This window comes from Aquirufa sp. Wall-65K1 (assembly GCF_054558475.1).
In genome coordinates, this window is sequence record NZ_JBPXKD010000006.1 from 1 (window position 1) to 115343 (window position 115343).

Annotated in this window: 100 protein-coding genes, 3 tRNA genes and 1 pseudogene (1 of these 104 running past the window's edge); 51 read left to right on the forward strand and 53 right to left on the reverse strand. The window is 38.4% G+C overall.

What is annotated here, in order from left to right:
* The coding region (locus ACST15_RS09895; RefSeq protein ID WP_459454500.1) for a hypothetical protein at positions 1-308 on the forward strand (308 nt) is incomplete at its 5' end.
* On the opposite strand, the gene ACST15_RS09900 is transcribed toward ACST15_RS09895, so the two are convergent.
* Together ACST15_RS09900 and ACST15_RS09905 are read right to left on the reverse strand one after the other, a co-directional pair.
* The gene (locus ACST15_RS09900; protein WP_459454501.1) at positions 289-1278 is read right to left on the reverse strand and encodes a BT4734/BF3469 family protein; all 990 of its coding nucleotides are present in this window, start codon (positions 1276-1278) and stop codon (positions 289-291) included. The two genes, ACST15_RS09895 and ACST15_RS09900, sit on opposite strands and share 20 nt — an antisense overlap.
* 389 nt (positions 1279-1667) lie before the next feature.
* The gene (locus ACST15_RS09905; RefSeq protein WP_459454502.1) at positions 1668-2573 is read right to left on the reverse strand and encodes a PIN domain-containing protein; all 906 of its coding nucleotides are present in this window, start codon (positions 2571-2573) and stop codon (positions 1668-1670) included.
* Positions 2574-2706: 133 nt separating this feature from the next.
* On the opposite strand from ACST15_RS09905, the gene ACST15_RS09910 reads away from it, so the two are divergent.
* The 3 genes from ACST15_RS09910 to ACST15_RS09920 all read left to right on the forward strand — a co-directional run bounded on the left by ACST15_RS09910 (position 2707) and on the right by ACST15_RS09920 (position 4834).
* Entirely contained in the window at positions 2707-3387 is a 681-nt protein-coding gene (locus ACST15_RS09910; protein ID WP_252624731.1) for a recombinase family protein, read from the forward strand.
* 437 nt (positions 3388-3824) lie between these two features.
* Positions 3825-4220 carry a hypothetical protein gene (locus ACST15_RS09915; protein WP_459451195.1) on the forward strand — a complete coding sequence of 132 codons (396 nt, stop codon included), beginning with the start codon at positions 3825-3827 and terminating at the stop codon, positions 4218-4220.
* Positions 4221-4393: 173 nt separating this feature from the next.
* Positions 4394-4834 carry a hypothetical protein gene (locus tag ACST15_RS09920; protein ID WP_459451193.1) on the forward strand — a complete coding sequence of 147 codons (441 nt, stop codon included), beginning with the start codon at positions 4394-4396 and terminating at the stop codon, positions 4832-4834.
* Positions 4835-5019: 185 nt separating this feature from the next.
* Here ACST15_RS09920 and ACST15_RS09925 read toward each other — a convergent pair whose 3' ends face one another.
* Positions 5020-5469: a 5-fold beta-flower protein gene (locus ACST15_RS09925; RefSeq protein WP_276343949.1), complete on the reverse strand. Its 450-nt coding sequence runs from the start codon at positions 5467-5469 to the stop codon at positions 5020-5022.
* 714 nt (positions 5470-6183) lie between these two features.
* Between ACST15_RS09925 and ACST15_RS09930 the strand changes: the two genes are divergently transcribed.
* From ACST15_RS09930 to ACST15_RS09945, 4 genes are all read left to right on the forward strand, one after another.
* Positions 6184-7044 carry a DUF3347 domain-containing protein gene (locus tag ACST15_RS09930; RefSeq protein ID WP_406800407.1) on the forward strand — a complete coding sequence of 287 codons (861 nt, stop codon included), beginning with the start codon at positions 6184-6186 and terminating at the stop codon, positions 7042-7044.
* Complete coding sequence (locus ACST15_RS09935; protein WP_459454503.1) at positions 7044-9341, forward strand: multicopper oxidase family protein; 2298 nt, start codon at positions 7044-7046, stop codon at positions 9339-9341. Before ACST15_RS09930 ends, ACST15_RS09935 begins: the two co-directional genes overlap by 1 nt.
* A gap of 52 nt (positions 9342-9393) precedes the next feature.
* Complete coding sequence (locus ACST15_RS09940; RefSeq protein ID WP_459454504.1) at positions 9394-9954, forward strand: DUF2911 domain-containing protein; 561 nt, start codon at positions 9394-9396, stop codon at positions 9952-9954.
* A gap of 501 nt (positions 9955-10455) precedes the next feature.
* The gene (locus ACST15_RS09945; protein WP_406800406.1) at positions 10456-11328 is read left to right on the forward strand and encodes a VanZ family protein; all 873 of its coding nucleotides are present in this window, start codon (positions 10456-10458) and stop codon (positions 11326-11328) included.
* Positions 11329-11559: 231 nt separating this feature from the next.
* On the opposite strand, the gene ACST15_RS09950 is transcribed toward ACST15_RS09945, so the two are convergent.
* The 4 genes from ACST15_RS09950 to ACST15_RS09965 form a co-directional block, all read right to left on the reverse strand.
* Positions 11560-11633, reverse strand: a tRNA-Asn gene (locus ACST15_RS09950).
* Positions 11634-11718: 85 nt separating this feature from the next.
* Positions 11719-13110, reverse strand: coding sequence for an efflux RND transporter periplasmic adaptor subunit (locus tag ACST15_RS09955; protein ID WP_459454505.1), 1392 nt, complete (start codon positions 13108-13110; stop codon positions 11719-11721).
* 20 nt (positions 13111-13130) lie between these two features.
* Complete coding sequence (locus ACST15_RS09960; RefSeq protein WP_459454506.1) at positions 13131-14597, reverse strand: TolC family protein; 1467 nt, start codon at positions 14595-14597, stop codon at positions 13131-13133.
* Between the two features lie 94 nt (positions 14598-14691).
* Complete coding sequence (locus ACST15_RS09965) at positions 14692-15381, reverse strand: M15 family metallopeptidase (RefSeq protein WP_459454507.1); 690 nt, start codon at positions 15379-15381, stop codon at positions 14692-14694.
* A gap of 72 nt (positions 15382-15453) precedes the next feature.
* On the opposite strand from ACST15_RS09965, the gene ACST15_RS09970 reads away from it, so the two are divergent.
* The gene (locus tag ACST15_RS09970) at positions 15454-16689 is read left to right on the forward strand and encodes a nucleoside recognition domain-containing protein (RefSeq protein WP_459454508.1); all 1236 of its coding nucleotides are present in this window, start codon (positions 15454-15456) and stop codon (positions 16687-16689) included.
* A 3-nt stretch (positions 16690-16692) separates the two neighbouring features.
* Here ACST15_RS09970 and ACST15_RS09975 read toward each other — a convergent pair whose 3' ends face one another.
* From ACST15_RS09975 to ACST15_RS10020, 10 genes are all read right to left on the reverse strand, one after another.
* Positions 16693-18159 (reverse strand): capsule assembly Wzi family protein, encoded by a 1467-nt coding sequence (locus ACST15_RS09975; RefSeq protein ID WP_459454509.1) that lies wholly within the window; start codon positions 18157-18159, stop codon positions 16693-16695.
* 42 nt (positions 18160-18201) lie between these two features.
* Positions 18202-18681 carry a UpxY family transcription antiterminator gene (locus ACST15_RS09980; protein WP_459454510.1) on the reverse strand — a complete coding sequence of 160 codons (480 nt, stop codon included), beginning with the start codon at positions 18679-18681 and terminating at the stop codon, positions 18202-18204.
* 63 nt (positions 18682-18744) lie between these two features.
* Positions 18745-19821 (reverse strand): GDP-mannose 4,6-dehydratase, encoded by a 1077-nt coding sequence (gene gmd / locus ACST15_RS09985; RefSeq protein WP_459454511.1) that lies wholly within the window; start codon positions 19819-19821, stop codon positions 18745-18747.
* A 131-nt stretch (positions 19822-19952) separates the two neighbouring features.
* A complete protein-coding gene (locus ACST15_RS09990) occupies positions 19953-21725 on the reverse strand; it encodes an AMP-dependent synthetase/ligase (protein WP_459454512.1) in 1773 nt (590 codons plus the stop codon).
* Positions 21726-21823: 98 nt separating this feature from the next.
* Entirely contained in the window at positions 21824-23338 is a 1515-nt protein-coding gene (locus ACST15_RS09995; protein WP_459454513.1) for a tetratricopeptide repeat protein, read from the reverse strand.
* A 273-nt stretch (positions 23339-23611) separates the two neighbouring features.
* Complete coding sequence (locus ACST15_RS10000; protein WP_459454514.1) at positions 23612-25255, reverse strand: Ig-like domain-containing domain; 1644 nt, start codon at positions 25253-25255, stop codon at positions 23612-23614.
* Positions 25245-26132: a class I SAM-dependent methyltransferase gene (locus ACST15_RS10005; protein ID WP_459454515.1), complete on the reverse strand. Its 888-nt coding sequence runs from the start codon at positions 26130-26132 to the stop codon at positions 25245-25247. Before ACST15_RS10005 ends, ACST15_RS10000 begins: the two co-directional genes overlap by 11 nt.
* Positions 26133-26134: 2 nt before the next feature.
* Positions 26135-27997 carry a tRNA uridine-5-carboxymethylaminomethyl(34) synthesis enzyme MnmG gene (gene mnmG, locus ACST15_RS10010; RefSeq protein WP_459454516.1) on the reverse strand — a complete coding sequence of 621 codons (1863 nt, stop codon included), beginning with the start codon at positions 27995-27997 and terminating at the stop codon, positions 26135-26137.
* 26 nt (positions 27998-28023) lie between these two features.
* Entirely contained in the window at positions 28024-28446 is a 423-nt protein-coding gene (gene ybeY / locus ACST15_RS10015) for an rRNA maturation RNase YbeY (RefSeq protein ID WP_459454517.1), read from the reverse strand.
* Between the two features lie 23 nt (positions 28447-28469).
* A complete protein-coding gene (locus tag ACST15_RS10020; RefSeq protein WP_459454518.1) occupies positions 28470-28823 on the reverse strand; it encodes a YraN family protein in 354 nt (117 codons plus the stop codon).
* A 70-nt stretch (positions 28824-28893) separates the two neighbouring features.
* Here ACST15_RS10020 and lipB point away from each other — a divergent pair, with 70 nt between their 5' ends.
* Together lipB and ACST15_RS10030 are read left to right on the forward strand one after the other, a co-directional pair.
* Positions 28894-29628 carry a lipoyl(octanoyl) transferase LipB gene (lipB, locus tag ACST15_RS10025; RefSeq protein WP_459454519.1) on the forward strand — a complete coding sequence of 245 codons (735 nt, stop codon included), beginning with the start codon at positions 28894-28896 and terminating at the stop codon, positions 29626-29628.
* A gap of 6 nt (positions 29629-29634) precedes the next feature.
* Positions 29635-30369, forward strand: coding sequence for a 3'-5' exonuclease (locus ACST15_RS10030; protein ID WP_459454520.1), 735 nt, complete (start codon positions 29635-29637; stop codon positions 30367-30369).
* Here ACST15_RS10030 and ACST15_RS10035 read toward each other — a convergent pair.
* From ACST15_RS10035 to ACST15_RS10045, 3 genes are read right to left on the reverse strand one after another with little or no spacing between them, the layout of a single operon-like run.
* Positions 30356-30991: a NeuD/PglB/VioB family sugar acetyltransferase gene (locus tag ACST15_RS10035; protein WP_459454521.1), complete on the reverse strand. Its 636-nt coding sequence runs from the start codon at positions 30989-30991 to the stop codon at positions 30356-30358. The two genes, ACST15_RS10030 and ACST15_RS10035, sit on opposite strands and share 14 nt — an antisense overlap.
* Position 30992: 1 nt before the next feature.
* Positions 30993-32192 (reverse strand): M14 family zinc carboxypeptidase, encoded by a 1200-nt coding sequence (locus ACST15_RS10040; RefSeq protein WP_459454522.1) that lies wholly within the window; start codon positions 32190-32192, stop codon positions 30993-30995.
* Positions 32189-33406 (reverse strand): chloride channel protein, encoded by a 1218-nt coding sequence (locus tag ACST15_RS10045; protein ID WP_459454523.1) that lies wholly within the window; start codon positions 33404-33406, stop codon positions 32189-32191. The genes ACST15_RS10040 and ACST15_RS10045 overlap by 4 nt, the downstream gene beginning before the upstream one ends.
* 98 nt (positions 33407-33504) lie before the next feature.
* Here ACST15_RS10045 and ACST15_RS10050 point away from each other — a divergent pair, with 98 nt between their 5' ends.
* From ACST15_RS10050 to ACST15_RS10060, 3 genes are read left to right on the forward strand one after another with little or no spacing between them, the layout of a single operon-like run.
* Entirely contained in the window at positions 33505-34917 is a 1413-nt protein-coding gene (locus ACST15_RS10050; protein WP_459454524.1) for a DEAD/DEAH box helicase, read from the forward strand.
* Between the two features lie 9 nt (positions 34918-34926).
* Complete coding sequence (locus ACST15_RS10055; protein ID WP_459454525.1) at positions 34927-35628, forward strand: tetratricopeptide repeat protein; 702 nt, start codon at positions 34927-34929, stop codon at positions 35626-35628.
* A 16-nt stretch (positions 35629-35644) separates the two neighbouring features.
* On the forward strand, positions 35645-37150 hold the full coding sequence (locus tag ACST15_RS10060) for a GH3 auxin-responsive promoter family protein (protein WP_459454526.1): 1506 nt from the start codon (positions 35645-35647) through the stop codon (positions 37148-37150).
* Between the two features lie 16 nt (positions 37151-37166).
* On the opposite strand, the gene ACST15_RS10065 is transcribed toward ACST15_RS10060, so the two are convergent.
* The gene (locus tag ACST15_RS10065) at positions 37167-37676 is read right to left on the reverse strand and encodes a gamma carbonic anhydrase family protein (RefSeq protein ID WP_459454527.1); all 510 of its coding nucleotides are present in this window, start codon (positions 37674-37676) and stop codon (positions 37167-37169) included.
* Positions 37677-37683: 7 nt separating this feature from the next.
* A complete protein-coding gene (locus ACST15_RS10070; RefSeq protein ID WP_459454528.1) occupies positions 37684-38196 on the reverse strand; it encodes a KdsC family phosphatase in 513 nt (170 codons plus the stop codon).
* A 73-nt stretch (positions 38197-38269) separates the two neighbouring features.
* Between ACST15_RS10070 and ACST15_RS10075 the strand changes: the two genes are divergently transcribed.
* From ACST15_RS10075 to ACST15_RS10120, 10 genes and pseudogenes are all read left to right on the forward strand, one after another.
* The gene (locus ACST15_RS10075; RefSeq protein WP_459454529.1) at positions 38270-42931 is read left to right on the forward strand and encodes a hypothetical protein; all 4662 of its coding nucleotides are present in this window, start codon (positions 38270-38272) and stop codon (positions 42929-42931) included.
* A 1-nt stretch (position 42932) separates the two neighbouring features.
* Positions 42933-43724 (forward strand): lysophospholipid acyltransferase family protein, encoded by a 792-nt coding sequence (locus ACST15_RS10080; protein WP_459454530.1) that lies wholly within the window; start codon positions 42933-42935, stop codon positions 43722-43724.
* 3 nt (positions 43725-43727) lie between these two features.
* The gene (gene recO / locus ACST15_RS10085) at positions 43728-44417 is read left to right on the forward strand and encodes a DNA repair protein RecO (RefSeq protein ID WP_459454531.1); all 690 of its coding nucleotides are present in this window, start codon (positions 43728-43730) and stop codon (positions 44415-44417) included.
* On the forward strand, positions 44414-45865 hold the full coding sequence (locus ACST15_RS10090) for a M61 family metallopeptidase (protein WP_459454532.1): 1452 nt from the start codon (positions 44414-44416) through the stop codon (positions 45863-45865). The genes recO and ACST15_RS10090 overlap by 4 nt, the downstream gene beginning before the upstream one ends.
* A 109-nt stretch (positions 45866-45974) precedes the next feature.
* Positions 45975-46325 carry a helix-turn-helix domain-containing protein gene (locus ACST15_RS10095; protein WP_459454533.1) on the forward strand — a complete coding sequence of 117 codons (351 nt, stop codon included), beginning with the start codon at positions 45975-45977 and terminating at the stop codon, positions 46323-46325.
* Between the two features lie 38 nt (positions 46326-46363).
* The gene (gene hemB / locus ACST15_RS10100; protein ID WP_459454534.1) at positions 46364-47335 is read left to right on the forward strand and encodes a porphobilinogen synthase; all 972 of its coding nucleotides are present in this window, start codon (positions 46364-46366) and stop codon (positions 47333-47335) included.
* A gap of 3 nt (positions 47336-47338) precedes the next feature.
* Complete coding sequence (locus ACST15_RS10105) at positions 47339-48505, forward strand: AIR synthase related protein (protein ID WP_459454535.1); 1167 nt, start codon at positions 47339-47341, stop codon at positions 48503-48505.
* A 126-nt stretch (positions 48506-48631) separates the two neighbouring features.
* Entirely contained in the window at positions 48632-48946 is a 315-nt protein-coding gene (rplU, locus tag ACST15_RS10110) for a 50S ribosomal protein L21 (protein ID WP_129027216.1), read from the forward strand.
* 39 nt (positions 48947-48985) lie between these two features.
* A pseudogene (rpmA, locus tag ACST15_RS10115) lies at positions 48986-49243 on the forward strand (50S ribosomal protein L27); the annotation flags it as partial.
* Positions 49244-49502: 259 nt separating this feature from the next.
* The gene (locus tag ACST15_RS10120; protein WP_459454536.1) at positions 49503-50093 is read left to right on the forward strand and encodes a NifU family protein; all 591 of its coding nucleotides are present in this window, start codon (positions 49503-49505) and stop codon (positions 50091-50093) included.
* A gap of 69 nt (positions 50094-50162) precedes the next feature.
* Here the strand turns inward: ACST15_RS10120 and ACST15_RS10125 are convergent, their stop codons facing one another.
* Positions 50163-50840 (reverse strand): HAD family hydrolase, encoded by a 678-nt coding sequence (locus tag ACST15_RS10125; protein WP_459454537.1) that lies wholly within the window; start codon positions 50838-50840, stop codon positions 50163-50165.
* Between the two features lie 92 nt (positions 50841-50932).
* The gene (gene tpiA / locus ACST15_RS10130; RefSeq protein WP_459454538.1) at positions 50933-51694 is read right to left on the reverse strand and encodes a triose-phosphate isomerase; all 762 of its coding nucleotides are present in this window, start codon (positions 51692-51694) and stop codon (positions 50933-50935) included.
* A 140-nt stretch (positions 51695-51834) separates the two neighbouring features.
* Between tpiA and ACST15_RS10135 the strand changes: the two genes are divergently transcribed.
* Genes ACST15_RS10135 through ACST15_RS10150 form a run of 4 tightly spaced genes read left to right on the forward strand, consistent with a single transcriptional unit; the run spans position 51835 to position 58104 of the window.
* Positions 51835-54975 carry a glycoside hydrolase family 3 N-terminal domain-containing protein gene (locus tag ACST15_RS10135; RefSeq protein ID WP_459454539.1) on the forward strand — a complete coding sequence of 1047 codons (3141 nt, stop codon included), beginning with the start codon at positions 51835-51837 and terminating at the stop codon, positions 54973-54975.
* Between the two features lie 4 nt (positions 54976-54979).
* Positions 54980-55867 (forward strand): TIGR01777 family oxidoreductase, encoded by an 888-nt coding sequence (locus ACST15_RS10140; protein WP_459454540.1) that lies wholly within the window; start codon positions 54980-54982, stop codon positions 55865-55867.
* Position 55868: 1 nt separating this feature from the next.
* Positions 55869-56450, forward strand: a complete 582-nt coding sequence (locus ACST15_RS10145) for an LOG family protein (protein WP_459454541.1) — start codon at positions 55869-55871, stop codon at positions 56448-56450.
* The gene (locus tag ACST15_RS10150) at positions 56407-58104 is read left to right on the forward strand and encodes an OmpA family protein (RefSeq protein ID WP_459454542.1); all 1698 of its coding nucleotides are present in this window, start codon (positions 56407-56409) and stop codon (positions 58102-58104) included. Before ACST15_RS10145 ends, ACST15_RS10150 begins: the two co-directional genes overlap by 44 nt.
* Positions 58105-58229: 125 nt before the next feature.
* Here the strand turns inward: ACST15_RS10150 and ACST15_RS10155 are convergent, their stop codons facing one another.
* The 4 genes from ACST15_RS10155 to ACST15_RS10170 form a co-directional block, all read right to left on the reverse strand.
* Entirely contained in the window at positions 58230-59231 is a 1002-nt protein-coding gene (locus ACST15_RS10155; protein ID WP_459454543.1) for a glycosyl transferase, read from the reverse strand.
* 86 nt (positions 59232-59317) lie between these two features.
* Entirely contained in the window at positions 59318-60583 is a 1266-nt protein-coding gene (locus tag ACST15_RS10160) for a serine hydrolase domain-containing protein (protein ID WP_459454544.1), read from the reverse strand.
* A 143-nt stretch (positions 60584-60726) separates the two neighbouring features.
* Positions 60727-60812 (reverse strand) — tRNA-Leu (locus ACST15_RS10165).
* Between the two features lie 40 nt (positions 60813-60852).
* Positions 60853-60928, reverse strand: a tRNA-Gly gene (locus ACST15_RS10170).
* 98 nt (positions 60929-61026) lie between these two features.
* On the opposite strand from ACST15_RS10170, the gene ACST15_RS10175 reads away from it, so the two are divergent.
* The gene (locus ACST15_RS10175) at positions 61027-61497 is read left to right on the forward strand and encodes an Lrp/AsnC family transcriptional regulator (protein WP_109321773.1); all 471 of its coding nucleotides are present in this window, start codon (positions 61027-61029) and stop codon (positions 61495-61497) included.
* Here the strand turns inward: ACST15_RS10175 and tgt are convergent, their stop codons facing one another.
* From tgt to ACST15_RS10205, 6 genes are all read right to left on the reverse strand, one after another.
* Positions 61498-62631 (reverse strand): tRNA guanosine(34) transglycosylase Tgt, encoded by a 1134-nt coding sequence (tgt, locus tag ACST15_RS10180; protein ID WP_459454545.1) that lies wholly within the window; start codon positions 62629-62631, stop codon positions 61498-61500.
* Between the two features lie 72 nt (positions 62632-62703).
* Positions 62704-66354: a PVC-type heme-binding CxxCH protein gene (locus ACST15_RS10185; RefSeq protein ID WP_459454546.1), complete on the reverse strand. Its 3651-nt coding sequence runs from the start codon at positions 66352-66354 to the stop codon at positions 62704-62706.
* Positions 66355-66381: 27 nt separating this feature from the next.
* Entirely contained in the window at positions 66382-67494 is a 1113-nt protein-coding gene (locus tag ACST15_RS10190; RefSeq protein WP_459454547.1) for a Gfo/Idh/MocA family protein, read from the reverse strand.
* A 77-nt stretch (positions 67495-67571) separates the two neighbouring features.
* Positions 67572-68456: a DMT family transporter gene (locus ACST15_RS10195; protein WP_459454548.1), complete on the reverse strand. Its 885-nt coding sequence runs from the start codon at positions 68454-68456 to the stop codon at positions 67572-67574.
* Complete coding sequence (locus ACST15_RS10200) at positions 68456-69532, reverse strand: LptF/LptG family permease (protein ID WP_459454549.1); 1077 nt, start codon at positions 69530-69532, stop codon at positions 68456-68458. Before ACST15_RS10200 ends, ACST15_RS10195 begins: the two co-directional genes overlap by 1 nt.
* Positions 69532-69930 (reverse strand): DUF983 domain-containing protein, encoded by a 399-nt coding sequence (locus tag ACST15_RS10205; protein ID WP_459454550.1) that lies wholly within the window; start codon positions 69928-69930, stop codon positions 69532-69534. The genes ACST15_RS10200 and ACST15_RS10205 overlap by 1 nt, the downstream gene beginning before the upstream one ends.
* A gap of 111 nt (positions 69931-70041) precedes the next feature.
* Between ACST15_RS10205 and ACST15_RS10210 the strand changes: the two genes are divergently transcribed.
* From ACST15_RS10210 to ACST15_RS10220, 3 genes are read left to right on the forward strand one after another with little or no spacing between them, the layout of a single operon-like run.
* Positions 70042-70479 (forward strand): hypothetical protein, encoded by a 438-nt coding sequence (locus tag ACST15_RS10210; protein WP_459454551.1) that lies wholly within the window; start codon positions 70042-70044, stop codon positions 70477-70479.
* A gap of 1 nt (position 70480) precedes the next feature.
* On the forward strand, positions 70481-70993 hold the full coding sequence (locus ACST15_RS10215; protein WP_459454552.1) for a D-glycero-alpha-D-manno-heptose-1,7-bisphosphate 7-phosphatase: 513 nt from the start codon (positions 70481-70483) through the stop codon (positions 70991-70993).
* Positions 70994-70997: 4 nt separating this feature from the next.
* Positions 70998-71903 (forward strand): aldo/keto reductase, encoded by a 906-nt coding sequence (locus ACST15_RS10220; RefSeq protein WP_459454553.1) that lies wholly within the window; start codon positions 70998-71000, stop codon positions 71901-71903.
* 87 nt (positions 71904-71990) lie between these two features.
* Here the strand turns inward: ACST15_RS10220 and rnr are convergent, their stop codons facing one another.
* Positions 71991-74252, reverse strand: coding sequence for a ribonuclease R (gene rnr, locus ACST15_RS10225; protein WP_459454554.1), 2262 nt, complete (start codon positions 74250-74252; stop codon positions 71991-71993).
* A gap of 225 nt (positions 74253-74477) precedes the next feature.
* Here rnr and ACST15_RS10230 point away from each other — a divergent pair, with 225 nt between their 5' ends.
* The 4 genes from ACST15_RS10230 to thrC are packed head-to-tail and all read left to right on the forward strand — an operon-like array spanning position 74478 to position 78646.
* The gene (locus tag ACST15_RS10230) at positions 74478-75488 is read left to right on the forward strand and encodes a M28 family peptidase (protein ID WP_459454555.1); all 1011 of its coding nucleotides are present in this window, start codon (positions 74478-74480) and stop codon (positions 75486-75488) included.
* 2 nt (positions 75489-75490) lie between these two features.
* A complete protein-coding gene (gcvT, locus tag ACST15_RS10235; RefSeq protein WP_459454556.1) occupies positions 75491-76579 on the forward strand; it encodes a glycine cleavage system aminomethyltransferase GcvT in 1089 nt (362 codons plus the stop codon).
* A 7-nt stretch (positions 76580-76586) separates the two neighbouring features.
* Positions 76587-77294, forward strand: a complete 708-nt coding sequence (locus ACST15_RS10240) for a 2-phosphosulfolactate phosphatase (protein ID WP_459454557.1) — start codon at positions 76587-76589, stop codon at positions 77292-77294.
* 44 nt (positions 77295-77338) lie between these two features.
* The gene (thrC, locus tag ACST15_RS10245; RefSeq protein WP_459454558.1) at positions 77339-78646 is read left to right on the forward strand and encodes a threonine synthase; all 1308 of its coding nucleotides are present in this window, start codon (positions 77339-77341) and stop codon (positions 78644-78646) included.
* 112 nt (positions 78647-78758) lie between these two features.
* Here the strand turns inward: thrC and ACST15_RS10250 are convergent, their stop codons facing one another.
* The 10 genes from ACST15_RS10250 to ACST15_RS10295 form a co-directional block, all read right to left on the reverse strand.
* Entirely contained in the window at positions 78759-79121 is a 363-nt protein-coding gene (locus tag ACST15_RS10250; RefSeq protein ID WP_459454559.1) for a hypothetical protein, read from the reverse strand.
* Between the two features lie 142 nt (positions 79122-79263).
* Positions 79264-80601: a hypothetical protein gene (locus tag ACST15_RS10255; RefSeq protein WP_459454560.1), complete on the reverse strand. Its 1338-nt coding sequence runs from the start codon at positions 80599-80601 to the stop codon at positions 79264-79266.
* A 17-nt stretch (positions 80602-80618) separates the two neighbouring features.
* A complete protein-coding gene (locus ACST15_RS10260) occupies positions 80619-82205 on the reverse strand; it encodes a hypothetical protein (RefSeq protein WP_459454561.1) in 1587 nt (528 codons plus the stop codon).
* A complete protein-coding gene (locus ACST15_RS10265; RefSeq protein WP_459454562.1) occupies positions 82205-82942 on the reverse strand; it encodes a glycosyltransferase family 2 protein in 738 nt (245 codons plus the stop codon). Before ACST15_RS10265 ends, ACST15_RS10260 begins: the two co-directional genes overlap by 1 nt.
* A 5-nt stretch (positions 82943-82947) precedes the next feature.
* Complete coding sequence (locus ACST15_RS10270) at positions 82948-84012, reverse strand: NAD-dependent epimerase/dehydratase family protein (protein ID WP_459454563.1); 1065 nt, start codon at positions 84010-84012, stop codon at positions 82948-82950.
* Complete coding sequence (locus ACST15_RS10275) at positions 84009-85067, reverse strand: NAD-dependent epimerase/dehydratase family protein (RefSeq protein WP_459454564.1); 1059 nt, start codon at positions 85065-85067, stop codon at positions 84009-84011. Before ACST15_RS10275 ends, ACST15_RS10270 begins: the two co-directional genes overlap by 4 nt.
* Before the next feature lie 207 nt (positions 85068-85274).
* A complete protein-coding gene (locus ACST15_RS10280; RefSeq protein ID WP_459454565.1) occupies positions 85275-85985 on the reverse strand; it encodes an SGNH/GDSL hydrolase family protein in 711 nt (236 codons plus the stop codon).
* A 50-nt stretch (positions 85986-86035) separates the two neighbouring features.
* The gene (locus ACST15_RS10285) at positions 86036-86353 is read right to left on the reverse strand and encodes a Dabb family protein (protein ID WP_459454566.1); all 318 of its coding nucleotides are present in this window, start codon (positions 86351-86353) and stop codon (positions 86036-86038) included.
* Positions 86354-86446: 93 nt separating this feature from the next.
* Entirely contained in the window at positions 86447-86704 is a 258-nt protein-coding gene (locus ACST15_RS10290; RefSeq protein ID WP_459454567.1) for a TfoX/Sxy family DNA transformation protein, read from the reverse strand.
* Positions 86694-87065 (reverse strand): DUF4260 family protein, encoded by a 372-nt coding sequence (locus ACST15_RS10295; protein ID WP_459454568.1) that lies wholly within the window; start codon positions 87063-87065, stop codon positions 86694-86696. The genes ACST15_RS10290 and ACST15_RS10295 overlap by 11 nt, the downstream gene beginning before the upstream one ends.
* A gap of 192 nt (positions 87066-87257) precedes the next feature.
* Here ACST15_RS10295 and ACST15_RS10300 point away from each other — a divergent pair, with 192 nt between their 5' ends.
* Both ACST15_RS10300 and ACST15_RS10305 read left to right on the forward strand, forming a co-directional pair.
* Positions 87258-89408, forward strand: coding sequence for a TIM-barrel domain-containing protein (locus ACST15_RS10300; RefSeq protein ID WP_459454569.1), 2151 nt, complete (start codon positions 87258-87260; stop codon positions 89406-89408).
* Positions 89409-89420: 12 nt separating this feature from the next.
* Positions 89421-90299: a PIG-L deacetylase family protein gene (locus ACST15_RS10305; protein WP_459454570.1), complete on the forward strand. Its 879-nt coding sequence runs from the start codon at positions 89421-89423 to the stop codon at positions 90297-90299.
* A gap of 18 nt (positions 90300-90317) precedes the next feature.
* On the opposite strand, the gene ACST15_RS10310 is transcribed toward ACST15_RS10305, so the two are convergent.
* Together ACST15_RS10310 and ACST15_RS10315 are read right to left on the reverse strand one after the other, a co-directional pair.
* Entirely contained in the window at positions 90318-91004 is a 687-nt protein-coding gene (locus ACST15_RS10310) for a carbohydrate-binding family 9-like protein (RefSeq protein ID WP_459454571.1), read from the reverse strand.
* Positions 91001-91351: a DUF2834 domain-containing protein gene (locus ACST15_RS10315; protein WP_459454572.1), complete on the reverse strand. Its 351-nt coding sequence runs from the start codon at positions 91349-91351 to the stop codon at positions 91001-91003. The genes ACST15_RS10310 and ACST15_RS10315 overlap by 4 nt, the downstream gene beginning before the upstream one ends.
* A gap of 111 nt (positions 91352-91462) precedes the next feature.
* On the opposite strand from ACST15_RS10315, the gene ACST15_RS10320 reads away from it, so the two are divergent.
* The 4 genes from ACST15_RS10320 to ACST15_RS10335 all read left to right on the forward strand — a co-directional run bounded on the left by ACST15_RS10320 (position 91463) and on the right by ACST15_RS10335 (position 94897).
* Positions 91463-92104 (forward strand): DsbA family oxidoreductase, encoded by a 642-nt coding sequence (locus tag ACST15_RS10320; protein WP_459454573.1) that lies wholly within the window; start codon positions 91463-91465, stop codon positions 92102-92104.
* A 313-nt stretch (positions 92105-92417) separates the two neighbouring features.
* On the forward strand, positions 92418-93782 hold the full coding sequence (hemN, locus tag ACST15_RS10325) for an oxygen-independent coproporphyrinogen III oxidase (RefSeq protein ID WP_459454574.1): 1365 nt from the start codon (positions 92418-92420) through the stop codon (positions 93780-93782).
* 87 nt (positions 93783-93869) lie between these two features.
* On the forward strand, positions 93870-94373 hold the full coding sequence (locus ACST15_RS10330; protein WP_459454575.1) for a GNAT family N-acetyltransferase: 504 nt from the start codon (positions 93870-93872) through the stop codon (positions 94371-94373).
* Positions 94361-94897 carry a hypothetical protein gene (locus ACST15_RS10335; RefSeq protein WP_459454576.1) on the forward strand — a complete coding sequence of 179 codons (537 nt, stop codon included), beginning with the start codon at positions 94361-94363 and terminating at the stop codon, positions 94895-94897. The genes ACST15_RS10330 and ACST15_RS10335 overlap by 13 nt, the downstream gene beginning before the upstream one ends.
* Here the strand turns inward: ACST15_RS10335 and ACST15_RS10340 are convergent.
* Positions 94865-95431 carry a pentapeptide repeat-containing protein gene (locus tag ACST15_RS10340; protein ID WP_459454577.1) on the reverse strand — a complete coding sequence of 189 codons (567 nt, stop codon included), beginning with the start codon at positions 95429-95431 and terminating at the stop codon, positions 94865-94867. The genes ACST15_RS10335 and ACST15_RS10340 overlap by 33 nt on opposite strands.
* A gap of 130 nt (positions 95432-95561) precedes the next feature.
* On the opposite strand from ACST15_RS10340, the gene ACST15_RS10345 reads away from it, so the two are divergent.
* The 5 genes from ACST15_RS10345 to ACST15_RS10365 are packed head-to-tail and all read left to right on the forward strand — an operon-like array spanning position 95562 to position 104087.
* The gene (locus ACST15_RS10345) at positions 95562-96281 is read left to right on the forward strand and encodes a hypothetical protein (RefSeq protein WP_459454578.1); all 720 of its coding nucleotides are present in this window, start codon (positions 95562-95564) and stop codon (positions 96279-96281) included.
* A 9-nt stretch (positions 96282-96290) separates the two neighbouring features.
* The gene (locus tag ACST15_RS10350) at positions 96291-97709 is read left to right on the forward strand and encodes a c-type cytochrome domain-containing protein (RefSeq protein WP_459454579.1); all 1419 of its coding nucleotides are present in this window, start codon (positions 96291-96293) and stop codon (positions 97707-97709) included.
* 3 nt (positions 97710-97712) lie between these two features.
* The gene (locus ACST15_RS10355; RefSeq protein ID WP_459454580.1) at positions 97713-100925 is read left to right on the forward strand and encodes a DUF1553 domain-containing protein; all 3213 of its coding nucleotides are present in this window, start codon (positions 97713-97715) and stop codon (positions 100923-100925) included.
* 4 nt (positions 100926-100929) lie between these two features.
* Entirely contained in the window at positions 100930-102414 is a 1485-nt protein-coding gene (locus ACST15_RS10360; RefSeq protein ID WP_459454581.1) for a DUF1501 domain-containing protein, read from the forward strand.
* A 56-nt stretch (positions 102415-102470) separates the two neighbouring features.
* Complete coding sequence (locus ACST15_RS10365; RefSeq protein ID WP_459454628.1) at positions 102471-104087, forward strand: FAD-dependent oxidoreductase; 1617 nt, start codon at positions 102471-102473, stop codon at positions 104085-104087.
* 279 nt (positions 104088-104366) lie between these two features.
* On the opposite strand, the gene ACST15_RS10370 is transcribed toward ACST15_RS10365, so the two are convergent.
* Entirely contained in the window at positions 104367-105809 is a 1443-nt protein-coding gene (locus ACST15_RS10370; protein WP_459454582.1) for an AAA family ATPase, read from the reverse strand.
* Between the two features lie 6 nt (positions 105810-105815).
* Positions 105816-106934 (reverse strand): vWA domain-containing protein, encoded by a 1119-nt coding sequence (locus tag ACST15_RS10375; RefSeq protein WP_459454583.1) that lies wholly within the window; start codon positions 106932-106934, stop codon positions 105816-105818.
* 148 nt (positions 106935-107082) lie between these two features.
* On the opposite strand from ACST15_RS10375, the gene ACST15_RS10380 reads away from it, so the two are divergent.
* Both ACST15_RS10380 and ACST15_RS10385 read left to right on the forward strand, forming a co-directional pair.
* Entirely contained in the window at positions 107083-107838 is a 756-nt protein-coding gene (locus ACST15_RS10380) for a sterol desaturase family protein (RefSeq protein ID WP_459454584.1), read from the forward strand.
* A gap of 9 nt (positions 107839-107847) precedes the next feature.
* Entirely contained in the window at positions 107848-108768 is a 921-nt protein-coding gene (locus tag ACST15_RS10385) for a metallophosphoesterase (RefSeq protein ID WP_459454585.1), read from the forward strand.
* On the opposite strand, the gene ACST15_RS10390 is transcribed toward ACST15_RS10385, so the two are convergent.
* The 3 genes from ACST15_RS10390 to ACST15_RS10400 all read right to left on the reverse strand — a co-directional run bounded on the left by ACST15_RS10390 (position 108765) and on the right by ACST15_RS10400 (position 113620).
* A complete protein-coding gene (locus tag ACST15_RS10390; RefSeq protein WP_459454586.1) occupies positions 108765-109694 on the reverse strand; it encodes an SGNH/GDSL hydrolase family protein in 930 nt (309 codons plus the stop codon). The two genes, ACST15_RS10385 and ACST15_RS10390, sit on opposite strands and share 4 nt — an antisense overlap.
* Positions 109691-110491: a 3-keto-disaccharide hydrolase gene (locus tag ACST15_RS10395; RefSeq protein ID WP_459454629.1), complete on the reverse strand. Its 801-nt coding sequence runs from the start codon at positions 110489-110491 to the stop codon at positions 109691-109693. The genes ACST15_RS10390 and ACST15_RS10395 overlap by 4 nt, the downstream gene beginning before the upstream one ends.
* A 132-nt stretch (positions 110492-110623) precedes the next feature.
* Positions 110624-113620 carry a PVC-type heme-binding CxxCH protein gene (locus ACST15_RS10400; protein WP_459454587.1) on the reverse strand — a complete coding sequence of 999 codons (2997 nt, stop codon included), beginning with the start codon at positions 113618-113620 and terminating at the stop codon, positions 110624-110626.
* Positions 113621-113784: 164 nt separating this feature from the next.
* On the opposite strand from ACST15_RS10400, the gene ACST15_RS10405 reads away from it, so the two are divergent.
* Positions 113785-114636, forward strand: coding sequence for a LiaF transmembrane domain-containing protein (locus ACST15_RS10405; protein ID WP_459454588.1), 852 nt, complete (start codon positions 113785-113787; stop codon positions 114634-114636).
* A gap of 141 nt (positions 114637-114777) precedes the next feature.
* Positions 114778-115343: the 5' portion of a sialidase family protein gene (locus ACST15_RS10410; protein ID WP_459454589.1), read on the forward strand. It continues 454 nt past the right edge of the window; 566 of the gene's 1020 nt are visible here — the first part of the coding sequence; its start codon is at positions 114778-114780; the stop codon falls past the right edge of the window.

The window sequence follows — 115343 nt, forward strand, 5'->3', positions numbered from 1 at the left end:
CCATCATTCAACGAGAAGTAATCGACCGTTACGAGTTCACGGGATACTATGATGCCAAACAAACTATATTCGCTCACACGATCTGGTACAACACCCGCAGGTTCCATAAAGCAATCAAAATGACCCCGAGCGAAAAATGGGATCAGCATATCCACATCACAAACCAAAAACGTGTCGAACAAAATTTGTACAAAAACCAACACGAAACTAGTGATGTTTTAAACCAAGATTATCAATACCTTAAACAAAATTTGAACGAAAAAACAAGCAATTATTACACAACTGTTTCTACAAATGTGTCCAAGTAATAAGGGGTTTGTACAATACGGTTTCAAATAATCCCATCAGTTCTCTTAGCTCCATCTTCTTATAACCGGTATATTCCTCATTCACATGATATAGGTATGATAGGAATAAATATTTATCAGCAACAGGATTAAGGAATAGTAGCTTATGAATCATACTGGTAAACGTCTTATGTTTCAAATCATCCTTTATTAGATATTGAAAACGTATCTCAACGTAATTGACTTCATTATAATCTACTACCGGGTTCACTACATTTACTGGAGTTTCCAGTATCAATTGTTCTAAAACCTCTTTGATTGGGATTGGGATAAATGGTTCTTGGGGTGCACAATGGATACGTATCTTCTGTACTTTAGTTTTTTTATCTTCCAACCGGCAGTTATCTACCTTATTCTTTCCCTTTTTAAATAATTCAACTGGTATGTCTAATTCATTCTCATAGTTATTGAATAAATCAGGGTCTGAGGATATAAACATAGCACGTGCAATACCACCAGCATTGGTATCAATCTTTTCATTAACCAATATGTTATCAATTATGTATTTCCGAGCTATAAGGAAGTCATTTTCATTCTTAAGATGATTTGATACCTTAAAGAAGATAGAAATCCCACCTCCACTACATGATATACATATAAGAGAAGCTATGTGACGATATTCTTTAATGAACCGGTCTTTTAGTTTTTGAGAATTGGGATAGTCATCAATATCAAAGTAGATGTACGATGACGGTGCAATCAGATTGTAGTCCGATTCTTTTAGATTCCGAATCCTTACCAAACAATTGGGTGTAATGTAAGGTAAATAACTCTTAGTGCTTGAATAATCCAATCCGGTCCTTCTAAGTTCTCGAACCTTTTCGATTTTAAGTTTCTCAGGATTATTCTTTATCAACCTAACCAGTGTGGGTAAGTCGATGTGTCTTTTTGGGTAAATGTTTCTAATACCACCATTGAAATAAGAAAACATGTAAATAAAAATCCCTCACTATTTCACCGGTAGTGGGCGGTTACTATAATGAGGGGGAGTACTTTAAATCTTTATGGTATCAATCAGCTCCACTACAAACTAATTCTTACCTTTTTAATAAATATATCGAAAATGGATAAAAAAGGGAAGGGCCAATTAAGGTTTCAATGTTAAGAAATTGCTAAGAAATTAGACCTCACTTCCTGTAATTTAAATGAGGTTTTTGTCGTACCGGCCATAGGTGTAACTTCCAACAGGTGAAAAAAATGAAATTTGGGATGTTGGTATCACCAGCCACAATTTAGGGTCTAAAATAGAATAGATTTTGCCGTAAATTGGCCAGGTGGGAATTGACCCATGTTCGAAACTCTATCCAATTTTTAAAATATTTAAATTTTTTTAGACTTATTGGCTCTATCGATATATTCATACAATTTCGTAAAATCATGACTAAATCTAAATAATCCACTTTTATCATTTAATAAATCTATTTGACTAATTGGAGAATCTTCATTCAATAAATTTTCCTCCTCATCTTTCATTTCTTTTGTAACCGGTATTCTTACTAATTCAAAGGCTTTCGCAAGTTTATCTGTAATTATTATTTTTCTTGTTCTCGAAACACGCTCTTTAAATTCTTGACGCAACCAGTCACTTAATAATAGTTCTTTATTCAATCTAAGACCAAAGTCTGTATCTCTTGTAACTATAATTATATGCTTATTTGTCCTAATTGAACAATCTACTATCCATTCCCAGTTGACTGCATCACCAATTGAATTATCCGTAGATTTTCTTGGTGGATAGCCTAAAATGAACCGTTTATACGCTAGTTTTCTAATTCTAAACCTCTGCATATTATCCCTATCAAGGTTTATTATAGATTTAAACTTAAATAACTTGTTTAGAGAAACATAAACTTTGTCTGATTCAGGTCTTTGGATAATTTTCTCTAACCGTTTGGTTATTTGTTCTCTACTTTTGATTATACTTTTGATTTTATCAGGTAAGGCTTTTGTTGATTTGTAGTCTTGAACTATTAATGGTGGCACACCTCCATTATTCGGTATTGACTTATTGTATTCTATTAAAGCGTCATTTATAACTTTTTGACGATTTTTCTTATACTCCATTTCCACTTGACTTGTTACTATAATTTTATCAAGATGGTTAAGAATTTCCTCAATATACTTCAATGAAGTATTTGCGTTTTGAATTCTGTAGAAATCAAGAAAAATATTAGTATCAATGAAAATCAGTGCATCTAAATTTTCTTCAACCTTTTTCTTTGCCATTTGAGGAGTGTTTGAATTCTCAATTTAATTGTTTCGTTCCAATAATATAAGTGTTCCATAAAATTCTTTGAAGATTGCTCCGGCAGGTCAATAATGCGCTGTATTTTAGCCCATATCAATTCAAAGAAATAATATGGAACGCAAACAAGTAAATGTGGTAATCTTTTCACGTGTCTCCTCAACAGGTGACAGGCAGAATACAGACAGACAAACTAATGAACTAAAAGAATACGCTAAAAGGCTCGGCTACAATTTGGTCGGCATCTATGAGGAGAAAATCAGTGGATTCAAGAAGAACGAGGATAGACCGGTGCTGAATCAACTCTTAAATGATATTGATAATGGGATTGATGGTCATATTCAAATTGACAAGGTTCTAACCAGTGAGCTCTCGCGAATTTCGCGTTCAGTATTGCAAGGGTTATCAGTAATACAAACATTCATAGACAGGAAAGTCTCACTTTATATCCAAAACTATAACTTGGAGACACTTAACCCTGACAAAAGTGTCAATCCAATGACAATGTTCATGGTTCAGATTTTAGCCAGTGTAGCGACCATGGAGGCAGAGACAACAAAAGTTAGGTTTCAATCTGGTTACAGAAATTACTTGGCAAATGGAGGAAAGGTAGGACGAAAAAAAGGACAGGTAGTCTCAGACGAAGACTTTTTATCTAATCACAAGGATGTGGTGAAACTTCTGAAACGAAATCTTAGTATTCGCCAAATCTCAGGACTCACGGAAAAGAAATCATTAACTACAATCATGAAGGTTAAAAAGACTGCGTTAAAATTGGGAATTCTTACAACTTAATAACAGATTCTATTTAATCAGGTTACGGGGAACAAGTATAATTAATAAACTCCCGGTAAAATGAACCAGCAATCGGACGTTGTAACTTGGCCCCCTCTTCCCTGCAGGAGGTGGTGCCGGCAGTCCCCGTATCCGAAATTGCTTAAAGGGGTATTTTACCTTTAAAACCCATTTCAATGACTTAATGGAAATAAAAATCTGCCAGAAATTTTAATCCAAAAGGGAACTTAATCCTCTAAAATCCTAAAGAAAACTTTTTAAAGTGAAATCTCATTTCAAAAATTTTGGCATTTTTTCCGGTATTTATAGTAAAGGACATTTATGAAAAATACCATCAAGACTAAGACTATTTCGAAGAAAATCATTCTATCAGAATCCCAATTTGAGCGGTTATCTCAGAACATAATAAACGAATTGAAAGTAAAGAATACACGAAAATGAGATTACAAGGATTAATTCAAATAGACGACAATTTCAACAAGGAAGATTTAACCAAATTGAAGGTGATAAACATAACTTTCACCGATACGAACGCACCATCAGTAATAAGTAACCTTGGACTAATTCCTGAGGTAAAATACTTTGAAACTCTGTTCTTTAAAGTTTTGGAAGAACTAAAACTGGAAGAAAATGACTTGGTAGCAATTACAAGTACCTCGTTGAAAGAACTTATTTTTAATCTATCGATAATTTCAGCAATCCAAAATCAACACATTGAATTTGTTAATGAAAACATGTTCTATACCGGTCCGCTAAGAAGGAATATTCATTTAAGTGATGAAGACTTTGAACTCAATCTCGAGGACTACGATATTGATGATTTAGACGATTAGGCTAACTTACTTAAAATTAAAGGTAGTCAAATCCCCCTTATTCTTCTTCAAATAAAAATTCTTAGACCGTTTCGTATTCTCATTTTTTTTCTTTATTATTTTGAAAAGGAGTTAATAAGAAATTAAAAATTAATAGCTCTTGAATAATAAAGTTTAAAAATATAAAAACAACAATGAGTACAGTTTATTACATTTCAAGTAAAATACCTAAGAGTAAAATTCTTTCTAATACAGATATTAGAATAGTTAAAGATTCAAAAAATAATGAATTTCTTGAAGATAAATATGGTAATGTTCTTAGAATATATCCACAAATGGTCAGCGTTAATGGTGAATCTACCTCTTATGAGGATAACGAAAACGTACGTGAATTAGCCAGATATGGCTACAATAATAATGCTCTTTATATCATAGATACTTTAGTTAGAGAATTTAATATGGCTTATTTTTCCGACGATGGTTTTCAAAATCTCTACAGACCAGCAGAGGAATCTCATGACCCAGACCTTATTAGTAATATTAAGAAAGATATGATGCGTACACACGGATATAAATTCATTAACGAGGATTGTATTATAATTCCCAAAAGAACTGAAAATGATTATAAAAAATAAACGAAATAGATATTTGGCAAGGATATAATTACTTTATTATTCATGCCACATTTGTCAATAAGAGGCGCGAACAGGAAAGTCACCATTTCTGATGACTTTCCTGTTTGCTCCCTTAATAGGTGGAATGTTGCAGCCGAAATTGTCAAAAATACTCCTCAAATAGTCTTTAACTTATTCTATTTTCATTAATGCTTGGAATGTGTTTTCATATCCATTTGGTTTTGGAAACAGTGTAAAGCACAGGCAACTCCTTTTAATGATTTGTGAACATTTCCGATAACCGCCCCTTTGGCATCTTTAATATTACAAGTTTCTTTATCGAAATCCTCAATGGTAAAAATGATATTCCCTTTTTCATCAAAATAGGTTTTCCCGTCTTTCCCCATTTTTCCCATCATTTTCCCATTTTCGTCCTTTAAAATTCCATTAGCTCCAAGAAACCCTAATTTTTTTCCCTTCGAATCACTAATAATTTTATCTTTTGATACGGTACCGGTTTTTACACCGTCAAAATAAATATCTCCCTTGGCATTTAAAATCAAGTGGCCTTTGCTGTCTCTTGGCTGTTGGGCTAAAGCTGAAAACGTGCTTAACAATACGAATGCAATGGAAAAAATAAACGATGACTTTTTCATGATTTGTTTATTTAGATTGTTAAAATCAAATGTAACCATATAAATATAAATATTGTTGAATTAATTTCGATATATGACATTCATCACCTTTTCATTCATTATAAAAGCAGACAATATCGTTAATTATGAAATAAAACAGCACTTTATTTAATTTGAATGAAGTATTATGAAATATTGGATTTTGGAAAAATTAAATATTAGAATTTAAAACAAATTCGTACTTTTAAGCGTTTTAAAATATATGCTGCAAAAATTCCAAATACTGCTCATAATTACAATTCTTGGCTGTCTTACGACACCCGTAAAATCCTATGCATGTGGAACAAAGCACACTAAAGAAGAAAAATCATGTTGTTTGAAAGAAAAACCTGAGAAATCTAATAAAGATAATTGTTGCGGAAAACACAAAATGACCGGACAAAACGAAGGGAACAGTTGTGGAGGGAATTGTGATAATTCTACGTGCAGTTGCCCATCACCTTTCTCCACATTGGTAATACCTGATTTTTTAGTAAAATTCAATATCAATACATTCACAGCTCGCAATTCAGTAAAATCGTTTTATAACCAAACTTACCATTCATCAGGTTTTGGTTACATTTGGACACCCCCCAATATAGGTTAATTTATTACCTTGACAGCCATTGGTCTGTCTTATCGGAAGCAAAGTATTGCTTTAAAAATCAATTGTTTTTTACGTAAAATTATTAAAAAATGAAATCAATAAAATTATTGATGGCAATAACATTATTGCTATCCATCTCGACATGTTTTGCAGAAATTAAAAATGCCAAGGTAGAAACTGTTCACATTTATGGAAATTGTTCTATCTGTAAAAAGACCATCGAATCGGCGGCCAATGTAAAGGATATTGTTCAGGTGGAATGGAATAAGGATACAAAAATGGCCTTCATAACCTATGATGAAAAGAAAACAAATCAGGATGAAATTCTAAAACGAATTGGTTTGGCAGGTTATGATAGCGACAAATTTCTCGCTCCTGACAATGTTTATGCTAAACTTGAAATTTGTTGCCAATATGAACGGACAGGAAAAGTTGTTGCAAAAGTTGAAGAATTAAAAGCTGTAAGTCTTGATGTGGAAGAAAAAGTTGTCATGCCAATTTTAGTAACAAAAACACAAGGAGTGCAACTAAAAGAGGTCTTCGATTCTTATTTTGCAGTGAAAGATGCTTTGGTAAAAACGGATGGTAGCTTGGCAGCCACCAAAGCTGTTTTGCTGTTAAATTCTATAAACGCAGTTAAAATGGAAAATTTAACGAATGAAGAACATGTAGAATGGATGAAAGTGATGAAAGATTTGATTTTTGATGCGGAACATATTTCGGAGACCAAAGATGCCAGCCATCAAAGAGACCACTTTACATCTCTATCTAAAAACATGTATTCGGTGATGAAAGTCTCAAAACAAGAGACACCAACATATTATCAATTTTGTCCAATGGCTAATAAAGGAAAAGGTGCAAATTGGTTGAGTAAGGAGAATATCGTTAAAAACCCCTATTATGGTTCTAAAATGTTGGGATGTGGTAAAACTGTTGAAACAATAAATTAATGAGCCCCTTTATTAAAAATATGGCTCTTAGTCAATGTAACATGAAATTAAACTCTTTAATCGTTTTTTTTAAAACGAATACTTTAATTACAGTTTTTGTGCTTTTTTCAACAACTGTTTTCGCCCAAAAAGTTGTTCGCTATGACCTTTACGTAAAAGACACTTTAGTGCATTTTGCTGGCAAAGAAAAAAGAGCGATTGCAGTTAATGGTCAAATACCAATGCCAACCTTAACATTTACCGAAGGTGATACGGCTGAAATACACGTTCATAACCTACTTAAGGAGGAAACCTCTTTACATTGGCACGGGCTATTTTTACCCAATAAAGAAGATGGGGTTCCCAACCTTACACAAATGCCCATTCGGCCAAATACAACCCATATCTATCGTTTCCCAATCATTCAAAATGGTACCCACTGGTATCACTCACACTCAGGGTTGCAGGAACAAATAGGAATGTATGGGAATTTTGTCATGTTAAAAAGACCGAACGACGACTCTTTTAGGAAAGGAATCGATGACTTACCAACGCTTCCTATTGTACTGAGTGAGTGGACCAATCTCAAACCCGAGAATATTCACAGGATGCTTCATAATGCCAATGATTATCCCGCATTGAGAAAAAACTCTGTTCAAAGTTATGGGGAAGCAATATCAGCAGGTCATTTTAAAACTAAGTTGCTAAGTGAATGGAAGCGGATGTTAGCGATGGATGTTAGCGATGTCTATTATGAAAAAATATTCATGAATGGTAAACCAAGTTCTGAGCTTAAAAGTATCTCAGGAAATGAGTTGAAAGGTGGAGACAAGGTCAGACTAAGAATTTCAAATGGGGGTGCATCATCCTATTTTTGGCTGACTTATGCCGGGGGTAAAATTACAGTAGTAGCAAATGATGGGAACGATGTGGAACCGGTTGAAGTTGATAGATTAATTATTGCGGTTTCAGAAACCTATGATATTATTGTTACTATTCCAGCAGATAAGACTGCCTATGAATTCTTAGCAACGACTGAAGACCGGACTAATTCAGCATCCATTTATATTGGAAATGGAATTAAACAGTTGAAATCACCTTTACCCCGATTAAAGTATTTTGAAGGGATGAAGATGATGAATGACATGATGAAGATGAATGGCGAATTGAATGATATGGGTATGGCCATGAGTTTAAATCAAATGGATATGAATGTGGTGATGTATCCTGAAATAACTGGCGATGCTAAGCCAAAACAAGATGACAATGACCCCAATCGTTATAATGCCAATGCACTGGGAGACATTGTTACCCTGAATTATGCCATGCTGAAGTCCCCTAGCATAACAGCATTGCCCAAGGATGCTCCAGTAAAAGAATTGTACTTTAAACTCTCCGGTAATATGAATCGATATGTTTGGAGTTTAGACAATAGGGTCGTTTCAGAAGCCGATAAAATCCTTATCAAAAAAGGAGAAAATGTTAGAATTATTCTCTACAATGGTTCCATGATGCGCCATCCGATGCACCTACATGGGCATGATTTTAGGTTACTTAACGGTCAAGGACAAAATGCTCCTTTAAAAAACATTGTGGATGTTATGCCGATGGAGACGGATACATTAGAATTTAACGCCAATGTTGAAGGTGATTGGTTTTTCCATTGTCATATTTTGTACCATATGATGAGCGGAATGGGTAGGGTATTAAGTTATGAAAATCAGATGCCCAATCCATTGATTCCTAATCCAAAACTAGCGCAACGGAAACTGTTTGCAGACGACCGCAAGTTTCATTTTATGGCTGAGAATGATTTTGCAACCAACGGTAATGATGGAATGGCCATGTTACAAAATACGAGGTGGAGCATTGGTTCAGAATGGCGATTGGGCCATCATGATTTTCACGGATATGAGGTAGAAACACATATTGGTAGATATGTTGGGAAAATGCAGTGGTTAATGCCATTTATTGGCTTTGATTGGCGTTATAGAAAGTTTGGAATAGATGAACAGGAAACAAATCTATTTGGGCAATCAAATAGTAAGGACCTAAGAAGTCTTGTTACAGTCGGCGTAAATTACACGTTGCCATTACTCATTGTTGGACAAGCTGAAATCTATCAGGATGGAAATATTCGTTTTCAACTTATGAGAGAAGATATGCCTATTACCAAACGACTTAGAGTGAGTTTTATGCTTAACACCGATAAGGAATACATGGCAGGTTTTCGTTACATCGTAAACAAAAACATGGGCATTACATCACATTATGATAGTGATATGGGATTGGGTGCTGGAATAACTTTTTCTTACTAAAAACTTTTTAATTGTCTATTGAGATAATTTAACTTCAATAAAAAACAAAATCATGAAAAAAAACATTGTTTTAAACCTCTTGTTGACATTACCTATTGGCGTTTTTGCCCAACTCCAAAACCATCAACCCAAAGTCGATACCAGTCAAACAGCAGTCAAGCCCAAAAGTCCAAAAATGACGGCAATGGCAATGGTAGGCACAAATCATGTACATATAGAATACGGTTCACCGAGTGTGAGAGGGCGGAATATTTGGAATGGTTTAGTTGCCTTCAATCAAGTATGGTCATCGGGAGCTCACAAAGCTACTTGGATAGATTTTGGTCATGATATAATGGTTGAAGGTAAAGTTATTACAAAAGGTAAATATGGATTTTTTACTATTCCTGATAGAGAAACGTGGACTTTGATTTTGAGTAAAACGTGGGATATGCACTTATCGGACGATTATAAAGAAGAAAATGACATCATCCGAATTAAGGTAAAACCCTTCAAAAGCGATAAATTAGTTGAAGCCCTTACGTATGAAGTAATGCCGACCAATGCTAACGAAGGCAAAATAAAATTGAGCTGGGAGTATTTGAGCGTTGAGTTTCCGTTTAAAAATAAGTAAATGATTTTGGGGGAAGAAATGAGCGAAATCAACTAATTTAACCCGTATTGCTATGAATAGTCTTGGTCAGAAAGCACCCAAGGGCTATGGCTGATTAACTAATCCAAAATTCATCTATTAGGAGATTTGCGGGATAAATCATTAATTTTTATCATTGGAAAGCGACATTTACTTCCTCCAATTTACAGGATGATTTCTCTCTTTAAAAAGTTGAAACCGGATTGACTAAAACCAACTCTTGGCACATTCTTGGCACAATTTGAAAACCACAGGTATAACTCTCAACTAAAATAGTCAAAAAACACTAAGCCCTCTACTGGGCTTGAACCAAGAAAATCGATGAATAAAGGAAATAGAGATAGAGTTTAAACGAAAAAAGTCACCATTTCTGATGACTTTCCTGTTTGCTCCCCTTACAGACGAAAGATGCAACTATAATGCGATGATTGAGTATGTGACAATTAGGAAATTGTTTATATTTCACAGAAAATATTAAGTATTATGAAAAAACACTTATTTCCTCTTTTACTTTTAATTGGGTATCTGTTTATTTTAATTAAGGTATTGGTCTTCAAAGATGTAGCACTTATTAGAATTGGTGAATTAAGACTAAATTTTGGTGGAACACAGGAGGGGCCTCCTAACCTTATTCCATTCAAATCTATCCTTCCATATTTGCTTGGAGAAAAAGGGTTTTTAATCGCATTTATAAATTTATTAGGTAATATAGTGGCATTGGTTCCGATGGGATTTTTAGTGCCGAATATTTTTTCAAATTTCAACAGGAAACAAGTAGTTGTATTAGCCGTTGCTTCAGGTTTAGTCGTTGAATCCACCCAATTTTTTTTAGAAATAGGAATTTTTGATATTGATGATGTAATCTTAAACGGATTAGGAGTAATCATCGGGTTTGGGATATTCAATCTTTACACAGGATTTTCAAAGCCTATTAAAAAAGTAGCAACTGGACTTAGTTTTACTATTCTGGTGACCATTTTTTCCCTTTACGTGATTACATCTTATGAATTAATTCATCTGCCTTTTGGATTAGAACCTACTATAAATGAACAAAAACAAATAAATACCCCCATCGGTGCTGTTAATAATAATTGCTGTGATTTATGTAATGGGACAGGAGGAACTGGTGTTATTACAGCTATTGGGAAAAACTATTTTACTTTAGAGCGAAGAGATGGTAAAAGAGAAATAATAAAACTTACTACACAAACTACCATTAAAAATTCGGCCGGCCCAGCAACCAATGCAGATTTAAAAGTTGGAGATAGGGTTACCCTTGTTATAGATGATACTGAAACAGCATCACTTGTATTAGTTTGTGGAATAATAGATAAACCATCAGTGTTATTAAAGTAACATCCCAAAAAAACCTCTACTGACCTCGAACCACAAATTCCAATATTAAAACTTTCTTTTGATTCGATGGACCACATTTTTCCTCAAACCTGTGATTTAAGGTTGCAGCTTATAAGAAAAACAAGGTATTGAAATTGAAAAAGTTGCAACCACAAAAAATATGTCTTTACAGAAAGATATGATGGTTTTTAAACAAAAAAAGAGGTCGAAATGACCTCTTTTTAATTACTGCTCCCTCTCCTGGGCTCGAACCAGGGACCCCATGATTAACAGTCATGTGCTCTAACCGACTGAGCTAAGAAGGAATTTATATCCTTTTGGGACTGCAAAAATAGGTGTCAGTATGCACATATGCAATAAGAACACCTATTTTTTTCTTAAAATCTTACTTTATTTCTTCTCCTCTGCCTTGGCATCCTTCTTTTTCACTAATTCTCCCTCTTTTAAATTCTTTGCCACCGTAGCATATGGCCCTGAAATAATCTCCTGGCCTTCTTTCAATCCTGAGATAATCTCAATGTTATCGAAGTCAGATATCCCCGTTTTCACTTCAACCATCTTCGCTTTACCTTTCTCACTTATAAATACCACTTCTTTTATCTTCTCCTTGCGTTTTTTGCTTTGCTGAGCCGTCTCCTCCTTCGCTGGCTCGGCAGCACCACCTGGCGCATCTTTGCCGTCTTTCTGGGCTACTTCTGCACCAATTTCACGTGTAGTAACTGCTGCCAATGGTACCGTTAAAATATTGTCTTTGCGGTTCGTTAATATCTCCACAGATGCCGTCATACCTGGCTTCAAAGGATACGATAATTTACCCTTGATTAAATCACGGTAAGAATCTCTTAAAACACGAATCTTAACCTCAAACTCCGTCACGGCATCCGTCGTTACCGAAGTTGCTGTACCCGATTGATTTGCTGAACTAGCAATCTCATACACTACCCCTTGAAACTTGCGCTCTGAAGAAGTAAATGCATCTACATCTATGATCACCGTATCTCCCAAACTTACTCGGGTAATATCATTTTCATTGACATTTACTCTCACTTCCATGTTATTCAAATTAGCAATGCGTAACATTTCCGTTCCTGCCATTTGTGAAGTACCAACCACACGCTCTCCTAATTCCACATTTAGTTTTGAAATAATACCACTTTGAGGAGCATAAATCGTGGTCTTTGTTAAGTTAGTTGTGGCTTCTTTTAAGGCCGCCTCAGAGCTCTTCACATTAAAACTAGCCGCTTTTACATTGGCCTTAGCTGACTCCAGATCTTGTTTAGCCACCATGTAGGCCGATTGGAATTGATCAAAATCAGCATCAGAGATTACTTTGTCGTTATGTAATTTTAAATTACGATCATAGTCAATTTTTGCCTTGCTCAATCGTGCTTCACTCTGAGCTAAAACGGCCTTACTTTGTTCCATACTTGCTCTCATGGCGTTCAACTGTGCCTCCGCACGAGCCAATAAGGACACATAATTATCTGGACGAATTTTCAATAAAACTTGACCGGCAACCACAGAATCACCTTCTGCAACATTCAAGGCAACAATCTCTCCAGACACATCAGGAGAAACTTTAACCTCAACTTCTGGTTGAATTTTCCCAGATGCCGATACTTTTTCGACAATGGATTCTCTTTTGGCTTTACCAAATTCCACCACCGTTGGATCTACCTTACCAATCCATCCTTGCTGTTTGGCTAAAAATAAACCTAAGAATATCACAACTACTCCCCCTCCGATAAACAACCACGTCCGCTTGCTATTGTTCTTTGCCATCTTTTTAAAATTATTGAAAATTAAAATGTTAAATTTTTACCTTGATAGTAATCTAAAATCTTTGTTCTAAAAACATAATCGTATTTAGATTGTACCAAAGAAAGTTTCGCCTTGTCAAGGTTTGTCTTTTGTAAATTATAACTAACGAAATCAATAGTACCTGCACTAAATTTACTTTCTGAGGCTCTAAATGATTCTTCTAATGCTGAAACCTGGGTAACTCCAGCCTCATATTTTTTTGCTGCATTGAGCATATTGACATAGGCTTGTTCAATATTTTGACGTAAAGTTAGGCGTGCTTTATTGGCTTCAATCTCAGCATTAACTTTTTGCAAATTAGCTTGAGAAACACGGGTTCTATTTTGATATTTGGTAAAAATAGGAATGCTTAAATTCAGTGAAACAACTTTGTTTTGCGTATTATTCAACTGATCAAAATAGCCTACCGTTGATCCCTCTCCAAATTTAGGTTGTGTTGTTGTCAGTGGATAGTTTACTCCACCTACATTCACATTACCTAAAGTAACCTCCTGAGTTCCCAAAACCTGAACAGATTTCAAGGCGTTGGATTGGTTAGCAGACCAGCTTCCATTTAAGCTTAAGGTCGGTAAACGAAACGCTTTGGCTACATCTACACTTTTTGCAGCTCCCTGCACTCTAAAATCCGCTGCACGAACCAAAGGTTGTGCTTCCACAGCTTTGGCATAAATATCGGCAATACTTAATTCATAGGCTGAAGAATTGGGCACGGGTACTTGAATACGCTCCAATTCAAACTGGCTTATAGCGGAATCATTTAATAATTGTAACAAGGTTAATTTATTAATATCCAAGGCACTTTGAAAACTTACTACATTGGATTCCTCATTGGCTAACTGAGCTTTTAAGTCTAATAAGGTAGAAATGGCAACAGAGCCAGCATTGACCAACTTTTGTGTTCTTTCAATTTGCAATTTGGTAATCTCAGTCTGGGTTTTGGCAATAGCCAATTGGTCTTCCGCATTTAGAATAGACAAATAAGATAAGACAACCTGCAAAGAGATATTTTCCCGAATGGACTGTAAGTCTTCTTGCGTGGCCTTTAAGTTGAATTCTGTTTGTAGAATATTATTTTTCAGTTGACCTCCATTGAATAAAAGCACATTAGCATTGAACCCAAGGTTATTGTAATTAATATTCCTTGAATCATATCCATTGGTATATGGGTTAATACTTCGTCCAAAACTTGCCGCTTGATTGATATTTCCAGTCAAAGATGGCAATTGATTATACTTTGCTTGCTGAAATTGAAGCTCCGCATTTTGCATACTAACTTGATACGATTTAACATTCAAATTATGTTGTAATGCAATCTCTACAGCTTGATTCAACTTAAGCTTTACTAGTGTACCATTTCCTTGAATAGCCGTTTGTGCCTGAGCTGTAAAAGCGAAGGTAAAAAGCAATGCAAAAAGGTAGACAATTGTTGGGAATGATTTCCGATACATAGCTATTGAAAAGAATTTAGCACAATGTTACTATTTTTAGGTGGTGCGTAGGGTACATTTTGGATAAACGGCAAGCCAAAAGGATAAATCCCACTTATTGAACTACTTGAAATTTTTTCTTGGCCTCAGCCCGAGAAAAAGCATTGAAATGCCACCATTCATATTCGATTGGCAAAAAACCAGCCTTTTGCATTACTTTTCTCAATAAAAGTCTGTTTTGAATAACCTCTTTACTAAGAATTCCTTTCTCTGCTAATTCCTTCTCAGCCTTGGGATACGCCTCCTTTCCAAAGTAATCGAAAGGGGTTCCCATATCAAGGGCTTTACCCTGTTCATCTGCGATGGTTAAATCAACTGCACTTCCGTAATTGTGAATGGAATGTTCTTGCGGAGATGCCACATAATTTTTCCGAATATTGGGTGGGTATTGGGGAAGAGCATTCCAAAGGTCCCATTGTTTGGATAATGGTCTTGCAGCATCATATATTAATAGACGGTAACCCGGTTTTTCTTTTTCCAACAAGGATTGTGCAATAGCTAGTTTAGCGACGGTCTCTTTTTGTAAAAATGCTTTGGTTAAACAGCCATAGACATTTTGATGCATAAAATTATCGGTGGTAGCGTATTTCAATTGAACTAAAACCTGTTTAATTTCCGACTGCACTTCTACTAAACCCTGGCTTCTCATTTTTTCTTCATAATAACAGGGTTTTTGCTGAGCATTGAGCGAATGAAGGATCAAGCTAAAGGCAAAGACAAGGGGAGTAGAAAAAGAATAGCTCATAAAAATCAAGAAATTCCCTAAATTTAACCAAATTTTAATTAGGCAGGGCTCGCATTCTGCAAACCTTTCTGTATGGCATTAAATTGGATTTGGTTTCTGTTTTTTGGTGTAGCCTTTGTGGTTGCTATTATTCAGTTCTTGTTTTTTGGAAACACCGATATATTTAAAATTCTAGTAGATGGAATGTTCGATTCCGCTGAAATGGCGGTCATGAAAATTGCCCTTCCCTTAGCGGGAGTTATGACTTTTTTCATGGGAATCTTACAAATTGGAGAAAAGGCAGGCGCCATACAATTTTTAGCAAAACGAATTCGTCCCTTTTTTACTCGACTTTTTCCTGAAATTCCTGCAGATCACCCCGTTCATGGTCAAATGATTATGAATTTTTCCGCCAATCTATTAGGCTTAGACAATGCCGCAACCCCGTTTGGTCTGAAAGCCATGCAAGGCTTACAAGATATTAATCCGAGCAAAGAAACAGCATCTAATGCACAAATCATGTTTCTGACCTTACATAGTGCGGGACCTGTATTAATTCCATTAAGTATCATGGCCCAGAGGGCCATCTATGGGGCTCAAGATGCCTCTGATGTCTTTATTCCTTGTTTAATGGCCACTTATGCCGCCACTCTAGTAGGCTTAATGTTTGTAGCTATCAAGCAAAAAATCAATTTGTTGGAACCGGTATTATTAACTTGGCTCGTGGGTTTAACCCTATTCTTTGGGGGAATATTAGCTTATTTCAGCTCATTAAGTAAAGAACAAATTGAAATACAATCCAAGATATTCAGCAATGGATTATTATTTACTCTCATACTTAGTTTTATCGTGGCAGCCTTTTGGAAGAAAATAGACATCTTTTCCACATTTGTGGAAGGCGCCAAAGGGGGATTTGAAACCTCAGTTAAAATCATTCCTTATTTGGTAGGTATGTTAGTTGCTATCAGTTGTCTACGTAATTCAGGAACATTGGATTTTATTGTTGCAGGAATGAAGTGGCTAGTAAATCAATCCGGTTTGGATACTCGATTTATTGATGCAATGCCTACGGCCTTATTGCATCCGGTAAGTGGAAGTGGTTCTCGGGCCATGATGATTGATACCATGAAAACCTTTGGAGCAGATTCATTTGTTGGTAGACTTGCCTGTGTTTTCCAGGGTTCGGCTGAAACCATTTTGTATGTGATAGCCCTATATTTTGGATCTGTGCAGGTAAAAAATATACGTTACACGCTTTGGGCTGGTTTAACGGCAGATTTGGCGGGAATCATAACTGCCATATTTGTTAGCTACTTATTCTTTGGCTAAAGACTAATTCAAAGGAAAACTGATCGCTAAATTTCCACCAATAGTTGGTGGTGTCAAATTTCCCTTTTCTACACCAAGGTTTGCTTTTAACAGGGCTTCCGGAAAGCCTGAAATATTTATGGATCTGTGCCACAATAAACCGGCAGAATACTGTTTTTTTACCGGAATGTATTCGTACCCAAACCAACCAATAGCATTGGATAAACTAGCTCTTAGTTGAATCTTATTTTCTCCGAAAACAAACTCTCCCGCCGCATAAAAAGCCTCCACTCGGTTATTATCAAAATATATACTATTCGTTGGATTCAAGTCTGATTCAGCATCTAAAGTCAGTAATGGGGCACCTATCCCTTTGCCAAAATATGTCCAACCACTTAGATAAACACTATTATTTAAATAATTATCAAAACCTCTTAAATTACTTGTATCATTAAATACTTTACCTCCTTGAGATGTGGTATTCAAATATTCAAATACCACCTTAATCAATCCCTGATCTGCTTTTCTGGTGATGGCCAATCCATGTAAACCATCGGTGATATTATTGCCATAATACAGAGATCCGTCTTCATAAATACTTTGACGGTAGAAAAAAACTTTAGCTTGATTCAATTCGACTTCCATTCCCACATCAACTGTTCCTAAATGGTTCCCTGATCGATTAAAACCGTCATTATAGCCATAGGTGGCAGTATCTCCTTTAACGGCATTGGATTTACCAGTAACTACTGATACATAGGTGGATAAATCAGATGGAATTATTCCATTTTTTGCAGAGATATTATAAGGGTCCGCATATTTTAATTTCCCTCCCCACTGAACTTGGTGGTTAAAACCAGCATAAAATTTTACCCTCCAAGTAGGCTTTCCAAATCGGCCATAAAAGGATTTTTGATGTAGATAAAAATCTCTAACATCCTCCCGTGAATTTTCAAACCAACCATGGGAGTAGTTTCCTTTAAAAGCCAAAACACCCCTCAAAAACCCTGGAGACCAATATTCTTTAACTTGTAATTCTATTTTGGGTAATGGAAGTGCATTTCCTGACCAAATGTAAGAACCCGAACTTAGCGTTGAATCTACCAAACCAAAAATCTGTTTTTGTCGGCCTGCTACTAGTTCAAAAATTCCGACTTTCCCTTTTACATACATTTCTGGAAAAAAGACATCTGCTTTATTTTCTCCTAAATTAACTTGAGAAGAAAATCCATAAGCCCAATCAACTTGTTTCTTAGGGCGATATTCCATTCGATGGGAAAATGCAGAAAAACCATATGAGCCCGATGCAGGGACAAGTCCATATTGATTAGCTCTTAACCAAAGTGGATTATAGACCCCTCCTAGGGTACCCCCCATTCCAATGGAGAAATCAGATGCTATTTTCCTTTGGGCATAAAGGGAATTTACACACATGAATACACAGATAAATACCGTTAAATTCCTAACAAGCATCTGTTTTAACTGATTCATATGGCTAATTTGATTCATTCAAAGATAGTTGAAAAATTGAAATTACTGACTTTGATTTATATAAGCGACAAGTTCAAAGCCTAGGCTATCTATCCTAAGCCGCACTTCATGCTTATTTTTAAAACCTACAACTTCTGCTTTTTGACCCGCCAAAGCACCTGTATCTAATGTTACAAAATCACCAATATTTACCAGCTTGCCTATTGCCTCTACATCACTATGCTCTGATAAGAAATTTTGTATGGCTTTAATTTCTGAATCTTGAACAACAGCAGGTTTTTGTAACCAATAAACAAAATTAACCACCCCGTTGATTTGTCGAACTACACTACTCTGTAAAGCCAAATCGATATCCACAAAAACGTAAGATTTAAACAATGGCTCTTCAACCCATTTTTTACGATCTGACCACTGCTTTCTCTTTTTGGTTAATGGACAATAGCATGTTATACCTTTTTCTTTAAGTCGCAAGGCAACTTTTTTCTCCACTCTAGATTTTGTATACAAGGCATACCAGGCCATATTATTATTTATATCAGGTTTATTTTATCCTCTGATACGTTACTAGAATTTTTAAATAGTATCCTATTTCGAAAACAATTGAATATCAGAACTCATCATATCCTTAACTAAAGCAGGTAAATCATATTTCAATGTCCAACCCAGTTTGGTTTGAGCTTTAGTAGGATCCCCAATTAATAACTCTACTTCCGTGGGCCTAAAATATCTTGGATCGACAGCTACCACTTCTTTACCAATTTCTACTTGATACAAAGGATTATGACACGCCTTAATCAAGGCCACTTCTTCTATTCCACTTCCTTTAAATTCCAATTCAATTCCTACTTCATTAAAGGACATAATGATAAAATCACGAACCGTAGTCGTTATTCCTGTAGCTATCACAAAATCTTCTGGTTGTTCCTGTTGCAAAATCAACCACATTGCTTCCACATAATCTTTAGCATGGCCCCAATCACGCTTGGCATCTAAATTTCCTAAATAGATTTTATCTTGTTGGCCTAAAGCAATTTGAGAAACTCCACGGGTAATCTTACGCGTTACAAAAGTCTCTCCACGCAAGGGAGATTCGTGATTAAACAAGATTCCGTTTACCGCAAACATTTGATATGCCTCTCGATAATTCACCGTTATCCAATAAGCATACATCTTAGCTACAGCATAAGGCGATCGAGGATAAAAAGGCGTTTTCTCAGATTGTGGAACTTCTTGAACCAAACCATAAAGCTCAGACGTAGAGGCCTGATATATCTTTGTTTTTTGAGTCAATCCCAATAGGCGCACCGCCTCCAAAATTCGTAATGTTCCTATTCCGTCTACTTGGGCCGTATATTCAGGCTCGTCAAATGATACTTTTACATGTGACATAGCACCAAGATTATATATCTCATCTGGCTGAACTTCCTGAATGATTCGAATGATGTTGGTTGAATCACTTAAATCTCCATAATGTAAATGAAAATTTGAGGAATCTACATGAGGATCCTGGTAAAGGTGATCAATGCGTTGCGTGTTGATCAAGGAGCTTCTACGCTTTATTCCGTGAACACGATAACCCTTACCTAATAAAAGTTCAGCTAAATACGCGCCATCCTGTCCTGTGATGCCGGTAATTAAAGCCACTTTTTGTGCTTGAGACATAAAATTTCGATTCAATAATTAAAAAAGAAAGGCAAAAATGCCCTTTCTTTTAACGTTTAACACGTAAAATTACTAAAATTTCCGAGTGCAGCCGATAAATTATTCATTAGGATAGCTTGAAAGCTACCTGCCTAATCATAGAGTCCGAGGATCTGTTTTTCATATCGGGAGACAATCACCTTGCGTTTTAATTTTAAGGTTGGCGTCAATTCCCCGTCTGAAATAGTAAATAATCTAGGTAAAAGAACGAACTTTTTAACTTGCTCATAGCGTGCAACAGATGCCATAGTCATTAAAACCTCCTCGTTTAACTTTTCTATTACCTTAGGATGGGCAATCATCTCTTCAGGGGTACCCACTGCAATATCCTGCTGTTTACACCAAACTTGCAAAGCATTAAATTCAGGAATAATTAGCGCCGAAGGAAACTTTTGGCCTTCCCCAACTACCATACATTGTTCAATAAATGCGGACTCTTTTAGTTTATTTTCTACCAATTGAGGAGCCACGTATTTTCCTCCCGATGTTTTAAATATTTCTTTTTTTCGATCTGTTATCTTTAAATATTTACCATCAACCAACTCTCCAATATCACCCGTATGGAACCATCCATCTGGATCGATTGCCTCGGCCGTTGCAGTTGGGTTGTTATAATACCCAGGCATAACAGAGTCTCCTTTGACACATATTTCTCCATCTTCGGCAATCTTCAATTGAATACAATCCAAAAGTGTTCCTACACAGCCAACCTTAAAATCCGGTGGGCTAATTTTTGAAACAGAAATAACGGGTGACGTTTCTGTCAAACCATAACCCTCCGCAATAGGAATGTTGGCTGCCCAAAAAATTCGAGACAATCTAGGTTGAAGGGCTGCTGAGCCAGAGGTGATGGCTCGTATATTTCCTCCCAATGCCTCTTGCCATTTACTGAATATCAATTTTCTGAAAATAGCTAATTTGATGCTATCCAAAAATCCCAATTTCTCCATGGGATCAAATTTTAAACCAAAATCAATAGCTGCAAAAAATAGGCTTCTTTTAAATCCCGTTAGTTCATTTCCTTTAGCTAAAACCTTATCATATACTTTCTCAAGTAACCGGGGTACAGTAGCAAACATGGCTGGCTTTACCTCTTTTATGTTTTCTGCAACAGTATCTAAGTTTTCCGCGTAATAAATAGAAACCCCATAAAACATGTACAAATAGATGTTCGTCCGCTCATAAATATGACACATCGGTAAAAAACTCAATACTTTATCCAAGGAGTTGATTTGGAAAAACTCCCCACGATCCAATGATTTTACGTTGCTGATAATGTTATGATGGGTTAACATAACACCTTTAGGCCTCCCAGTTGTACCTGAGGTATAAATTAAAGTAAGCAAATCATTCGGCTGAACCGACGCTTTGATGGGTTCTAAAACATTAGCATCTTGCCCTTGACCCAATTCTTTAAGCTCTGTCCACAAACTTGCTCCAGAAATCGGATCAAACGTATAAATGGTTTTAATTTTAGAGTTGTCTTTAGCGGCTTCTTTGGCTTTTAAATATAATTCCTCATTTTCCGCAAAAACAAAGGTGACTCCTGAGTCCTCAAATATATATGCATAATCTTCCACCGTAATGGTAGGATATAATGGGACCGTTACAGCTCCAAGTACTTGCACAGCAAAATCAACGAAATTCCATTCAGGACGATTGGTTGAAATAATAGCTATTTTATCCCCGGGCTTAACACCTAAACTCCACAAACCTAGGGCTAATTGCTCTATCGTTTCTAATGTGTCTGTATTCGAATAATTTTTCCAATATCCATCCTCTTTCTTATTTAATAGATCCGACTTATGGAAAGTCTTGTATACATCTAATAAATCAAATACGCGTGTTAATGAAGCATGTTTCATATGTATGGTAAGGTTCTAGTGTATTCAAATCAAAGTTAGGTAAATCTGTCTGAGAAAATGTGATATTTAGTCTATTTTTTAGGACGGAATTTATACCATTATGGTTTAGTTAAGTTCAATCTTATTTCTTGTAAATAAATACTACTCGGATACTTGTTAACGAATTGAAGGACTAATTCCTTGTCCTTATATCCCGTTAATTTTAAATATTGATATAATGCATCATCCCCATAAATGTCTTGGTCAAAGCGATCATATATATCTTTAAACAGTTTTATAGCTAGACTCATTTCTTTCTTCTCTAAGGCTCTTTGAGCCATTAAATACAGAATATCATCTTCTAAACTTTGGCCTTTTTGACTTTTAAATAACTGTTCCAATGCTAAATCGGCTTCCTTTATCTTCTTTTGTTCGTATAACCACTGAACTGTTGAAAATGATTTTAATGCCGTTTCTAGGGTATCAATCCCTGAATTATCCTCAATAACCCAACTCAAATGCAAAGCGTCATTGGCTATTTCTTTCTGGGTACTTTGCTTTAGTACATCAAAATTGGCTTTCGCTAATTCAAAATCTCCTGTATAATAATAAAGCTTACCTGTTTTTAATTTTGCTTCATATGCAATAGGCGAATCCTTGACCAATTTTTCGACTTGCGCGTATTGAATTAAAGCGTCATACTTCCTTCCAGCATACAAGTAAACATCACCTAACTCCAATTTCATTTGGGCTTGTAAATTGAAATTGGATTCAGCTAATTCAATTCCTTTCTGATATACCTTTTCTGCCGAATCCAATTGATTCAGTTGATACAGAAAAATTCTGGCTTCTGATAAATAAGTATCCGCCGTACCCGCATTATTTCCCCGATCCTTCCTCAATTCTCGATAGGATTGAATCAAATTAGAAAATTCCGTTTTTTCAATCACCATTTTATTTTGAATACTCTGCTCTCTAGAAGCCAATAATAACTGCTTCCAATTTAACAGCTGCGGAGAACGAGGATAAGTTTTAACTAAGTACTCAAATATTTGATTAACCAAAGTCCATTGCTGACGCTGAAAACAAGCAATCCCAAAATCACTCACTTCTTTTCCACCCGACTTAAATCGAATATCCAAAGCTTTTCTTTGTAACCACACCTTTTCCCATTGTTGATTTAATGCATACCAATGTATGATCAATTCAACTGGATTAGCCTGATCAGGATTTGCTTGAATCAAAGCAACCAACATTTGCTCTACTTCACGATTCGCTATTTCTTGGTCTTTCAAATTAGTCAACCAGTCTTTTGTTAGTTCCAAGCCCTGAGAACTTAAAGACTTATCAACAATTTGTCCACAATACTTAATCCAAAGCGGTGCTAAATTTTCTTTAAGTATTTCATTAAATGAATAAAATGTTAAAAAAGAACCATTATTTAGATTTTTTAAGAATAAATCATCCAACTGCTTTATCCGTTTCTTCTCTTTCTTAATTTTAACAATTTGATGTAATCGATCAACAAATAAAGAATCAGGACTTTTAAGCAAAGTTGATGCATTGACAGAATCAACATTCCCCAATATGATTATGAAGAGAATAAAAAAAGATTTAGCAAATGTTTTCCACATGACTTATTTAAAAAAAATAAAAAATTTATAAATCTTCTTTTTGTTTCTTATTGTTATTCGATGTGGATAAGTGGATAAGCTTTAATTTGATATTTAAATACTTGATAATTAGGCAAATATATTTTTTATGTATATGTTATCTATGTAGATAAGTTCAGATTTTTTTGTGGATTACTGGTAAAAATTGTCCACAACTTTTTACTAATATTTTCTTTCCACATTTTCCTCCTTAGATGTTCACTATTTTATCAGCTTATACACATCTTATCCACACTATTTTTGTGTATTTATTAACAAATCAGAAATTTGAAAATTTGCCTTTAGTTTAATTTTGCCATCAATGAAGTAGACTGGTTCTGATTTTTTTCTCAGCTTAAAATTGCCAATATCCCAAACTCCATTCTTATTAAGATCACCAATTACGCGGATTTGGTAGATACCTGGTTCCACGTGAATAAACTCAAATCTCTTTTTAGTGCTTTGTGTCATATACGGCTCAAAAGTATCAGCTTTGAGTAATTCTACAATATAATTAGTATCTGCTTGTGGGTTGGAAATATTGCCGTCAATACTGCCATAATTCTCAATGTCCTGCCATTCCATTTTTTGTGAATATGCTTGACTAGAATCTGCCTCAACTCCAACAAATGCATTCTTTATGATATTTAATTCAAATCTAGTTCTGCTCGGTAAATAGGCATTTTTTATGATTAGATTATTTTGGTATTGATTCCATTGAAATGCTTGGTCCGGTAAAGTATGTATTTCGCCTTCTTCTGTTTTAAATTGCATTGATGTAGAAACCCACTGTTGTATGGGTTTTGGAAATTTTATCTGAATGGAATCTACTGGAGATAGTAATTTGCCTGCTGCAGGTTTTACTTCAAAATTCAAATCCATTTTTTGTACTCGTTCTCTTTTTATTGGTTCTCTGAATTTAATTTTTAAGGGTATTTGGTAGGTTCTATTGAGTGAGTCCGTAATACTTGTTTGAATAAAAATGGTATCAGCATTAGTTTGATTTAAAGCGTAGAAGCGGATATTTTTATTTTCTTCTTGCTGATAATATAGGGTTGCCTTAGGAGGATTTTTTATTTGTATGGTTTTAATACCTCTATTAAATTCGTACAAAACGGTTTTAGCTGATGCAGTAGTTTTGCTAAGTTTTAGTGAATCTTGATTTTGTAAGCTGATTGCGAAATTTTGTTCCACGTTTGATATTAAATCTAGGAACTTTTCAGAGATAAAATCTACAGATTCTTTATTTGAATTATAGAGCAAATTATTATTTACATCATGAAATGCGGCCATGTAGTATTTACCTTTTGCCAGGTTTTCAAGTAAGTAGTTTCCTGATGTATCTGTTTTTACAAAGTAATATGGCTTACTCGTATGAATGGAAAGGGAGTCATTCCATGGATAAAGTGCCACTAATATATTCTCGGGGTGCTTCTGGTTTAGTAGTTGATAGACCTTCCCTTTAATTTGTAATGAATCGATATCTTTCGACGTGCTAAAAACCAATTTTATATTTTTTCCTACATTTCTTTCAGAAGCATCTTCTATCGCATTTCTAAAATTGAAGGTATAGGTTGTATTGTCTTTCAATGTGCTATCTAATAAAATACTTAAGCCTTGGGGCCTAATTTTTGTTTGATAGGTTCCAACCGATGGAGTAATTAGTAATTCTTGACTTAGGTTTCTGATGCTTACATATTCATTGAAAGTCAAGTCTATTCTTTTGCCTTTGAAATTTCTACTTTTATTGAGAGGGATAGATTCACTGATTTTGGGTGCTAATGTATCTTTTTTTCCCCCTGGAGGGTTGGCCATTTGCGCACAACCCTGAAGGATTAGCGTAATGAACAATCCTGAGATTAGCGAGAATAGAACCAAGTTTTTAAGCCTACTTAGCATGTTCAAAAATGTATAAATTGCTTGAATAATTTCCCCCACCTAAACTTGCCTTTAAATTGGAAATTAAACCAATGATAAAGGACATGATGATTTTTTTGGAACCACTTTGGTATTGATGACTCATGAGGGAAATATAAAAACTATCAAAGATTAATCCTCTTTTTTCTTTTAGTGAAAAGCCATACTGGTTTGCAATGGATTGTATGGTTTCTGGAGTAAAATGGTAGATATGCCGGGGCACATCATAAGCTGCCCAGTGCTCTTTAAAGTATTGGGCATCGTAGCTTTGGCAATTAGGTAAAGCCAAAAATAATTTTCCATTTTGTGCCAAATGCTTCTTAAAGAATTTAAAGTAGTCATGTATTTCGTAGACGTGTTCTAGTACATGCCAAAGGCTGATTACTTGGAAACTTTCTGATTCTGGGATGTTGTTCAATTGTGGATAGATCGTTTTTCCTGTCATCTTAGCTGCTTTGCTAGCTGTTGCAGGATCTAGTTCCATGCCGTGAATATTCCAACCTCGCTTCTGGCAAGCTTGTAAAAAATGGCCGGTCCCGCAACCAACATCGAGTAAATTTTTGCCTTCTTTTTTTTCGGGTTCTATCCAATTTGTTTTTAACCGAAGTGTGATATTTCTTACTTTTTGATAAAGTTGATTAATGAATCCTTTTTCCGTATTACTATGAGATATATAGTTTTCAGATTGATAGTAGGGCCCAGCTTCACTTGATTTCGGTCTGGGATTTGTAAACTGTAGGTTACAGCTATTACATGCTACAATTTGAAATGTTTGATTTGAAACGGTATAATCTTTTGCACTCAGAATGAATGTAAATTCTTTATTTAAACAAGCTGGACATTCTTGTAATTCTTCCATAATTAGCGACCCATAAATAAAAGTAGAATAGAAACGTCAGAAGCGGAAACACCAGAAATTCTACTAGCCTGACCAATTGTTTGTGGTTTAATGGATTTTAATTTTATCCTAGATTCAGTGGAAAGGGTTTTAATTCTATCGTAGTCAAATGTTTCGGGTATTTTTAAGTCTTCCATGGTTTTCATTTTATCAACCATGAGCCTTTCTTTTTCAATATAGCTTTCGTATTTAACGATAATTTCTGCCTGTTCGATTACCTCTTGTGAATAATTTTCTTTCACATTTTGTATTAAGGGGTGTTCTAATAAGGTAGAGAAACTTAGGTCAGAACGTTTAAGTAAATTAATAATGGGTGTCCCTTCCCTTAAACTAGAGCTTCCTTGACTTTCTAGCCAGGAATTGATTTCGTCGGGTTTTATTTTATGGGTTTTAATATGTTCTAATAGGCGAGTTACATCGTTTTGTTTTTGTTGGAATTTATCCATTCGTTTTTTGGTGGCAAGCCCCAATTCAAAACCTTTTGTGGTTAATCGTTCATCCGCATTATCTTGGCGTAATAGCGTACGAAACTCTGCCCTTGAGGTGAACATTCGATATGGTTCATCTGTCCCCTTATTTATGAGATCATCGATTAAAACACCGATATAGGCATCTGATCTAGAAAGCGTAAATGGATCCAACGATTGTGCTTTTTGATGGGCATTGATACCTGCCATGAGACCTTGGCAAGCAGCTTCTTCATAACCAGTAGTCCCGTTTATTTGTCCGGCGAAATATAGGCCTTGAATAAGCTTGGTTTCTAGTGTTGCTAGTAATTGGGTTGGAGGGAAATAATCGTATTCTATGGCGTAGCCAGGTCTAAATAATTTTGCTTTTTCAAACCCAGGTATTAGTCGAATGGCTTCGTATTGTATTTCCTCTGGCAGGGAAGTTGAGAAACCGTTAACATATATTTCTACTGTATTCCACCCTTCTGGTTCTACAAATATTTGGTGACTGTCTTTGTCTGCGAATCGGTTAATTTTATCTTCTACAGAAGGACAATACCTCGGTCCTAGGCCCTTTATTCTCCCAGCAAACATGGGTGATTTATCAAATCCTTTTCTTAATACTTCGTGTACTTTTGTATTGGTATGAGTAATCCAGCAGGAGCGTTGTTCTTGTATTGGTGTTTCTGTTAAATAAGAAAAACTGCTTGGATTTTCATCCCCTTTTTGTTCTTCCATGGCAGTATAATCTAGACTTCTTCCATCTACACGAGGTGGCGTCCCCGTTTTCATTCGCCCTGATTCAAAACCTAAATGAACTAACTGTTCGGTTAATCCCTGCGCCATAGGTTCTGCCATTCTTCCTCCACCAAAATGCTTCTCTCCTATGTGTATTAATCCGTTTAAAAATGTACCATTTGTGAGTACTACGGTTTTGGATTTAAACTCTATTCCCATTCGGGTGATTACCCCTGTTACTTTGTTTTCTTTAATGAGGAGTTGTTGAACCGAATCTTGCCAAAAATCTACCAAAGCATTTTGCTCCAGAGCCAGCCTCCATTCCTCTGCGAATCTCATTCTGTCCGACTGACACCTTGGTGACCACATAGCTGGACCTTTGGAACGATTCAGCATTCTAAATTGAATCATGGTTTTGTCTGATATGATTCCAGACATACCACCAAGGGCATCTATTTCTCGCACGATTTGCCCTTTGGCAACACCTCCCATGGCGGGGTTGCAGGACATCTGTGCAATGGTTTGCATATTCATAGTGATTAGCAATACGCTAGATCCCATTTGAGCTGCAGCATGTGCTGCTTCACAACCGGCATGTCCCGCTCCTACTACTATTACATCGTATGCTTGTTGTTGCATGTTCTATTTTGTTTCACGTGAAACATTTATTGTTCTTCAAAATACTGCGCCAAATAGTAATCTTCTTTGGCTGTCATGATGGCTTTGTCTTCCTTTTTTTTGTCTTTGTATCCAGCTAAATGGAGTAAACCATGAACCATCACGCGCTGTAATTCGCTGCTTTCTGTTCCAAGTTTTAGGCCATTTTCTTGAATTCTATCAACCGAAATAAAGATATCTCCCTCTAATTTTTTGGGGTTTTCTGAATTATCAAATGTCACGATATCTGTCAATGTATCATGATTCAAGTATGTTTTATTGATTTCTAAGAGGTAGTCATCAGAACAAAAGATATAACTAATGTCTCCAATAGTCTTTTGTTCTTGCTGTGCTACAGCTTTAAGCCAAGCTTTGTGCCTGTTTTTTTGCGGCAGGTTAAAGTCGATCTCTTCTGAGCAAAATTGTATCATGGTTTCTCTTTCAAAGAGCTAATTTACAAAAAAGCATCCTCGAAATGTTCTAATTTGGTAGCTTGTGGCAAAAAAGTAATGGATATGCTATCGAAGCGGATCTCTTTTTCCCACTTTCGATCGATTTGATATTGGTTGGCGGCTTCTGATAGCATGTTGATTTTATGCTGGTTGATATGTTCTTCAGGATAACCAAAGCGTGTTCTTCGCAGCGATTTCACCTCAATAAATACAAGGGTTTGTTGGAATTGAGCGATGATATCTATTTCAGCTTTTCCTGTTCTGTAATTTTTATCAAGTATTTGGTAGTGATTTCTTCGTAAATAGTCTTCCGCTACCCTTTCAGCCTTTTGGCCGAGCTTTAAATGTTTTGCCATTCTTGTATCTTTGTGAAGCAAGGTATAAAGTGGATAATATCTATTTTCAATAATTACTTGATAATATAAGATGCTGAATAAAGAAATTCAATTTGTTGATATGGGCTTGTCTGAATACCAAGAAACCTGGGATTTGCAGGAAAGGCTTTTGGATCATATTGCTCAAATAAAATTGACTAACCGAAGGGAATCACGGGTGGACAAGACGCCTAATTATTTGCTTTTTTGTGAACATCCACATGTATATACGCTGGGTAAGAGTGGAGATGAGTCTCATTTGTTGATGCAAGAACCTTTTTTGGACAGCATTGGTGCACGATTTTATCGGATTAACCGTGGAGGAGACATAACCTACCATGGGCCAGGTCAAGTGGTAGGTTATCCCATTTTGGACTTAGAGAACTTTTACACAGACATACATTTATACTTGCGTATGCTGGAAGAAGCAATTATCCTTACCTGTCAAGATTATGGATTAGTGGTTGGAAGAATTGATGGATTAACGGGCGTCTGGATTGATCATGAATCTGAAAATGCCCGCAAAATTTGTGCTTTAGGCGTTAAAGCCTCGCGCTGGATTAGCATGCATGGCTTCGCATTTAATGTAAACACAGATTTAAGTTATTTTGGGCATATTGTTCCTTGCGGTATTGCTACCCGTGGTGTGACCTCTTTACAACAAGAACTAGGACGAGAAGTGGCTATTGATGAAGTAAAATCTAAGGTTTTAACGCACTTTAGTCAATTATTTGAATGCAAGCTGATACATGTTTCACGTGAAACATTAAACCTAACCAAATCTTAAAGCAATATGGAGCCTAAAAAGAATTTTAAAAACACGTTATTTATTGATATTGAGACGGTCTCTGGAGAATCTAATTTTTCCCTACTTTCAGACCAAATGAAACACTTTTGGCTAAAAAAAGCGAAGAATATATCAAATCCCCAAAATCTAGCTCTAGAAGAATTGTATGTAGACCGTGCTGCTTTATTTGCTGAATTTGGCAAAATTATAGTGATAGGAATGGGATTTTTGTACCAAAATAAAGAGAAAGAACTTTGCTTGAAGGTGAAAACTATTGCCAATAAAGATGAAAAATCTTTGCTGTTGGAGTTTATACAATTCATTAATGATACGTACAAATCAAGGGAATTAACCTTGGTGGCTCATAATGGAAAGGAGTTTGACTTTCCCTATTTATGCAGGAGGATGCTGGTGAATGGCTTGGAAATTCCTAGGCCCTTACAATTACAAGGGAAAAAGCCTTGGGAAGTTTTACATCAAGATACCATGGAGTTATGGAAATTTGGCGATAGGAAGGTCTATATTTCTCTGGATTTATTGGCAGAATTATTAGGGATTCCTGGCTCAAAAACGAATTTGACAGGAGATAAAGTACATGGCGTTTATTACCTGGAAAAAGATTTAGGTAAAATAGCAGCCTATTGCGTGGAGGATGTAGTAACGCTTGCCCAATTATATCTACGCTACCATTTTTTACAAATGGTAGAAGAAAAAAATATCGATCGAATTACATCAATTTAGCAGGATTTCCGAAGACTCTTTTTGAGGCCGCAACGGGTTCTATTACCACACTTCCCGCTCCTACTGTGGCTCCTTTGCCGATTTTAATACTTCCTACGATGGTACTTTGGATGCCGATAAAGCAATTGGTATCCAATTTGCATTCTTTACCAATGACAGATCCTGCGCCAACTTGCACGTATTCTTCAATAAGTGCTCCGGTTTCCACAATGACACCTGCCCCAATGATACAATGATCAGCCAATTTTGCCTCAGGCTGAATGATCGCTCCAGCACCTACATATACGCCATAAGCTAGGTTTTTAACATCAGCAATAATGGCTGAAGGATGAATGGCATTGACAGGTTTTACTTGACGATCTTCCATAATGGTTTCAATCATCTTTTTTCTTTCGGTTGGGTTTTCTAATGCGACAAATACTCCACAATTTTTACCAATTAAGCCCCAATAGGATTCATCTTCTGTACTTCCTAATACAGGGATTTCTCCAATTTGAGTATCTTTTTTCTTTGGATCATCATCCAAAAAACCATAGATAACGACTTCGTTTTTTTGAAAAATGGAAGCTACTTCTAAAGCAAACGGATTAACGCCAATGATGATAACTGGTAAAGATGTCATATTATGATTGAATTTTTTGAGTATAATTACTGAGATCGAATGCTATTTCATTGTTTTTAGTTAAAACAAGATGGTGGTATACTCCTTCTTTCTTGAGCATTTTTTCTGTTTGCAAATGTAACGCTTCCCCGTCGATTTCCGTTAATCCATACCAAGGACTTAAGTCACCTAAGTCTTCAATAATCCACGCATATTCGATAGAACCATCTTCTTTCGCTGTTTCTTGGATATTTAATCCAATATCTGCCCTGTAAATAGGTTCATGTTGGTTTAAAGGAGCTTTTTTAATGAGTATATCAAAGATCTGTCTTTCATTGGTAGGTAAACCTTGATACAAATGGGTTTCTTCTGTTCTCCAAGATTCAGTAGCAATGGAGTAAAAAGCATCCAATAATAAACAGGCATTGTATTTTCTCAAGGACTGTTTTTCTAAATCCCACCCTGCTCCTCCCGATTCTAACAGGACTAATCCATAGCCTTTTCCCTGAGCAAAATCTCCAAATGCTCTTGCCTCATATTCATCAGACCACTTCGCTATGTTGTTTGGCAAGTAAGCTTGTAAATGTCGAGCCATTCGGTTCGCTATTTTAGCCGCTCGCAAGCGAGAAGCAGTCCAAGTTCCATGTTCATCACCTGCTGTAGCAAGTAACGCGATATGTGTTTGATGGGGAGTTTTACCAGCTGAATACAAACGGTTTTGATCGTGTAGGTTGAATGAAAAAATTGGTTTAATTTCATCTAACCAGCGGGCAAGAATTTTTGCTTCTGGACTGCTTTGGGTTCTCGCATCTCGGTTCATATCGATGCCCAAGGCGGTCTCCCTTGTCCACCTATTTGCTCCATCCGCATTTAGTCTAGGAATAAAGAATATAGATACTTTCTGATGCAATTCTGCCTTGAATTCAAACCATTTATTCAAATTATAGGATAAAAAAAGAAAAATATCAGCTAAAGCCATCGTAGCCGTTGCTTCATCTCCATGCATTTGAGACCAAGCAGCTATGTGGATTGGACCTTGGCCAAAGCGTATTTCTTGAATATCTTTTCCTTCAAAAGTTTCCCCTAATTTTCGGCTGCTAAAAAGTGGAGATTGGGACCATTCTTGGAATAAATCATCCCATATTTTTTCAGGAAATCTACGATTTGAAATGCGCTTTTCTTGAAAGCTTTCGTATTGTTCAAATAGTGAATTAAACATCATTCGTATAATGGTTTAGGGACCCAATCTGCCCAAGCTTGTTTTTTGAAAATACCTTTTTTGCCTGAAATATACATGACGATAAGGGTGCAAAGGAAGAAACAGAACCAGGCATCCGAGCCAAATAATTCTATTCCCATGGCAATGGCAGTAAGTGGTGTTTTGGCTAGGCCGGTATATAAACAAGTAAAACCAAGAGCAGCCAACAATGGAAGAGGTAAAGTTATGATTTCATGTAGTGCACTGCTAGCGTGTGCTCCTATCAAAAATAATGGAGTGGCTTCCCCTCCTTTAAATCCTAAACCTAAACTTAGGCTTGTGGCTAAGGTTTTACTCCAGGCAAAGTTGGCGGTATCACCGGACTCAAAAGGGCGAAGTAAATACGAAGCACCCAAGCCTATGCTTTCATGAAAAATAGGAAATTGGAAAATGAATAGTAAAATCAAGCCCGCGAGAATGCCCTTGAGAATGTTATGCATAGGTAATTGGGCGAACGTTTTTGAAATAATTGATTCTAAACGCGAATACACCCAGCCCAAAACGCCTAAAAATAGGCCTATACTTGCTAATTTGGCCCAAAAAGCCAAAGAAATTTCAGGTAAAAAAACAGTAGGATAAATCGTGTGATTTGTGCCCCACACGTGGAGACTCACCCAATTGGCACCAAAAGCGGAAAAAAGACAAGGCAAAATAGCTCGAAAGGAAATTTGACCGACTTTGGAAATTTCTAATCCAAAAAGGCAACCTGCCCAGGGTGTTCCGAAGACCGAGGCAAATCCTGCCGACATCCCAGCTCGTAACCAATCAACTTTGTCCGACTCTTCCAAACTAAGCCAGTTGGAAATTTGGTAGGAGGCAACACCTCCCATTTGAACAGCTGTTCCTTCACGCCCAACCGAAGCACCCGAAATTTGGCTTAACCAGGTACCTAGTAAAATGAATGGTCCCAATCCCCATGGGATATCACTCCTTTGTTGGTTCACTCGATCAATGAGATCATTTGTCCCCAATTGAAAAGAGGAATTGGGGAGCTTAGCCAAATACTGAAAGCAAGCTCCCAAAATTGGTAAAGTAAATAAAAGGCCTAGATGCTCAGAGCGATAATCGGAAATTTTTTCTAATCCCCATAAAAATAAGGAAGAAGCAGATCCCACGAGAAAGGAAGTGGACAATCCCATGCATATTCTAGAAAGCCAATGTCGGGTCGAAGTAGTCAAGCTATTGGAATAATTCGCCCAAAGTTAGGGAAATAATGGAAGGATTGAACTAGGAAAGTAGCCAATAGACTCCTATTCAGGCATTTCCATTAAATCGAATGAATTTAGCTACCTTTGTAGGCATAATTTTCTACGAAATGGTTGATTTTTTAAGCTTGGGATTGAACCCACAATTACAAAGAGCATGTGATGCCTTGGGTTATCAAGAACCAACACCCATTCAAGAAAAGGCCATTCCTTTACTTTTAGGGGGACATGATGTTTTGGGTATTGCGCAAACGGGTACAGGAAAAACGGCAGCCTATGTTTTGCCTCTTTTGATGCAATGTAAATATGCTCAAGGCCAAAATCCACGGGCCTTGATTTTAGCGCCTACTAGGGAGTTGGTGATGCAGATTTATGAGGTTATGGTGACTTTGGCCCAATTTACGGATTTGCGCTTATTGGCATTATATGGTGGTTTAGGCCCTAAAACCCAGATTCAAGCTATTGAAAATGGTGTTGATATCATTGTTTCTACGCCAGGTCGCTTCTTAGAATTATATCGAAAGGAAGTAATCATCGTCAAGGAATTGAAACATTTGGTTTTGGACGAGGCGGATAAAATGATGGATATGGGTTTTATGCCTCAGATTCGTCAAATTTTGGAAGTGATTCCTTATAAGAAAAGGCAAAATGGTTTGTTTTCTGCCACCTTTCCCGAGCGAGTGGAAAACTTATCACATGAGTTTTTGGAGTTTCCTCATAAAATTGAAATAACCCCACAAGCTACTCCAGCTAGCCAGGTGAAACAGCACGTCTATGAGGCACCCAATTTAAAAACGAAGATTAATGCCTTGGAATATTTTTTACAAAATCCTGATTTCGAGAGGGTTATGATTTTTTGTAGAAGTAAGGAAGTGGCAAACCAGGTGGAAAAGTTTTTAATTAGAAAGGTTTTGTCGGAGGCTCAAGTTCGGGTTATTCACTCAAACAAGGGACAAAATACTCGAATTAATGCCATGCAACAATTTAGGGAAGGCTTGGTTCGTGTTTTGGTAACAACAGATGTGGCTTCTAGAGGAATAGATATACCTAAAGTTTCACATGTCATCAATTTTGATGTGCCTTTAATCTATGAGGATTATGTGCATCGTATAGGTAGGACGGGTAGAGCAGCAGAAATTGGGGAATCAATCACATTTGTGACTTTAGCAGAGCGTTACCATTGGGCTAAAATAGAGACGATCATTCAACAAAAAATTGAGATAGAGCATTTGCCATCAGGGATTTATGAAGAAGATACGCCATTTTTAGAGCAGCAAGATATGTTGCGTGCGGTAGATGATCAGCGGAAAAGAGAAGATCCCGAATTTAAAGGGGCTTTTCATGAAAAGAAACATAAACCCAGGGCTAAATTAGGCGCTAAAAGTTCTTCTAAGGGGACTTCCAAAGGTAATACTTCAAAGAGTAAACCTAAAAATGCATCAAAATTTCGTTCAAATACATCCTCCATTAAAAAGAAAAGGTAGATTTGTGATATGATGCTAAGAAGGAAAGCCTATTTATTAGGAATATTATTATGTTTGTCGGTGCCTGTAATGGCAGCTATGACAGCAGATTCATTGATTCGAATACCTCGATATCAGGCATTATTTGGTAAAAAGCCACTAAATAAGAAAGATCAAGAAGAGGTTACTCAAATTATTAATAGTGTCGATCAAAGTTTTCCGAATCGGGCAGAAGGGGTCAAATTTTTATCTGAAAGAGCCTGGGAATATGTGTCTGAGGGAAAATTAGACACGGCGACCTATCGTTTTAATTTAGTTCATGCCTTAGACTCTACTAGTGTTGAGGCCTATTGGGGTTTAGGTGTCATCGCTTTTCAACGCCTAGATTTTCCTGCTGCCATAGAGCTTTTGGGAAAGGGTTTACAAATCAACCCTAAGTTGAGTATCATGCGGGTGGATTATGCGATTGTAAAGTTGAGTTGCTATTTGAAAAATATGGAATGCGGTAATTTGGAGGAGGTTGATGCGCTGTTAAGCCAATCATTACAAGAAGACCCAACGAATGCCAATGCTTGGATGAAAAAGAGTCAAGTGGCATTTTTACAAGAAAAATATGAGTTAGCATGGAGTTATTTTCATGAATGTCGATCATTGGATTTGACGCAATTGGATTTAAATTTTTCTCAACAACTCGTGGAAAAAATGCCAGATCCCAAGGGTATTTTTAAATGATAATTTGGTCAGAGCTATGGGAATTCGTTCTTTTTTTGCCAAGCCTTTTGCCCATTGGGTAGTTAAGAAGTATCGGATGACTCCATCCGAGGCCATAGATAAGCAGTATTTTTGGTTGAATGCTAATTTGAATAAAGCGAAATCTACGCTTTTTGGTCAGGCCTTTGGCTTTGATAAAATCCAAAATTACCTGGAATATAAGTCGAGAGTTCCCATTTTTGAGTATGAGGATATCAAACCCTACATAGAGGAAGCGGTAGCTGGGAAAAAGGATATTCTTTGGCCAGGAAAACCAGCATATTTTGCCAAAACATCAGGAACGACATCAGGGGCCAAATACATTCCTATCAGCTCCGAGTCTATGCCCTTTCATATTTTAGGCGCAAGAGATGCTTTGCTGCATTATGTGCATCAAAGTGGGAATGCTTCGTTTTTGGATCAAAAATTGATTTTTTTATCGGGGTCTCCAGAACTAGAAACAAAGAATGGAGTTCCAACGGGCCGACTATCGGGTATTGTAAATCATCATGTCCCCTCCTATTTACGGACCAATCAATTGCCTTCCTATGCTACAAATTGTATCGAGGATTGGGAAGAAAAATTAAGTGCTATCGTGGAAGAAACCATCCATCAGCGTATGGGTTTGATATCCGGGATTCCGCCTTGGGTTCAAATGTATTTCGATCGATTGGAGGCCCAATCAGGTAAAAAAATAGGAGATTTATTCTCTGATTTTCAAGTATTTGTTACCGGGGGTGTCAACTTCGAGCCTTATCGAGATAAGTTAATGCAATCCATAGGAAGAAGAGTAGATGTCGTAGAAACCTATCCTGCATCAGAAGGGTTTATTGCCTTTCAAGATTCAAGCGGTGAAGAAGGCTTATTGTTATTGGTAGATGCTGGAATATTTTATGAGTTTGTGCCAACGGATACTTATTTTTCTGAAAGTCCAACTCGTTTGTGTTTATCCGAAGTAGAGTTAGGGGTCAATTATGCTTTGCTGATGACCACCAATGCGGGTTTATGGTCATATTCTATTGGAGATACGGTGAAATTTGTTTCATTGGATCCATATCGGATTATTGTAACGGGAAGAATCAAGCATTTTATTTCAGCATTTGGTGAGCATGTCATTGCCGAGGAGGTAGAATTAGCCATGAAAGAGGCTATGGAGGCTTGCCCAGAAACAAAAATGGTGGAATTTACGGTGGCTCCGCAAGTTAATCCATTAAATGGCCAATTACCTCACCATGAATGGTTGATGGAATTTGATGAAGCACCTAAGGATATGGAATTATTTCAAAAGACCTTAGATACATCCATGCAGCGCCAAAACATATATTATCGCGATCTTATTGAAGGAAATATCCTACAGCCTTTAGTGATTCAATCTTTGGAAAAAGATTCATTTATTCGATATATGAAGTCGAAAGGTAAACTAGGGGGACAGAATAAGGTTCCACGATTATCCAATGATCGAATATTAGCTGAGGGATTACTTGGCCAGAGTAAGGGCTACTAATTTCGGGCTAAATAGTTTATTCAAACCAACTGGCATATTTAACATAATTCATGGCTGTACGCATGAATACTTCAGCGGCCTCTTCGCTGACAGGTTTTAAAAATTTGGCAGGATTACCCGCGTAAATACTTCCAGAAGGAATGCGCATACCTTGTGTGACTACAGCTCCTGCTGCAATGATACATCCTGATTCCACATAGGCTCCATCCATGATGATGGCACCCATTCCTACCAAAACGCGGTCTTCTATGGTGCAGCCATGAACGATGGCATTATGTGCAATGGAGACATAATTTCCGATGATTGTCTCGGTTTTTTGATAGGTACAATGGATCACTGCACCATCTTGGACATTGCTATAATCCCCAATTTGAATTCGATTGACATCCCCACGAATGACTGCATTAAACCAAACGGTTCCATGTTTTCCTATGGAAACATTTCCTACTACCGTAGCATTAGGGGCTAACCACACATGTTCTCCGAATTGAGCTAAATGACCTTCTACTGCTAAGATTGTTGCCATAATGGTATTAATTAGGCCATTTTCCTTGAAGTTTCATCACCTTTTCTATGACGTCCCTTACGGCTCCATGGCCACCTTTAAAAGGAGAAACATATTTAACAACTTGATGAATTTCTGGTATGGCGTCAGATGGACAGGTACTAAGAATATTTGGTCTAGAGAGAATTTCTAAATCTGGGACATCATCTCCCATGTATAAAACTTCATCTTCTTGCAGCCCAACTTCTTGTAACCATTTTTCAAAAGTCGCTGTTTTATTAGAGGCGCCTAAACTGCTATAAATATGCTGAAATTTAAGGTTTTCTAATCTTTTTTGAACTCCGGGGTGACTTCCCCCTGTGATCACGCACATTTGATATTCCGCTTGTCTGGCCTTTTCAATGGCATATCCGTCTCGGATATAAAAACTTCTGAAGTGTTCGCCCGTTTCTAGTACGTGTACTTGGCCATCTGTCATGACTCCATCCACATCAAAAACAAAGGCTTTTATACGATTAAATAGAGAAAGGACGTTTTGCATAATGGGTTTATTTACCGCAAATATCCTAAATTTTTGTTTATTTTTACTTGCTTATCCCTAGGTTTAGTTGAATATGTTTCGAGCCCTAATTTTCTTTCTTTTTGTCAGCTTGGGGATAAGTTTATCCACCCAGGCGCAAAAATTTTCTAATTCGAAAGGAGATTTTTCTACAGAGGTTAAAAACTGGATGCTTCTAAGTAGAAATAAGGAAGCTCCGGCTATTGGGGATTTATGGATGGCCAAATGGCCATTCGCCAATTTGAATGCGGCAGAACAAGACCAGTTTGAAAAATTGGTAAAAAAAATGCCAGCCGTGGGCTTTAAATCCCCTCAATTAGCTTATTTATTTATTCGATGTACGGTACAATTATCTGATGATGCAGATGGCCTAAAAAGTCTTATTCAGGTATGGGAAAAGTTGGTCGAAAAGAAAGACTTTCGGACGGCCATGTCCCTGGTCGAAACTCTTGAAAACTGGCAATTTAATCAACAAATTCCCGGACTAGCAGCTATGTCCATCAAGGTAAAGGGAAGGATATTGGTGACCTGGCCAAGTGATGTTTTGCTGGCAGATTCCTTAGGACAAAAAGTTAAAGAAGATGATGGATGGGATACTCCTGGTACATCAGAACTGGTTGCCCCCAATGCCTCCGATAAAAATTGGTTGATGGAAACGAAGATTGGAGGCCCGGTTTTACTTTGGAGATTTCCAGAACTAAGCTATAAAACGGGCCGAGATAGTATTCAATTTATCCCAAAGACTTTTCAATGGTCGGTTGTAAATAAAATAGGAAAAGGGACCGATGCTGAGATTCCGGGAGGAATACTGGGGTATTTAGATGCTACATGGAAGATTAGGTCTTTTGAGATACTTCCTAAAAAAGGGCAGCTAGTGGGCTTGGAGGGAGATTGGGTTCAACTAGATAAAAACCTTGCAGGAAAAGGCAAACTTAGTCTTAAAAGAAAAGCAAATACAACTATTTTCCCCTTTGAATTTCGATCCCTAGATGTGATGTCATCCCCTATTCAAGAGAAGTCGTGGCGGGCCAATGGCCGACTCTGGATTTTAGGAGATAAACGGGGCTTGATTTCTTCGAGTACTCAATTGGCCTACTTTCAGGTACTGTCAGATAAACAGCTGCTTGCCCAAATAAAAACAAAATTGATGTGGTTAAGCGCCGAAGGAAATGTAAGCATTCCAGAAGGGCAATTTGCGGCCTATATGGGAAGCCGAGACACCTTGCAGCATCCTAGCATTCGGGCTAACTGGTATCCACTTCAAGACCTTTTGCATATTCGAAAAATAGACGGAGGCCCGATGGAGCGCTTACTATTTGAGGATTCTTATCATCAAGTTAGGATATCAGCCGATTTGGCGGTTTTAAATCCCCAAGCGAAGAAAGTAGACTTTTTCAGGTTGTCGGGTAAAAATCAAGTTCCTGCCTGGGTAGAGTCATTTGATTATTTTGAAGAAAGTCGAGTTACAGCCTTACAGGGAATATTGAATTACAATCCTTTGCGGATTTTGTACAATCAAATAATTGAAACAAAAAGCCCTCAAGTGTACCTAAGTGAGATAGCACTGAAATACAAAAAAGAATATGCCTCTTTGAAATCAGGATTCATGATGTATCGAGATGCGGGGTATATTCAATACCGTGCGGATACAGACCAGGTATCTTTTACCAAAATGGGTCGTCATTACGCTTTGGTACAATTTGAAAAAAAGGACTTTGACCGTTTTTATGTGGCCTCTTTTGCCGACATGATTGAAAAGGATTCTGCCAATATTAGTTTAGATTTAGGTCGACAGAGGCTGATTGTTCGGGGTATTGATGAAATTCGAGTATCCGATTCTTTGAAAGCTAATTTTGTGCCTCAGAATAAGCAAATCGTCTTTACTAAAGGTAGAGATTTTGATTTTCATGGAGAAATTAAGGTTGGTAACTATCGTTTTCGAGGGCCCAATTTTCAATTTAATTTTGCCGAGTTTACGGTCAACTTTCCCAAAATTGACTCCATTACTTTTTTACCAAGATTAAAAGATGGTTCCCTGGGCACGAGAGAGCTAGGTGGGCATTTTAAGTATGAATCAGGGATGTTACAATTAAGCCCACCGAATAATAAATCTGGACGATTGGGTGTAGCGGCGTATCCAAAATTAATCATACCCAAAGGGGTTACCACTTATTTTGATGAACCATGGAGGGCACAAGGCTTATACGGCAAAAAATATTATTTCAAAGTTCCAAAGATTGAATTGGATAGTCTATTGTTGAAAGACATCACATTTGATGGAAGTTTCTATTCAGATGGCTTGTTTCCGGTATTAAAAACCAAATTGGAATTAATGCCAGATCAATCTTTCGGATTTAAATATATGGCTAAAAGTCCTATCGATATTTACAAAAACCAAGCAAAATTTAGCTTAAATGAAGTATTATTGATGGATCGAGAGGGTTTACATGCTTCAGGAAATTTGTCGATATGGGGTTTAAGTTCCAATTCCAAGACCTCCACTTTTTATCCAGATTCATTGGTGTCTAAAGGCCTTGATGGAAAATTAGTGACTTCCTATCAAGGGAAAAATACCTTTCCTTCGGCAAGTTTTGGGCTTCACTCCTTACATTGGTATCCTGCGGTGGATAGTTTATGGATTTATCCTCAGAAAAACCGTATCAGTTTATTTAATAATCAAATACAGTTGGCAGGAAATTTAGGTTTTCATCAAAAGAAGGTGTTTGGAAAAGGTCAGGTTTATTATGGCGATGGAGTGTTTAATTCGCAGCATTTTACCTTTGGAGCGAATGCCTGGCAAAGTGATTTAAGCGATGTAAAGATTGGTCGACAGATGAATTTATTTAAGCCATCTGTGTTTGCGCAAGCTATTTCGGTAGAAGCGGTTATGGGTACTCAAAAAGTAAACATGCGGGCAAAAAAATCAAAGGAATTATCAGATGAAAATAGCATATTATTATTTCCTTTTATTGGTTATCAAAGTACCATTTCGGAAGCGACTTGGGATTTGGCAGCTCAGCGGTTTAGGCTTTCTGGCAAGTCTGGATTTGAGTTAAATCAATGGTCAGCGGACTCCACCATGTTTAGCCAAGATTCTACGACTTTACAAAAGAAAATAGCTTTTTCGGATAAAGGGCTTATTCGGGCCAGTACGGCAGATTATGATTTAAAGGCACAGTTGTTACAGTTGGGAGGAGTTAAGCAAGTGGGTATAGGCCCAGCCGTGGTTTACCCAGCAAAGGGAATTTTTGCGATACAAAAAGATGGACAGTTTAAGCCATTTATGGGAGCAAGAGCCATTTTAGATCCTGAAAATTCGCGGCATATCATTAGTGAATTACAAGTTACCGAAGCGAATGCAGATAGCTGGAAAGGGGAAGCCATCTATCTTTTACCTCGTGCTTCAGGGGATAGTACAAAGATCAAAATGCGCAATTTCGCTTTTATGGAGGAGGCCGCTACGGCTAAAAAAGCAGCAGAAAAGTACATTCAAGCGGAGGCAGTATTAAGCGAAAAAGTACCTTTGGCATTATCTGCTCATCAACAATTTAAGGGGGAAATTTTTTTTAAGTCCAATCAAGAGTTTTTAAATTTCAAAGGATTTATTCGTCCAGTCATCGGTTTGTCAAATTTTAAAGCCGCCTGGATTCCATTTGAAAATCAAGGTGGAGAATCGCCTAATTTAAAGTTAAGTCCTAGTCTTCGCGATGAGGCTGGAAGGCCTGTCACAGCGGGTATATTCATCAATGCAGACAATAAATTATATCCAACCTTTTTAGGTCCACAGTCAGATGACCTAGACCCCGTTTTGTATTCTGCAGAGGGGGAAGTTTTTGAGGAGAAAGATTATTATCAAGTGAAGGGTAAACAGAGTGACATGAAGTTATATGTCAAACAAAAGAGGTTAGAAGCAGAAGGGGCTGTTCAGTTGTTTACGGGTAATAAGTTACTGACTTCTTTTGGTAAAATTTCTATGTCGACGGATACCTTGATTCCTAGATTAGAAACTTGGACTAGTCTACAGTTTCCATTTGCTCCTACTATTTTAAAAATTATGGGAGATCGCATTGTGAAATATAATTTGGAGGAAGGCTTAAGTACTGCCTCGGCAGATGAACCAGAAATGCGGGATGATTATTTGAAGCGAGCTGAGCAGGTACTAGGTAAAGCCATACCCGAAGCTATTAAATCTAAGATGGACCAAAACCATTTAGCGCTCGACAAGGTTTCCTTAGAGTTTACCAAATCTATCAATTTCTCTGCGGTGAAATGGGCTTGGTCACCCAATTTAAGTGCCTTTTACTCCATTGGGGGAATTCCTTTGGTGAATGTGGGTCCGGTGGATGTAAATAGTACTTTAAAAGGTTATATGGAAGTAATCAAGAAACCAAGCAAAGAAGAGTTTTATGGATATTGGGAATTATCCGAAGATCTTTGGTATTATTTTGCGTATTTTAACGGAGAGTTAGGGGTTTATTCTTCTGATAATCAATTTTTAGCAGCGGTAAGAGAAGCTGTTAAAAATGAAAAGAAAGATAAAAAAGAAGGAGAAGTTCGTGTGGTAGAAGCGGCAAGCGACGAGAAGGCTGTTTTTGTTAAGAAGTTTTTAACCTTGTATAGGCAAGAACCTCCTGTGAAAAAGCAGGCTCCGAAATCAAAAGCAGCGCCAAAAGCAGCACCTACAACTAAACCGAAAACAAAGTCCGGAGGATTTTAATATGGCATCAAAATTAACGCGCTTATTTCAATTTATGGACACCTTGGGTCTTGGTGAAAGAGATCCATTTGGTAATCCAATTGTATTCAAGCGTATAATTATGGTTGTTTTGGGCTTTTTGACATACAGCCGACTGGTGATGTACAATAAGACTAAGATTAAAGGAACGGAGTATTTGGATGAATTGCCGGAGCGAGGCGTTTTGTTTTTATCCAATCATCAGACCTATTTTATGGATGTGATTTGTTTGTATCATATCTTTTTTTCGGTCAAATGGGGCTTTAGAAATTCGGTAAATTACCCCATTTATTTGTTAGCTCCTCGATCCAATTTATTCTATGTGGCGGCGGCTGAAACGATGAAGGATGATGGTATTTTGCCTAAAGTATTTGCTCAGGCGGGAGCTATTTTAGTGAATAGATCTTGGAGAGCGAAAGGAGAGAATGTCAAAAGAGAGGTGGATTTAGAGGCAGTTGAAAAAATCAAAAAAGGCTTGGGTTTTGGTTGGGTAATAAGTTTCCCGCAGGGAACTACACGGGCATTTGCCCCTTTGCGCAAGGGAACAGCCCATTTAATTAAAAGTACAAACCCGATTGTCGTCCCCGTTAGGATAAATGGATTTAGACGAGCCTTTGATAAAAAAGGATTATTATTAAAAATGCGCAATACCCAATTGGAGGTTGAGTTTCGTCAACCGATTCAATTTAAGGAAGAGGATTCAATCGAGTCTATTTTAAATAAAATTGCCTTGGAAGTAGGCTTAAGCTTAGAGGAAGAAAATAAGATTGATTAGTTCATGCAGCGGAAAACGAGGGGATTGGTGATCAATAATATGCGTTATCGTGAGACGTCCCTCTTGATTACGATTTATACAGCAGAATTTGGTATAGCTTCTTACATCGAAAATGGAGTTAGATCAGCCAAAGCGAAACATAAAATGGCCCTTTTCCAGCCAATGACTTTGCTGGATTTGGAGGTTTATCATAAACCCGGTAAAGGACTTCATCGTATTTCGGAGGCCAAATGTTATTATCCTTATCAGCAAATTCCATTTGATATCATTAAGTCGAGTATTGCGCTATTTTTAAGTGAAGTGCTTGGAAAGGTTTTAAAAGAAGAAGAAGAGAATATTCCATTATTTAATTTTTTAGAAGAGTCCTTCCAATTTTTAGATATAGCAGAAGCGCATGTAGAAAATTTTCATATTCAATTTTTATGGGAATTGACAGCTTATTTAGGCTTTGGATCAAGTAGCTCCACTGAATTTTTTAGTCAAATGAATCCATGGATTGGAGAGGAAAAAATAAGGAGCCTGTCTCCTATTTTGGATGAATTAATTGGCTCTGGTTATGGGAAAGCCGTTTCCATGACTAAATTACAGCGAAAGGAATTGGTCGCAGCCATGTTGCATTATTATCAAATTCACATGGAATCCATTGGTGAGATTCGGTCGTGGCAAGTTTTACAAGAAGTGATGGCATCATGAAGAATATATCATTTTATCGAGTAACACCTTGTGAAAGAGAGGAGTATTTTTTGAACATTGTATTTCGATTTCAAATAACAAGTTCAGGACTTTGCCTGCTTCAATTGCCTATTTGGCGACCCGGAAGATACCAGGCACAGCATTTTTCTAAGAATATTCCTCAAGTTAGAGCTTTTAATCAGGCAGGAGAAGGAATTCCATTACATAAAAAAGGAACTTCTGCTTGGGAATTTCAAGGGAAGCATGATCAGGTTGTGGAGGTCAGATATGCGTATTATGCTAATCAGGCTGATGCCGGAGGAAGTATTTCTACCTCAAAGATGCTATATCTGAATTTCATTAACTGCTTAATGTACGTGCCAGGCGAAGAGGATAATGCTTGCGAGGTTCAGGTAGATATTCCGCAGGATTGGGAGGTGTGCACGTCTTTGATAAGTCGTCAACAAGGAGTTTGGAGCGCATCGAGTTACCGTGAATTAGTGGATTCGCCTTGGATAGGCAGTTTGGAATTAAACAAATACTCTTGGAAACAGGGAGATTGTCAATTTTGGGCTGAAGGGATAGGATCTCCCAATGTTTTTCAAGGGAAATTGTTGGAGGCTTATCGGAAAATTTCTGCTTATCAATTAGCCTGGATGGGACATTTTCCTGTAAAGGAATACCGTTTTTTACATTGGATTAAAGAGGAAGCATTTTACCATGGAGTGGAGCATCGCAACTCCACTATGATGGTTTTAGGTCCTCCGGACCGCGATTTATACGATGATTTAATCGGTTTGGCTTCGCATGAATTATTTCATGTTTGGAACATTGCTACCATTCGTCCTAAGGAGTTATTCCCCTATAATTATGCGGAGGAAGTATATTTCCCGACGGCCTGGTTTGTGGAGGGAGTGACTACTTATCTGGGAGATTGGTTTTTAGTGGCCTCAGGGGTATATCAAACAGAAGAATATTTAGCATCCCTTTTGGGCAATTTGAAATTACATTTTGAACGCGATGGGGCATCTCAACAATCTTTGATTGAGAGTTCCATTGATTTGTGGTTGGATGGATATGGAAAGGCTATTCCTGGAAAAAGGGTTTCCATTTATTATAAGGGAGCTATCGTGGCCCTAGGCTTAGATTTGCTGATTCGTAAGAAATTTGCCCATCGCAAATCGATTCGTGAGGTGATGATTCAAATGAATGAAAACTTTGGAAGAAAGGAATTAGGCTATACCTTATCTGATGTTTATCGAATTGTGGAAGAGGTTTATGAAGGAAGTTTGACTGATTTTTGGAGGATTTGGGTAGAAGGGAATGAACCACTGGAAGAACCTTTGAATGAGTTATTTGAATTTGTGGGATTGAAGATGGAGAAATCGGAAAGGGGTTTATTGTTGAATCAGCTAAATGGAGAATTAAATTTAGACTGTCAGAATTGGCTTCAAGGGATTATCAAGTAATTGATAAATGATAAAATTTGTCGCCATATGATTGTAAATGTCGTATAAGTTTATTTTATGTCATATAGCGCACACAGCAATCCTCTAATTCTTTTGGAATTTTACTGCGATGAAAGACTTCGCAAAAAGCATTCGAAAAATTAGATCAGATAAGGGATATAGCCAAGATTATGTGGCGATGAAATTGAATATATCTACTTCCTCATATTCTAAAATTGAGCGGGGTCAGACAGATCCGAATTTATCAAGGATGAAGCAAATTGCGGAGGTCTTGGAGTTTGATTTAGGAGAAATCTTAATGGAAAAGCCTGCATTGACCATTGGCAATACGAATGATGTAAATCCCGGTGAGGCTTACAGTTTTGTTATGCGGAAGGAATTTGATGAATCATTGCGACTAATTCTGGAATTACAAAAGAAGATTAGCGAGTTGAGTGCAAAATTGGAGCAACGGGGTTAATATTTATTCTGTAACTTTGCAGCTTAATTGGATCAATCATGTTGCAAAGACCTCGTAGAAATCGTCAAAGTGCCGTAATCCGTTCCATGGTAGAGGAAAATCGATTATCTGTTAAAGATATGATGTTTCCGCTATTTGTCATGGAAGGTCAGAAAACTCAAACAGAGATCTCTTCCATGCCGGGAATATACCGGTTTACATTAGACTTGTTGTTAGCGGAAATTGAATCCTGTGTCAAACTAGGTATTCAGTCCTTTGCTTTATTTCCTCAAATCCCGGAATCCAAAAAGGATTCTATGGCAAGTGAGAGTTATAAAAAGGGGAATATTTACACCGAATCCATTTATCAAATCAGTCAACGGTTTCCTGAAATCAGCTTATTGACTGACGTGGCGATGGATCCATATAGTTCAGATGGGCATGATGGAATTGTTCAAGAAGGTCAAATTCTGAATGATGAGACATTGCCCGTTTTAGCTAAGATGGCCATAGCCCAAGCGCAGGCGGGCAGTAAACTAATCGGTCCATCGGATATGATGGATGGAAGAGTTGGGTTTTTGCGTCAGGCTTTGGATGAAGCGGGTTTTTCACAAGTGGGCATTATGGCTTATACGGCAAAATACGCTTCGGCATTTTATGGGCCATTTAGGGATGCTTTGGAGTCTGCGCCAAAATTTGGGGATAAAAAGACGTATCAAATGAACCCTGCGAACCGTAGGGAGGCATTGATTGAAGCGGAATTAGATGAAATGGAAGGGGCGGATTTTTTAATGGTAAAGCCAGCTTTAGCTTATTTAGATATTATTTCCTTATTGAAGGAAAACAGTCATTTACCCATTGCAGCCTACAATGTATCAGGTGAATATGCCATGGTTAAAGCGGCGGCCCAAAATGGTTGGATTGATGGTGAAAAAGCGATGTTGGAGAGTTTGTTGTCCATCAAACGAGCGGGAGCTCAAGTCATATTAACCTATTTTGCCAAAGAGTTTGCACAATTAAAATTAGCGTAACCTATGTCCTCAGAACGTTATTTACAAAGAGGGGTTTCTGCATCAAAGGATGATGTACACAAGGCAATATCTACCTTGGATAAAGGATTGTTTCCTCAAGCATTTTGCAAAATTTCTCCTGATATGTTGGGTGGAGATGAGGCATATTGCAATATCATGCATGCTGATGGAGCGGGTACCAAATCTTCATTAGCCTATTTATATTGGAAAGAAACGGGTGATTTATCGGTTTGGAGAGGGATTGCACAGGACGCCGTGGTGATGAATACAGATGACCTTATTTGTGTGGGTGCAACGGATCATATGTTGTTGTCAAGTACGATTGGTCGAAATAAAAATCTAATTCCGGGAGAGGTTATTTCTGAGATTATTCAAGGAACAGAAGAGGTCCTTCAGATGTTGCGAGAGAATGGAATTGGTATTTATAGTACGGGAGGAGAAACAGCTGATGTCGGTGATTTGGTGAGAACAATCATTGTAGATAGTACCGTAGTGGCCAGATTAAAACGTTCGGATGTGGTTTCAAATGAGCATATTCAAGCGGGAGATGTCATTATTGGTTTGGCATCAGATGGCCAAGCAAGCTATGAAAAAATGTATAATGGAGGGATGGGAAGCAATGGGTTGACTTCTGCCCGCCATGATGTTTTGGGACATTATTTAGCGGGTCAATACCCAGAAAGCTTTGATCCCCAGGTTCCTCGCGATTTAGTTTATTCTGGTTCGAGAAGATTAGAAGAAGCGGTGGAAGGAACGCCACTGAATGTTGGTCAGTTAATCCTGTCTCCAACAAGAACCTATGCGCCCGTGGTAAAGGCAATTTTAGAGGAATTACGTCCGCATTTACATGGTATGGTGCATTGTTCAGGTGGAGCACAAACTAAAGTGATGCATTTTGTGGATAAGGTTCATATCATTAAGGATCAATTGTTTCCTGTGCCGCCTTTGTTTGAGATGATTCAAAAAGAAAGCGGTACTAGTTACCAAGAAATGTACCAAGTGTTCAACATGGGCCATCGTTTAGAAATTTATGTGAATCCGATATATGCTGACCAGATAATACGGATTTCTCAAAGCTTTGGAATTCCGGCTCAAATTATTGGTCGAGTGGAATCCTCAGAAAAAAAGAAACTAAGTATTCGGAGTGAATTCGGTGAGTTTGTGTATTAATCACAATTAAATCAAGGGCTTACTTGCAAGTTTGCCAATAACTTTTTATATTTGCACCCCCATTTAAAAGGCTTTTGAAAGGTATTCCTAGCCTCGTGGGATTGTTTCACTTAAATACATAAAAGAATGTACGCAATCGTAGAAATTGCCGGGCAGCAGTTTAAAGTAGAAAAAGACCGTTCCGTTTATACCCACCGTTTGGCGGGCGAGGAAGGCGCTGCACTGGTTTTCGACAAGGTATTACTTGTTGACAAAGACGGAGATGTGACCGTTGGAGCCCCTACAGTAGAGGGAGCTAAAATCACAGGAAAAATTGTAGCTCACGTTCGTGGCGAGAAAGTCTTGGTTTTCAAGAAGAAGCGTAGAAAGAGTTACCAAAAAATGAATGGTCACCGTCAAGATTTGACGAAGGTTTTGATCGAGTCAATTTCTTTAAAATAATTGTTTAATCAACGTTTTATACGTTTAACATAATACAACATGGCACATAAAAAAGGGGCCGGATCATCCAAAAACGGTCGCGAATCGCATAGTAAACGACTTGGCGTTAAGTTATTTGGTGGCCAAGCAGTTATCGCAGGTAACATTATTGTTCGTCAAAGAGGAACAGCTCACAATGCAGGATTAAATGTAGGTGTAGGAAAGGATCATACTTTATTTGCTTTGTCTGATGGTGTTGTAACCTTCAAAAAAGGATTTAAAGGTCGTTCTTTTGTTCACGTTTTGCCAATAGCTGCTAGCGCAGTGGCGGCAGATAAGCCAGCGGTTGCGAAAGCTCCAGCCAAGAAAGCGGCTCCAGCTCCTAAAGCTGAAGTTGCTGCGGAAGCCCTAGTAGAAGCTGCTCCAAAAGCAAAGAAAGCACCAGCAAAGAAAGCAGCTCCAGCAGCTGAGTAATTTGTCTGATTGATAAAAAAAGAACCTGGTGTTTTCACATCAGGTTTTTTTATGCGTTTGAAACCAAAAAGGACCTACCTTTGTTGAGTTAAATAAAAATTCTATGCTGAATTCACATATACATATATACACGGAGTCAACACCCAATCCACAATCCATGAAATTTGTTTTCAATGTGGAATTATTGCCTGATGGGATGTCTTTTGATTATACTCAACCAGCCGATGGCTTAACAAAGGAGAAAAATTCGCCTTTAGCAGTTGCCCTATTTGGTTTTGATTTTGTAAAGCGTGTATTTATCACCAGTAATTTCGTGACCTTAACAAAGGCGGAGCATGTATTGTGGGAAGATGAGCTTTTCGGCATCAAGCAATTTTTGAAAAAGTATTTTGAAGAGAAAAGACCCGTATTCAGTTTGCCTGAAAGTGCCATTTCAGAATCTGATGCCGATGAATCAGAGGTCATTGCCAAAATTAAGGAAGTCCTAGAGCAATATGTAAAGCCAGCTGTAGAGTCCGACGGAGGAGCTATTTCATTCTATTCCTTTAATGAGGAGTCGGGTCAAGTGAAGGTATTATTGCAAGGGTCTTGCTCGGGTTGTCCCTCTTCTACCATGACCTTAAAGGCTGGAATTGAGGCGTTGATGACACGAATGGTGCCTCAAGTGAAGGAAGTAGTTGCTGAAGGAGTTTAATCAGTTTCTTGGACAAGAAAATAAGAGGATATTCGTTAACCTTGACAGCGTTTAAAACGCTGGCAAGGTTTAGAAAAAATCTAAAATTTGAAGCATTTCATTCACTTCTCGGAAATTTTCATGAACGATTTGATGTGAAACTTGCTCGTGTGCCCAAGTAGTATGAAAAGGAACATGAATACCGTGCCCACCAATTTCAAGAACAGGCAAAATATCGGATTTTAATGAATTGCCTATCATTAAGAATTCATGTGTTTGAATATCTAAATGATTAATAAGTTTTAAATAATCATGCTCTCTTTTGTTGGACATGATTTCAATGTGATGGAAGTATTTCTCTAATCCAGATTTGGCCAATTTTCTTTCTTGATCTAGCAAATCCCCTTTTGTTGCAACCACCAACCGGTATTTATGTGATAATTGCGCTAAAACTTCTTCTACTCCAGGTAAAATTTCAATAGGCTTATGAATTAGTTCCTTTCCAATGGATAGTATACGTTCTATTCCATCCAATCCTATTGTTCCTTTAGAAATTCGAGTGGCTGTTTCAATCATTGACAACATAAACCCCTTGACGCCATAGCCATAGGTATCCAAATTGTCCATTTCCGTTTTAAAAAGCTCTTGAGAAGTGCTATGAATTGGCAGAAAATTTTCCATCATTTCACAGAAGCGTTGTTCAGCCTCACTGAAATAGGGTTCATTAACCCATAATGTATCATCCGCATCAAAAGCGATAACTTTCATAAATCAGTTTCTTGGACAAGAAAATCGAGAGATAATCGTTAACCTTGACAGCGTTTAAAACGCTGGCAAGGTTTAGAAAAAAAAACAAATTTTTAGAATGATTTCGCAATGGTGATAAAATCGCCTGCTTTTAACGAAGCACCACCGATCAATCCACCATCCACATCTGCACATGCGAATAATTCAGCCGCGTTTTGTGCGTTGCAACTTCCGCCGTAAAGAATAGAACAAGCATCCGCTACAGCTTTGCCGTATTTTCCAGCAATATGCTGACGTAAATAAGCATGCATTTCTTGAGCCTGAGCTGAAGATGCCGTCAAACCCGTTCCAATAGCCCAGATTGGCTCATACGCAATAACTACTTGACCAAAGGCCTCTGCATTTAAATGGAACAAGCTTTCCGTTAATTGTTGTGCCACAAAGGCTAAAAAATCACCTCCTTCGCGTAATTCAAGGCTTTCTCCACAACAAAAAATAGGAGTTAATTTATTCTCTAATGCAGCATCTACTTTTGCCGCTAATTGAGCATTACTTTCTTGGAAATATTGTCTACGTTCTGAGTGACCTAAAATAACATAAGGTACACCGGCAGAAGCTAACATAGAAGCAGAAATTTCTCCCGTGTAAGCACCCGATGCTTTTTCATGGCAATTTTGTGCCGATAAAGACAAATTGGCAATGCCTTCTGTCGCTTTATTTACTTCTGATATAAATAATGCCGGAGGCGCCATAATCACCTGTACGCTAGCAGGTACTTCTGATTTTACTAATTCCGCTACTTCTGCAGCTAGTGCAACAGCTTCTGATGCTGTTTTATTCATTTTCCAGTTTCCTGCAACAATCTTTTTTCTCATACGTTCATCTTTTTTGGTGTGCGAAATTACAATTCCTTTCTGGCTTAAGAAAAATTACTACGAAAAATCAATCCCAAAGCCCCAAAGATTCAGGCTTTTGCCGTATTTTCACAAATGGTATTTACAAATTCGACCTTTCCATGAAACTTCAAAACAAAGCGACAAGTACAAGTCTTCTGTTCATATTTTTCCTTTTCATTGTTTCCTCTACTTGGGCACAGTCCAGTTTATTTCCTCATTCCAAACAGAAATGGGTAGACTCCGTCTTTGCCTCCTTAAGTTTAGATCAAAAAATAGGCCAAGTATTAATGCCTCGGGGAAATGCTGGACCCATCTATGATACAGCCCGATTAAATTCCATCGTTAGAGATTATCACGTGGGCGGCTTTGTGTTTTTTGCTGGTTACCCTACCCATCAAGCTAGATTGGTTAATAAGCTACAAGCCATGTCCAAAGTGCCGCTTTTCATCGGTATGGATTTAGAATGGGGTTTAAATATGCGCTTGGACTCAACTGTCCGCTATCCTTACCAAATGACGCTTGGAGCCATGCAAGGAAATGACGCATTGATTGAAAAAATGGGATTCCAAATAGCGCAGCAATGTAAAAGAATGGGAGTTCACATTAATTATGCTCCCGTGGTGGATGTGAATAATAACCCCAATAATCCGGTCATCAATTTCCGTTCTTTTGGGGAAGATAGAGACCTGGTCACGCAAAAGGCCTTAGCTTATATGCGAGGTCTTCAAAAAGGGGGAATTATAACCTCGGCCAAACATTTCCCAGGACATGGTGATACCGGGACAGATTCTCATTACGATTTGCCTTTATTGGGTCATAGCCGTAGTCGATTGGATAGTTTGGAACTATTTCCTTACCGTGAATTGATCCAAAAAGGCTTACAGGGGGTCATGGTCGGACATTTGAGCATTCCTTCCTTAGACACTACCGCTAGCTTGGCTTCTACGCTTTCAAAACCCATCGTGAAAGGTTTGTTACGAGATGAATTGAAATTTGAAGGATTAGTATTTACCGATGCCATGGATATGAAAGGAGCTACCAAAATGTTTCCTGAAGGAACGGCCAACGTAAAAGCTATTTTAGCAGGGAATGATATTTTAGAAACTTTTGTGGATGTTCCTTCAGCATTTAATGCCATCAAAAAAGCTATTAGCACAGGAGAATTAACCGAAGAAGATTTGAATTTCCGCGTCAAGAAAATTTTGAATGCCAAAGCTTGGGCGGGTTTAGATCAATATCAACCCATTACTATTGAGAATTTAGTGGAAGATTTGAATCCCATTCATTCGGAAGTATTGAATAAACAGTTGGCTGAAAAGACAGCTACGGTATTGAAAAATACTGACAACCTCATTCCTCTGCGAAATTTACATCAATTAAAGGTGGCAACCCTAGCCATTGGCAAGGCAAATTATGGAAGTACATTCCCTACGGAGTTCCAAAAAATGGCACAAAACTACATGGAAATGGATCATTTTTATTTGGATGAAACCAGTGCCGATACTACGATAAGCAATACGCAAGGGAAATTGAATGCTTATGACCTAGTACTTTTAGGTATTCATGGTACATCCATTCGTCCTGCCAATAACTATAGCCTTAAAGCTCCCATAAAAAGCCTAGTTGATCGTTTTATTACCAATAAAACAGTTGTAGTTCATTTAGGAAATGCTTTTACTTTGAATAAGTTTGATTCTTTGCAGAAAGCTGCGGCTTTGATTACCATGTACCAAGATGGCATTGCTCAACAAGAAGTAGCGGCTGAAATCATATTTGGTGGTTTGCCAGCCTCTGGGAAGTTTCCGGTGACACTCAATGCCAAATATGTTCGTGGTATGGGTATTTCTACTCCTACCTTAGCTCGTTTGCAATATAATGTATTACCTGAGGCAGTAGGCTTGTCAGGAAAATACCTACAAAAGAATGTGGATTCATTGGCCAAATTGGCTATTCAAGTTAAAGGGGCCCCTGGGGTTGTTGTTTTAATTGCCAAAGAGGGAAAAGTGATTTACCACAAAGCCTTTGGAAATCAAACCTATGAATCTTCCACCCCATTACGTAAATCGGATATTTTTGATTTAGCATCCATAACTAAAATATCTACATCTATTCCCGCCTTAATGAAATGGGAAGATGAAGGCAAGTTTTCGCTTCAAGAAGGTATGGCTGCTTTGATTCCCGATTTAAAAGCATCGAATAAATCAAATTTGAAATACATCGATGTCTTAACTCATCAAGCTAGATTAAGAGCATGGATTCCTTTTTGGCAGGAATATGTAGACAGTACTGACATGATTTTTCATAGCAAAAAGTTTAATGAGCGGTTTGCCAAAAAAGAGATGAAAACGACCGTGGTGGAGAAGTTTATAACTAAGACTCAAGGGGAAGATCGGGTGAAGGCCTTGATTAAATCGCAGCTTAAAATGCTATGGGATAGTTGTGTTGATATTAAATCTGAGGCAACACGCTGGAAACCTAAAACGATTTCCTATCAATATTCGGAAGAATATCCTGTAAAGATTACAGATAATTTATGGGCACATGCCAGTTTATCTACTCAGCTATTTAATGCCATTAAAAATTCCCCTTTGAGAGACAAGAAAGAATATGTGTATTCAGATCTTTCTTATTACTATTTACCAAAGGTTTCTCCGCGTATGTCGGGCAAAGAATGGACTGAATTTTTATCCGATACATTTTATAAACCACTGGGCGCTAGCACCTTGGTTTACCAAGCCGATAAACATTTCCCTTTGGACAGAATAGTACCTACCGAATATGACTCCTTGTTTAGAAAAACCCTCATTCATGGAAAGGTGCACGACGAAGGTGCGGCTCTTTTAGATGGAATTAGTGGGCATGCAGGCTTATTTGGTAATGCAAATGACCTAGCGAAATTGATGCAAATGTATTTGCAAAAGGGATATTATGGTGGCCAACAGTTCATCAAGGATGAAACCATGAGAACCTGGACATCATATCCTTTTTCTATAGATGAAAATTCGAGAAGAGGAATAGGTTTTGATAAACCAGATCGCAGAAAACCGGGTATTTCAGCCGCTGCATCAGCTAGTGCGGAAAGCTTCGGCCATTCCGGATTTACCGGAACCTATACCTGGATAGATCCGGCCCATGATTTAGTTTATGTCTTTTTATCGAATCGTGTTTATCCAACCCGAAATAATAGTAAGATTAGCGACTTGAATATTCGTACGGGCATCAATGAGGTAATTTATCAAGCTATTAAGAAAGGAAATTAATTCGATGAAAATACTGATCACAGGAGGTACCGGTTTTATTGGGCAAGCATTGCAAAAGCAGTTGCGGGAAAGTGGTCATCAGGTAGTCATTTTATCTCGCCGAGGCGGAGATTTTCATTGGAATCCTGCCAAGGGAGAAATGGAGAGTAGCGCTTTGGTCGGAGTGGACGCTATTATTCATTTGGCTGGAGCCGGAATTGCGGAAAAGCGCTGGACAGATGCAAGAAAAGAAGAGTTAATTCAATCTCGGGTACAGAGCTCTCGATTATTATATCAAATGCTTAAAAAGCATCCAAATCAAGTTCAAACGCTTATTTCTGCCTCTGGTATAGGCTATTATGGAGCGGATACAGGTGAGAAATTATGTGAGGAAAATACCGAACCAGGCCATGATTTTATTTCACAATGCACGCAAGCATGGGAAGGAAGTTTGGACGGAATAGAGGCCATAGGTATTCGAGTGGTTAAATTCCGAATAGGCCTAGTGATGGGTAATGGTGGAGGAATTTTGCCAGTTTTGCAAAAACCAATTCGTTGGTTTGTTGGAGCTGATATTGGAACAGGAAAGCAGTGGCAATCTTGGATTCACTTACAAGATTTGATAGGCATGTTTATGTGGGCCTTACAAAAAAAATCGATGCAAGGAGTGTATAATGCCGTAGCCCCTGAACCTCTTCGTCAGTCTGAATTGAATAAATTATTGGCTCATGCCATGCATAGGCCCTTATTTTTACCGGCTGTTCCTGCTTTTGCTTTACGATTGCTTTTAGGGGAAATGGCCGTTTTAGTTACAGGAGGAAATTTAGTTTCTTCGAATCGGATACAGAAAGAAGCGGGTTTTTCGTTTAGATTTGTACGATTTTCAGAAGCCCTAAAGGATTTAATCCCTTAATATGTCAAAAAAAATATTGATTTACTGTGGTTCTTCGAAGGGTAATAATCCCGTGTATGAAGAAGAAGTTAAACGTTTAGCCCAAGAACTTAAAAAGCACGATTGCACCATTATTTTTGGTGCAGGTAGCGTAGGTTTAATGGGGGTGATGGCGGATGAATACCTTCGATTAGGTGGTGAGGTAATAGGAGTTATTCCTTCTTTTATGGAACCTTGGGAAGTCAAGCATTTAGGCATTCAGACCTGCCATGTGACGGAATCCATGCATGAAAGAAAGCAATTGATGGCTGAATTGGCCGATGGGGTTATCGCCATGCCAGGCGGATTTGGTACTTTTGATGAATTATTTGAAATGTTAACTTGGAAGCAGTTGGACTTACACCAAATGCCCATTGCTATCTTCAATACCGCAGGATATTATGACTTATTGTTGCAACAATTGCAGCATATGATTCACGAAGGCTTTTTAAAGGAGCGAAATTTGACTGCTTTGCATGTGGAATCGGATGCGACAAAACTGGCCGATTGGATGATGGAATATGTGCCAGAGAAGATGGAAAAGAAATGGATATATCGCGCATAATGCCGCATTGAGGATGATGAAATATGTGATTTTTTTCTTTTTGTTCCTTGGGTTTTTGGACAGCCAAGCCCAAAAATTGCCGGAAAACTTAGGTTCTGCCATTAATTCGGATTACTCGGAATTGAATCCGGTCATGGCTCCCGATGGAAAGACCTTGTTTTTTGGAAGAAAAAATCATCCATCCAATAAATATGGTACAGCAGGTTCAGAAACGGTAGCGGGCTCGCAGGATATTTGGTATAGTGAACGAATCGGGGATGTTTGGAGTACCGCCAAAAGAATGCCCGATGTACTTAATCGCGACCAATACAATACGATTTTGTCGATTTCTCCTGACGGGCAAACCATTTTATTGAAAGGGGCTTATGTACAGGGGAATTATGAAACACGAGGCTTTTCTATTTCCAAAAAGACATTGAATTCTTGGTCCATACCGGAAAAATTAGATATTCCTAATTATGAAAAACTGAGTCGGGGGAAAAATGAATATGCTTATTTGACCATGGATGGCAAGGCGCTTTTGTTAGCTTTTTCTGAAAAAAAGAATTCCGACCGGGATGATTTATATGTGAGTTTTTTGAATGATGGCAAATGGACTGAACCGAAAAATTTGGGTAAATCCATCAATACCGATTTTTCGGAAACAACGCCCTTTTTAGCGGCAGATGGGAAAACCTTATATTTCTCTTCGGATAGGCCAGGTGGACAGGGAAGTCAAGATATTTATATGTCCAAACGGTTGGATAATAGTTGGACGAATTGGCGTACGCCTATCAACTTGGGAGGACCCATCAATACAGAAGAATACGACGCCTATTATAGCTTGTCAGCTAAAGGGGATTATGCCTATTTTTTATCCTCCAAAGCCTCATTGGGTAAAAAAGACATCTTTCGGATTGCGATAGAAGCAGAACCTGAGGTTCCAGCTCCAGTTAAGCCAGTTGATTCAAAAGTGGAGGATAAACCTATACTGGCTCAACAAGATGTTAAAGGTAGTCCGCGATCGGTATCTAGCGAGCAATCAGAGGCCGTTGTTTTAGTCTCTGGTCGAGTTTTGGACCCTCAGACAGGTAAGGTGCCAGATGAGACAAATATCAGCTATGAGGATTTAAAAACGGGCAAAACCATTGGTATTGCTAAACCCGATCCTAAGACGGGTTTGTATAAATTAGTATTACCTTATGGAGTTAATTATGGTATTACTGCCAAAGCCAAAGGATTTTTACCTAGTTCTATCAACATCGATTTAAGCAAATTACGTGGACGTTATCTGGAATTGGATGAGCGTGACTTAGTAATGGCTCCAATAGCCAAAGGTTCCAGCATGACGATTAATAACTTGTTCTTTGAAACGGGTAAAGCGACTTTGACACCTGAATCTGATCCGGAATTGAAGCGCATTGTTCAGGTAATGCAAGAAAATGCCTCTTTACAAATTGAAATATCAGGACATACGGATAATACGGGTTCTGACGAGTTAAATAATAAATTATCACAAGATCGCGCTGACGCGGTTAAAAACTACTTGTTGAACGCAGGGGTTAAGTCGGACCGAATAAGAACCAAGGGCTATGGTAAAACGAAACCTAAGGCAGACAATACTACAGACGAAGGCCGACAAATGAACCGTCGTGTGGAATTTGCTATTTTGTAATGATCAATAGGATTTGCTCAATTCCTATTCCATGCTTGAACATGCCTTATGGGCTCTGGGAAAGGTGAAATCAATAAACTATTTAAGTCTAGATTTTGCTTTAAACAATAGGTAAGTTCGGTCGATTAAATTTGAACTTTATCAATGAAGTTGATCACCTTTTGGAAGGGTAAATTTAGGTATTTTCTAACCCGTAAAAAACGTTTTCTTGGTTTTGCCACGGGTGTTTTGATGTAAAAACAAGGAAATTTCTTGTATATTTCGTGCCCATTTTTTATCAAAATTTGTGCGTATTGGTCAAAAATGGTCGCTACATCCGGTTTTTCTTGGAAGGTATAGCGGTTTTGGTACTTGGAAATTTCGGTTGGATTTTCAGGATGATAACCTGAAAAGTGGAAAAAGATGAGTGGAACGGCATCATTCACAGAATAGGGAATATTTTCACCTGTTAAAGTTCTTTCATGCAGGTTCCAGTAAGCCATATTGAGGCCTAAATGCCTACTAATAAATACATCTTCAAAATAAACCGGGGCAAAATTCACCCATAACTGATCGACAAACATACCATTGGCCAAATCAATGTAGCATTGATCGCGGAGGCGTTCTTTCCACCAATGTAAAAAAGCTAGGGTATTGGGGCTACGTTTGGTACCAATGAATCCTAAATTAAATATCCCTGTATTCAATAGATCCGTTTCTTGCGGACGAGAGGTGTCTGGGTAAGGGCTTAGGATGTGAGGAGTTAAAACTAAACTATGGTTTTTTAAAGGAGTTTCGATTTCGCTCAAGGCTTGAAAAACCAAAATATCGGGATCAAAATAATGTAGTATTTCGGCTTCTGGATAGGTATTGTACACATATTCCATGAAAAATGGCTTCACGGCAGTGTTTAATTCGGTGATATTATATTTCTCACACATTTCATCCAAATCCTCTATTCCGATGCTGTGGAGTTCAATCAAAGGATAGGTTGGCAATTGGGATTTATCAATGCTGGATTGATCCAAACGATCAACCAATCCTATTAAAAAGGAGTAATCTGGATTGTGTTGTAGAAGAGAATCGCCCAATGATTTAGCTTGTGCTAAATAATTAATGGAGCAAATGGTAAGGACAATTTTTTGCATGATATGAAACCAAGATTTGTCAATTTTTCAAAAATTGACAAATCTAAGTCAACAAATCTACGGCGACAATTCGAGCTTGACAAATCCTAGCGTATCAAACTGCTATAAATGACATTTTCTACCTTTCTGCTGTAATCAAAATGTGAGTTGGGAGTATGCTGCGTCATGATGAGACAAATCATATTTTCTTTAGGGTCTGCCCAATAGGTCGTACCATAATATCCTCCCCAGTTGAATGAACCTTTGTTTCTCCCATGTAATTGGCTGGATTTTTCTGAGGTTATAGAAAAGCCTAGTCCAAAATTATCGGCTCCACCTTGGATGAAATCTAGCTGTGGACTTACCATAAGTTCAACGGTTCTTCTTCCTAAAATCTGTTTTCCATTGTATTTGCCTCCATTGAGAAGCATTTGAAGGAAAATGGCATAGTCAAAAGCGGTAGAAGAAAGCCCTGCGCCACCCGAGAAATAGGATTTTTTATCTAGGGGATAATTGGGGTTAATATTTCTGAAATTAGGGGCCCAAGCGATAATCTTTTTTTGTGCATCTTCGGTATAAACACCCGGAAGTCTGCTCGCTTTCTCCGCTGGAACATTGAAATAGGTATCTTTCATTCCGAGCGGTTCAAAGATGTTTTTTTGTAGGTATTCTTCCAATGTTTGGCCACTTATGACTTCGATGAGGCAGCCCAATAAGTCCGTATTGAGGCCATAGGTAAACTTTTCACCGGGTTGATGTTCCAAAGGTAATTTGCCAAGAATTTTCATTTTTTCCAGAAGATTGGCAGGAAAAGTCCCTAGGCCTGAAGGAACACCCGCTTTAGCATAAATAGCTTTCATGCGCTCAGAACCGATATCAGCATATCCTATTCCAGAGCTATGTGTTAACAAATCGCGAAAGGTGATTTCTCTCTTAGCGTTGATGTAGGTGAAAGTGGTATCAGCAGGATTATAATCTTGAATGACTTTGGGCTTTTTAAATTCAGGGATGAAATCACCTATGGACTGATCAAGGCTAAATTTTCCTTTTTCGTACAATTGCATGATGCCTACGCTGGTAATGCCTTTGGTTTGGCTCATAATTCGGAAAATGGCATCTGCTGGCATGGGCTTTTTAGAAGCTAAATCTTGGTATCCATGACCTTTATAATGAACTACTTGATTATCTTTTATCACGATGGTTACGGCGCCGGTCAACCAATTTTTGTCTACATATTGTTTCAAAACTGTATCTACATAGGCCAATCGCTGGTTGTCGATACTAGGATGCGGTTTAATGACAGGAGAAAGAACTTGCCCGTAATGGGTTAAGCTGATGGTAATTAAGAGGAGGGATAATAAACTTTTTTTCATGGGTCAAAAGGTTCTTTGGATTTTATACCAAGTTAAAAGGAATTCAGGAAGAATAATAATGGCAAAAATTTTTAGGCAAGTATTTGGTTTTTTAGCAACAAAAAACCCCTCCAATTGCTTGGAAGGGTTTTTGTCGATTATCGTACCTGGGATGGGAATCGAACCCATACGAGCGTTTCGGCTCACAGGATTTTAAGTCCTGCGTGTCTACCAGTTCCACCACCCAGGCGGCCCTGTAAAACTCAAAAGCACCGTGGGGTGCTTCCAAGTGGAGCGAAAGACGGGGTTCGAACCCGCGACCTCGACCTTGGCAAGGTCGCGCTCTACCAGCTGAGCTACTTTCGCATTTTCGTGGGGCAAAATTAAGAACCTTTGCTTATTTATGCAAGGGGAAACGTAAATTTCCCTTAAATATTCTATAATTTTGTTTTTTCTAACATTCCATGAACATCACAAAGCTAGATCAAACCGATCACAAATTGCTGGAAATTTTGCAACAAAATGCCAAAATTACCAACGCCCAATTGTCGAAGGAAATTGGACTTTCTCCCGCTCCTACCTTGGAACGTGTCAAGAAATTAGAAAGTCTTGGAATCATTCAAAGCTACCACGCACAAGTAGATCGTGATAAAGTAGGTTTAGGTGTAACTACTTTTGTTACAGTGACTTTAACAGGTCATAAGAAGCAAGTGACCGAGTCTTTTGTTCGACAAATCAATCAAATACCAGAGGTAATTGAATGCCATCACGTGACGGGAGCAGGCGATTTTATGTTGAAGATTATTTCTAAAGATATCTCCACCTATCAGAAACTCATGTTGGAAAAAATCAATGAAATAGAAGAGGTATCTGCTACCTCTACCATGGTGATTTTATCGACCTTCAAAGAATCAAAAGTTTTACCAATTCCTTGATTATAGTCGCTGCATTAGTTGTGGAATCATGCGATTTTTCCAAGAAGTGAAATTTCCTTGAAGGATTTCTTTGCGCGCTTCTCCTACTAACCAGAGGTAAAAACGTAAGTTACAAACACTGGCGATCATTGCTCCGAGCATCTCTTCGCAGCGAATCAAATGCCTAACATAGGCCTTGCTGTATTGGCCATGAAGGGTATCGGCAAAGGCTGGATCTATGACAGAAAAGTCAGATTTCCACTTTTCATTTTTAATATTGATGATTCCTTGGGTAGTAAAAATCATGCCATTTCGGGCGTTCCTAGTGGGCATCACGCAGTCGAACATATCTATTCCCAAGGCAATACCTTCCAAAATATTGGCGGGTGTTCCTACCCCCATCAAGTAACGGGGTTTGTCTTTAGGTAAAATATCAGTTACCTCATCCGCCATTTCATACATGTCTTCAACAGGTTCTCCAACGGATAATCCTCCGATGGCATTTCCAAATGCGCCCTTCTCTGCAATGTATTCAGCCGATATTTTACGGAGATCTTTGTAAACACTTCCCTGAACGATCGGGAATAGGGCTTGATTGTGGCCATATTTGGGTTCTGTGGCCTCGAATCTAGCAATGCAACGATCTAGCCAGCGGTGGGTCATTTCCATGGATTTGCGGGCGTATTCATAGGTACATGGATACGGCGTGCATTCGTCAAAGGCCATCATGATATCGGCGCCAATGGTTCTTTGAATGTCCATGACAGATTCTGGACTAAAAAAATGAGTACTTCCGTCGATGTGGGATTTAAATTTGACTCCCTCTTCCACAATTTTTCTACCTGTTCCAGCCAAGGAGTAAACCTGATAACCACCCGAATCCGTTAAGATAGGCCCGCTCCAAGAATTGAATTTGTGTAATCCTCCAGCAGCTTCTATAACCTCCAAGCCTGGTCTAAGGTATAAGTGGTAGGTATTTCCAAGTATGATTTGGGCCTTAATAGGGTCTGTCAATTCAGAAATATGGACCCCTTTTACGGTACCCGCTGTGCCAACAGGCATAAAAATGGGGGTTTGAATAGTACCGTGGTCGGTGGTTAAGCTACCTGCTCTTGCCTTAGAATGGGCATCTGTGGATTGAATCTCAAATTTCATAGCACAAAGGTAGGGAAAAAATAAAGCGGTACATGAGTTCACATGCACCGCTCCTTTTTATTTGCTATTGGATTATTCTACTTTCATCACCCCATTCATAATTCTCCAGTGACCTGGGAATGTGCATAAATACGGGTAATTACCTTTGGTGCTAGGGGCTTTAAATACCAATTTAGCTCTTCCATCGGGATCTACTAAAGCAGTGTAAGCAAGCACTTCAGGGATATTCGGGATATAATTCTTCTGTGCTCCATCGGCTGCCGTAATCATCTTGTCGGCTGCTAAACCAATTTTCTCTTGACTTCCCATTTGGCCAATCACCAAATTGTGTTGCATGGCATCGATATTCTCAAAAATGATTTCCACATTAGCTCCTGCAGGAACACTGAATTCACGAATGTCAAATTGCATAGCTTCTTTGACCGTTTTGATGACCTTTCTTACTACATTGGCAGAGCCCGTGTTAGTGGCAACTTCTATTTTCCAAGTGGCCGCTAAACGCTCGTAATAATCGAAGTCGCTAGGACGAATGGATGCGCCAATTTTTTTGAAATAGGCCAAATTATCGGCTGACAATTTGGGATCTTTTTTGGCATTCCATGTAGCAGATGCTCCTTTTAATGCCGCGCCAAAGGCAGGCGATTCGATGATCTCAATGCTCTTCAAGGCATTTACTACTTCATCTCCTGACCAAGTTGATGCTCCACCACGGAAGACCTTTTCCATCATGTAGACATTCAATGAGCTAGGTCCACTTACTTCCAGCGCTTTGCGGTAAGTATTATTGTTACGAACACTTTCTGGCAATGCCCCTGTTTTGTCAATCTGAATCTCCATATTGTATGAACCTGCTACATCAGCCGTCCAACCAAAATTACCTGTCCATGGGCCATTGGTATTTTTAGTAACAGAAACCGTTTCTCCTGGAGCCACACCATCCGTAAAGGTGAAGGATTCCATATCAATTCGACGGCCCATACCTTCAATCTTTAAGAATACAGGTAAAACCGTTCCCTTGGCCAAGGCCTGATCTCCTTTATTTTTGATGCGAATGACAAAAGAGCTGTTTTCTCTTAGTTTGAATTGTCCTCCTCTTATTTGAACCTCAGCTACCACTAAATCTAGTCCTGTGCTTTGGCCATCTATACTTGGATTAGATAACTCTTTGCCTACTTTTTCAGCTGTAGCTACGGGTTTTCTTTTTCCTTCGCTAAGGATGAAATCCTTCATTCTTTGGCCACCCTTAGCCATTGTCCAAGCAGAAAATGCTTCTGGTAACCAACGATCACGGTTATTTTGTTCCTTGGCAATTTTTGCGTCCATGGCTTTATTCAATGCTGGACTTTCAGGCATTTCTATGCTAGCTAATACGGCATGTAAAGCCACCAAGGTATCGGCATCATTCAATACATTTTTTTGTACCAAGACTTTGGCCCAAGCGTCAGTTCTAGGCAACACTTGTACTGCGTTTTTACGAACAGCAGCACTTGGGTGAGATAAAGCTTTAATGAGACCCGTTTTAACGGTAGGAAGTTCCAAAGCTTGTAAGCCTTCTAAAGTTCTAAGGGCATGAATAGCTCCCACATTTAAGCCTAACTCATCCACTTTTTTGTTCGCAATAAGTGCCAATAAAGCAGGAACGATATCTTTTTTACCTCGCTCTACTAATAACCTTTGTGCATGTAAACGCCAGAATAAATTGTTGTTTGATAAGGCTTTGATACAAGCTGCCGGATCATTTCTAGATAATTGGATAGGCTGGTAGGCAGGAGCTTGATTCCAACCTACTCGGTAGATACGTCCATGGGTATAATCACGTAAATCCGTTTCATAGGCATTACCCGTTCCGTTGGAGAATCCTTTAGGAACAGGATTGTGTTGAATGATGAAACTATACCAGTCTGCAATCCAAACGGCACCGTCCGGACCTACTTGAGCAAATACTGGAGAAACCCATTCATCGGCACCAGCTAATAGGTTAAATGCTTCTTCATCGTTATAGTCGCTTCCCGTTTTCACCATCTTATTTTGGTGGACAACGTGTCCGGTCGGTTCTGATACGAAAGCGATTTTATTCCAATATTTTTTAGGGAAAGAGCGAGCAGAATAGAAATTATGACCTGCTGCTGCCGTAAAACCGCCAAAAACGTCTACCTGACGCACTTTCTTCGTGATCGGTTTCATGTCTTTGTGGGTATCGGTACTTTTACTTCCATTGAATGAAAATGGAGCTTGCCAGATATTTTTGTGAGGAATCGGAATATACCAGCCGTGCGAGTTATTGGCAGTAGATCCGAAGGCATCACCTGCTTCATTGAAATCAAAGCCCCAGGTATTGTTAGAGGTGTTAGTCACATGTTCCATTTTGGACCCATCAGGTTTGAAACGGAAAAAGGCATTGCCGAAATTGAGAGAATCGCTACCCACTTTTCCTTTGAAACCCGAGTAACCCACTGAGCCCCAAATCCAGTTGTCGAAACCATAATGTAAGTTCGAAGGTCCCGCATGGGTATCACCTGTTCCAAAACCTGTAATAATCACTTGCTTAACATCAGCCTTGTCATCACCATCAGTATCTTTTAAAAATAAGATATGAGGTGCTTGAGAAACAATTAAGCCGCCATTGGCGAAGACCATACCCGTTGGAATACTTAAACCTTCCGCAAAACGGGTAAATTTGTCGGCTTTGCCATCTTTATTGGTGTCTTCACACATTAAAATGTAGTCACTACCTCTTGAATTTTTTCGTTCATTGGGATAATCCTTGGTGATTAAAACAAATAAGCGACCTTTTTCATCCCAAGCCATGGCAATAGGGTGCATAACATCAGGCTCAGCGGCAAAAACGGTTAGGTTAAAATCAACAGGAATTTGGATGTATTTGACCGACTCTTCTGGGCTCAAAGGTAACTGCTGTAATTGCGGTCCTTGACGCTTTTCATAGTTTGGCAAATTAGCTTCACGATAAGCCAAAGGGGCTAATTTCAAATTTTCTAAAAGCGTAACTTTGTCCTTACCCACAGCATATAAAATACCTTGTTCCACTAAAGTTTGAAAGCCTACAGTTTCCCAGGTTCTTTCATCATGACCATAAGCCGTATAGAAGACATTTCCTTTACCATAAGAGCGTACCCAAGTGTAGGGTTCAGTCGCTTGGCCGGGTTTATCTTTGGCTTGTTCTGGACCGATGATACGGGATTGAATCACGTTATTATCGGCTTGTAATTGGCTATGCAAATAGGTTTCATCCACAGTTTTAATTCCAGGGAAACCTTTTAAAACAGGGTGTTGCGCTTGAACATTTTGGATGCGAATGGAATCCATTTTATGGCGCCAAAATTGTCCACCAACCATTTTTACATATTCCGGAGAATTTCTAAAACAGAAAGAGGCACAGTGTAAGGCGACCAATCCATGACCAGAACTGATGTAATCCAACAAAGCCTTTTCTTGGGGTTTTGGAATAGAATCATGATTTGCAAAAATGATCAAACCATCAAACTTATTTAAATAGCTTGGATTTAGGTCTTTCAGAGACTCCGTATAGGTTAAGTTGATGCCTTTGACACCTAAAGCCGACTGCAAAGAAGGAAAGCGGTCAAGGGGTTTATGATGACCACGATCACCTAAAAATAGCATTTCTAGCCTTCTAGGCTTTTGGTTTTGTGCCAAAAGCTGAAAGGATGCAGCCAATAATAAGAGGAAACAAGTAAATTTTTTCATGTGACGTTTTGCCTAAGGGAATAATGATTAAAATTCAGGGATTTCGATGATCTTACCCCCTTGAAGAGCGGATTCGTGGGCTAAAATACCCACTGAGGTCCAGTTGGCCGACTGAGGAGCATTAGGGAATGGATCGCGATCCTGTGCTAATGCTTGTAAAAATTCATTGACTAAATGGGGATGTGAACCACCATGGCCTCCGCCTTGGGTAAAGGATAGGTGAGTATTTTCGTTTTCGTCGTATACCCCTTTGGTGGTAAAACGTTGAATTTCCTCAGGTAAATAATGCGCGAAATCTGGAGTTACCACTTTTTCAGGAATTTCAGGCTCAGGTTTTTTGGCCGTATGTACTACAAGTTCTTCACCTTCTATCAAAGGCCATTCCACACTTTTCTTAGAACCATATACTTCAAAACTTTCACGGTATTGACGGGCCACGTCAAATAAGGAGCGATATACAACAGCACTAAGGTCTGAGTTACGGAATTTGATATGAGCTGATTCTACTGCAAAAGGAGAATTATAATGCTGAATCAATTCTTCGCGAATGGTTCCTGAACCAAAGCAAGAAACATATTCAGCTTCTAAACGAAGTAAACCCGCCACAGGTCCTACGCAGTGAGTTGCATAGTGCATAGGAGGCAAACCTGGCCAATAATCTGGCCATCCATCCATATCTTGTTGGTGTGAACCTTTCAAGAATTGAATCTTCCCTAATTCACCTTTTTCATATAATTCTTTGATGTAAAGAAACTCACGTGAATAAACAACCGTTTCCATCATCATGTATTTTTTCCCCATTTTACGGCTAGCCTCCACAATGGCCTTACATTCTTCTACGGTAGTGGCCATAGGAACCGTACAAGCTACGTGCTTACCAGCTAACAATGCTTGAAGGGTTTGTTGGGCATGTAAATGGATGGGGGAATTGATATGAACGACATCCACGTTAGGGTCTTGGATGAGTTTTTCAAAGTCGGTATACCGAGTTGCAATTCCATAAGCGTCACCAATTGAATTCAATTTTTCCTCGTTTCTTTGGCAAATGGCATACATGTTAGCCAATGGATGCTTTAAATAAATAGGGATGAATTCGGCACCAAAACCTAGGCCGACAATGGCAACGTTGAATTTTTTCATAGTAGATGGTATAATTAATAATTTGAATGAAGTTTAAGGCTTCATGCGTTTGATTAAAAGGCAATATGCGAATTTTTTTACTCTTTTTTACCTGATTTTATCAAGAAAGGATGAATCATCACCGTCATAACCAAAAGCGATGTACCCCAGTAAAAACCTGAATGCATAATTTCTTTACTTCCAAAGATAAAAACGGCTAGTAAAATGCCATACACGGGTTCTAAGGTGATGACAAGATTGATGGAAAATACCGAAAAAACGCGGTATAATCGGATGGTTTCGGTATAGGCATATACGGTGCAAACAATGGCCAAAATACTAATCCAAAGCCAATCCATTCCTAGGGGTATAAATTGTGGCAAATCACTTGAAAAACCATAAATCCATACGATTCCTGTGATGATGCCTGCAGTAATCATTTCATAAACGGTAATTAACCGAGGGTCATATTGGTGGGTATATTTTCCATTTATCACCGAAAAAAGCGCACCAAAGAAACCTGAGGCAATACCCATCAAAAGTCCTAAAGCTTGAGCCTGCTCCACAGAGAAAATAATGATTAAAGCTATGATGACTAAGACACCTAGAAAAACCTCAACTCGTTTGATTTTTTCTTTTTTGGTCCAAGGCTCAAGGAGACTAGTCCAAAAGGTTTGAGTAGACAATCCGGCTAGGCACATGGCCACGGTTGACACCTTAGCCGCACCAAAAAATAAAAGCCAATGTAAAGCGATGAAAAGTCCATTTAAAATCCATTGGTACAGAATTTTCTTGGGGACCTGAAAAGCTACTTGTTGAAAACGTAGGATACCCATTAAAAAGACAGAGCTAATCACGCAACGAAAAAATACGATACTGAGGGCATTGGCTTGAGTAGCATTTCCTAAGATGGCCGTAAATGCATATAGAAGCACAATGAAGTGAATCTTCAAATAGTCAACAAATCGAGGAGCTTGTCTCATTATCTTGGAAGGGTATAATAGAGACCAACACCAATACCGCTAAAAATGATATTAGGTAACCATACGGCTAGTAGCGGAGGCATTCCACCACCTTCGGCGATACCTTTGCTCATCATGAAAAAGAGGATGTAGACAAAGGCCAAGGAGAAACCTAAAGCAATTTGAAAGCCCACTCCTCCACGAGATTTACGTGCAGAAACTAAAAACCCAATGATGGTTAAAATGATTACAGAGAAAGGGTTGGCAAAACGAAGGTATTTTTCAATCAAGAAAATTTCAATTCCATCGGCACCTCTTGAACGAACTAACTGTATATGTTTTTCTAATTCAGGTAGGGTAAAGGTTTCATGTAACAAGTGTTTATTCTGGAAATCTTTTGGAAAAAGATTAAGCGTGGTATCTATTTTTGTGCCAAATACGATACCTGTTTTACCAGCCTCCAAGGTTCTAATTCGGTAGTCATGAATGGTCCATTTTTTGCGAACAGAATCCCAGGAGATTCGGTCAGACATCAGCTTTTGTTTGATTTCATTGTCAGCGATTCTCTCTAAACTGAAGCGATAACCTGTGTTAGTGCTATTGTCGTAACTTTCAATATAGGCATAGATTTCGGGTGCAATTTTGATATGAACATCTCGCTTATCAAAGAAATAGGTATTGTTGATGTATTTATGTTCAAAAGGTACTCTGATTTTATTGGCATTGGGGACAATCCATCCAATCATAATGAAAGTGCCAATGGCAACAATGCCAGATCCAATTAAATAGGGACGCATGAGTCGTGTGAAACTCACTCCAGAGCTTAAAATAGCGATGATTTCTGTTTTAGCCGCCAGGTTAGCGGTAAAGAAAACGGTGGCAATAAAAACCATTAATGGACTGATGTAATTAGCCCAATAGGGTATAAAATTCAGGTAGTAGTCGAAAAGGATTTCATTCAATGGAGCTTGTTTACGGATAAAATCATCGATTTTTTCGGTGTAATCAATCACCATGACAATCAATACAATCAGAAAAACAGCGAAAACATAGGTTTTCAGAAATTTTTTCAGAATGTATAGATCCAGAATTTTCATTAGTTAGCCTTTGAAGAACCTGCTGCCTCAGGTTTGTATTTAACCATGGAAAACAAGTGAATGAAGATCACACGAGCCATTCGGAAATTGAACGGAACCATGAGTAAAGAAACTAATGTAATCGGAATGATATAGCCTTCGGCTGAAGGGTCGCCAAAGAAATTGTAAATAATGACACCCCCAACAATCATAATTCCCACTGTGAAAGCATAAGAAATATACATGGCTCCAAAAAAGAAACCAGGCTCTACTTCATAGCGTAAACCACAAGAAGGACAATGCTCGTGCATTTCACTGAACTTGAAAATATTCCACCATTTATGAGTAAAAATTCGGCCTTCATGACATTGAGGGCAACGCGCCTTGACAGCGGCTCCTAATTTGGATGGATTCGACATATTTTCTAGTTTAAAAAGACAAAGGTAAAGAAAATTCAAGGATTAATTTGAAAGCGGTGGGGCATCTTAGGGGAATTTGTATCTTTGTAAATAACTAAACTCTACCATATTATGTATGCTATTTTATTGAATGTACACTCGTATTTACGTTGGCTAGTTCTCATCTTAGGAATTCTAGCAATTTACCGAGGGTTTAAAGGAGCTCAATCAGGGGCACCATTTTCAGAGTCTGATAGAAAATCAGGTTTATTTTTCTTGATTTCGGTTCATACTCAATTGTTGATTGGCTTGTTATTGTATTTTGTATTTAGTCCAATTACCCAAGCGGCATTTGCTGATTTTGGAGCGGCGATGAAGGATCCTGCTATCCGATTAATTGCGGTTGAACATATCACCGTTAATATTTTGGCAGCTATTTTAGTAACAGTAGCTTATTCAAAAAACAAAAAAGCGATTGCTGATGCTCAAAAACATAAAAATGCTTGGTTGTTATTTGGTATAGCTTTATTGTTGATTTTAAGTCGTATTCCTTGGGCTCGTTTAGCTTAGTATGAGCAATAAATGTGTTTTTTTGGATCGGGATGGTGTGTTGAATGTAGACCGAGTTGATTATGTTTACCATCTTGGTCATTTTATAATTCCTGAGGGGGTTGTGGAGGCATTGAAAGCATTGAAAGCAGCAGGCTATAAATTAATTGTGATTACCAACCAAAGTGGTATTGCCAAGGGGATATACGAACGAAAAGACGTTCAGTTAATTCATGATGCTCTTCAAGAAGCTAGTGGAGGAGCCTTGGATGATTTGTATTATTGCCCTTATCATGAATTACATGATAGTGCTTCATTAACTAGAAAACCGGGTTCTTTGTTGATAGAGAAAGCGGCGGCTAAATATGAAGTTGATATGTCTCAATCATATATGGTGGGAGATCATGAAAGGGATATTTTAGCGGGCATGCGGGCCGGCCTTCAGACCATTCGCATTGCCGAGGAGGGGACCCCTACGCAGGCAACATTTTTGGTGAAAAATTTATTAGCAGCATCTAATATTATATTATCGTAGAATTATGGAAAAGATTTATTTGAGTGACGCCGGTCCGAAAGTTTCTCCAGCTATTTATGGTTTTTGGAGATGGGAAAAGGAAAGTGCCAATAGTTTAAAAGACATGGACCAAATTGTTCATTTGTGTTTGGAATTAGGCATTAACACCTTTGATCATGCTGACCGATATGGAAAGTACAGCTGTGAAAGCCTTTTTGGAAAGGTCCTTGCCAATAAATCTTTTAAACGTAGTGATATTGTTTTATTCTCTAAATGTGGCGTCAATATTCCAGATCCTTCTCGTCCTGAGATTCGTGTGAGCCATGTGGATAGCTCGGCCAAGCACATTACCTCCAGTGTTGAAAATTCTTTGAGAAATCTACAAACAGATTACCTGGACGTATTTTTATTGGATCAATTAGACCCATTGTCTGATTTAGAAAGTACGGTTTTGGCCCTAGAGAAATTAAAAAGTGCGGGTAAAGTAAAAAATATTGGTGTCTCCAATTTTTCTGTTTATCAGCATCAATTATTGGAATCGTTTTTGTCGATACCTGTTGTTTCAAACCACATAGATTTAAACTTACTGAATACTTCTGCCTTAGATAATGGAGCTTTGGATTATGTTAAGCAAAAATACATGCGTCCATTAGCCGTTTCCCCTTTGGCGGGAGGCCGCATCGAGCACGGCACAGATGAGTTGGCTTTAAAAGTCCGCAAGAAATTGGTGGAAATGGCGGAAAAATATGAGAGTAATATTGAATCCATTGCGGTTGCTTGGATTGTGAAATTAGGGGCCTTACCTCTGATTGGAACCTTAGAGGAAAAGCGCATTCGAAATATTGTGAATTCGTTTAAAGTTAAATTGGATCATCAAGATTGGTATGAATTATACCACACAACACGTCCATCTCCGATGGTTCAAGATTAAAGGATACTTTTGCAGAGATTTGTCAACTTTAGAAAGTTGACAAATCTTAAAGTTGACAAATCTCTCCCAGTCCTAAGAAGAAGCAACCTATCTTCTTTTTCGACCAATATTATTTCTACGGTCTTTGCCTCGTGGAATTACATTAGCGGGCCTACCTTCTCTTCTCCTAATTCGGTTATTACCAAATCGATCTCCCCCTGATTTCATTCCGACTAACTCAAGGTCAATGGTTCTTTTGGCCAAATTGGTATCTCGTACTTTTACTTTAACGGCATCTCCAAATGAGAAAACGCGGCCGTTGGATTTACCTACAATTCGGTAGTTTTCCTTGTCTAAATCGTAATAATCATCATTTAGGTCAACCATTCTAACTAAGCCTTCACAGGAGGTTTCCCCTATTTCTACAAAGATTCCAAACTCGGTTACTCCAGTGATGATACCATCAAAAATCTGGGGTTCATGCAAGGACATATACTCAACTTGCTTATACTTTACAGAGGCTCTTTCTGCATCGGCAGCTAGCTTTTCTCTATCTGAACAATGTTTACATTGAATTTCTAGAGGAGCCCTTTCTGGGGAGGCGCCTTTATCCAAATACAATTGAAGTAAACGATGCGTCATGACATCGGGATAGCGGCGTATGGGGCTTGTAAAGTGGGAGTAGAATGGGAATGCTAAGCCAAAGTGACCGATGGCATCGGTACTGTAGCGGGCTTTGGACATGGTTCTCACAGCCAAGCTTTGTAAAACATGTTCTTCTGCTTTCCCTTCCACATTTTCCATCAAGGCATTAAAGGATTGGGAAACTTGTTTGGGTTCCGTAGAAACTTGATAACCAAATTTCTTAGCAAAGGCAGAAAATACCCGTAATTTTTCAGGATCAGGAGCCTCGTGAACTCGGTAAACCATGGTATTTCTGGGTTCCGTTTTTTTCAATTCATGAACATACTCAGCCACTTTTTTATTGGCCATCAACATGAATTCTTCGATTAACTTATGGGCATCTTTTCTTTCTCTTGGGAAAACGGCCAAAGGTGTACCATTTTCATCCAATTCAAATTTCACCTCAACGGTTTCAAAATTGACTGAACCATGCTTAAATCGGTATTCACGTAGCTTTTTAGCAATTCGATTTAAATCCTTAATGACAGGCTCGTAAGCATCGATTTCTTCTCCCTCGTTTTCTATTAAAACTTGCGCTTCCTCATAGGCAAAGCGGCGATCCGAGTGAATGACCGTTCTACCGAACCATTCCTTGACAATGATGCCATTGGGGTCAAACTCTAAAAGCGTGGAGAAGGTTAATTTATCTTCATGAGGTCTTAAAGAACATAATCCATTGGATAGTTTTTCGGGTAACATAGGTACTACCCTGTCAACTAAATAGACGGAAGTGGCTCTTCTGAAAGCTTCTTGATCCAAAACACTTCCCGGTTTTACATAATGAGAAACATCCGCGATATGCACTCCTATTTCCGTATTTCCATTGGCTAATTTTTGGTAACTAATGGCATCATCAAAGTCTTTGGCATCTTTGGGGTCGATGGTAAAACTAAGAATCTTACGTAAATCCTTCCTTTTTTTGATTTCTTCTTTAGAAATTTCGGTGGAAATAGCTTCTGCGGCTAATTCAACCATTTCTGGGAATTCGTAGGGCAGGCCAAACTCGGCTAAAATGGAGTGCATTTCTGTCTCATTTTCCCCTGCTTTTCCTAAAATTTTAATTACTCTCCCTTCCGCTTTTTTACCCGGGGTTCCCCAACGAGTTACCTCCACAATCACTTTATCTAGGTGGTTGGCTTGCAAGGTTTCTGTTTTAGGAATGTAGATATCCTCATAGATTTTTTTAGAATCAGGAATGAGGAAAGAATAGTGAGGAGTTACCTGAATGACACCCACAATTTCAGATGATTTACGCTCTAAAATTTCAACAACCTCACCTTCTGGGCGATCATTTTTCTTTTTTTCAGAAGGTCTTCTAGCTTGCACTCGAACTCGATCACCATCTTTGGCATTCATCAAATCAGCCGTAGCTACCCATACATCTTTGCTTCCATCATCAGGAATAACAAAGGCGAATCGGGCATTGACATGGTCTACTCGGCCTTCAATTTGAAAAGATTCATTATCGAAACGGTAATTACCATCCGATTGACGGATTAACCGGTTTTCAATGACTAGTTTTTGGACCAAATCAGCATAGAGCTCTTTGGTTTTACGGTCTCGAATGGCAAAAGCCTTATGAATTTGGTTAATTGAATACGAACGGTAGTCGTTTAATTCAAAAAACTCTAGGATGTCTTTTTGTAAACTAGCCAAAAAACGTTGTTCCTTTGGGGAAGTTGGCATAAAATTGAAATTTAAAACTTACCCGAAGGTACGGGTTTTTAGTTTTAGAATGATTATCAGCTGTTTATTTCCTTTCCTTCGGAGAAATTCCCTGATTGAACAAAAGGGTGTAAGCATAAAGTGGCTATTTCAAGAAAATGTTTCTTCTGGGGATTAATTCCCTAGGCTTCATTCCTTAATCCTAATTCTATTTAGTACTTTTGGGCTTGTTTTTCCCAATTATTCATGAATCGATCTAGGGTTGCTCTACTTTTGTTGCTTGTATTTATCCTCTCAGGCCTAGTTTATTGGTTTCAGGGTATCAATAAAGCGAGTGAAGAACAAACTGCAGCTGTACAATTAGTTGATACCCCGAATTTTAGTTCGGATTCTGCTTACGCTTATATCCAACAACAAGTCAATTTTGGTCCAAGAGTTCCCGGTACCGATGCGCACCAAAAATGCCAAGAATGGATCATAGCTAAGTTGAAATCATACGGTTTACAAGTGAGTACACAAGCTTTTACAGCTACCAACTACCAAGGAAAAGTGTTAAAAGGAACCAATATTATAGCGCAGTTTCAGCCAGGGATTGGTAAGCGTATTTTATTGGCAGCACATTGGGATTCGAGAGCGGTGGCTGATAAGGATTCTGTTCGAAAGAATGAGCCTATAGATGCAGCAAATGATGGTGGAAGTGGCGTGGGTGTGATGATTGAATTAGCCAGACAACTTAGCTCTGCCTCCAAAAAGCCATCTGTTGGAGTGGATTTTCTGTTTTTTGATTTAGAGGATACGGGTGAACCACATGGTGTTTCGACTAGCGTTCAAAATACTTGGGCTTTAGGTTCTCAATATTGGGCTGCGCATATTTTTCCTAATAATTACCGACCGTTTTATGGAATATTATTGGACATGGTGGGAGCTAAAGGAGCGGTATTTCCTCAGGAATATGGTTCCATGCAATATGCGCCTACCGTTGTTCGCTCCATCTGGTCAGCGGCAGCAGATTTAGGCTTTGGTCATTTATTTATACAAGAGGAGGGACCCGGAATTACGGATGACCATACGGCCGTCAATGAGGTGGCCAAAATTCAGATGATTGATATTATTGATTTGCGTCCCCAAGCTCCCGGAAGTATGGGAGATATTTTTGGACCGTATCATCATACCCATGGAGATAATATGTCCATTATAGACCCTAAAACCTTACAAGCTGTAGGGCAAACCGTATTACAAGTTTTATATCGAGAATAAATATGTCAGAACAACTAAAACGCGTTCATTTGAACGATACCCATGTGGCCTTAGGGGCAAAAATGGTTCCATTTGCAGGATTTAACATGCCTGTATTATACAGCAATTTAATTGAAGAGCATATTTGTGTGCGTCAGCAGGTTGGGGTATTTGATGTGAGTCACATGGGAGAGTTTTATTTGAAGGGAGAAAAGGCCTTGGATTTAATTCAATATATATGTTCCAATGATGCATCTAAACTAGTAGATGGTAAAGTGCAGTATAGTTGTTTACCCAATGACCAAGGGGGGATTGTGGATGATTTGTTGGTTTATCGTATAAAGGAAAATGAATATATGTTGGTGGTCAATGCCTCCAATATTGAAAAGGATTGGAATTGGATTTCTTCTCACAACACTTTTGGAGTGGAAATGACCAACCAGAGTGATGAATATAGTTTATTTGCTGTTCAGGGGCCAAAGGCCATTCTAGCCTTACAAAAATTGACAGATGTAGATTTGTCTTCAATGCCCTATTATTCATTTAAAATAGGTCAAATGGCAGGCATTGATGACGTAATTATTTCCAATACGGGGTATACTGGTGCAGGAGGATTTGAGATTTATGTGAAAAATGAGCAGGCATTAGCAATGTGGAATGCCATATTTGAGGCGGGTGCTGATTTGGGTATAAAGCCGATTGGTTTAGGGGCAAGAGATACCTTACGTACAGAAATGGGTTATTGCTTATATGGCCATGATATCGATGACACTACTTCACCTATTGAGGCAGGATTGGGCTGGATTACTTCATTTAATAAAGAGTTTATCGCTTCGAATATTCATGCTAAAATAAAGGCAGAAGGAGCTAAAAAGAAATTAGTGGGATTTGAGATGATTGATCGGGGAATCCCTCGTCAGCATTATCCTATTGTTAATGAGTCGGGCGATGCTATTGGTGAGGTAACATCTGGCACCCAATCACCTAATTTATCTAAGGGCATAGGTATGGGATATGTGAAAGCGGAATATGCCAAGGTGGGCACAGAAATATTTGTACAGATTCGTGATAAATCATTGAAGGCGGTTATTGTTAAAATGCCATTTATTTAGCGATAATATGAGAAAAATCGACGTTTGTTTGTCGCCAGAACTCATTCATTTGTATGATGTTCCTACTCTTGCGGTGGTGGTGGTGGATATTTTTAGGGCCACATCCTGCATGGTTACGGCCTTTGCCCATGGGGCGAAGGAGATAATTCCAGTGGAAAAAATGGACTTATGTAGCGCCTATGGCTCCAAGGGCTATTTGACTTCGGCTGAAAGAAATGGTATAACTCCAGAGGGATTTGATTTTGACAATTCACCCTTTAGCTATCAAGTAGACAAAGTGAAGGGGTCTAAGATTTGTGTAACCACTACGAATGGTACCGTGGCAATTCGAAAGTCTAGAAAATCGCCATTACTTTTAGTGGGGGCTTTTTTAAATATTTCAAAAGTGGCGGAGGCATTGCAAAGTTGGGAAGGTGATGCATTAATTGTGTGTGCAGGCTGGAAAGGTAAACCTAATCTAGAGGATACTTTATTTGCAGGAGCTTTGATTGATTTATTACAAGGGACCTATCGAGTGGCAGATGATGCCGCCATGATGGCTTTAGGGACCTACCGGGAGGCTTCATCTAACTTATTCCAAGCTGTAAAAGGATCCTCTCATGTGAATCGATTACTAGGTTTGGGTATTGAAAAGGATATTAATTTTTGTTTGGAGCGGGATGTATACCCAGTTTTACCACGATTAAAAGGGAATAAGCTGGTATTGAAGTATTAGCGACAATTTGGTCTAATTTATTTGACCTACATAATAAAAAGGTGATGAAGTTATACAGTACACAACATCAAAGTCCAGATGTATCTTTAGAAGAAGCCATATTTAGGGGTTTGCCGCCTGATAATGGATTATATATGCCATTGACGATTGAGAAAATGGATGCTTCATTTTTTGAAACGATTCAAGAACGAAATTTTCAAGAAATAGCAGAGGCAGTATGCCAACATTTATTGGGAGATGATTTAAGCCAAGAGGAAATACATGGAATTATTCAACAGTCTATGACTTTTGATGCCCCTATATTTGGCCTAGAAAAAGATGTAGAAGTTTTGGAATTATTCCATGGACCATCTATGGCATTCAAGGATTTTGGCGCACGTTTTATGGCGGCCATAATGTCCCATTATTTACTGAAATCTAAAAGAGAGATTCGAATTTTAGTGGCTACTTCAGGGGATACGGGAGGAGCGGTAGCCCAAGGATTTTTTAATACTCCAGGTATATCAGTAACCATTTTATATCCCAAAGGAAAGGTGTCCGATATTCAAGAAAAGCAATTGACGACATTAGGAGGAAACGTGCAAGCATTAGAAGTTGATGGAACTTTTGATGACTGCCAAAGTTTGGTAAAACAAGCTTTTTTAGATGAGGAATTGAGAGAAAAGTTTAATCTAGCATCAGCCAATTCCATTAATATTTCACGATTGATTCCTCAATCCTTTTATTATTTTGCTGCCTACGCCGAAGCAAAACGAAAGGGTTTGAAACTACCGATTGTTTTCAGTGTACCCAGTGGAAATTTTGGAAATTTGAGTGCGGGTTTAATTGCTTACCAACTAGGTTTACCTGTTAAAGCATTTGTGGCAGCTTGCAATGAGAATAAGGTTGTTCCTGAATATTTACAATCAGGAGAATACCATGCCAAACCAAGTGTTGAGACTCTTTCTAATGCGATGGATGTAGGCAATCCCTCAAATTTTATCAGGATGAAATTGTTGGCAGGAGAAAAGTGGGAATCAGTAAGAAAATTGGTGAAAGGGTATTTTACTAACGACCTAGAAACCAAAGCCAGGATGAAAGAGGTGTACGACCGTACGGGATATGTTATGTGTCCACATACGGCGGTGGCTTATGATGGTTTACAACAATTCAAAAAAGAAAATCCAGGCGAGTTCACAGGAATTATATTGTCTACGGCCCATTATGCTAAATTCCTACCAACGGTTGAAACTACTTTAAATCGACAAGTACCTATTCCTGAACGTTTATCTTCGCTGTTAAGTAAAGAAAAAGTGGCTCAATCACTTGGCACAGATTACGCTAGTTTTAAGCAATATTTGTTGGGAAAATAAGAATTTTAAAACAACGTTGTCAAGGTTCAAAACCTTGACAACGTTGTTCGAACGAATTTAAATATTGGCTTATTGTCCAATTTGTTGGACAATAAATCGGATTAAATATAGGCTACAATAAGGCCTTAAACTTATCAAATTCTTGATAAGCAATAACTCCAATAAGGATAATTAACAGGGGACCTGCGCCCAAACCTCCTAGAACTAATAATTCTAATAACAAGATATTGACTGCTATTGGACTCAGAATTAGTAAGGAAAGAGCTCTTTTGGAAGGAATCAGTAATAATACGGCACCAACAATCTCTAAAATTTTTACCACTTTCATGAATCCCGTTGGAACCATCAGGTTAAAAAACACAGCTTGATTTCCTGACATAGTAGGAGTGGGAACAAATTCAAAGAAAAAATTTAAGCCTCCAAATAAAAATAAAAAGGCCAATGCGAATGTTGGAATCAGTTTTACGGATTTCATAATATTTTAGGATTTTGATTAAGTTAAAAGGGTGTGTTCGGCAACGTTGGCAAGGTTTTAAACCTTGACAACGTTAAGGGGAAATTAGGTATTTTTTTATGATTACCCAATCAATTTATTGATAAAACTATCAGAAAATCAACTACTTAATAGAAGGAATAAATTCACCTTTATGTAGCATATCAACCATCATAAGGTGGAGCTCATATTTTTTGACATTCTCCTTACTGAATCCAAGTCCCTGTTTTTGATGAATAAATAATTGATAATCTTGAAGTAGAAATTCTTTCCGATTTTTTATTGCTGGGTAATAGGTAATAATAGAACTAAGCCAAAAAATTACAGCAATAGGAAGTATCCATTTGGTCGTAAATATAGAGGTTACCAGGTGGGTTGAAACTACATAGACCAATAACATGGCCAAGGTGGCAATTATTTTATAATTCCCAATTAAGAAAACAAATGGACCATATTTTGACCTTAATATCGCCAATAATACACCGTTTAATAGACAAAAAGTTAGACATCCGGCAAGAAAAAGTTGACTTGAACTAGCCATTTCATGGGAGGTCCATCGTTTTAATAAGCTAGGAAATGTTTTTTGTTCTTTGACAAAAACCCATTGACGAAAGCCTAAAATGATAAGGATGAATAAGAGTAATCCCATCGTAAAACTAAAGACTAATCTAATTGAAGAATCTTGTTCATTAAAATAATCAGTCGATCCACCTAAAAACACAAAAAAGCCTTGAATACTCTGCCAGGGGTGTTCTAATAAATATAATAAACCATTTTGATTTGCCCCCATACTAGGATAATTCCAGAAAAATAGTGTCAGAAAAATGACAAATACTCCTACCCATATGGCTAATTTTTTTAATTCAAATGCGGTTAACAAAATCATTCCACCGGAGGCGATAAATAATAAACCGTCTGAATTAGACATGCAGGCTAGCATGGTACATATGATGCCCGTTAAAAACAATTTATTACTCCTCTTGCTTAAACAAAACATGGCCAAAAAGCCAAAACCAATAACAAGGTTTCGTTGAATGGAAACGATGAACCAAAACGTATTTAAGTGGTATTGAAAGTTTAAATACAAGAATGGTATGGGTAGAAAATACCACCAGCGATCCTTAGCCGGTAAATTAAACCAAAGCAAAATGAATATGATGATGAGGTATAGGTGGGAGGTTAATAATAAGGCCTTTAGGTCTAGTTGGTTAAATACCAAATAGTGAACCATCACCCATAATCTTAGGGTAACGATTCGGTGCTCATTATTAGGAAACCAAATCATTTTTAAGCGATCATACCAATCGGGATGTGCAAACCAGGCACGAATGGTCATGGGTGCTTCAAAATCATCTAACCAAGGTATATTGATGGAAAAGCTAAATAGGGACCAAGAGAAAAATACAATGGGTATTAATCCAATAAAAAAAGAAATAAGTTTTAAACGCGGTAAGTAAGGCATTTATGGAGGAGTGGTCCTTAATTAGTAATTGTTAGTGGAGTTAAATACTGATATGTTGCTCGTTGATTTTGTGGTAAATTAAGTAAATATACTTGAAAGTGCTTTAATGGCAAAGTATTGTAAATCAATATATTACTGTATTTTGTTCGCTCATTCAGGTCATTGGTTAAAGGGCCAATATAAAAGCTATTTTTTTGCCCTTCTTCTGATTTTAAAACAATGAACCTTTGATCCCAAGGCTTATTTTTTTCTGGTAATTGATTCCATGACAAAGATAATCGGCCTTGTTGAAAACGATAGGTTTTTGGGGTGATTCCTCCCGATTTTTGTGAAACAAATTTTGGGAATGATGGGGGAATTTCCTCTTTATCAAATTCGAAAAAAGATTCGTTTAATAATTGAAGTGTTTGGGGTGGACAAGGGTAAGCTGAAGAGCTTTGAAAAAAATAGGCCCCCATTACATCCGCTTTCCATCTGAGATTCATTTCATGTAAAGGTCTTCTAGCAATAAAATAAGAAGCGACCATCCATGCTCCTGATAATAATAAGGCCCATGGAAGTCGAAGTGCATCCTGTCTCTGAAGTATCAAACTAGCATAAATGGCCATTAACATGATATTCCCATATAATAAGAAGCGGTCAGATAAGGTGATCAGCTCTAAATCACCCATTCCTGCTCGTCCATAGCATATTAGAAATCCGGTGGCCAAAATCTGCAAAAATAGTATGGATGGGAACGATAATTGGATTCGGAATGAACCCAATATTTTCCAAGTAAAAAAGAGCAATACCAAAAGACCAGCCAATATATTGATCCAAATTCGAAATGAATCTGAAACAGGCAATACCCAATTTCCTAAAAAGATAAATAGCCCTTTAAAGAGTATCCATGAAAAGTGAGCAACTGCTGAAGAGTTTCCAACATAATCATGAAAATATAGGAAAATTACCCCAAGGGCTAATAGGCTAAAAGGAAGGCTAAATCGAGATTTTTTTGTCCATAATACAAAGGCAACTATCGGTAAAAAAGCGACGCCTTCTGTGGAAACGAATGGGTAACAAAGCGCTAATACGATTGTCCACCAAGCATTTTCCGCATAAAATAAGCCATAAGCTATCCATACTAAAAACAGAAGAGAAGCGGTATGCTGCAAAACGCCTATTAAATTGAAGTTATCTAAATTGCCAAAAGGGGAAAAAAGTAGGCAGGCAATTCCAAACAAATGCCAGGGAGAGCGTTTGATTTTACGAATAAAAAGGTGAAAAGGAATTAAAATCAAGATCATCTGAACATTGGCTAGCAGAATGCCTGTTTTGAAATTGACTTGTCCCCAAACAGCATATTGCATTAATACCCAAATTCTGGAGTAGGCAATGCGATGTATGTCATTATGAAAGTGAAATATATAGGCGATATTTTCCTGAATACGATGGTTTTTCACGTAGTGAATGAGCTCTAAAAAAGCATAATCATCGCCCCAATTGGGGAAATTCAGGGTATATATTTGAAGTCGATAAAAGTGAAAAAACAAAATCCCGCCTATCGCCACAAACCAGGCCAATTTTTCCGATAATCGCATGGATGTGGGAAGGATAGTCAGCATTATTTTTTCAAATAATCGTTTCTTGAAAGGTATTTTTCAATGAGAATGTACAATAGAATGAACAGGTAACGGCTACCCATTTCTTTAATTTTTAAATTGGATTGACCAGCCTTTCTATTACGCCAAGAATTGGGTAAAACATCGTAAGAATATCCTCGAATAATGGCTTTTAGTGGCAACTCAATAGTAAGATTAAAATGAGCGGATAAAAATGGCTTTAGTCCTTCAATGGTGTTTTTTCGATACATTTTGAAGGCATTGGTTGAATCATTGTAAGGAATGCCTACCAATATTCGAATCAAGGTATTTGCCAGTCGGTTGATGATGTATTTATGCTTGGGGTAATCATATGTTGATCCTCCTTTGATAAATCTGGAACCAAATACACAGTCTAAATTCTTTTCGACCATTAGTCGGTAAAAAGCAATAAGATCTTGGGGGTCATCAGACAAGTCAGCCATCATCACCGCTACAATATCTCCTTTAAAGCGCTCTAAACCATAACGTATGGCATAACCAAATCCATTCGGTCCAGGATTGGTATAAATGGTTAAACTTGGAATACTTTTTTGTAAGTCTTCCAAAATGGACAGGGTTTGATCTTTGGAATTATCATTTACTACCACAATTTCATGATCAATTTCAGCTTGCTGAAGTGCCTGATATAAAGACTCTAATGTTTCAACAATGGAGCCTTCCTCATTATAAGCGGGTATGACAATACTCAGCTGCGACATGCCTCTTAGGATAAAATGGGTTGAAGAAATGCTTGATCTTGATTAAACCAAACTTGTACCTCTTCCAACAATGTAGAGACACTAATTTCAGGTTTCCAGCCGCTGAATGCTGTAATTTGACTATTATCTGTGATGTAAATAGGAAGATCACCGGGGCGATTTTCTTTCGAAGAATTAATGGGAATGGTATTTCCTGTGATCTGAACACATAGGTCCGTTAATTCAGCTAAAGAAACACTATTTTCAAGGCCTCCTCCTACATTGAATATTTGACCGTGATGTAAATTTAGGTGCTGTATTTGCCAAAGTACCAGTCGGAATAAATCTTTAACATGAAGTACATCACGTATTTGTTGACCATTTCCTCCAAAACCAATATAAGAGAGCGATTTATTCCAAAAGTGTTTAGCCATCCAAAGAACAATTACCCCTTGGTCAATTTTACCCATTTGATAGGGACCACTTAATACGCCACATCGATTTATGACCGTAGGTATTCCAAAATTATGGGCGAATTCTTGAATGATATACTCAGAAGAAAGTTTGGTAGCTCCATACAATGAACGTAAGCCTGCCAAAGGGAAATTTTCAGCAATTCCTTTTTCACTTATACCTTCATTGGCCTGTTCCTTGCTTAAAACAAAACGTTTTGCTTCGGTTTGGTAGTGGATGTTGGATAGACTATTGTAAGGATATACCCGACTTGTGGAAAGAAATATGAAGGCTGCTTGATGCTTTTTAGCAAAATATAGGGTATTGATGGTCCCGTTTAAATTGGTATCAATTAAGTATTCTAATTCCCCAGCTTGACTACCTGCTAACACTGAAGGTTCAGCTGCCGCATCTATGACAACATCTACTGCTGGGATTCGATCGAAATCCGTTTTAATTCGGACATCGCCGTGAACGAATTTTACACCCAAAGGGAGGATTTTATTGAGGTTTAATTCTGATCCTCTTCGGGATAAATTATCTAAGCAATATACTTCACAATCAACAAGATGCTGTTTGAAAAGAGCCGCTATATTTGAGCCGACAAAACCACAACCTCCTGTGATGAGTATTTTCATTTTGCCTTGGCTTCCATGTAACGGTTGTAAATATCTTGGAATACATCTTCCAAGGATTTAGTAATATCCCAATTTGGATAGTGAGCCTTCATTTTACGAAGGTCTGAATAATAACAAATATGATCTCCAATTCGATTAGTCTCATCATATTTATACTTCATCGGAATACCACTAATCTTAGAAATGATTTGGAAAGCTTCTAAAATAGAAACTGAATTCGCTTTGCCTCCACCTATATTGTATACTTCTGCTACTCGAGGGGCATTGATGAATTCTTCGATGAAACGAGCTACATCATAGGAGTGAATGTTATCCCTTACTTGCTTGCCCTTATAACCGAATACCGTGTATTCTTTTTGTTCCAAATTACATTTAATCAAGTAACTTAAAAATCCATGTAATTCAACACCAGCGTGGTTGGGTCCAGTTAAACAACCTCCTCTTAAACAAGCGGTTGGCATGTTAAAATAGCGGCCATATTCTTGAACTGAAATGTCTGCAGAAACCTTGGAAGCTCCAAAAAGGGAGTGCTTTGATTGATCGATGCTAAAGCTTTCCGAAATACCATGTTCATAAGCAGCATCATCATAGTCAAAGCGGGTTTCCAATTCTTTCATGGGGATGAAATTAGGAGCATCGCCATACACTTTGTTTGTTGATAAGTGAACAAAGGGAACAGAAGTACTGTATCTACGTAGGGATTCTAACAGGTTAAATGTACCTACCGCATTGGTATCAAAATCTTCAAATGGAATGGATGCAGCCCGGTCATGACTTGGTTGTGCTGCAGTATGTACAATCGCGTCTGGACTGATTTTTGGTATTAAATCCAAGACAGCTTGACGGTCGCGAATATCGATGGTATGATGTTGATAGGATTCGCCAAATTTTGCTAATCGATCTTGATTGGTCGAATTATCACCCTGAGAACCAAAAAATACGGCTCTTTGGTTATTGTCTATTCCGTGCACTTCCCAGCCCTTTTCTAAGAAATATTCGCTCACTTCTGAACCAATTAGTCCCAAAGAACCAGTAACCATTAATTTTTTTGACATGTAGCTTGGCTTATTTTTAAAGAATCAAAGACAAAATTATCGTTTTATTTTTAAATATAGAATTCACCTTGGTATTTAGCCCTTTAATTCCTTTTTTATTGGGTATAGTTTTAAAAATTAGACTTTGTATTACCTCATATAAAAACTCAAATTGGGAAATATAGCTTTTTAAAGAGAAAGCCATTTTCCGTTAACGTCTTAAATCCATTATTTAAAAAACTTGATTAGCTCCTTGGCAATTAGGGCATGACCTTTTTCATTGGGGTGGTTGACTTGTGACATTAAATCGGTGATGGCTACACCAGCCTGCACCTGGGAACGAAATAAGGCATAGCTGTCTACAAAACCGATTTGATGTGTTTTTGCTAATTCTCGTATTTGTGTTCCATGCTCGTCTAAAGTCGATGCAGTATCCTTGATCTCAACACGCTGATCGGGAGATGCACTCAATAGGATTAGCTTAATACCTTTGGATTTAGCGCTTTGAATCATTTTTTCCCAGGCTATTTTGGCTCTTTCTAAACCAATTCCCCGATCGTTTAAAGCATAATCAATAAAAATGACATCAGGGCGGTGAGCAAGTACTTCTTGTTCAAACCTGCTGGCGCCTTTTTCGGCATTTTCTCCGCCTATAGAAGTATTGATGATATTTACTGTTGCGTAGGGATATTGCTCTTTAATTAAAGTTAAAACTTGGTAGGGGTATGCACCTATTGTATTAACTTGAGGTGTTTTGAAATAGCCAGCAGGTACAGAATGACCATGAAACACTAAATTTATCAAACGGTTTTTAGGCCATTCCTTTTTCAACTCTAGTTTGATGTCAGATAAATAGTCAGCAGGTGAGGCTTGACTATACGCTTGAAAAGTCATTCCAAGCAAACAGAGGAGCAAGCTTGCCCAGTAGGTTTTTTTCATGAAAAATGGTTTAGAAATAAGCGTCAATCAAGTCTCTTGCATGAAAAGCATTACACGTCTTTTGCATCAAAGACTACTACTTTTCTCCATAAATGAGCGTAATTTTTCACAAAATCTTGATGAATGGCATGGTCTTGGTAAATTTTTTGATCTACTTCATTTTCAAAGAACATCAATTCTGATACATCCCAGGTAGTATCAACTACTTCTCTTTTTTCGGTGGAGGCTAAAACCCCAATATGTATTTTCTTGATGGCTTCGATGCCTTTCAAGGTATTCAGGCCTTCGATTAGCTTATTTCTATCATCCAAGGAGTCTGGATTATTTAACCAAAAGAATACGTGATGTAATAAATATTTTGTTTCCATATGTTTAATTGATTCGTCGATTCGATAGTTCTAAACTACATTAAAAATGGCAAAATGAAGGTAAGTTGCTCTAAATATTTAGGCAAAAGCCTCTTATTGTCTTCCTAAAATTCGTTTGATTTCTTGTTTTTCTTGAGCGCTAATTTCTGTCCAAACCTTACCTTGAATCGCCATCTCTATCCCATAAAATATGTTCAAATTGGGTTGAATACCTCTTTCCTTGAGCTTTTGAGAGATGCTAGGATAGTCTGTAGATAGCAAGTCTTGTTCGGTATAAATTCCAATTTGATGTAAAATCCCAATCGTATAGGGACCAAAGTTCCGGATTTCTTCAATGCGCCTACTGCTCATGATTTTTGTATTTACTTTTTCCTATCCATCCCAAATGGGTGTGTTCCAAATTTTCTAATTTCAATCCATATCCCAAAACCCGATCCACGGTGCTATGAGCCATGAAAATTAACCCTATTTGAAATAGTAAGGGTTCTTGATAGTAACCAAGTATGATCACCAAGGCGATTAAGCCTTGATGATGAAAAAGATTATAAGCTTTTAAGCCTAAATCTTTGGATATAAGTAGCGCTAAAAAGGAAAGATCAGGGGCTAAAATTAGCCAAGCGAATTTCCCCCATTGTTCAGGAAAAAATTCTTGATAAGCCCAAATGCTCAAAGCAAATAAGCCCAAGGATTCTAATTTTAGTAGGGTTTTCATGGAAATTATTTTTATGTCAAATTAAGGTCAATTTTTTAATTGAACCATAAATTATGACAAATGGCGGATAATTTTAGGAAAGGTTTTTTGTTGAATCAAGGAGTAAATTTCCTTCAAATCACTTCACCTAATCCTGGGTATTTGTACTTCCATGAATAATTAGACATATTTGAAACTCTAAGCCTTTGAAACATGAAATTCGTTAAATTAGTAAGTGTCAGTATTGCTGTACTTTTTGCTTCAAGCCTATTTGCCCAAAAAGCCAATGTATGGAAGGAAGTTCAGCCAGGTGTTTGGAAAACCCACATTGGGAATCCCCATCATATCAGTTTATTGCAGGCAGCTGGTGCTCATGCACTTCATGAGGCCTTGAAAATATTACCAAGCTCCCATTTTCCTTTGACCAAATCGGATATTAGGATCGAACGCCTCAATAATAAAATTTACCTCCGTTTTCCATTAAGTCAGGAAGAACAAGTTTTTGGTTTGGGGTTAAATTTTCAAACGGTTAATCAACGGGGACGAATATTAAATTTGCATGTTGATCATTATGGGGGTAAGGATAATGGACGAACCCATGCTCCAGTACCCTTTTATGTTTCGTCCAAAGGTTACGGGGTGCTAATAGATGCTGCGGCCTATATGACAGTATATGCCGGTTCAAATGTCCGTGTAGATGCGAAAAACCCACCAGCGATTCAAGATAGAAATTCGGATAAAAACTGGGATTCACAGCCTCCTTCGGACGTACTAGAAGTATTGATTCCTGCCGATGGCGCTAGTATTTATGTCTTTGCAGGGCCTACACCCATGCAGGCAGTACAGCGCTATAATTTATTTAATGGAGGTGGCTATTTGCCACCTAAGTGGGGCTTAGGATTTACCCAGCGAGTACCCACTTTATTTAGTCAGGATGATATCATCAAGGAAGCGAAAAGCTTTGAGACGAATCAATTCCCCCTTGATTTTATTGGGGTTGAACCAGGTTGGCATAGCTCATCTTATCCTTGCACCTTTGAATGGGATCCTGGCCGTTTTCCTAGGCCTAAGGCATTTTTAGATACCCTAGCAGGTATGGGTTTATCGGCTAATCTTTGGATGAATCCCTATGTTTCACCCAAGTCTTCTTTATATGCAGGAATCAAAAAATACACGGGGTCCCACTTGGTTTGGAATGGTATTATTCCTGATTTTACCATGGCACAGGCTCGAAAATTAGTGAAAGATCATTTTGTGAAAAACCATTTGGATTTGGGTGTAGGGGGTTATAAAATTGATGAAGTAGATGGTTATGATAACTGGATTTGGCCAGATGTAAGCACCTTCCCATCCGGGACAAGTGCGGAGCAAATGCGGCAAATCTATGGCTTGATGGTTCAAGATATGACCAACTCTTGGTTTAAAGAAAAAAATAAAAGAACCTATGGATTAATCCGTGCGTCTAATGCAGGAGCAAGTCGATTGCCCTATGTGATTTACAACGACTATTACAGTCATAAGGATTTTATAACCGCCTTAGTAAATTCTAGTTTTATTGGCGTGCTTTGGACTCCTGAGGTGAGGGCTTCAAAATCGGCAGAGGAATGGGTTAGAAGGATGCAATCTGTTTGTTTTTCACCCATGGCGATGTTGAATGCCTGGTCCGATGGAACAAAACCATGGTCTTTTCCAGAGGTCTCACAGGCGGTAAATGATGTCGCAAATTTACGGATGCAATTATTGCCCTACCTCTATACCACTTTTGCGCAATATCGTTTTGAAGGAAAACCTCCTTTTAGGGCAATGAATTTGGTGGATGGCTTTGGGTTTAAACCTATTGGATCCCGAGGTAAAGTAGATGCTACGGAAAATCCTTACGGGATGAGTATTAAAAATGACATCAAGGATCAATACATGATGGGAGATTTTATATTGGTTGCCCCTATGTTTGCTGGAGAGAAAAGTAGGGATGTATATTTGCCTGAAGGGAAGTGGTATGATTTTTATACAGGTAAATTAGTGGGAGAAAATCAAAAAATTAGAATTACTCCAAGCCTAGAGAAGATTCCACTTTTTGTCAAAGATGGAGCCATGATACCCATGGTACCTGTGCACCGACAAGCCCCTAAAGACGGACAGTCTTTTGCATTAGAAATTAGACATTATGGTCAGAAAGCCAGTACTTGGAAAATTTACGATGATGATGGCCGGACATTTAATTTTGAAAAGGGGTCTTATACTTGGACGGAGCTAGGGGTAAAAAAGGGAACAAATGGACAATTAGAGCCTTGGCCTAAGCGAGTTGATCCTAAACCAAATTTTGGATATTTACCAGATATCACTTGGACTTTTATGACGAAATAAACAGTTGAACATATGAAAAAAGGAATTTTATGTAGTGTTTTATTAGCCTTTGCGCTTTTAAGCCCCATCTTTGGACAAGATAAGCCATTGCAAATTATTATGATTGGTGCGCATCCAGATGATTGTGATATTAAAAGTGGGGGTACGGCTGCATTGTTTGTTGCGATGGGCCATCATGTTAAATTTGTATCAGTTACCAATGGAGACGCAGGTCACCAAACGGAAGGAGGAGGCATGTTGGCTAAAAGAAGGATAGCAGAAACGAAGGAAGTTGCTCGTCGCTTGGGGGTATCTTATGATGTGCTGGATAACCATGATGGGGAGCTTTTACCAAATCTAGAAATTCGTTTGCAAATCATCCGAAAAATTCGGGAATGGAAGGCCGATGTGGTGATTGCTCCGCGTTCGAATGACTACCATCCGGATCATCGATATACAGGTGTTTTAGTTCAAGATGCTGCTTTTATGGTGGGTGTACCTAATGTGGCCCCTGATGTGGAACCATTGAGAAAAAATCCAGTATTCTTATATTTTCAAGATAATTTCAAAAAGCCCAACCCATTTCAAGCGGATATTGCGGTGGACATAACTCCCGTCATAGAAAAAAAATTGGCTGGTTTAGATGCTCACCAATCTCAGTTTTATGAGTGGTTGCCATGGATCGGAAATTATGAAAATGAAGTCCCTAAAGACCCTTCCAAGCACAAAGAATATTTGTTGGCCAAACGTGTTCAAGCTCCCAATCCAGAGGTAAGAAAAACCTTGGAAAAGTGGTATGGAAAATCGCGTGCTGATCAAGCAAAATATGTAGAGGCATTTGAAATATGTGAGTACGGGACTCAACCCACGGAACAAGATATTCGTCGTTTATTTCCCATGTTGGGAAAATAAGGCCTTGGGGGCCGAGAATTATTTAAATAAAAAGACCCCATATTTTTTATAGTCATGAAAGGTACCCGGAAGCGGAGACCAAGACCATTTAGCCATTTTACCTGTATCATAGTCGAGCCGACAAAAATTTCCTCTCCAAGTCATTCCGGCTTTGGCAGGTATATTTTCGAGTGGACTTAATAAGGAAAAAGGGATAAATAATTCTGCTGACCATAATCCTTTGGTACCGGATATATGTTTGAGGGATACCTTCTTTTGGACTTTTCTTTCCCCTTCATAATGCCAAGGTAACCATCCGTAAAATTTGCCTTGAAAATTAGGTACCATTAAGACCAATTCTTTCCCCAGGGGATTGATTTCATATTCAAAATAGAGAGGCACTGAGGGATTGGGATGAAAAAATACTTCAAACACATCGGCTTGGTATAAATCTTCAAAGTCGTTTTGATAGCTTGTGCTAACTTTTTCATCCTGGCCTTCCAAATACACGTAAATTCCTTTGTCAGAGTACAAAATTTTAAATCGACTGTCCAAATTCTTGGCTAGTTCATTTCTGGCTGGTAAAGTATACCAGTTGCTTTGTTGCCAGGAAGGATGACTCGCTTGGCCGTCAATTGGGAAGTCGGCCACATGCTGCACCAATAAAGTATCTTGAGCATACACGGAACTAGTAAACAGTAAGAGTAAGTAAAGGCAGTATTTCATGAGGCAATTTGAGGAGTTATTTTCTGATGTCTAAAAAAGAGAAACAAGGGGAAAGCAAAGGCATATCCGATGAGAAATGTAAATAAGATAAATAACCATACTTTTTTCATTTGTAATCGGAGGCCTTCGACAATCATGAAAAATGTTCCTGCCATAGTTCCTGTCCAAAAGTCGAAGGTTAAGCTTTTTGCATAATAGCTTGTCCAAGTGCTTTGAACAAATTGGCTGACATCAAAATAGCCGTTTTGCTCTTGCATGCCTAAAAAGACGAAATAAAAAGTAATCGAACCCCCTACGATGGATAGGAATAGGTAAAAATGGCCAACATTAATTGGAAAAAGTTTCATAACCAGATTGATTTGAAAGATGGAATCAAATTTGTCGAGTTTAAGTTACTTAAATATTCGAATCGGAAATTTTATATTCGTAATTCGGTTTTGAGATAATAACAAATCAGCATGAAAATAGAAATTTGGAGTGACATTATGTGTCCTTTTTGCTACATCGGGAAGCGGCATTTAGAAAAAGCATTAGAACAATTTGAGTCGAAGACGCCCATAGAAATTGAATGGAAAAGTTATCAACTTGACCCAAGCATTCCCATGCATTTTAATGAACCGGTCAATGTCTACGAATATTTAGCAGATCGTAAAGGAATTAGTGTAGAGAAGTCGAAGGAGATTCACCAACAAGTTGCCGAAATGGCAGAAAAAGTAGGATTGAATTATCAATTTGATCGAATGGTAGTGGCTAATTCGATGAAGGCGCATCAGCTAATACAATTGGCCAAGGAGCAAAATAAGGATAACGAAATAGAGGAAAAGCTATTTGAAGCCTATTTTGTGGAGGGGAAAAATTTGGCTAATGAGTCGGATTTGGTAGCGATAGGGGAATCGGTTGGATTAGAAAAAGAGGCCATTTTAGCGGCATTGGAGAATGATGAATTGGCCTATCGAGTAAGACAAGATACACAAGAAGGTATTAGTTTGGGATTAAAAGGTGTGCCTTTTTTTGTGTTTAATCGTCGCTATGGAATTCCCGGTGCACAGCCCCTAGAAGTTTTTATGGATACCCTTAGGCAGGCTGCAGAACATGATTAATATCAGTATTTTATCAAGTAATTGGTAGTTTTCTCATGATTCATTTCGGGAGATCTGCTTAGTTTTGTCAACTTGAATTATTCAACTTGGTGATTTGTCTAATTTGAATTGTCAACGTTAGATTTGTCAACTTTTCAAAAGTTGACAAATCTGTAGGATGATAAATCAGTAGGACAATAAATCAGTAGGACAAGGTCATTGAGACAACAATAGCAGAACCTAGTTAGGACTAAGTTGGTCTCACAGATACCTTTTAGATCCAATTAGGCCCCATTAAATTGGAGTTGATAAATTCAAAATTAAATGCGGATACATGAGCGCCATAGATACTACCCTGCTGAATAAATACAATGTTCCAATTCCCAGGTATACCAGTTACCCAACAGTACCTTATTGGGATAATGATATAGACCCAAATCAGTGGAAATCCGCTTTTCAAATGCGCTTTGCAGCATGCAATGAAACACAAGGAATCAGCCTTTATATTCACCTGCCTTTTTGTGAAAGTATGTGTACGTTTTGCGGTTGTAATAAACGCATTACCACTAACCACAAAGTAGAAGACGAATACATCGAGGTAGTTTTGCAAGAGTGGCAACTATACCGTCAACAAATGACGGCTACCCCGCTCATAAGGGAGTTTCATCTTGGAGGAGGCACCCCTACATTTTTTTCACCAGCTAATTTACATCGCTTAATTCAGACTATTTTGTCTGATTCTCAGGTAGCTGATGAGCATGAATTTAGTTTTGAAGGCCATCCCAATAATACCACTTACGAACATTTAAAGACCTTGTTTGATTTGGGATTTAATCGGGTGAGTTTTGGAATGCAAGATAGTAATCCAGAAGTTCAACAGGTGATTAATCGGATTCAGCCTCAAAAAAATGTGGAACAGGTGGTTCAATGGGCTAGAGAAATTGGATATGAATCAGTAAATATTGATTTAGTTTATGGACTTCCCCTTCAAACCATTGATCGTATAGAAAAAACCATTCAAGATGCCATTTCTTTACGTCCCGACCGAATAGCTTTTTATAGTTATGCCCATGTGCCCTGGACCAGTCGAGGACAACGTTTATTCGACGAAAATGATTTACCTTCTGCGGCTGAAAAATTAGCATTATATCAATTGGGGAGAAGTCTCTTTTTAGCGCAAGGTTATCAAGATATTGGTATGGACCATTTTGCTTTACCAGATGACCTCATGTATAAAATTAAAGAGCAAGGGAGATTGCACCGAAACTTTATGGGTTATACCGTTCAGCAAACGGGTATGGTGTTGGGCTTGGGAGTATCTAGTATTAGTGATGTTTTTTATGGCTTTGCTCAAAATAAAAAAACGATTCATGATTATTATGAAGAGGTAAAACAAGGAAAACTAGCTGTATTCAAAGGTTATTTTTTAAGCGAGACGGATCAAGCCATGCGCCAATATATTTTGGATATTGCTTGCAATGGGAAGACCCAATTTAGATCAGAGGATATTCCGCTATTAGAAACGTATTCATTTCCCTATTTAGCCGAATTAGAAGAAGATGGATTGGTTCATTGGGATTACCAAGGATTAATCTTGACCACTTTAGGAGCTAATTTTGTTCGAAACGTGTGTAAAGCTTTTGACCTAAAATTATTATCGGATGAGCATGCTACTTTAAAATTTAGTCAAGCCGTATAATTTTCTCCTTTCTATTTCATAAACCATACTATATTTTTCATTTTCTTTAGGAAATGATTGGGGATATGGTGCCCCATCCCTTTGCTTATGGGTGTCAAGATTTTGCGAAGTCAACGATTATATGTCAAGGAGCTAGCTCTAGATGATGCCCCCTTTATTCTGGAACTACTCAATACTTCTGGATTTTTTGAATTTATCGGTGATCGCGGGGTACGCAGTTTAGAAGAAGCAAAAGCATTTTGTGTCAAATTAAGGGATAATCCAGCCATTCATTATCAGGTGGTATTTCTCCACTCAACTCACATTCCCCTTGGAATCATTTCTCTCGTTCAAAGAGATTATTTGCCTCAACCGGATATTGGTTTTGCGTTTTTACCCTTACACGAGGGAATGGGATATGCCTATGAAGCAGCTAAGCTGGTATTGGACGATTATTTTGCTTGCCACAAGGCACCTATTTTCGCTACTACCATGGAAAATAATGTTCGTTCCATTAGTCTCTTATTTCGTTTAGGCCTAACTTTTGAACGCAGTTTAGAAAGAGATCAACAAATACTTCATCTTTACAAAAAAGATCCATGGAATCATTAGAGAAGCAAATCGAACAGTTAGAAAAAAACCTGGCCTATATGCAGGTAAGAAATGAACAAATCTCTAAAGGATCTGTTGGCTGGCATATTGAGCATAGTTTACTAGTCATTATTAGTATCGTCAGTGCTTTGAAAAAATCGGATATCGATACTTATCGCTGGGTATTTAATTGGAAAAGAGCTTGGGTGTTTTTTACTCAAAAATTTCCTCGAGGGCGAGTGAAAGCGCCTTTGATAGTTGATCCTTCATATAACAATCAAATAAACGATTCGATACAAGCGAATCCGATACATGTATCGGATCAAGAATCGGATCAACAATTATCGGATATTCAAGCTCAGATTGCTAAGGTCTACCAATTAGTAGAAGAGATGAAAATGATACCCCCCAACGCCTATTTCCATCATTTTATTTTTGGAGATTTGAACTTGGCTGATACGCATTATTTTTTGAGAATTCATACCCACCATCACCTAAAAATCATGGCCGATTTAATCAATGATTATACCAAAACTGGTCAATAATCCTGCCAAACTATTTTTGGAAAATTTGGCTTTTTTGATCCGATTGCTCTGTGGATTTATATCAAAATGAAAGGAGGTTCGGAAGTCGGCTTTTTCTAAATTAGTTTGATCAAATTGTGCATTCAAAAAATCACAATCTACAAAATTTGCCTCACTTAAATTGGCCTGGCTAAAATCAACTTCATGCAATGAGCAATGCTGAAATTGAGCCTTTTTCATTTGTCTTTGATAGAAAGACGAAAGATTTAAAAAACAGTTTTCAAAATGAACTTCAAACAAAAATGGATTGGCATATTCGAAATGTAAACCTTGTAAACGACAATCCTTGAAGGATACATTTTGCCACTTGGTATTTCCTATTTTTACTAAACTTAAGTTGCAATCATGGAAATGACAATCGATGAAGGAATAATCTGATAAATCTTGTTGGGCCAAGTCACATTGCTTAAAAATACAAGCTTCATATTCTCCCTTGGGGAGGCTTTCAGTCGTGTCGTTTTTTTTCTCAAAAATTTGTTGAAATTGGTTGACCATGATGCAGTAATTGAAATAGCTAATTTAGGAAAATTTTAACCATCTTTCTATTCGGATTCATCAATCTTAAGGCTAGGGGATTCAGAAAAAGATTGTAAATTAGGCCAGATTTAAAACCTATTTCCTCCTCATGAAAAAGCTAATACTCGCCTTTTTGGCTTGGACATTTTTCTTGCAGTCCAATGCCGCCTTTGCCCAAAATTCATTGGAAGGTTCATGGTCCAATTCGCAAGGCGATGTTTCAACTTGGATTTTAGTGACAGATCAAATTATTAGTATCACCGAATTTGAAACAAATAGTCATAAATTGATTTCCACCATGGGCGGAACTTATAAATCAAAGCATAAAGAATTGGAAATTTTGCAAGAATGGAATTCAAAAGATTCTCTTCAAGTAGGTCAAAATAAACGTCTTTCATACCAAATTAAAAAAGGCCAATTGCTGCTAGACCAACAAGTGTTCATTCCTAACGAAAAGGGAGAGTCAGGTAAAATGAAGGGGGCTTGGATTATAGTAGGAAATTTTTCAGGTGAAGTTCTTTCACGTAGAAACAACCCATTTTTTCCTAGAAGAACCATGAAAATCCATACAGGAAAAGCCTTTCAATGGATAGCTTACAACGTTCAAACCAAACAATTTTTTGGTACAGGAGGAGGTTATTACAACACACAAGGAAATACCTATACAGAAGAGATTGTATTTTTTACCAAGGCTAGTTCTAGTATTGGCAAAAAGCTACCATTTGAGTTTCAGATACAAGACGGAATTTGGAGGCATAAAGGTCAAAAGTCTACGGGAGGACCCATGGATGAGGCTTGGTCCAGAAGGGAATTATTGGACCATAAATAATTGCCAAACATGATGGAGTTGCTCGGCCATTTACATCCCTTTTTAGTGCATTTTCCCATTGGGATATTGGTCATAGCTTGTGTCATGATTTGGATACAGGCGATTCGAAAAGTAGACTACCAGTCTTCCATTACTACCTTAGTTTTATTAGGGGCATTGGCGGCTATCCTAGCCTCCATTTCAGGGTATATTTTATCAATTTCAGGTGATTATGAAGCTTCCCAAGTGGCTTTACACCAATGGTGGGGAATAGGAACAAGTTTTGGGGCTGTTATTCTTTATTTCTTTCAAGCCTATCAAAAAATTATTAGTCTCTTTTTGTTCTTAGCGCTAGCCATCACAGGTCATTTAGGAGGAGAGCTGACCTATGGAGCAAACTATTTATTTGAACGGAAAAAGACAAGCTCTAATACCCAGACAAAGCTTCAGTCATTGGACTCTGCCCAAAAAAAAATTACGATAGATACCAGTGTTCAGGTAGTGAATTCAGCGAAGTATTTTCCTTTTCAAGATGAGGTCCTACCGATTCTGAAAAGCCATTGTTTTCAATGTCATTCCAGCAAAAAGCAAAAAGGGAAATTGCGCTTAGATACAGAAGCATTTATCAAAAAAGGAGGTAAAGAAGGTAAAATATTGTGGGAAGGTAATCCATTAAAAAGTCATTTATATAGCTATTTGATATTACCCGAAGACGATGATTTACACATGCCTCCCTCAGGTAAAAAACAGCTTACTTCAAGACAGATTGCCATCATCCGTAGATGGATTGAAATTGGTGCCCCGTTTGGAGTATATCCGATGCATGCAACTGCATATCCGATGCATGCATCGGATATATCAGGGCATGCATCGGATCTTTTTTCGCATGCATCGGATATATCAGGGCATGCATCGGATATACCAAAAACCATGGAGCTAGCAGCAGCCGAGCCAGCAGATATTTTGGAAGTAAAAGCACATGGTTTGAGTGTTAGCCCTGCCGCAAGCCACCCAGCAGGTTTAAGTCTGAATTTTGTCAATGTCAAAAATCTTGACCCACTAATTTGGCAAGCTGCCAAAAAAATCCAACACAATGTTTTAGTCATGAAATTGACTAAACGGAAAGATATTCAAGTGGAGGAATTGTTGAATTTTACCCATCTCCAACAATTGAATCTGGAACAAAGTAATGTTCAAGATAAAGATTTAGAGCGGTTAGTTCAATTGCCGCATTTAGAACAGTTAAATCTCTATGGCACAGCTATTTCTGACCAAGGTATAAAGGCATTGACTGCTATGAAGGCATTAAAAGTTCTTTATATTTGGCAAAGTAAGCTCAGCCAAGAAGGCTTAGTGGCTTTGAAAACTGCCCGACCTGATCTTACCATTGTTGAAGGAAAAATCAGTTTTAGTCCACCCGATACAAATCGATTGAAAGTAATAAAATAGATTATGAAAAGGTATTGGTTTTTATTATTTCCTCTATGCTTATTGATGGCTGCCAAGCCCCCTAAAAGCTTGCCTTTACCTGCCGACGTGGCTTTGGAATACCGCCAGCTGCCTGCGGCTTTGGATTTTAACATACATATCAAACCCATTTTATCGGATAAGTGCTTTGCTTGTCATGGGCCTGATAAAGCAAAACAAAAGGCTGGATTACGTCTGGATTTGCCTGAAAACGCCTATGGTAAATTGCCCGAAAACCCCAATAAAGTGGCCATTTCTCCTGGAAATCTGATGAAAAGTGAGCTTGCTCACCGTATCCTTTCAAAAGATCCAAGCTATGTGATGCCCAGTCCTAAATCGCACCTTAATTTATCGGCTAAAGAAAAAGCAACACTCCTAAAATGGATTCAAGATGGTGCCGTTTATAAACCTCATTGGGCCTTTGTAAAACCGATGAAACAGACTATCCCTGAAGATAAAAAAGGGATGAATGTAATCGACTATTGGGTACAGGCAAAATTGGAAAAAGAATCCTTGAAAATGAATGCCAAGGCTTCCAAAGCTATGCTACTCCGAAGACTATCTTTTGATTTGACGGGTCTTGCCCCAAGCCTGTCAGAGGTCGATAATTTTTTAGCTGATCAATCAGCTAATGCGTATGAAAAACAGGTGGACCGCTTGTTGGCCTCCTCCCATTTCGGAGAAAAAATGGCTGTTGATTGGTTAGATTTAGCACGCTTTGCTGATTCCCATGGTTATACGGTTGACCGCATTCGAGATATGTCGCCCTACCGCGATTGGGTTATTAAGGCATTCAATAATAACATGCCTTATGATACATTTATCCATCAACAATTGGCCGGAGATTTAATGCCTAATCCTAGCAAGGAGATGTTAATTGCCACGGGTTTTAATCGAAATCATCCTCAAAATACGGAAGGAGGGATTGTCGAGGAAGAATTTCAAACGGAATATGTCATCGATCGGACTAATACCTTTGGTGAAGCTTTCATGGCTATTTCTACCGGATGTGCTCGTTGCCATGACCATAAATATGACCCAATCTCTCAGAAAAACTATTATGAGCTTTTTAGCTTTTTTAATAATGTTCGTGAAGCAGGTCAAATTTCATATTCGGATGATTTGCCTACACCAACACTGATGTTGCCGACCAAAGAAAAAGAAGCGATTTTGAATTTTATTCAGAACAAGATTCATACTGCGGAGGAAAAAATGAATCAGATGGCAGATTCCAATGCTCCATTTCAACATTGGATTAAAAATAAAGGACAGGAAAAATTAGCTCAGGATTTGATTCCTCAACAAGGTTTGGTAGCCTATTTTGATTTGGATGCTTCTCTAAAAAATAAGTTGAACGATAAGCAGCCAGCCGTTATCAAAAGAGAATCCGGGAAGACTGGAGATCAACCTATATTTGTGAAAGGAAAGCAAGGTCAAGGATTGGCTTTTGATGGAGATATTTACGCGGATTTAAGTCCATCTGGGGTTTTTAGAAAGTCTGAACCATTTACGATAGGAATGTGGGTTAATATCCCCAAGGACATGAAAGAAGGGGTTATTTTTCATAAGAGTAATGCGGAAAGATTGTACAATTTTAAAGGTTTTCATGTCTATTTAAAAAACAATCGCTTGGAGATAAATATGGCTCATACGGCCCCATCTAATGCCATCAATAAAGTGATGAAAATGGATATTCCTAAAGACCAATGGATACATTTGGCCCTGACCTATGATGGATCTTCTAAAGCCTCGGGCTTTAATTTATTTGTGGATGGTCAAAAGTCGGAAATGGAAACCGTCATTGATCAACTTTATAAGGACATTATTTATTTTTCAAAAAATGAGTTAGGACTACAAATTGGAGGCTGGTGGCGTGGACTTGGTTTCAAAGGGGGAAAGGCTGATGAAGTGGCCATTTACAACCGAGAATTGATACCATTTGAAGTTCAAGTTTTGGCCCAAAAGTCTTCCTGGAAGGATGTTGTATTTAAATCTCAAGACCAATGGACCAATTATCAAGGCGAGACTTTTAGGGCTTATTTTAAGCAAAATTTGGACAGTGCACAGGTTTCGCTGGCCAAAGAACTGAAACATTGGCGAACGGCCCTAGCGGATTCCTCTGAGAAAATTGAGGAAGTGATGATCATGCAGGAAATGCCCCAACCTAAAAAGTCGTTCTTACTTCAGCGGGGTCAATACGATGCCAAGGGAGAAGAAGTTTTCCCTAATACGCCCAATAAAATTTTACCTTTTCCAGCTAATCTCCCGAAGAACAGACTAGGTTTGGCTCAATGGTTAACCCACGAAAATAATCCCCTTACTGCCCGAGTTGCAGTTAATCGTTTTTGGCAAAATTTCTTTGGAACGGGAATAGTTAAAACTTCAGAAGATTTTGGGAATCAAGGAGAAATGCCTTCTCACCCCGAGTTACTAGATGCTTTAGCGATTCAATTCCGAGAATCAGGTTGGAATATCAAGCAAATGATGAAGCAAATGGTGATGTCTGAAACCTACCAGCAAGACTCCAAAGCCACTGCAGAACAAAGGGAGAAAGACCCGGAAAATCGCTTGTTAGCCCGAGGGCCTTCAGTCCGACTCAGTGCGGAAATGATTCGGGACAATGCCTTATTGGCCAGTGGATTATTGGTCAATAAAATTGGAGGAAAAAGTGTGTATCCATATCAGCCAGATGGTTTATGGGAAATCAATAGTTCCCATTACAAGCAAGACACCACTTCGGCGGTATATAGACGGAGTTTGTATGTGGTTGTGAAACGCTCTGTGCCCAACCCTACGTTAGCCACCTTTGATGCCCCATCTAGAAGTTCTTGTTTGGTCCGTCGACAAAAAACCAATACACCTTTACAGGCCTTGGTAGGCTTAAATGATCCTACCTTTTTAGAAGCGGCTAAAGTATTGGGCGAACAAATGGCGACAGAAAATGACATTAAGAAAGCGATTCAAATCACCTTTAAAAAGCTGACAAGTAGAGAAGCTTCAGAGAAGGAATTAACCTTATTGATTGATTTGCAAAAGAATAGCCTGCTTCGTTTTCAGCGGGATTCAAGCAAAGCAAAAGGTTGGTTGTTAGCTGGTATGAGGAAAATAAATGAAAAGTTGGATGCTAATCTAGTGGCGGCAAATGCTGTAGTAGCTAGTGCTATTATGAATTCAGACGCAAGCATCACTAAACGATAAAATTATGGGACATAGACATACCGATCCATTTCGTTTATCGCATCCTGATTTAGAAAAGCTTAATCGGGGATTAGACCGACGAGATTTTTTGAAAAAGACCGCCATGGGTTTTGGCGCCATCGCGTTAAATGGCCTTTTGGCTTCAAATCAGGCACATGGACAATCCATAGAGGAGCAAATCATGCAGGCATTGCCCAGAATTGCCCCCAAGGCCAAACGCGTGGTGTATTTATTCATGAGTGGAGGCCCCTCACAGTTTGAGACTTGGGATTATAAACCCGAACTCAGTAAGCGAATGGGTCAGGATTTACCCGATTCCATTCGTAAAGGACAACGTTTAACTGGCATGAGCGCCAATCAAGCGATTTTGCCCGTTGCGGCATCAGCCTATGGATTTAGGCCCTATGGACAAAGCCAAACTTGGGTGAGTGATTTATTGCCTTATACAGCTCAGGTGGTGGATGAATTATGTGTCATTAAATCCATGTTTACGGAACAAATCAACCATGATCCCGCTATTACCTTTTTTCAAACTGGACACCAATTGCCCGGTCGGCCATCCATCGGTTCTTGGATGAGTTATGGTTTGGGTTCGGAGAATCAAAACTTGCCCGCCTTTATCGTGATGGTCTCAAAGGATGCCTCTAAAGATCAACCCTTGTATGCTCGACTGTGGGGAAATGGCTTTTTGCCATCCGAACATCAAGGAGTTCAGTTTAGGTCAAGTAAAGACCCCGTTTTGTTTTTGTCGAATCCTGAAGGATATGATGGGCAAGATCGACAGGAAATGTTGGCATATTTGAAACAGTTGAATCAATTACAAAATGAGTCTTGGGGAGATCCGGAAGTAGATGCGCGCATTGCTCAATATGAGATGGCATTCAAAATGCAAACTTCCGTACCCGAGGTGATGGATGTCTCAGATGAACCGCAAGAGGTGTTTGATTTATACGGACCAAACAGTCGGGACAAAGGAAGCTTTGCGGCCAACTGTTTGTTGGCCAGAAAGCTCTTAGAAAAGGATGTCCGTTTTGTTCAATTGTACCATCAAGGCTGGGACCACCATGATAGTTTACCTAAAAACATTGTGAACCAATGTAAGCAAACGGATCAGGCTACGGCCGCTTTGATCATGGATTTGAAACGAAGAGGGATGTTAGAAGATACTTTGGTGATTTGGGGTGGCGAGTTTGGTAGAACGGTTTATTCGCAAGGTAAATTATCACCAACGGGTTATGGTCGAGATCATCATCCTAAGTGTTTTAGCATGTGGATGGCAGGAGCAGGAGTTAAGGCAGGTACAAGCTTTGGTCAGACTGATGACTTTAGTTACAATATAGTCAAAGATCCCGTGCATGTGCATGATTTTCAAGCTACTTTGTTGCACTTGATGGGAATAGATCATGAGCAATTAGTGTATAAATACCAGGGTCGTCGTTTTCGACTAACCGATGTACACGGAAAAATAGTGAAGGGGATTTTAGCTTAATTTTTTCAATTTCTAACGAATTTTCAATGAAAACTTGCAGGTTTCTTTTGGCATTAATGTTCACTTGGGTTGCCATGCCTAGTTGGGCGCAGAAAAATACCTATACCGCAGATGTCATTATTTATGGAGGAAATGCTTCGGCCATCATAGCGGCGGTTCAAGTAAAAAAAATGGGGCATAGTGTCATTGTGGTTTCGCCAGATAAACATCTAGGGGGCTTAACAGCTGGAGGATTAGGCTTTTCGGATACGGGGAATAAAGAAGTGATTGGAGGCTTGTCGAGGGAGTTTTATCAAAGAATTTACCAACATTATCAAAAAGAAGAGAACTGGCTTTGGGAAAAGAAGTCGCAATATGGAAATAAAGGCCAAGGTACAGTGGCCATGGATGGGGCAAATAGAACCATGTGGATTTTTGAACCCCATGCCGCAGAGCGGGTATTTGAGGATTTGGTGAAGGAGTACCAAATTCAAGTATTGCGTGACGAATGGTTGGACCGCAGTAAACAAGGCATCCGATTAAAAGACAGCAAAATTCAGGAGATGGCAACTTTGTCTAAGAAGCATTTTGTGGGTAAAATGTTCATTGATGCCACCTATGAAGGCGACTTGATGGCCTTGGCGGGAGTGAAATACCATGTTGGAAGGGAAGCCAATTCGGTGTATGGAGAAAAGTGGAATGGGGTACAAGTGGGAGTATTTCAGCATGGGCATTATTTCAAATCCAAAATTAGCCCATATGTGATTGCCAATGACCCTAGCAGTGGATTATTGCCAGAGGTTTCTACCGAAAAACCGGGTCCTAATGGCTCAGGTGATCATAAAATTCAGGCTTATTGCTTTAGGATGTGTTTAAGCAATCATCCAGATAACCGCATTGCTTTTCCGAAGCCAGCAGGCTATGACCCGAATCGATATACTTTGTATGCCCGGGTCTTTGAAAGTGGTTGGCGAGAAACCTTTGATAAGTTTGACGCGATTCCGAATCGAAAGACGGATACCAATAACCATGGCCCATTTAGCACGGATTTTATCGGCAAAAACTACGATTATCCAGAGGCAAGTTATGCCCGCAGAAAAGCCATCATTAAAGAACATGAATTATACCAAAAAGGATTGATGTATTTCTTGCAAAATGACCCTAGGGTGCCATCAGAGGTTCAGGAACGCATGAAAACTTGGGGATTGGCGAAGGATGAATTTAAGGACAACGGAGGCTGGCCGCATCAATTATATGTGCGAGAAGCCCGCCGAATGTTGGGAAAATACGTGATGAAAGAAGCAGATGCCTTGGGAAAAACTAAAATTGAAGAACCGATTGGAATGGGTTCTTATTCTTTGGATTCACACAATGCGCAGCGCTTTGTGACGGCAGAAGGCTATGTCCAAAATGAGGGAGATATTGGAGTGCATCCAGATAAACCTTATTCCATTAGCTATGGCTCCATTGTCCCCAAAGAACAGGAATGTCAGAACTTATTGGTACCCGTTTGTTTGTCTAGCTCGCACATCGCCTATGGATCCATCCGAATGGAACCCGTCTTTATGATATTGGGACAATCTGCAGCCACCGCAGCGGTATTGGCTATTCAGCAAAAAACCAGTACGCAGCAAGTGCCCTATTCGCTATTGAAAGATCGACTTTTGAAAGATGGGCAGGTGGTGAGTTATTAGTTATTAGGGGTTAGGGTTTAGAATGAAGAATGAAGAATGTAGAATATCTTTTCCCTAATTAGATTGGTCAAAAGCCATAATTGAACATTTTCCCCTAGTTAAATCGTTCTGTTTCTAAAATGGTTTCAAATTGATCCCCTAAAATCTTTTGGAACAAACGAGGGTAATTAGGCAATAAAATCCTGTAATTTGAATTTGCCAGAAATACTTAAACTATCAACCTATTTCAGGACAAGACTCAAGACATTCTTCATTCTACATTTTCCATTCTACATTCTATCAAAGCAAATCCTTAAACTGATACCCCTCCGTAATACGTTCCTTACTCAATTTACGGTATTCGGATAATCCCCAAAGCACTAATTCTTTCATGAAATAGCGGTCTTCCTTCTTGACTTTTGGGATGTATTTTTTCAATAAATCATCCAAAGGTTTGATGGAGTCAAGGCTACTTTGGTATTCTGCATCTGGACAATCATCCGTAATCACCACACCGCCTTCCGTGAAGATAAATTCCAATAAAGGATCATAAGGGCTCACTAAATCCTTTTTGTTTAATTTCTCAATCTTAGGAAAATAGTTGGGGAAAAAATGATGCACCGCCTGACTGATTAGCTGTTGGGCTACTTCTGCTGCCCCTTCTTGCTCGCCTTCATACACTAACTCTACTTTTCCTGTAATGGATGGAATGATGCCCATGAAATCCGATAATCGCAAAGAAGTATGTTCATCTCCAGCTCTCAAGGAACGTCTTTCGGCAGCGCTCATTAAGTTTTCCAATGCGGTGATGCTCATGCGCGCACTTACACCACTTTTGGCATCTACAAATTCACTATCTCTTGCCACAAAGCTGATTTGCTCCAAAATATCCATGGCTAAATCAGGAATGTATACTCGATCTTTTTGCTCTTTTTCTAGCTTGGCTTCTTGCGCCGTAATGGTTTTGGCAATTTCGATGCTTTCAGGATAGTGTGTCAAGATTTGAGAACCAATACGGTCTTTCAAAGGAGTAACAATACTACCACGGTTGGTATAATCTTCTGGATTCGCCGTAAAAATAAATTGCAAATCCAAAGGCATGCGCAATTTGAATCCACGGATTTGAATATCACCCTCTTGTAAAATATTGAATAAAGCCACTTGAATGCGGGCTTGTAAATCGGGTAATTCATTGATGACAAAAATACAGCGATTAGCCCGAGGAATCATCCCAAAATGTATCACTCGGTCATCGGCATAAGAAAGCTTTAAATTAGCTGCTTTAATTGGGTCTACATCCCCTATCAAGTCGGCCACCGTCACATCAGGGGTAGCTAATTTTTCAAAGAATCGCTCATCACGGTGTAACCATGAAATAGATGTTGCATCTCCTTTTTCAGCAATCAAATCTTTGGCATAACGTGAAATCGGCTGAAAGGGATCATCGTTGATTTCTGAACCGCTGACAAAAGGAATATATTCATCCAAAAGTGTGACCATCAACCGTGCCAACCGGGTTTTCGCCTGTCCACGTAGGCCAAGTAAGTTAATGTTATGTCGAGATAAAATAGCTCTCTCCAGCTCAGGAATAACCGTGTGTTCAAAACCATGCACTCCTTCAAACGGAGTTTGTCCCGACTTTATTTTGGCAATCAAATTTTGTCTTAATTCATCTTTGATTCCTCTACTCGTATAACCTGATTTTTTTAACTCTCCTAAGGTGGCAATGTTGTTCATGGACATGTGGCTTTATTTAATGCGTTTTTTTCGATTCGTTTCGTAGTCTTCAAAGATCATTTCTCCCAATCCTTTTAGCCCTGTATAAAAGGCTTTGCCTTGATTGGCTTGGGTAAATTCATTCACAAATCGTTGCAGGTATTGATCCCGAGCAATCATGAATGTGGTGATAGGAATATGTAATTTTCGGGCTTGCTGAGCTTGGGTATAGCATTTGTCAACAATGTACTCATCTAGGCCATTGCTATTCATGTAGTACTCCCCATTCGGTAATTTCACACAGCTGGGTTTACCATCTGTGATCATGAAAATCTGCTTATTGGTATTTCTTTTTCTTCTTAAAATATCCATAGCGAGCTGTAAGCCTGCCACGGTGTTGGTATGGTAAGGACCTACTTTGAGGTAGGGCAAATCTTTGATGGAAATACTCCAGGCGTCATTGCCAAAGACCAAAATATCCAAAGTGTCTTTAGGGTAGCGTGTTGTGATAAGTTCGGCTAAGGCCATGGCTACCTTTTTGGCTGGGGTAATTCGGTCTTCTCCGTACAAAATCATGCTATGACTGATGTCTATCATCAGCACGGTACTCATTTGAGATTTATGTAAGGATTCTTCGACCACCAAGTCATCTTCGCTGAGTTGGAATTGGTCCATGCCATGATTAATCTGGGCATTGCGTAGACTTTCTGTCAAAGAAATTTTTTCTAAACTGTCGCCAAAACGGTATTCACGAAACTCACCCGTATGTTCATCGCCACTACCGGGATGTTTGCTTTTATGGTTTCCTGACCCACTGCGTTTTAAGTCACCAAAAATCGTATCCAGCGCTTGTTGACGAATGGCTCTCTCTGTTTTGGCGGTGATGCCCAAACCCGAACTCCCATCTTCCTTCGTTTCGTCCCGTATATAGCCTCTTTTTTTCAGGTCTTCAATGAAATCGTCGATGGTATAGGCCTCATCCGTTAGCTGATATTCTTTATCTAATTCCCGAAGCCAGTCGATCGCCTCATCCAAATCACCTGAAGTATGCACAATCAGCTCTTTGAAAATAGCAAAAAGCTTATCGAAAGGGCTCTGATTCTCAGGCTCATAGATTTTAAAATAGAAGGCTCTTTTATTTTCTTGACTCATGTCATGGGGTTGGGAAGCTTTATAGTAACGCTAATCTAGGCTTTTCTGTTTCATAAATGTAAAAATATGCAGGATGAGTTTGAATTCGGACTGGCAAAGTTTTTTAAGCGGCTTGAATTCCATATTTTTACCAGGCAAAATTATACCTATGAGCGTAGAAAAATTTCTTCAAATTGCCTTGAGTATAGGTAGCCGATATTACTTGGTGGCAGGAGTATACTTCTTGATTTTCTATGTCCTTTTTAGGAGGGCCTTATCCAGTAAAAAAATACAAGCTGCATTTCCTGCTAACAAGGATTATTTGCGTGAAATGGCTTATTCATTTGGGACCATAATTCTTTTTGCGGCCGTACCCATTTTCATTGTACAAAACCCAGCCGTAAGGCCCTATACGACGCTTTATGACCGAATGAATGAGATGGGTTGGGGCTATTATTGGTTCGCGTATTTGTTGATGTTTTTAATGCACGACACCTATTTCTATTGGGCTCATCGAATTATGCACCATCCAAGTATTTTCAAATGGGTCCATAAAGTACATCATTTGTCGACTAACCCTTCGCCCTGGGCGGCTTATGCCTTTCACCCTTTGGAATCTATCGTAGAAACGGGCATTTTTGTCCTATTTGTTTTTACGATTCCAGTGCATCAAAGTCACATATATTTGTTCTTCTTTTTCTCCATCATTTACAATGCTTATGGCCATTTGGGATGGGAATTATATCCAGCAGGTTTTTCTAAAACTTGGATTGGCAAATGGATTAATACTTCGGTAAGTCATAACCAGCATCATAAATATTTTAAAGGAAATTATGGCTTGTATTTGCTGTTTTGGGACCGGATTATGGGAACTTTACGCGAAGATTATGATGCGACTTTTGAAAAAGTAAAGCAAAAAACATAAACCTATCTTATGAAATTTTTATCAACATTCCTTTTCAGCTTACTGCTGTGTCTGGGAGCTTTCGCTCAAAACAAAAAATTTGATTTCATCGCGTTTGGAGATATGCCCTATAAATTGCCTGAAGACTATGCTAGGTTTGAGGGAGTGATCAACAAGATAAATCAAGAGAAACCTATTTTTAGTGTTCATGTGGGAGACATTAAATCCGGGTCTACCCCATGCTCTACGGAGTACTTTTATAAAATACATCAGTATTTTGAAACCTTTGATCAGCCTTTGGTATATACACCTGGTGATAACGAATGGACGGATTGTCACCGCAAAGCTGCTGGAGAATATGATGCCAATGAACGCTTAAAAGAACTGAGAAAAGTGTTTTTTGCTAAGAAGGAAAGCTTTGGGAAGAAGAAGATTAAATTAGTTTCTCAGTCTGAGAATCCTGCTTTTGCTAATTATGTGGAAAATAATGCTTGGGAATATGGCGGTATACAATTCGCGACGATTCACTTAGTGGGTTCAAACAATAATTTGAAAGGGGGAAATGCCGATAACACGGAATTTAATGATCGCGAAAAGGCCAATCAAGCGTGGTTGGAGGAAGTGTTTGCGAAGGCGAGCAATAAGAAAGGTTTGGTGTTTTTTACACAGGCCGACATGTTTTACCATGGTGCTGTTCCAACCGGATTTACTCAAATTGTAGAGAAATTAACAGCATTAACCCGTGCCTATGGAAAGCCTGTTTTGTGGATCAATGGAGATTCACATCGCTTGATTATTGAGAAGCCATTGTTGATGCCAGATAAGAAGTCGACGATATTGAATTTTACGCGTTTACAAGTTTTTGGAGAGGCGGATATGGAAGCGGTTCGGGTGATTGTTGACCCTAAATCATCACAATTATTTTTGTTCGAACAATTGATGGTGGACTAAGGAGCGAGCATCGCGTCTATTTGCTTGTCTATGGCTAAAGATAATTGTAGGGCTTCCATCAAAGGAAGTCCTTTTTTCATTTCAGGTCGCCGATGTCCTGTTGAGCCAAGCCAAGCATCCTTCATCAAATTATGTCTTTGCACAATGAGTTGATAGAAAGCCTGAGGGTCTTTCAGATTCGATAAAGCTTGGAGGATGGAGTTCGATTGAAGTATATTCTTTTGACCTAAGTGAAATAAAATTTGTTGGGCCATAAGCCAATGTCCCAAATCTCCCGGATGAACACCATCCTTCGCTAAAGCAAAATTTGGGTCTATCTTTTGTTGGTTCGATTGGTATTGCTTCATAGGAAAATGCACATCAATCACCTCCCAGTTTTTTTGTTGGATGAGCCATTCTGAATAGCGATCTAGTACTTGGGCATAGCCTAATTTTTTCCCTAATAATTCATCGTAAGGGGCGGGAGTCAGGTGTATGATTTTAGAACCCCGAGCTTCAATTTGGGCATGTAGCCAAGTAATGCCATCTTTAAATTTTTGAAAACGAAGGGAATCCAAAGGCAGGTAAATGCCATCATTCATGCCATAGGAAGCAAAAACAATATCGGGTTGGGTTTGAAGTAGCACACGGTCCAATCTTTCGTGTAAATCTGGCCTAGGAAATCGCCCATCGGCATGTCCTTCTTCTGACAAGCCTGAGACGGTTTCACTAGGTAAACCGGCATTGATGAATTCAATTTTATGTTGGGGGAAATGGGCTTTGTGGTAAGCTTCTATCGCCTGCACATAACCAGCAGCATAGGTGATGCTATTACCTAGAAAAAGCACTCGTTTGACGGAGGCATCAAATAGCTGAGCTTGTAAGCTACTCCATGAGCAAATGAAAAGTAAACATATCCAGGGCAATGGTGTCTTTTTTAGCCTCATTTTTTTCTGGATTTTGGAATGGGTAAAACTTGAATTTCGATATTTCTAAAATCGATTTCTTGGCCTTCGCTTTGCAGAGCAATATATCCCTCTTTCAATAATTTTCCATCAATTTTGATCGCAGGATCATAGCCATTGGCCACACCTCCACCAATTTGAGGTTGGGTATATTCCAATACCTTTTCTCCATTGATATAATGGCTTACTAAGGAATCTCCTAGTACTACGAGTTCGGCTTTTACCCATTGATCTCCTTCATAGGTCTTAGAACTAGAGTTAATGCAATGCCTCGGATCTTTTCTACCCTGATAAAATACATCCGTTCCGGGTGAGCACATATTTCCTGTGGGTCTAGGTTTTCCATCGCCTAAGCCGGCCAAAAATTGCATTTCCACAGAAATTGGCCAATCCTGTTCTTTTGGCATGGTTTTGGGGTCTTGAGAGTGGAACATGACACCCGAGTTTTTTAAGGTATAATCGGGGGCATCTTTTCTCCAAATACCCGTAAATCGATACTCTAAGCGGAGTTTATAGTATGAAAACGGTTTTTTATAATACAAATGCCCATAGCGATTATTAAAATGGTCGTATTGGTCATACCGCACTTTAATCATGCCATCTTCTACCCGGAATGTTTGACCGTAATTATCTCCCACTTCATGGTGGTATATTTTTACAGTCCAATCTTTGATGTCTTTCCCATTAAATAAGGAAACCCATTTTTCTTTTTTAGGCTTGAGACAAAAGGCATTAAATGCCAATAATAGGGCGATACATGCTAGTGCTGTTTTGGACATCATTATCAGTTAATAGGTAAATAGAGCGAATGTCCAAATATATCAGATTCTTGAATAAAAAATTCGATTATTTTGTTTTTGTAACAGGGTTGACAGCGTTCCAAACGCTGGCAACCCTAGTCATTTTTCGGTTTAAATTCCTTTGATAAATGCCACTAAATCAGCCATATCCTGAAGTTTGATATTGGCATCTAATCCATTTGGCATGGCAGAAACCTTGGATGCGACTCTTGACTTGATGCGGTATTTCTCGATAACCTGTACGGCTCCACCCATTTGTTTTAAACTTAGGGAATTATCATTTTCAGAAGTTATAATTCCGGATAGTCGGGTACCATCGGATAATTGTAAATCCCAGTTGCCATATTTATCAGCGATGGAGTTATTCGGGTTGATAATTTCAGTAATAATTGAAAGCGCATTTCTACTTTTCAACGTTGACAAATCTGGCCCAAATGCTACTCCAGCGACCCCTTTGATTTGATGGCAAACGGTGCAATTGCTCTTAAAAATTTCTTTGCCTTTTGCCGCATTTCCTGCCATATCAGCTGCAGGTAAATAGTTTTGTAAAACGGCTTTTCTATCCTCACTGATGGCCAAAACCTCACGCGCTAATTTTCGGATATTGGCATCATACGAATTCATTAGCTCTACCAATTGAGGCCACTCCAAATCTGACTTAGGGATATTTTTATTAGCAATTTCCTTCAAGAGTGGAATCATGTATTTTTCATTCACAATTTGATACCGAATCCAAGCCTTACGAGAAGGCATTTTCATCTTGGTGTATACTTGATTGATCTGGGCTATTTCTTGAGTAGATATTTGATTAGGGAGCGCCTTGATACTAGCCAATTGAATGGATTCACTGGTAGAAGTACGAATGAATGAAATTAATTTGCTAGTGAATGCTGGATCCTTTGGCAAGCTTAATAAGGCTAAGGCATCCTCCTGGAATTTGGCATCTTGACTGCCTGAAAATTTAGCAAAAACCTCTTTAGCAAATGCTTTATCTGCCGGTAAACCTACCGCTTTAAATACCGCTATGATGGCATGGCGCATCTTAGCATCTGGGGAAATCATGAAGGATTTAGCGAGGGCATTTTTTTGCTTTTCATCCAAGTTAATTTTCTTTTCGGCATAATCAGCATAGGAAGCTAAACCTTTAAGTAAAGCTGCCTGCCACCAATCATTGCTTACTTGTAAATCGCTCGTTAATGCTAAGAAACTTATGTCTTGCTTTTTCATTAATGCCGCTGCGGCATAGGCAAAGAAATTTTCTTTTCCCTCTGAAGGCTTATTCCCAAAGTTGGCAATCGCTCCTTTTAACAAATTTAATTCTGAGCCCTTTGATGCGGCAATAGCAGCTACGCCCACCCAATGGTCGTCAATATCTTGATTCAAAATAATACTTCTCAGAGCTACGGCTTCTGGAAAAGTAAAAAAGGCAGAAGAACAAAGCCATTGAAAACGAACGCGGGCATCCGTATCTTTAGCGGTTTCTATGATAGATTGGGTCAATGCTTTATCGGAGGCGAAAGCCGGTAAATGCCAATGCTGATCGGCAATTTTTAAAGCGTTTTCACGCACCCCGGCCGTTTTATTTCCTAATGCTCCCACCAAATCTGCTGGAGTCAATTTACCCCAATCAGATAATAACCATAAGGCCGGTACACTGGCTTCTGCCTCCTTATTGGCTATGATTTCTTGTAAAGCTGGTGCTACCGAGACATCTTTGCGATGGAACAACAAGCGCTGCGCAGTCTTTCTGAACCAACCATTGTCGGATTGTAAAAGCTCCACCAGCTTTTCGGAGGATTCTTTCGATAAACGTGTTTCATTCATCCAATTCATTCCTGTCCTTCCTTTTTTAGTGATTCTATAAATGCGTCCCTTGGTTTTACCATTGTACAAGGCTCCGCTTTTATTCACTTCTTCCGACATCCACTCCGGATGCTCGATCAATTGTCGGTAATAGTCAATCACATATAAAGCCCCGTCAGGTCCTACATAAAAATTAACGGGTCTAAACCAGGGGTCTTTGGAAGCTAAAAATTCTTTTTTCTCCAATAGTCTTTTGCCAGAAAAGGTAGAACCTTTCGAATCAATGATATCGGCATGGACTAAATTATGTACTGGTTCGCCAACAAAAGTCACTTGACTAAAATCCTTTCCAAATGCACCTCCATCATACCAGGTGATGCCGCAACTTGATGTCACGACTCCCACATCGGTTAATAATTGATGATTGGGATTCTCTGAAATGGGATATACCTCACAAGCATCCCCATGATCGGGGATTTTTTCCATGGCTTCTGGTATAACTAAATTTGGGTTGGTGCTGGTATAGCGAGCATCCAATACTTCATGGTATAAATGATCGGCATTATCCGTATAAAATCGATGGCCCCAAGGGTCAAAGGTATGGCCGTATTGAGTTTCTCCTGACATGGATTCTAGTCCAAAACTATCTGGTTTGAAGCGCACATTTCGCCCATTACCATTTTTGGGAAGAATATTTGCCTTTGGATTTGAAGGATAGCGAATGTCACTTCCTTTATCCCCAAACAGGTATTCATAGGCAAAGGAATTGATGGATCCAGAGTGGCCTAAGTAAATCCAGTTGTCAAGACCAAACTTAGGCGTATTCATATTGTGTTGGGGATTGGACAAAGAAAACCCAGTTAAGATGACCTCTCTTTTATCCGCTTTATTGTCGCCATTGGTATCTTCGAAATAGAGGATATTAGGAGCATCAGCCACGATGATTCCCTTTTTCCATTTCATAATTCCCATGGGAAGGGTCAAACTGTCCACAAAAATCTCCGATTTATCTGGATAGCCATCACCATTGCTGTCTATAAGTTTACGCACTTGTCCCGTTTTACTTAAGTCCAAAGGGTAACCTGGCATTTCTAATACGAACCAGTTGCCATCTTCATCTATTTCCATAGCTACAGGATCAGTTACCAAGGGTTCTGCGGCGACCATTTCAATTTCAAATCCTTCCATGATTTGAAAATCATCAAGGGCTTTTTGGTGTTCTTTGGACAGCTTGGGAGCATTCTTTTTCTCAGTTGAACAAGCGAAAATGCTGAGACAAAGAGCAATGAATAATAAATTACGCATGGTGTTTTATAGGTTTAGTTATCGCAAGTTAGTGTATTTATTAATTTTTGATGAGTCTCAAAATCAAACAAAAAACAGAATTTATACAATATGCTAGATTTTATTATCAACATGTATAAATAGTTGTCTTTTGTCGGTCTTTGTCAGCATGTTACACCGTCATTTTGACAATTCACCTAGCTGCTTTATCCGTTTATCCCAAATTGGATGAAGGAAATAATCCTTTTGATTTACTTGTTAAAATAATTGTATACCCTAAAATCATGAGCAAAAAATCTACTTCAAAATCTAGCAGTACCGTAGGTATTGTATTCCTATTAGTTGGTGTCGTATTTTTTATTCGGCAGGCTGACTGGTTCTTATTCCCTGATTGGCTATTTACTTGGCCTGTCATCTTGATCATTGTGGGATTAGTTTCTGGTATTAGTAGTTCTTTCCAAAGGACTGGTTGGATTTGGCCAGTATTAATAGGCGGGGCCTTCTTGGTAGACCGAGAATTTATGGATATTGATATTTTTGAGTATACCTTACCTATCGTATTTATCATTGTCGGGATTTCTTTGATTCAGAAGTCGAACCGTAAGAAAAATAAGGACTCATCCGGCTCAGACATGGAAAATGATTCCTTTTCATTTGATAAATCAAATACCCATTTTTCTATCAATGATGACCCATTTTTAGCGGTATCCGTAGTTTTTAATTCGAGCACTATTCAGGCTACGAGCAAAGAATTTAAAGGAGCCAATTTGACCAACATTGTAGCGGGTTTGGAAATTGATTTTAGCCAAGTTTCATTCGAAGGAGAATCGGCAAGTATTGAATTAACTCAAATCATGGGAGGGACTACTTTATATGTGCCTGCACATTGGGAAATTAGGCAGCATTACACAACTTTATTGGCAGGTTTTGAAGATAAAAGAAAGACTTTTGGTAATAATATAGAAGGTGAGAGGAAGATTTTACGTATAAATGGCTTTCAAGTTTTGTCAGGAATTCAAATTAAAGATATCCGTTAAGTATACGTTTTTTGGCTGCAGGAAGGTATTTTCATAAGTTTAAATTCGTTTTTTGGAGACTCTTTTTTTCAAAAAATTAGCTAAAAAGGGTGATTTTCTCATAAATAGTGTAATTTCGCTTTCCATTGAACCTATTTAACTATGAAAATTTTATACATACTGGCACTTATGGTGCTAGGTCAAGGAGCTTTCGCGCAGATTACTAGCTCAGAATTTATTTACGATAAGGCGCCATTTCCAGAATGTCATGCCTCCACCATTGAAGAGACCCCCAAAGGCTTAGTTACGGCCTGGTTTGGAGGAACCGAAGAGCGTAATCCAGATGTAGGAATTTGGGTGAGCAGAATGGTGAATGGTAAATGGACGGCTCCGGTAGAAGTAGCTAATGGGGTTCAAAATAGTACCATTCGCTATCCCCTTTGGAACCCCGTTTTATTCCAAATGCCTGCCTCAAAAGGAGGAGAGTTATTATTATTCTATAAAGAAGGACCTACCCCTAGAGATTGGTGGGGTATGATTAAGCGCTCGAAAGATGGCGGTATAACTTGGTCAAATGCTGAACGATTGCCACTCGGTATTTTAGGTCCGATTAAAAATAAGCCTGTAATGTTGAAGGATGGCACCTTGCTTTGTCCAACTAGTTCAGAGGACAATGGCTGGCGCGTTCATTTTGAAATGACCAAAGATGGGGGTCGTACCTGGTCACG

Coding starts and splice junctions, on each gene's coding strand:
- ACST15_RS09930 (WP_406800407.1), top strand. CDS start 6,184: ATGAAATCAATAAAATTATTGATGGCAATAACATTATTGCTATCCATC.
- ACST15_RS09920 (WP_459451193.1), top strand. CDS start 4,394: ATGAGTACAGTTTATTACATTTCAAGTAAAATACCTAAGAGTAAAATT.
- mnmG (WP_459454516.1), bottom strand. CDS start 27,997: ATGCAACAACAAGCATACGATGTAATAGTAGTAGGAGCGGGACATGCC.
- ACST15_RS10240 (WP_459454557.1), top strand. CDS start 76,587: ATGAGAAAAATCGACGTTTGTTTGTCGCCAGAACTCATTCATTTGTAT.
- ACST15_RS10190 (WP_459454547.1), bottom strand. CDS start 67,494: ATGAAAAAATTCAACGTTGCCATTGTCGGCCTAGGTTTTGGTGCCGAA.
- ACST15_RS10105 (WP_459454535.1), top strand. CDS start 47,339: ATGTCCTCAGAACGTTATTTACAAAGAGGGGTTTCTGCATCAAAGGAT.
- ACST15_RS10265 (WP_459454562.1), bottom strand. CDS start 82,942: ATGTCGCAGCTGAGTATTGTCATACCCGCTTATAATGAGGAAGGCTCC.
- ACST15_RS10295 (WP_459454568.1), bottom strand. CDS start 87,065: ATGAAAACCCTACTAAAATTAGAATCCTTGGGCTTATTTGCTTTGAGC.
- ACST15_RS09900 (WP_459454501.1), bottom strand. CDS start 1,278: ATGTTTTCTTATTTCAATGGTGGTATTAGAAACATTTACCCAAAAAGA.
- ACST15_RS10330 (WP_459454575.1), top strand. CDS start 93,870: ATGGGTGTCAAGATTTTGCGAAGTCAACGATTATATGTCAAGGAGCTA.
- ACST15_RS10175 (WP_109321773.1), top strand. CDS start 61,027: ATGAACATCACAAAGCTAGATCAAACCGATCACAAATTGCTGGAAATT.
- ACST15_RS10125 (WP_459454537.1), bottom strand. CDS start 50,840: ATGAAAGTTATCGCTTTTGATGCGGATGATACATTATGGGTTAATGAA.
- ACST15_RS10155 (WP_459454543.1), bottom strand. CDS start 59,231: ATGCAAAAAATTGTCCTTACCATTTGCTCCATTAATTATTTAGCACAA.
- ACST15_RS09935 (WP_459454503.1), top strand. CDS start 7,044: ATGAGCCCCTTTATTAAAAATATGGCTCTTAGTCAATGTAACATGAAA.
- hemN (WP_459454574.1), top strand. CDS start 92,418: ATGAGCGCCATAGATACTACCCTGCTGAATAAATACAATGTTCCAATT.
- lipB (WP_459454519.1), top strand. CDS start 28,894: ATGCTGAATAAAGAAATTCAATTTGTTGATATGGGCTTGTCTGAATAC.
- ACST15_RS10070 (WP_459454528.1), bottom strand. CDS start 38,196: ATGCAAAACGTCCTTTCTCTATTTAATCGTATAAAAGCCTTTGTTTTT.
- ybeY (WP_459454517.1), bottom strand. CDS start 28,446: ATGATACAATTTTGCTCAGAAGAGATCGACTTTAACCTGCCGCAAAAA.
- ACST15_RS09980 (WP_459454510.1), bottom strand. CDS start 18,681: ATGGCCTGGTATGCCTTGTATACAAAATCTAGAGTGGAGAAAAAAGTT.
- ACST15_RS10000 (WP_459454514.1), bottom strand. CDS start 25,255: ATGCTAAGTAGGCTTAAAAACTTGGTTCTATTCTCGCTAATCTCAGGA.
- ACST15_RS09990 (WP_459454512.1), bottom strand. CDS start 21,725: ATGAAACATGCTTCATTAACACGCGTATTTGATTTATTAGATGTATAC.
- hemB (WP_459454534.1), top strand. CDS start 46,364: ATGTTGCAAAGACCTCGTAGAAATCGTCAAAGTGCCGTAATCCGTTCC.
- ACST15_RS10390 (WP_459454586.1), bottom strand. CDS start 109,694: ATGAGGCTAAAAAAGACACCATTGCCCTGGATATGTTTACTTTTCATT.
- ACST15_RS10140 (WP_459454540.1), top strand. CDS start 54,980: ATGAAAATACTGATCACAGGAGGTACCGGTTTTATTGGGCAAGCATTG.
- ACST15_RS09925 (WP_276343949.1), bottom strand. CDS start 5,469: ATGAAAAAGTCATCGTTTATTTTTTCCATTGCATTCGTATTGTTAAGC.
- thrC (WP_459454558.1), top strand. CDS start 77,339: ATGAAGTTATACAGTACACAACATCAAAGTCCAGATGTATCTTTAGAA.
- ACST15_RS10020 (WP_459454518.1), bottom strand. CDS start 28,823: ATGGCAAAACATTTAAAGCTCGGCCAAAAGGCTGAAAGGGTAGCGGAA.
- ACST15_RS10230 (WP_459454555.1), top strand. CDS start 74,478: ATGAATCGATCTAGGGTTGCTCTACTTTTGTTGCTTGTATTTATCCTC.
- rplU (WP_129027216.1), top strand. CDS start 48,632: ATGTACGCAATCGTAGAAATTGCCGGGCAGCAGTTTAAAGTAGAAAAA.
- ACST15_RS10005 (WP_459454515.1), bottom strand. CDS start 26,132: ATGGAAGAATTACAAGAATGTCCAGCTTGTTTAAATAAAGAATTTACA.
- ACST15_RS10260 (WP_459454561.1), bottom strand. CDS start 82,205: ATGCTGACTATCCTTCCCACATCCATGCGATTATCGGAAAAATTGGCC.
- ACST15_RS10340 (WP_459454577.1), bottom strand. CDS start 95,431: ATGGTCAACCAATTTCAACAAATTTTTGAGAAAAAAAACGACACGACT.
- ACST15_RS09955 (WP_459454505.1), bottom strand. CDS start 13,110: ATGGCAAAGAACAATAGCAAGCGGACGTGGTTGTTTATCGGAGGGGGA.
- ACST15_RS10145 (WP_459454541.1), top strand. CDS start 55,869: ATGTCAAAAAAAATATTGATTTACTGTGGTTCTTCGAAGGGTAATAAT.
- ACST15_RS09940 (WP_459454504.1), top strand. CDS start 9,394: ATGAAAAAAAACATTGTTTTAAACCTCTTGTTGACATTACCTATTGGC.
- ACST15_RS10355 (WP_459454580.1), top strand. CDS start 97,713: ATGAAAAGGTATTGGTTTTTATTATTTCCTCTATGCTTATTGATGGCT.
- ACST15_RS10195 (WP_459454548.1), bottom strand. CDS start 68,456: ATGAGACAAGCTCCTCGATTTGTTGACTATTTGAAGATTCACTTCATT.
- ACST15_RS10075 (WP_459454529.1), top strand. CDS start 38,270: ATGTTTCGAGCCCTAATTTTCTTTCTTTTTGTCAGCTTGGGGATAAGT.
- ACST15_RS10280 (WP_459454565.1), bottom strand. CDS start 85,985: ATGAAAAAAACCTACTGGGCAAGCTTGCTCCTCTGTTTGCTTGGAATG.
- ACST15_RS10365 (WP_459454628.1), top strand. CDS start 102,471: ATGTTCACTTGGGTTGCCATGCCTAGTTGGGCGCAGAAAAATACCTAT.
- recO (WP_459454531.1), top strand. CDS start 43,728: ATGCAGCGGAAAACGAGGGGATTGGTGATCAATAATATGCGTTATCGT.
- ACST15_RS10300 (WP_459454569.1), top strand. CDS start 87,258: ATGAAATTCGTTAAATTAGTAAGTGTCAGTATTGCTGTACTTTTTGCT.
- ACST15_RS09965 (WP_459454507.1), bottom strand. CDS start 15,381: ATGAGCTATTCTTTTTCTACTCCCCTTGTCTTTGCCTTTAGCTTGATC.
- ACST15_RS09995 (WP_459454513.1), bottom strand. CDS start 23,338: ATGTGGAAAACATTTGCTAAATCTTTTTTTATTCTCTTCATAATCATA.
- ACST15_RS09970 (WP_459454508.1), top strand. CDS start 15,454: ATGGCATTAAATTGGATTTGGTTTCTGTTTTTTGGTGTAGCCTTTGTG.
- ACST15_RS10345 (WP_459454578.1), top strand. CDS start 95,562: ATGAAAAAGCTAATACTCGCCTTTTTGGCTTGGACATTTTTCTTGCAG.
- ACST15_RS10055 (WP_459454525.1), top strand. CDS start 34,927: ATGATGCTAAGAAGGAAAGCCTATTTATTAGGAATATTATTATGTTTG.
- ACST15_RS09910 (WP_252624731.1), top strand. CDS start 2,707: ATGGAACGCAAACAAGTAAATGTGGTAATCTTTTCACGTGTCTCCTCA.
- ACST15_RS10185 (WP_459454546.1), bottom strand. CDS start 66,354: ATGAAAAAATTTACTTGTTTCCTCTTATTATTGGCTGCATCCTTTCAG.
- ACST15_RS10350 (WP_459454579.1), top strand. CDS start 96,291: ATGATGGAGTTGCTCGGCCATTTACATCCCTTTTTAGTGCATTTTCCC.
- rnr (WP_459454554.1), bottom strand. CDS start 74,252: ATGCCAACTTCCCCAAAGGAACAACGTTTTTTGGCTAGTTTACAAAAA.
- tgt (WP_459454545.1), bottom strand. CDS start 62,631: ATGAAATTTGAGATTCAATCCACAGATGCCCATTCTAAGGCAAGAGCA.
- ACST15_RS10205 (WP_459454550.1), bottom strand. CDS start 69,930: ATGTCGAATCCATCCAAATTAGGAGCCGCTGTCAAGGCGCGTTGCCCT.
- ACST15_RS10080 (WP_459454530.1), top strand. CDS start 42,933: ATGGCATCAAAATTAACGCGCTTATTTCAATTTATGGACACCTTGGGT.
- ACST15_RS10120 (WP_459454536.1), top strand. CDS start 49,503: ATGCTGAATTCACATATACATATATACACGGAGTCAACACCCAATCCA.
- ACST15_RS10375 (WP_459454583.1), bottom strand. CDS start 106,934: ATGAGTCAAGAAAATAAAAGAGCCTTCTATTTTAAAATCTATGAGCCT.
- ACST15_RS10160 (WP_459454544.1), bottom strand. CDS start 60,583: ATGAAAAAAAGTTTATTATCCCTCCTCTTAATTACCATCAGCTTAACC.
- tpiA (WP_459454538.1), bottom strand. CDS start 51,694: ATGAGAAAAAAGATTGTTGCAGGAAACTGGAAAATGAATAAAACAGCA.
- ACST15_RS10215 (WP_459454552.1), top strand. CDS start 70,481: ATGAGCAATAAATGTGTTTTTTTGGATCGGGATGGTGTGTTGAATGTA.
- ACST15_RS10275 (WP_459454564.1), bottom strand. CDS start 85,067: ATGTCAAAAAAATTAATGGTTACTGGTTCTTTGGGACTAATTGGTTCA.
- ACST15_RS10150 (WP_459454542.1), top strand. CDS start 56,407: ATGTGCCAGAGAAGATGGAAAAGAAATGGATATATCGCGCATAATGCC.
- gcvT (WP_459454556.1), top strand. CDS start 75,491: ATGTCAGAACAACTAAAACGCGTTCATTTGAACGATACCCATGTGGCC.
- ACST15_RS10060 (WP_459454526.1), top strand. CDS start 35,645: ATGGGAATTCGTTCTTTTTTTGCCAAGCCTTTTGCCCATTGGGTAGTT.
- ACST15_RS10310 (WP_459454571.1), bottom strand. CDS start 91,004: ATGAAATACTGCCTTTACTTACTCTTACTGTTTACTAGTTCCGTGTAT.
- ACST15_RS10400 (WP_459454587.1), bottom strand. CDS start 113,620: ATGCGTAATTTATTATTCATTGCTCTTTGTCTCAGCATTTTCGCTTGT.
- ACST15_RS10065 (WP_459454527.1), bottom strand. CDS start 37,676: ATGGCAACAATCTTAGCAGTAGAAGGTCATTTAGCTCAATTCGGAGAA.
- ACST15_RS10255 (WP_459454560.1), bottom strand. CDS start 80,601: ATGCCTTACTTACCGCGTTTAAAACTTATTTCTTTTTTTATTGGATTA.
- ACST15_RS09960 (WP_459454506.1), bottom strand. CDS start 14,597: ATGTATCGGAAATCATTCCCAACAATTGTCTACCTTTTTGCATTGCTT.
- ACST15_RS10270 (WP_459454563.1), bottom strand. CDS start 84,012: ATGAAAATACTCATCACAGGAGGTTGTGGTTTTGTCGGCTCAAATATA.
- ACST15_RS10335 (WP_459454576.1), top strand. CDS start 94,361: ATGGAATCATTAGAGAAGCAAATCGAACAGTTAGAAAAAAACCTGGCC.
- ACST15_RS10305 (WP_459454570.1), top strand. CDS start 89,421: ATGAAAAAAGGAATTTTATGTAGTGTTTTATTAGCCTTTGCGCTTTTA.
- gmd (WP_459454511.1), bottom strand. CDS start 19,821: ATGTCTCAAGCACAAAAAGTGGCTTTAATTACCGGCATCACAGGACAG.
- ACST15_RS10285 (WP_459454566.1), bottom strand. CDS start 86,353: ATGGAAACAAAATATTTATTACATCACGTATTCTTTTGGTTAAATAAT.
- ACST15_RS10370 (WP_459454582.1), bottom strand. CDS start 105,809: ATGTCCATGAACAACATTGCCACCTTAGGAGAGTTAAAAAAATCAGGT.
- ACST15_RS10050 (WP_459454524.1), top strand. CDS start 33,505: ATGAATTTAGCTACCTTTGTAGGCATAATTTTCTACGAAATGGTTGAT.
- ACST15_RS10040 (WP_459454522.1), bottom strand. CDS start 32,192: ATGATGTTTAATTCACTATTTGAACAATACGAAAGCTTTCAAGAAAAG.
- ACST15_RS10315 (WP_459454572.1), bottom strand. CDS start 91,351: ATGAAACTTTTTCCAATTAATGTTGGCCATTTTTACCTATTCCTATCC.
- ACST15_RS09915 (WP_459451195.1), top strand. CDS start 3,825: ATGAGATTACAAGGATTAATTCAAATAGACGACAATTTCAACAAGGAA.
- ACST15_RS09945 (WP_406800406.1), top strand. CDS start 10,456: ATGAAAAAACACTTATTTCCTCTTTTACTTTTAATTGGGTATCTGTTT.
- ACST15_RS10210 (WP_459454551.1), top strand. CDS start 70,042: ATGTATGCTATTTTATTGAATGTACACTCGTATTTACGTTGGCTAGTT.
- ACST15_RS10320 (WP_459454573.1), top strand. CDS start 91,463: ATGAAAATAGAAATTTGGAGTGACATTATGTGTCCTTTTTGCTACATC.
- ACST15_RS09905 (WP_459454502.1), bottom strand. CDS start 2,573: ATGGCAAAGAAAAAGGTTGAAGAAAATTTAGATGCACTGATTTTCATT.
- ACST15_RS10135 (WP_459454539.1), top strand. CDS start 51,835: ATGAAACTTCAAAACAAAGCGACAAGTACAAGTCTTCTGTTCATATTT.
- ACST15_RS10095 (WP_459454533.1), top strand. CDS start 45,975: ATGAAAGACTTCGCAAAAAGCATTCGAAAAATTAGATCAGATAAGGGA.
- ACST15_RS10250 (WP_459454559.1), bottom strand. CDS start 79,121: ATGAAATCCGTAAAACTGATTCCAACATTCGCATTGGCCTTTTTATTT.
- ACST15_RS10220 (WP_459454553.1), top strand. CDS start 70,998: ATGGAAAAGATTTATTTGAGTGACGCCGGTCCGAAAGTTTCTCCAGCT.
- ACST15_RS10200 (WP_459454549.1), bottom strand. CDS start 69,532: ATGAAAATTCTGGATCTATACATTCTGAAAAAATTTCTGAAAACCTAT.
- ACST15_RS10035 (WP_459454521.1), bottom strand. CDS start 30,991: ATGACATCTTTACCAGTTATCATCATTGGCGTTAATCCGTTTGCTTTA.
- ACST15_RS10030 (WP_459454520.1), top strand. CDS start 29,635: ATGGAGCCTAAAAAGAATTTTAAAAACACGTTATTTATTGATATTGAG.
- ACST15_RS10380 (WP_459454584.1), top strand. CDS start 107,083: ATGAGCGTAGAAAAATTTCTTCAAATTGCCTTGAGTATAGGTAGCCGA.
- ACST15_RS10290 (WP_459454567.1), bottom strand. CDS start 86,704: ATGAGCAGTAGGCGCATTGAAGAAATCCGGAACTTTGGTCCCTATACG.
- ACST15_RS10090 (WP_459454532.1), top strand. CDS start 44,414: ATGAAGAATATATCATTTTATCGAGTAACACCTTGTGAAAGAGAGGAG.
- ACST15_RS09975 (WP_459454509.1), bottom strand. CDS start 18,159: ATGAATCAGTTAAAACAGATGCTTGTTAGGAATTTAACGGTATTTATC.
- ACST15_RS10395 (WP_459454629.1), bottom strand. CDS start 110,491: ATGTCCAAAACAGCACTAGCATGTATCGCCCTATTATTGGCATTTAAT.
- ACST15_RS10360 (WP_459454581.1), top strand. CDS start 100,930: ATGGGACATAGACATACCGATCCATTTCGTTTATCGCATCCTGATTTA.
- ACST15_RS10385 (WP_459454585.1), top strand. CDS start 107,848: ATGAAATTTTTATCAACATTCCTTTTCAGCTTACTGCTGTGTCTGGGA.